Genomic DNA, 82,181 nt, shown 5'->3' on the forward strand with positions numbered 1-82,181 from the left:
GCAAAAGAAACAGTAACAATAAAAAGTATGTATATGGAAATCGTATCAATTGAAAGAAAGACCTTTGAGGCGATGGTCGCCAAGTTCGACCGTTTCGTCAGTCGCATGGATGCCATCTGCCGGCGGCACGGAGAGAAGACAATGGGCGGGTGGATGGACAATCAGGACGTTTGCCGGATGCTCAACATCAGCCCACGCACATTGCAGACGCTTCGGGACAACGGGACGCTGGCTTACTCGCAGATAAACCACAAGACCTACTACCGTCCCGATGATGTGCAGCGCATTGTTTCCGTTGTGGAGGACAGGCGCAAGGAAGCAAAGTTCAAAGGAAGAACTATATAAACTTGATGAAATGAACGAAGTAAACTAACAATACTCACTAAATCCAAAGTAACATGAATGAACTGATTAACAAGGACAACGAGTGGATAATCCACTTCATGGGCAGTCTCGACCGTCTTTTGGACAGCTTCGAGCATCTGACCGCCAATTACCGCCCGACACTGAACGGTGAACGTTTCTTCACTGACAAGGAGGTGTCGGCACGGTTGAAGGTGAGCCGCCGAACACTTCAGGATTATCGCAACGAGGGGCGTATCGCCTATATCCAGTTGGGTGGCAAAATCCTCTACCGTGAATCCGACATCGAAAGGATGCTTGCTGACGGCTACCGTTCCGCCTATCGGCTGACAGGCACATGATTTTCTTGAAGGAGCGCGGTTTGCCGTCTGCCCTATGGTTGCGGAGCAATGGACTTTTAACATAAAGAAAAAAGGAATGGCTTACAGATGAAGCACCAATATCCTGCTTCGCCTGTAAGCCATTCCTTTCTATCTTCTGATTTCCCGCCAGTCGCTTGTTTCCGTTGCCGGATGCTCTAAAAGCGTGTGGCAGGCAGTGGCAAGGTTTTCGGGCCGAATACGCTCCACAGGAGGAAGATTCTGCCCGAAACGGCTTGCCGCCCGACCTTGCCAATGCCGTCAAAGCCACATGCTACCTTTGCATCCGTGCATCGGGAACGAGTGGCTGGCGGGATGAACCTCAACTATACCATCGGTTGTTATCCCTGCCACAGGAAACAAACAATGTAACCGGAGTTCCTCTCTTAGTGCCACTAATTTCATTTATTATAAACCGTCTGAACAAGACACTCTCTTTACTGCATATCCTGAATGCAACGGCTATAATCACTTCAATGTTATAGACATCGTAACTGATGCCATCCGATTGCTTGACATACTTCATCGTGTCAAATTTGTTCAGTTCCTTGTTCTTGTAAATGGTATGAATCGCCTTGCGGACATCGCATGAGAACACACCGAACAGGTCGGCTATCTCAAATTGTGTCATCCACACGGGTGCTGTCGGCATAATGACTACACCCGTTTCACTGATTGTTATTATTCCTCTGTCCATAATGTACTGAATTGATACTGTTTACTTATTGTTGTCTGTCTTTTCGCCGATAGATTGTATTTTCCTGCGTTCCATCAGCTTGTCCATATCTCTGGAGATTTTATCATCGGTTATCCGTGCATACCCCTGTGTCGTCCGGATATTGGAATGTCCCATCATTTTAGCGATGCTCTCGATAGGTATATCCGATGAAATCAGGAACGTACCGAAGCTATGCCGACTTTGATGATAGGACAAGTTGTCTTCTTTCCCTATGATTACACCCAGCTCATGAATCTCAAACCACAGGGCATCCCGATTGGGAAGCGGGAACACGGGATGTTCATCGTCAGTCGTGTTGTACAGCGACAATATCCGCTCCGCTATGGGATGCAGTGGAATGAACGCCTCTATCTTTGTCTTCTTGCGGTTGATGCGGATGTACCGCCTACCATCCGCATTCGTCCCGATATGATGTGGATGCAGGAGCATTATATCCACATACGCCAGTCCGGTCAGGGTCGAAAAGATGAAAGCCCGTCTTGCCAGTTCCATCCGCTTGTCATACATCGGGGTGGAAAGTATCTTCTTGAACTCCTCACGGCTGATATACCTGTGCCTTGCCTCCGGCTTGGTTTCATATTCCATTTCCTCACAAGGGTTCACGCGGATAATCTCCTTATCGACTGCCAGATACAGCAGGCGGTTCAACCAACGCAGGCAATGGTTGGTTTGGGAAGCCCCGAAATTCTTGCATCTCTTCAAAAACGCTTTGTAGGCTTTGCCGAAGTCTTCCGTGACTTCTTCAAGGCCTATGTCTTTCTTGCCCAAAGACATGAGATAATTTGTCAGGTACTTCTGGTAATACATTGAACTCCGATAGGAAGAAGTTGAGTCTATTTCCTCGGAATGTTTCTTCAAACGCTCCCTTTCCCATTCCCCCATTTGCAGGAGGGTCGTCGGATGGATGTTGTTCAAGGTGATATGGTTCTTCAGCATCTCCGCACTGACCACACCTTGCGATTTCAGTATCTCTAAGTAGGCTTCTTCCATCAGGCGCAGGTATTCCCGTAAACGGCTGTTCTCCCTTGCGGACTTTATCTCGTTCTTCCTGCCGTTCCAGTCTTCCGGTCTGCAATAAATTCCGGGACTGATGACGGTCTGTTTGCCGTCAATGGTTATACGACACAATACGGCGGTCGTACCGTCAGCCTTTACCTTGCTGCGGTTGATGTAGGGTAATAATGAAAATGTACTTCGCATATTATTCTTTAAGTGTTAAAGAGTGAGTTTGAAATCTTCGGTCGCTTTAATGAACTTGTCCATGTCCTCAAATAGTTTTTTCGGGCTTACACGGGCATATACCTGAGTGGTGGAGATATCGGAGTGTCCCAACATCCTGCTGATGGTCTCTATCGGAACGCCTGCTTCAAGCGTTATCAACGAGGCAAAGCTATGGCGGGCCTGATGGTAGCACAAGTCATCCTTGATTCCTGACAATGCCGCCAACGCTTTCATGTGCCTTCTGAGATTTGACCAGCGAAGTAAAGGAAACAAGGTTTCCCTGTCCTCACTATGGTACTTATTGATAAGCGCAATAGCTTCGGGCAATAGTTTTACGCTGGCACGGAGTTCGTTCTTCTTTCTGCGGTATTTCAGCCACAAAGCCCCGTCCTTATCCGTATATAAATTGGTATGTGTAATTGAAACGACATCTGCATAAGAGACTCCGGTATAGCATCCGAAGAGAAACATATCCCTTGCCAGCATGTGGGATTTGCGGTAAGCAGGTATTTCCACATCCCGGATTTTCTCAAACGATTCACGGTTTAATGCCCGTGGTGTCGTTTCAGTCTTCTTCGGCAAGGTAAAATGCTGGAAATGGCTCCTGTCGGCATACCCCTTCTTATAAGCCAGACGGCATATCTTCTTCAGGATGGCAAGATGATGGCGGACGGTATCTATCGCATATCCCTTGTTTTCCATAGCGAATGCTTGATAGTCGTGGATGAACTGTTCCGTCAGTTGCCCGAATGACAGGTCCTTGACCTTGTACTGATGCTCGATGAACTCTCCGAGGGTCAGACGCATATAGTGATAGCCGGGATAAGTTCCTTTCGCGCGGTCTATGCCGATACGGGCTTTGAGGTCGTCACAGACAACATCCGTCATTTTCATGAGAGTCATCTGTGTTTCCATGCTGCCTTGAAAATGATTCTTCACATCAGTGGCTTCAAAATCCACTTTACGACTCACAAGGCTGTTGAAAGCGTTGTTCACCGCCAACAGCAGTTTTTCAATCCTGGCATTGGTTTCCACCGCTTCCTTGCTCTTGCCGTTCAGACGGCTTTCACGGGGATTCCACAGTTCGGGAGTGCAGGACAGCTTAGATCCGAACTGCGCCATCGTGCGGTTCACGGTTATGCGTCCCATGATGGGAGCCTTGCCCGACTTGTCCAGTCCGCTCTTTTTGAGGTAGAGCAGCACCTTGAATTTTTCTACTTTCATACGCTTATATTTTTTAGTGCAAAATTACTTGCCGTATAAGCGTTCCTTGACATGCAAAACACTGTGTATGAGCGCAAATAAAACGGTGAGGGTTTCTTTTCATTGCCTGCCGTTACCTATTCCTGTTTCGGTAACTGCCCGGCTAACGGTTTGGTAACTGAACAACCTCAATATTCCGTTGCCGTTTGCATTTTCTCTACTTGGCAGAATGCTGAAATACCGTTCATTTCAAACGACTTACGTTTAATCTTTACCTCTCTGTGTTTCTTTGCATAGCCTATCACTTTTCACGGATTACGCCATAGCTATGCAGCCGTTAAGGGTAAAGAAGGTAGCAGTGACAAGGAACAGCATTCCTGTAGGGTCGAAGGCGAATACGGGTAGAAACGCCTTGGACAGAATGGTGAAAATGGGCGAGAAAAGGAGTATGACCAGCGTATTACGCCCTATAAAAAAGGTGAGCCACCGGACTTGTGCAGACAGATAATTGTAGATTGCCAACAACAGGCTGATGGAAAGCCAGGTGATGGCGACTCCTGCCAGAGTACCCCTATCCAGATTGGCGGGAAAACAGCATAGTATGACGAATGGGACAATGGCAAGAGGTGTGCCGCGAAAGACCTGTGTAAAACGAAGCCCGCTTTGGCTCACTATTATGCCGATAAGGAAATAGAGGGCATTGGAGAAGTTCATCAATCCTCCGCAATAGGAAAGGGCAAACAGGCAGACACCAGCCACAACCAGTCGGGAGACCACTGACAACCGTACATAGCGGAACGTGATGTAATAGATGAGGCTGCACAGAATCAGCGTATGCAGATACCAGTAAGGACCCATCGGATGAAGGAATATCTTGTCAATCAGTACGGCGGGAGTGATTTCAGCCACGCTTTCGCGTACGGGCAGGAAATGCGACATCACTGTGTAGGCTGCCTCCATACAAACATACGGAATGAAAATCCATAGGAACTTGCGGAGAAAGCTTCGGGCATCCTTCCGGTTGTTGGCCAGATAGCCCGAAATAATCAGGAAAGCGGACATGTGGAACGTATAGACGATTTGTTTCGCATACGGATACTTGTCGCCTATATGTACAAGGTGAAAAATAATCATCAGGATAATGAAGATACATTTCAGATAATCTATCTCTTTGACACGGTTTTCCATGAACGATGAGGTTTGCTAGTTGTATTTCAGGGCGTAAAGATAATATAAGTTGCACATAATTCAAGCTTCTTGGAACGTTTTGATAGATGTGAAATTCTCACTTTGGGCATCCGAAACGAAGAGTGTGAGCAAATAATTAGTATTTTTGCACCTGTTATTTATCTCGAAATTATCCGATTGTGAAAGATGAAAAAACAACTGTCTTATGCTCTTTTAATAGGGCTGGTTGCTTGTGCATGTGTACGTCCCAAGTCTGCTGAAACCGCTAAAGAACCGGTGGCTGGGCAAGACAGTACACAGAGTTTCGAACTGCCGGCCATTCCTGCTACCCTTACCTCTGTTGCCCAAAGAGAAGATTATCTGATTCGACATTATTGGGACCACTTTCCGATTGCCGCCCAGACAACAGTTTTTCCTTGTGAGAAAAAAGGAATAGAGCAAGCTTGGGTTAACTTCTGTTATTTGCTTCTTCCCTGCCCCGAGGACTATTCGGAAGCTCGTATCAAGGAAACTTTTCATAAATTTCTCGTCAATAAGGTTGTCCTCAAACATTTCATGGGGTTGGCCGATAAATATTGGTACGATCCAAACTCGCCCATCCGCAATGAAGAGTTTTATATCGCTATGCTCGAAACCATATTGCGTGCCCCGGTACTGACCGATACGGAGAAACTCGTTCCCGAAGCCCGTTACGAGCTGGCGCAGAAAAACCGGAAAGGCAGTCGCGCCATCGATTTTGTCTACACTCTGAAATCCGGCAAGCAGGGTACTCTACATGCACTCCGGTCGGACTATACCCTCTTGTTTATCAACAATCCCGGTTGCCATGCTTGCGAAGCCGTCATTTCCGAATTGAAAAGCTCCGCACTGGTGAGCCGCATGCTTGCCGACCATGAGCTCACCCTCCTTGCCATGTATACAGACGAAAATCTTTCAGAATGGAACGAACACCTTTCGGACTTTCCGAAGGAATGGATAAACGGCTATGATTCCGGACAGCTCATCAATGCCGGACAATTGTATGACTTGCGAGCCATCCCTACGCTTTATCTGCTTGATGCAGAAAAGAATGTACTGCTGAAGGATGCTCCTTTTGCACAGATAGAAGAGTATTTGATTCTTCATCCCGTTCTCTGATTCTAATTGCCATACGGCGAATCAGGAGCATCTGGAGAGGCTGTATATAGGTCGTTTTCTTTTTTTAAGAAAAATAAGCACTATTCATTTGTTTGCGTTGTATCAAATTAATAATTTTGCGACCGTTTTTAAAATTAAGCATAATAAATAGTAAAAATACGGTCTCATGAAGAGAAAGTTTTTGGTTGTTTTTATGTTGAGTTGCTGTATGGCGAACCCAGCGGTGTTGTATGCGCAAGAACAATCCGTACAGCATTTGAAAAGTGAAAAAAATGTTACTAGCCTGAGTGATGGCTCTCTCCACTTCGAAACGGAAGACTCGCTCAGAAAGAAGAAGCCGCGTGTGGCGGTGGGTACAAACCTGCTTTCATGGATAGGGTTTCGTCCGGACTTATCGTATACTACATACGGAGGCAATGTGTATGCTGAATATTATTGGGGAAAACGCTACTCTCTGAAGGGCACTTTTGCCTATTGCGAGCACTCTTACAAAGGAGGAAACCGTTTTCAGGGATTTACTTCCTATGTACTCGAACCGCGCTTCTGGCTCAAGAAAGACGAAGTGTACAAGGGTTTCTTTGTGGGTGTCTACGGTCAGATAGGAGACTTTAACGACCGCATACCGGAAGCCAACCATACCGGACATTTTCATAGCGAAGGCGTTTCGGCGGGCTATCTTCAGCCTGTCTGGAAAGGGCTTGCTGTAGAGTTGAATGTGCGTGCAGGTTATCGTCATTCCGATGTGAAGAAGTATGTGCTGAACGAAAAAGGCGACAGATGTCTGTGCCGTAAGTTCAAGAGGGATGAGTTTGTGTTGACGGGGTTCTGCCTGAATCTGCTTTATCGGTTCTGATGTATCACACTTGTTTTCGTGTTCCGGTGAAGACTTTGCGATAGAAACAAAATCAATTAGTTTTTTAGATATGAAAAGAATTTTTTATTCCGTTTTGGCGGTAATGATGCTGTGTTGTGCAGCGTGTACTCGTTCAGAAGAAGAAGGAGTATTGCCCGAGGGTGGCAAGTCGGGTCAAAAAGTATTTGTGAGAATTGAAAACGTACAAGTGCCTAAGGTACGTATGATAGAAGACGAAAAGAATGATAAGACAGAGAGCGCTGTGGAGTTTCAGAGTGGCTATCTGTTTTTCCTTACCCCAAAAGGACAGGTGAGAACCCATTACAGCATTGTGAGCAATGAGGAAGATGTGGATGATGAAGGACACAAGCTGTCGTTGAAGCAGATACAAGAGGGACATACGTTCACGGGTATCTCAGGAGATGTGTCCAAGGTCTATATCGTGGGTAATGTGACCAGTGATGAATTGAACGACCAGGATATTCATAGTGGAGACCTTCCTTTCATATCCGACATACACCTCAAGAAAATCTCTCTGGGCAACCAGCACGCAGACAACATGAATCATGTGGCACTTGCCGGCATAGAGGGGTTGACAGATGGAGGTGCAGGCATGAAGGAAGCCACGGTAACTTTGTCTCCCCTCTGCGCCCGTCTGGAGATAGGCAAGATTACGACCGACCAGACCATCCTTGATTACAAACTGGACGGTGTTTATGTGGCCGGATTCTATGAGAAAATGCCTTTGAATCAGCAGTGCGTCGAGTCTGACTGGGTATCTCCGGATTATGCGACCAGTGATGTGGAAGCTGAGTTGAAAACCTTTTATACCCGATATGGCTGGATGGCCGATTGCATTGAGTTTAGCAAGGTGCAGGAACAGACAGAGGACGGCCACAATGTTTATTCTTTCTATCCTGAGGCCACTCAGAGCAAGAAGTGGGCTTATCCGTTCTTTGCCATTGAAGAGCCTGCCGAAGGTGTGGAACCTTATAAAGGCCATCTGGGCGTTCACCTTCTCTTGAAACTGTCCGGGATGACAGTGAAACTTTATGACGAGACCACCAACAGCTGGGAAGAGAAAAAACTGGAAGGGGTACGTTATATCAATCTTAACCGGTTCGTGAGAAGCCATTCGGCCCATGCGGACGCTGTGAACTTCTACAATGGACATATCTACAAGATAGATGAAATCAAGTTTGGAACTACCAACCTCTCAGACAAGATTATGCCGACGGACGTAAGTGTCAAGGTTACGGTGAGTGTTGCTCCTTGGAAGATTGATAATATTTATCCTGCATTGTAAAAGGCAACGGTTCAGGTGCTTATGAAAAGAATATTGCAATTCTTGTTGTCTTTTCTCTCCTTGGCCTTGGGATGTGTTTCCTGCCTCACCGAGGTGGAGGTGGGTGGCTGCAACAATGCGGTCGTCAGGTTTGAATACATGGCCGACGGTGCGGAAGACTGTTTTGCAGAGTATATATCCGCCGTAGACTATTACATTTATGACGAGCAGGGGAGTCTGGTGATTGCTTCGCGACTGGACAAGAAGAATCTGGAACATTTCCAAGGATTCAAGTTGCGCCTGCCTCGGGCAGGTACCTATCAGGTGGTGTGTTGGGGAAACATAGGCAGGCAGAACATGGCTTCTGCCACCGAAACGCTTGCCGGTGCCCGTGTCTGCAACCGGGAGGTGGCAAGCGGTTCTTTGCCCGGCAGCAACGACCCGCTTTATCTGGGAAGTACCGCTTTCACTCTTGCCGATGTGGATGGCAGAAAAGAGACTGTACTTCGCTTCCATGCTGCGCATATTACCTTCAAACCTTATATTGTTTTCGCAGGACAGACCGTGGTGCAAGATACGGATTGTCCCTATGAGGTGAAGGCAGGAATGTTTCCGGCCGAGATGAGCTTTGAGGGTGAGGCGGCAGGTGAAGAGACACTGTTCATGCCCTCCATGGATGCCTTTCCGGAGCGGAATATGTATGGGGGAGTGTGCGAGTTGCCTCTTTTCGGGGAGGACACTCCGGCCGTAGTGATGGTGTTCGATTGCAAAAGCGGTAAGAAACTGGCGGAAGTCAGCTTGCAGAAGTACATGGCAGAACATGGCATCCACCTTGCAGGAAAAGAAGAAATCGTGATAGAGATGCTGATAAGCATATCGGGCACGAATGTAACCATAAAATTGCCGGTGTGGGAAGAAGACAGCATCTTCCCTGCCTGACGGAATAAAAATATGAAACAGATAGTTGGAATAATGACCCGGACGGTGCTGCTTGTTGTCTGGGGGATGATGGCCGTTGCTTGTGAACGTGGGGATGGCATTGATTCTGCCGACCCTCTTGTCGCTGTGGCAGTGCATACTCGGGCGGGAGAGACGGACGGAGACCGACTTTCACCGACTTTGCAGCAGGGCATTGTATTTGCTTACAATGCAGACGGGATTTTGGAAGGATGTGCTACGTTCGATGCCACTTCCACTATGGTGGCATTCAAGTTGCGCGAGGGGAAAAAGACTTTTGTCGTTGTGGGAAATCCCCGTGAAGAGCTGAAAAAGAAACTGGTGAGACAGGTGGGGGCTGCTTCGGAGGAAACACCCGGCACGATTGCTGAAACCGGTGACGAAACGGTTACGTCATGGACTAGCCCCTATCGCTACGAAAAGTTGAAAGGCGTGGTGGTAGGCTCCGACGACTTGGACTACATACGGACGAGCGGGCAAGTGCTGTTGTGGGGGGAGACGTGCACCGACGTACGGCAGAGCACCTCGGCGTCTGACACGCCGCTAAAGGTGGAAGTTGAAACATCAGCGGTGGTTTCCCGTCTGGAACTGTATGTACAGTGTGTCGCTCCTCTGCTGACGAAAGATGTTGTCATCACCGGAGTAAAGCTGGTGGATGTGCAGACGTCCGTGTTGCTGAACGGCAACAAGAATGCGGAAGCAAAGAAGGGCAATTTGGCATGTTCCACGCCCGATAACAGCGCTGTGTTCTCGGGTGGAGACGAGCCGCATTACAACGGTGAGGGTATTGATTTGTCAAAGCACTCGGCGGTGTGTACAGCCTATTCCTATCCGTCGAAGAATATGTATGTGGAGATGAATGTGAAGCTGAAAGGCAATGTAGGCGCGGAGACCTATAAGCTTTACGTGCGAAACCAGGAAGACGACGACAGCGAAATGCGTGCAGGGCATCTTTATAGGATGCTTGTGACGTTTGTGCTTGACGAGAAAGGGAAACTGACCGTCGCCGAGTGGCAGAACGTGAACAACGATTTTGTCATAGGCGGATGATATGTCTTCCTGTGTGTGGGATGATGAAGCGTTTATTTTCTGAATTCTGATGAACTACTTATGAAACCAGTTAATTATATATTGAACGTATGCTTGTTATGCATACTATGGGCATGTGCCGATGATGTTATCGGCCCCGGAACTCACGAGGCCGGAGAGGCCGGAATGGAAGAGGTGTCGTTGTCGTTATCGGTGCGTCCTGCCCGTGTGATAGGCAGGCTGCCGGACGACGGAACCGCATCGACACGTGTATTGGATGAGGCCAAGGAGAAGGCGGTGGATAACATCTGGGTATTCCAGTACGACTCCAAGGGCAACCTCATCGCCTTGCCCCGCTATTATGAGCCCGATGACCTTGACGATGTGAAGATAATGCTTCGTCCGGCTACTTCGAGTAAGGTGTATGTGCTGGCCAACCTGAACGATGACAAAGGCTTCGTGAGTGACAGTCTGGCCACTGAGGAACGCTTCTCGGAGCTGATGTTCAGTTTCGGGAAAGACGACCTGCACGATGAGGATGGCACCAACATGCTGATGCTGGGCAGTGCCACGCTCGACATCCTTCCCGGGCACACGAACAATTTCGAAATCTCCTTGGTACGGATGCTGGCCAAGATTACCTTCCGTATTGTCAAGAATGAGGAGGCAAATGCACTGAAAATCACTCGTGCAGAGGTGAAGAATATTCCCGCCGGTTTTCGCGCCGTGGCACCGGCAGCGGGTACGATATATCCCCAGAAACTCGATTCGGTGGTGGACTATACCATCAAGTCGCCGGCAGCGGATGTGGATTATGTCTGGTACATGCCCGAGAACATGCAGGGTAGTAACAAGAACACCGACCCCGAGAACAAGAACAGGAACGCGCCTGCCAACGCCTTGCACCTTCAGCTCTACGTTTCTTCCGAGGCCGATGGCAGTAACTATATATATACCATCTATCCGGGCATGAACACCGTGGACAACTTTGACGTGAAGCGGAATCATAACTACAACGTGAAGCTCAGCCTCACCTCTATCAAGACGGACAACCGCGTGGTGGCAGCACCCGCCAACTGCTACGTGATGAAGCACAACGCTTTCATCATGTTCGACCCTTATACACGTACCGAGACCGGAGGTGGCTGGAAATATACCGATTATGTGGACAAGAACAATCCGGACAAGGCCCTCCATGATGTGGACATTTTGTGGCAGACCGGTGACGGGACGCACTTTCCCATCGGTGACAATTCGAAAAAAGACCGGGTTTTCTTTGACGAGACAGAGCAGAAAGTGTGTGTAAGGAGCGGTGGCATTAACGGCAATGCCGTAATTGCGGCGCGCAATGCCAAAGGTGTCATCATCTGGTCATGGCACATCTGGGTGAACAATGAAGCTCCGGCACAGCTGTCGCATGCGGTGAAGTACACCACATACAGCTGGAACAGCAGCGGCATCAATACCGGTAAGCGTGTTCCGGGATACAGTTTCATGTCCTGCAACCTGGGAGCGGTGAGCACCAATGTGGGCGACATAGGTACCTTCGGCATGTATTACCAGTGGGGACGGAAGGACCCGTTCCCGCAAACGGCAAGAACGGATGGGGTCACTTTCTATGCGAATGCTTATCCGCATGTGCAGCATGTATATGACAACGAAGCGAAACTTCTGAATATGTCCAGCACGGCCGGTACGGGAGAACTGTTCAGAGCTGTCAAGGTAACTAAGGCTACGGGTAACATAGAACATTCCATACAGAATCCTACGGAGTTTATGGCGACCGTCACTCCCGGCTTGTTCCAGAATGGCGGAGAGAGTAGCGGACAACCCGGTCCGGGCAATGGAAGCACGCACGACCCGACATATTATATCAATGACGGTGACTGGTATTGGGGACATAACGACAAACTATGGGGTGGGGTTCCTTTTGACGAAGCCACTGTCAACTATAACAATGTAGTGGCCAATAACGGGGCTACGAAGAAGTCCCTTTTCGATCCCTGTCCCGCCGGCTGGATATTGCCTCGAAGCGATGCGTGGATGGGATTCACAAGCACAGGGCTGAACACCTCCACTTATACACAGCAGAATTATTCGAACCATGGTAGTGAGTATGCGCATCATGGTATGACGTTCTATATGCAGGCTTGGCGCAGCGGTCCGACTTCATTCTTCCCCCTCTGTGGCTGGAGAACCGGCGACGGCAGTTGCTTCGTGGTGAATGGGTGTGGAGGATACTACACCTCTGCGGCTTCTTACCACAATGCTTCTTCCATCTTCCATATCCATCCGGAGTTGGTGAACCCTTACGATTACGGTTACCAGTATGCCCGCCGTTCCTGCGCATATCCGGTGCGGTGCGTGCGCGAGGAGATGGACGAGTGATTCCTGTAAAGGGCCGTGGGTGCGCGGCAATAGAAAAGTGAAACCAGGCTTGCGGATATGCGTCCCGAAGTTGGGGATGTCTATCCCAAGGTTGGGGATGTCTATCCCAAGGCTTGGGATAGAACCGGCAGCCTGTCTTTATCATTTTTGCAACGAATACTTCAGGAGTTTATTGTCTGTATCTTGCAACTCTATTGCAAGTGTTTGTCAGGCGGGTAACCTATATCCTGTGGCAAGATTGCCGTTTTCTGGCAGAAGCCACAGCTCTTTCGTTGAAGGGAGTCAGAAGGAGTTAGGCCGATAGTATCGCTCTACATCAACATAACTATCGGCTTTAACTTCCGAGCCCGAAAGGCGATAACTCCTTCTAACTCCCTTCAATTTCCTTCAATGAAAAAGCCGTATGGAGCTAAGGCATATTTCTTCCTTTTCCGATTGTTTTTACGTATGGAAAATGTATATTTGTGCATGAATCACTAACTTAATGTAAGAACAGACTATGATAACAAGCCAATTGCTTCATCCGGCCAGCATCGTGGTGGTGGGTGCATCCAATAACGTGCACAAGCCCGGAGGGGCTATTTTGAAGAATCTGCTTAGCGGCGGATATGCCGGCGAACTTCGTGCTGTGAATCCCAAAGAGACCGAAGTGCAGGGCCTTGCCGCTTTTGCCGACGTGAAAGAACTGCCCGATACAGACCTTGCCATCCTTGCCATTCCTGCCGTCCTTTGCCCCGATGTCGTGGAAGTACTTGCCGCGGAGAAGCAGGTAAAGGCGTTCATCATCCTCTCTGCCGGCTTTGGCGAGGAAACTCCTGAAGGAGCTGCGTTGGAAGACCGTATACTGGAAACGGTAAACCGGTATGGAGCTTCCCTGATAGGCCCCAACTGCATCGGTTTTATGAACTCGTGGCATCATAGCGTATTCAGCCAGCCCATCCCGCAACTGCATCCGCAAGGGGTGGACCTGATTTCCAGTTCCGGTGCCACGGCGGTGTTCATACTGGAGAGCGCCGTGACCAAGGGATTGCAATTCAACTCAGTATGGTCTGTGGGAAATGCCAAGCAAATCGGTGTGGAGGATGTGCTGCAATACATGGACGAACAATTCAATCCGGAGACGGATTCCCGCATAAAACTTCTTTATATTGAAAGTATCGGTGACCCCGACCGTCTGCTGTTCCATGCGTCTTCGCTCATCAAGAAGGGCTGCAAGATTGCAGCCATCAAGGCGGGTAGCAGCGAGAGCGGCAGCCGGGCGGCAAGTTCGCATACGGGAGCCATTGCCAGCAGTGATTCGGCGGTGGAGGCCTTGTTCCGTAAGGCAGGTATTGTGCGTTGCTATTCGCGCGAGGAGCTGACGACCGTAGGTTGTATCTTCACACTGCCGGAACTGAAAGGGAAAAACTTCGCCATCATTACCCATGCCGGCGGTCCGGGAGTGATGCTGACCGATGCGTTGAGTAAGGGCGGACTGAATGTCCCGAAACTGGAAGGGCCGGTGGCGGAGGAACTCAAGAGCAAGCTTTTTCCTGGTGCAGCCGTGGGAAATCCCATTGATATCCTGGCCACGGGTACACCGGAACACCTGCGCCTCTGTCTGGAGTATTGTGAGGAGAAGTTTGACGATATTGATGCCGTGATGGCCATCTTCGGTACCCCGGGACTGGTGACCATGTTCGAGATGTATGACGTATTGCACGAGAAGATGCAGACTTGCAGAAAACCGATTTTCCCGATTCTTCCTTCCGTCAATACGGCGGGAGCCGAGGTTGCTGCTTTTCTGGCAAAAGGCCATGTGAACTTTGCCGATGAAGTGACTTTGGGTACGGCACTTTCGCGGATAATGAACGCCCCGCGGCCTGCCAATAATGAAATCGAGCTCTTTGGAGTGGACGTACCCCGCATACGTCGGATTATTGATTCCATTTCCGAGGACGGTTACATTGCCCCGCACCATGTGCAGGCGCTGCTTCGTTCGGCAGGCATTCCGGTGGTAGAGGAGTTTGTGTCCGACCGGAAGGAAGAGGTGCTTGCCTTTGCACGCCGGGTAGGTTTTCCGGTGGTGGCCAAGGTGGTAGGGCCGGTACACAAATCGGATGTGGGAGGCGTTGTCCTGAACATCAAGGGTGAACAGCATCTGGCGTTGGAGTTCGATCGCATGATGCAGATTCCCGCGGCGCATTCCATCATGGTGCAACCCATGCTGAAGGGTACGGAACTGTTTATCGGTGCCAAATATGAAGAGAAGTTCGGGCATGTAGTGCTCTGCGGTCTGGGAGGCATCTTTGTGGAGGTGCTGAAAGATGTGTCTTCCGGTCTGGCACCCTTGTCTTACGAGGAGGCTTACTCTATGATTCATTCCTTGCGTGCCTATAAGATTATTAAAGGTACGCGCGGGCAGAAAGGCGTGAACGAGGACAAGTTTGCAGAAATCATTGTGCGGCTTTCTACCTTGTTGCGTTTTGCCACCGAAATCAAGGAACTGGACCTCAATCCGCTGTTGGCCACTGAAAAGCAGGTGATGGCGGTGGATGCACGCATTCGGATAGAGAAAACGTGATTTTCGAAAGGTGGCAGTCCTGATGCTGTACCTCGGTTTATCCTGCCCAGTCTTCCCTGTCCAGGTTTCTGTAACCGATAGCTTCCGCCAGGTGCGCCGGCTGTATCAATTCGCTGCCTTCCAAGTCGGCGATGGTGCGCGCCACTTTCAATATGCGGTCGTAGGCACGTGCCGAAAGGTTCAGCCGGTTCATGGCATTCTTGAGCATGGCAAGCCCTTTCTCATCCGGACGGGCGTAGAGAGACAGCAACTTGCTGTTCATTTGCGCATTGCAATATACACCGGGAATGTCTGCGTATCTGGCTTCTTGAATTTGCCGGGCATATATCACACGCTCTCGTATCGTGGCGCTCGACTCACCCGGGCGGGTGTCCGCCATCTTTTCAAAGGGGAGTGGGGTGACTTCGATTTGCAGGTCTATGCGGTCGAGTAAAGGCCCGGATATACGATTCAGATACTTCTGTACTTGCCCGGGGCTGCAAACGCAGGCTTTGGTAGGGTGGTTATAGTAGCCGCATGGGCATGGGTTCATAGAGGCTACCAGCATAAAACTGGCGGGATATTCCACATTGCACCGAATGCGTGATACGGTAATTTTTCTATCTTCCAGCGGTTGACGGAGAACCTCCAAAACGCTGCGGTTATACTCAGGCAATTCGTCGAGGTACAGGATTCCATTATGTGCCAGGCTGATTTCGCCGGGTTGGGGAAAACTGCCTCCACCGGTCATGGCTACTGTGGAAATGGAATTGTGCGGATCGCGGAACGGGCGTTTTGAAATAAGTCCGCCGCCCTTGCCAAGTTTTCCGGCAACGGAATGGATTTTGGTTGTTTCCAGACTTTCTCCCAACGATAGGGGAGGAAGTATGGAGGGGAGGCGCTTTGCCAGCATGGATTTTCCGCTGCCGGGGGCCCCTATGAGAAGAATATTGTGGCTGCCTGCGGCGGCTACTTCCAGAGCCCGCTTCACGTTTTCCTGCCCCTTTACTTCCGCAAAGTCCAGCTCGAAAGAGCTTTGCTGGGAGTAGAACTCTTCACGGGTATTGACCTGCGTCGGAGCCAATTCTTGTTTTCCGTTGAAGAATTCAATGACATCCTTGATATTTTCCACGCCATAGACTTTCAAGTTATTCACTACGGCGGCCTCATGTGCGTTCGAGCAGGGAACTATCATTCCTTCAAAGCCCAGTTCTCTGGCTTTGATGGCAATGGGAAGTGCTCCTTTGATTGGTTGCAGGCTACCGTCGAGGCTTAGTTCGCCCATCAACAGATAACGGTCCAGTTTATCAGACCGGATAACCTCGCTGGCTGCCAGCATGCCGATGGCTAAAGGCAAATCATAAGCAGAGCCTTCTTTTCGGATATCTGCCGGTGCCATGTTGATGACGATATTACTGGTCGGCATCCGGTAACCGTTGACCTGCAAAGCAGATATGATGCGTTGATGGCTTTCTTTTACCGCAGAATCCGGCAAGCCGACTAAATAGAACATACAGCCTCTGGAGCTGTTGACTTCAATGGTGATGAGGGTTGCGTCAATACCTTGAACAGCCGCTCCAAAAACTTTTATGAGCACGTTTTAATAATTAGGGGTTAATGATGGCAGGGTGGGGGCTACCGTCGGTTTTGTTTTTTGAGTCTCTTTCCGGTCTTTTCCTTCTCTTTCTCCTTTTGCTCTATTTCTGCCAGTTTCTTCTTAATGTCTTCCTCGCTCATGTTTTTCCCTTCAATTTTTCCGGAAGGGCTAAGAAACAGATTGGCCGGCAATGCTTGTATGGCGAGCTGCTTGACGGGAGAGGTATTCCATCCGGAGAAATCACAACTCTGTTCCCACTTCAGGGTATCTCTTTTGATTGCTTCTTCCCATTCCTTTTTGTCAATGTCCAGGGAGATGCCCCAGAGGGCGAATAGCTTGTTCTTTTCTTCTTTCTTGTAAATCCTGCGCAGGGCAGCGTTGGCTTCCATGCTTTGTTGGTTCCAGGATGCCCAGAAATGTATCAACAGATATTTGTCCTTAAAATTGGTGCGGCTGATTTGTGTACCTTTCGCATTGGGCAGATGAATGTACGGGATTGTTTTCCCGACAGATACTTTCTCTTCTTCTTGGATAAGGTCAAGCAGTTCATCTACATACGGGCGGTCTTTTAGTCCTCCGGTCATGTGTTCTGTCATTTCTTTGATTAAGGCGAAGTCCGGTTGCGGTTTTTGCACGAAATATTTTTCCAGCAGATAGATGCTTGCCAATGAAGCAGGATGGCTGTTGATAAAGGTCTTTGCTTTTTCCTCCAATGCTTTCTCCGAGGAAGTGCTTAAACCTTTCAACTCTTTCTGAAAGGCTGTCAGTTCTTCATTGAAGACATTCCCCGTAATTTCCAATGAAGTAATATCGGAAGCAGAACCTTTTATCTTTATTTTATTTCCTTTGTTCAAGTAAAGAGGATACTCTGTACCGTCACTGAATAGCAACCATGCAGAGGCCAGCGTGTCGGTGCTGAGGGTTACGGAGAACTTGTCATCCTTGACAAGCAGTGTGTCCATACGGTTATAGAACTTGTCCGTACCATATATATAAAGGGTATCATTCCCCAGTCCTTTGATTTCACCACTTAGGTGGACTGAATTCGTGTTTTTGTCGCCGCAGGCAGACAATATGATAAGCAGAAGGTATGCAAGATAGATTTTCTTCATTCCGGGTCTTTTTCTGATACTTCGTCGCGAAAATACTTCTTTTTGGTGTGAATAAAAAGAAATGCCCGACATATTTCTATGCCGGGCACGTTCTTTTCAATCTAACCTTTATTATTTGATGATATTCATAAAGTCAGTGTCAGTGAAGTATTTGGCGAATTCCAGGTCAGAAGCAGCTTTCTTAGCCAAAGCCGGTTCTTTTGCAATGGCATTCTTCAGACTGCTGGTTACCATAGATGTATTGTTGGTTCTTGCACCAAGTACAGCCTTCAGGTAGTCAGTGTAAGCGTCTGGCTTTTCTACGCCGGCCAGTGTGCTCTTAGCCTTGTTGTAGTCTTTAGCCAGGATTTGTGCCAAAGCTGCGCTGTTGGTTTTTGTGTCACCGAATGAGTTGACTGCTCTTTCATACTGTCCTTGGGCTACATACAGATTACCCAATGCCTCGTTCAGCTCTTTAGAACCGGAAGCTTTGCTCATGTAGCTTTCTGCAGTAGTTCTGTCACCCTTAGTCAAGGCAATCAGACCGAGGTTCATGTTTGCTTCAGGAGCATCCTTGATGGAAAGGGCTTTCTTGAAGTAGCTTTCTGCCTTGTTAAGGTCACCAGCCTGATAAGCCAGTTTGCCTAAGTTGTTGTAAGCACGGAAATCGTTAGGGTAAATTTGAGTAGCTTTTGTGAAGATAGCTTCTTGCTTGGCAACATCTTTAGTCAAGGTGGTAGCATACAGCAATTCTTCGATGTTCAATTGTTTGGCATCGCTGTCAGCCAGTTTTGCGATTTCTTCGTCGGACTTGCCGATGATTTCGTAGTTCAAAGTCAGACGTGAACGACGCAGTTGCGGCAGGATTTCGTCAGCCAAAGTCTTATAAACAGAAGAGATGTTCTTGATTTCCTGTTCTCTTTGTTCGGGATCCTGATACATGGAAAGAACGCGAAGAATCAATTCTTTGTCTTGGATGTTTGATTTGGATACCAGTTCCTGGAAGCCTTCCCAGTCCTGAGCTGTATACTTGGTGTCTACCGCTGCATTGATTTTTGCTCTCTTCAAATCTCTGTTGATTATCTTGGCCGTGTTGTCCTGGCGGTTCTCAGCCAGAGTGGTATTCAAGCCTACACCACCATCGGGAGAAGCGTATGCGGAGATTTCGATGTTGCTGATTTTCTTGTTTTCAGCTTCGTCTATGTTTTTCACTTCTTTGCCGAATTCTTTGGCAGTCTTCAATTCGCTGGCGCGTACGTTGGCTTGTTGAATCAAGAACATGATGTTGGCGTCATGCTTTTCTTTGATGATACGTTGGAAAGCGTCGTCACCGTTGGCGGGGTTAGCGCTGCCCAATGTTTGTTCCAGCATCTCAGAAGTGGAGATTACACCGTCGGCTACTTTTACGGCAGGTATATTGACAGTCTTTTTGCCTACTGTAGCCTTGAATTCCAAATACAGTTCGGATTTTGCCATTTCCGGTACATAGTCGAAAGATGTCTTCATGGTGTAGCTGCCGCCCATCTTGTAAGAGATAGTCTGGTCATTACCTTCTACCTTTTCTCCCTGGAATACAGCAGACTGGCCTTTAGCTTCGCCACCGTTCCATTTCAGCACCGGGGTAACTTCTACCACAGCCTTCTTGTTGAAGTACTTTTCGGGGAATTTTCCGTTGATTGTAGCGGGAACTTTACCACCTACAGCTTCCAAAACTTGAGGAGTCACGGTGAAATAATCTGATGACAATTCACCCATCTTTTTGCTGCACGATGTCATTAATGCAACAACCATTGCCATTAAAAACGGCAGATACAATTTCTTAGTCATTTTAGGTATAAATTAATTGTTTGTAATTGAAATTTGTCTATTTCATGTTAGTGTGCTATTTAGACATGGACACAACAACGCAAAGATATTAAATCCTATTACAGTTTGTTAACTCGCGCGGTAATTTTATCATAATTTAATGAATTTCCCGCTCTTTGCGGTACTTTATATTACGGGGATGGTGTTCTATGATTTCACTACGCAATCTGTGCCGGTCGATGTGTGTGTAAATTTCTGTTGTAGCGATGGATTCGTGGCCCAGCATGCTTTGTATGGCGCGCAGGTTGGCGCCTCCTTCAAGCAGGTGAGTGGCAAAGGAATGGCGGAAGGTGTGCGGACTGATGTTCTTGGTGATGCCGGCCTGCTTTGCCAGTTCCTTGATAAGGTGGAATACCATGATGCGTGAGATATTTTTGCCCCAGCGTGCCAGGAATACGTAGTCTTCGAAGTCCTTTTTGATTTTCCAGCCTCCATTGCGGTCCACAAACCAGTTCCTTATTTCTTTGATGGCACGGGACGATATGGGTACAAGGCGTTGTTTGCTGCCCTTGCCTTCTACCTTGATGAAGCCTTCGTCGAAATACAGGTCGGAGATTTTCAGGTTGCACAGTTCCGATACCCGCAGGCCGCAACTGTATAGAGTCTCGAGGATGGCCCGGTTGCGTTGCCCCTCGTTTGTGCCTTGGTCGATGGCGGAGATGATACGGTCTATCTCTTCCACCGTCAGCACTTCCGGCAGATGAAATCCGATTTTAGGCCCCTCCAGCAGTTCGCTGGGGTCTCCCTCCAGATAGTCGGACACAACGAGGAAATGAAAGAATGACTTGATGCCTGACAGAATGCGTGCCTGCGAACGGGGATGGATGCCGATATCGTGTAGTCCGGAGGCAAAATGTTGCAAGTCATCCAGCGTTGTGTCAAGGATAGCGATGTTCTCTTCTTTCAGAAAACGCAACAACTTATCCAAGTCCGTTTGATAAGCATTCACCGTATTGGGCGAGAGTGCTTTCTCTAATTTTAGATACTGGTAGTACTTTCTGATTATCAGTGCCTGTTTCTCCTTATTCATGAACTTTTCTTCTGATTTCATTTCTTTTTTGCTACCTTTGCGCTGTAATTACGTATCCGGTCGGTTCGTACTTGTTCCGTACCTATAGACTACGGAGCAAGTATCAGCCGGATACGGAGCAAGCCCTTTTCAAGGGACAAAGGTATAAAAAATTGTGTTATGAGGATACAGATTATTAACGGCCCCAATATAAATCTCTTGGGCAAACGTGAACCTTCCATTTACGGTAGCGTAACTTTTGAAGACTATCTGGCTGAGCTCCGTAAGAAATATGCGGATGTACAAATTGACTATTTCCAGTCCAACATTGAGGGAGAGCTGATAGATAAGATTCAACAGGTGGGTTTTGATGTGGATGGCATCATTTTGAATGCGGGTGCTTACACACATACATCCATCGCCCTGCAAGATGCTATCCGTTCGGTCACTTCTCCGGTGATTGAGGTACATATCTCTAATGTGCATGCCCGCGAGGCTTTTCGTCATGTGTCCATGATTTCCTGCGCTTGCAAGGGTGTTATTCTCGGTTTCGGGCTGAATTCCTACCGTCTGGCCATGGAGGCGTTAAAAGAAGCTCTCTTCACTGACTTCGTCAGCAGAGAGAAGTTTATTGCATTACTTGAAGAGGGAGCTGTCTAAAGATTATTAAATAAAATAGGTATATAGATTATGTTATTGAAGCAAACGAAGATTGTAGCAACGATTTCTGACCAGCGCTGTGATGTTGATTTTATAAAGCAGTTGTTCGATGCGGGTATGAATGTTGTACGTATGAATACTGCACATCTTGCTCGTGAAGGTGCTGAGAAGTTGATAAACAATGTGCGTACGGTTTCCAACCGTATTGCCATCCTGATGGATACGAAAGGACCGGAGGTCCGTACTACTGTCCTTGCCGAGCCCATTCCTTTCAAGGCAGGCGACCGCGTGAAGGTGGTAGGCAATCCGGAACAGGAAACTACCCGTGAATGTATTTCTGTTTCGTATTCTCACTTTGTTAAAGACCTGGATGTGGACGGCCATATCTTAATTGACGACGGTGATTTGGAGTTGATTGTTGTGGAGAAGACTCCCGACTATCTGCTTTGCGAAGTACAGAATGAAGCAGTCTTGGGCAGCCGCAAGAGCGTCAACGTTCCGGGTGTCCGCATCAATCTGCCCTCTTTGACGGAGAAGGACCGCACCAATATCCTTTATGCCATTGAGAAGAATATAGATTTCATTGCCCACTCTTTTGTGCGCAACAAGCAGGATATACTCGACATCAAGTCCATCCTCGATGCTCACAATAGCGACATCCGTATTGTTGCCAAGATTGAGAATCAGGAAGGTGTCGACAATATTGATGAAATCCTGGAAGTGGCGGACGGTGTGATGGTGGCTCGCGGTGACCTCGGTATTGAAATTCCGCAGGAACGTATTCCGGGCATCCAGCGTGTGCTTATCCGCAAGTGCATTCTTGCCAAAAAACCGGTGATTGTAGCCACACAGATGCTTCATACCATGATTTCCAATCCGCGTCCCACCCGTGCGGAGGTGACGGATATCGCCAATGCCATCTACTATCGTACGGATGCCTTGATGTTGAGCGGCGAAACCGCCTATGGAAAGTATCCGGTAGAAGCAGTGAAGACAATGACCACGATTGCCGCCCAAGCGGAGAAAGACAAGCTGCCTGACAATGATATCCGTATTCCGTTGGACGAGAACAGCAACGATGTGACTGCGTTCCTGGCCAAACAAGCGGTAAAGGCTACCACCAAACTGAAAATCCGTGCCATCATCACCGACAGCTACAGCGGCCGTACTGCCCGTAACCTTGCTGCTTTCCGTGGCAAATATCCGGTATTGGCCATTTGCTACAAGGAAAAGACCATGCGTCACCTGGCTCTTTCGTATGGTGTGGAGGCCATCTACATGCCCGAACTGGCCAACGGACAGGAGTATTATTTCGCCGCCTTGCGCCGCCTGCTGAAGGAAGGTAAGCTGTTGCCTACCGACATGGTGGGCTATCTGAGCAGCGGTAAAGCCGGTACGCGCACTTCCTTCCTCGAAATCAACGTAGTGGAAGATGCCTTGAAGCATGCGGAAGACAGCGTGCTGCCCAATAGTAACAGATACTTATAATAATTGATAATGGACAGTTGATGATGGATGAGTGCCATGCGGAGTGGCAGTCCATTATCAACTGTCCATCATCAACCATCCATTATCAATTAACAAAGTGACGATTGACGAATACATTTTGCAGCACATTGATGATGAGGGCGATTATCTGAAAGCACTCTATCGTGACACGCATGTCAAGCTGCTATATCCCCGCATGGCTTCCGGGCATTTGCAGGGGCGCATGCTCAAGATGTTTGTCCGGATGATCCGTCCCCGGCAGGTGCTGGAGATAGGGACTTATAGCGGATACTCTGCCTTGTGCATGGCCGAAGGGTTGCCGGAGGGCGGGATGCTGCATACGTTCGAGATTAACGACGAGCAGGAAGACTTCACCCGCCCGTGGCTGGAGAATTCCGGTTACGCGGATAAAATCAAGTTCTACATCGGCGATGCCTTGGAGTTGGTGTCGCAACTGGACCTCACTTTCGACCTGGCTTTCATCGACGGGGATAAGCGCAAGTACATAGAGTATTATGAGATGGTGCTTGCCCGCCTCTCCGATGGAGGCTATATCATAGCCGACAATACGTTGTGGGACGGGCATGTGCTTGAAGAGCATCCTCATGGCAAAGACTTGCAGACCATCGGCATCAAGGCCTTCAATGACCTTGTGGCACACGACAAGCGCGTGGAAAAGGTGATTCTTCCCTTGCGCGACGGCCTGACTATCATAAAAAAACTGTAAACATAGCGTTCGAGTGATATATTTATGTACCTTTGTTCCTGAAATAAAGGAATTCAATGTATGGAGACAACCCGTCAGAACAAAATAGCCCGTTTGCTCCAGAAGGAGCTGAGTGAGATTTTCCTGTTGCAGACTAAGTCCATGCCCGGCATGCTGGTATCGGTCAGTGTCGTGCGCATCAGCCCCGACATGAGTGTGGCGCGTGCTTACCTCAGCATCTTTCCTTCCGAGAAAGGGGAGGAGATGATAAAGAACATCAATGCCAATATGAAGTCCATCCGCTATGAGCTGGGCAAACGTGTGCGCCACCAGCTCCGCATCATTCCCGAACTGAAGTTCTTTGTGGACGATTCGCTGGATTATCTCGAGAAAATAGACGAACTGCTGAAATAGAGTGTCCGGTGACCGGCTGATTCATCATGAACCTGTCTTTTTTCATAGCCCGGCGATACCTTTTCTCCAAGAAGAAGCACCATGCCATCAATATCATCTCCGCTATCTCGGTATGCGGAGTGGCACTGGCCACGTTGGCGCTGGTGTGCACCCTTTCCGTGTTCAACGGTTTTCAGGATATGGTGGCGGGGTTCTTTACGGCTTTCGACCCGGAGCTGAAAATCACGGTTCGCGAAGGGAAGGTGTTCGACCCGCATTCTGCCGTCTTCCGGCAACTGCGTGCCTTGCCCCAGATTGAGGTATGGACGGAGACGCTGGAAGAGAATGCCATGGTGCAGTACAAGGACCGTCAGGCCATGGCAGTCATCAAGGGCGTAGACGATAACTTCGAGCAACTGACCTCCATCGACAGTCTGCTTTATGGTACCGGCAGGTTCATCCTGCACGACGAGGTCGTTGATTACGGCATCTTGGGCGTGGAACTGGTCTCCGAACTGGGCACTGGGATTCAGTTCGTCGATCCCTTGCAGATATATGCTCCCAAACGGAACGCCCGGGTCAACCTGGCCAATCCTTCCGCTTCCTTCAGCCGCGGCCATCTGTTCTCGCCAGGGGCAGTGTTCGTGGTCAACCAGCAGAAATACGATGCCGGCTATATTCTCACCTCTCTTGCTTTTGCCCGTCGCCTGTTCGGTTACGGCACGGAGGTCTCGGCGGTAGAACTGAAGCTGAAGCCGGAGGCCGATGCGGATGTAGTCAAAAAGGAGATTTCCCGCATTCTGGGCGACGACTTCTCCGTGCAGAACCGCTATGAGCAGCAGGCCGACGTGTTCCGCATCATGGAAATAGAGAAGTTCATCTCCTATCTTTTCCTTACCTTTATCCTGGCTATCTCTTGCTTCAATGTGATAGGCTCCCTGTCCATGCTGATTCTGGACAAGCGCGAGGATGTGGAGACCTTGCGGCACCTTGGTGCTGACAACAGTCTGATTTCCAAAATCTTCCTCTTTGAGGGTCGTCTGATTTCCACATTCGGTGCACTGGCTGGCATCGTGCTGGGGCTGTTGCTTTGCTTTCTTCAGCAACGTTTCGGCTTCGTCTCGTTGGGAGGCGGCGGCGATTTCGTGGTCGATGCCTATCCTGTCAGCATACATCTGACGGATGTGCTGCTGGTGTTTGCCACGGTATCGGTGGTAGGTTTCCTCTCCGTGTGGTATCCGGTGCATTACTTTACGCGCAGGCTGCTGAAGAGGTGAGGGCAAAGATGACGTATCTTTCCTTTTGATATAACTGCTTCTGAATCAATTGATAAGTACTGCAAAAGAATGCAACCGTTTTGCAGTGATGCTGCAATCCTTTTGCAGTGGTACTGCAACTGCTTTGCAGTGGTTCTGCAATCTGTTTGCAGTGGCTTTGCATTTCCATTGCAGTAACGTTGGCAGCCGGCAATCGGCATGAAAAAGAAAATCGCCCTCGAATATCTCCGAATAAATCCTTGATTTTCATAACCGTTATCCGAAATAAATCTTATCTTTGCAACTGCCAAATAAATTGTATGATATGAATCAACCGGACCGATATATCCGTTTTGACTGGGCGGTGAAGCGCCTCCTTCGCCAGAAAGCCAACTTCGGTGTGCTCGAAGGCTTCCTCACTGTACTTTTGGATGAGGAGGTTACCATCATCGAGTTGCTTGAGAGCGAGAGCAACCAGCAGGCCGCAGATGACAAGTTCAACCGTGTGGACATCAAAGCACTGAACAGCAAGGGCGAAATCATCATTGTGGAGATACAGAACACCCGCGAGTTGTACTACTTGGAGCGCATCCTCTATGGCGTTGCCAAAGCCATCACCGAGCATATCAGCTTGGGCGAGCGTTACTATGCCGTGAAGAAGATTTACTCCGTCAGCATCCTCTACTTCGACATCGGTAAGGGGAACGATTACCTTTATCATGGCCAGAACACCTTTACAGGTGTTCATACGGGCGACCATTTGGAAATCACCACGAAAGAAAAGAACGCCATCGTTCATAAACTTCCCGCCACTATCTTTCCCGAATACTTCCTGATTCGCGTGAATGAGTTCAATAAAGTGGCCGTCACTCCTCTGGAGGAGTGGATAGAGTATCTGAAGACGGGTTGTATCCGTCCCGATACCCAGGCTCCGGGCCTGGGTGAAGCGCGTCAGAAACTGATTTATTACAACATGTCTCCTGCAGAGCGTCATGCCTATGACGAGCATCTCAGTGCGATGATGATACAGAACGACGTACTGGACGGGGCGAAGTTGGAAGGTCGGATGGAAGGCAGAATGGAAGGCAGAATGGAAGGCAGAATGGAAGGCCGGATGGAAGGCCGGATGGAAGGGCTTGCAGAGGGGCGCATGGAAGGGCTTGCAGAGGGCTTGGAGAAAGGGCGAGAAGAGGAACGTTTTGCCACTGCCCGTAAAATGAAGGCTAAAGGAATAGACAATGCTGTAATATCCGATATTACCGGACTTGGCAGTGAGGATATAGACAAGCTTTAGCTGGCACTTTGCAAAGATTCTTAAGAGATTGTTTAAGAGCCTGTTTGCAGAAAATTTAAAACAGGTTCTTGAATTTTGTGACACTTGTCACATTCCGTTATACAGAGAGATTTGCTGTAAATAGCTCTTCTTTTCTGATGTTATCGTAATTTTCTTCCTTATAACACATGTAATCAAGATGGGTGATACCTTTCTCTTGCGGAGGTAATCATAAGCGGACAGCTATTGCCTATATATTTCCCGGAGATATCCTTCACCGCTGTCTCTTGAAAAGGGAAGAGGTTTCACCGGAAAAGCCGATAGATAGGGTATTTCAGAAAGAAGTGAAAGATGTGGAAGCGGAAAATGTCATAATAATAATCCGTGCAATCATTTGCATAATGTCAGTTGTTCCATCATCTGAGCGAGCGTCAGGGGATTTGTTCCTTTACCATCAACTCTTTCCAGTTCTTTTTTCGGTTGTCCTCGTCTATGGATATGTATATGAACTCTATGACGGTGTTCTTTTTCGAGTACAGTTCCTTCAACAGCGGAATCAGCTTGTGACAAGGAGCACACCAAGATGTCGAGAAGATGACAAAAGTATATTTCGTGATGTCCGAAACGATGTATTCCTTTTTTAGAAGTAGGATATGCGGCAATCATCTTTTCATATCGCAAGAAGGTGTGCTCTTCATCTTCTTTTCGGTATATCCGGTAGTCATCGTGCCATACATTTAATTCCCCTATGATTTCACGGGACGGATTGAGGATGGGTGTATTAGGACAAGCGTAACACTTTGTTCTGTGCTCCTGCTTGCGTGAATACAGGCAGATTAATAGAATGATTTTAGCAGATGTTTGTTCTTTGTTGTTTCGGTTTATAAGATTAGGGAAAGATAAACAGAAGCAGCGTTGCCGTAGCTTGTACGAGGTAACGCTGCTTGCTGCTTGACAGATTAAAGAGTATTACGGGTTAGGAATATCCATCGGCTCCACATTGTTTTCGGAACCGGCATAGCCCGGAGTCTGATTGATGTGTCCCTCTGTGTTTGTGGCGATGGCCTTTTCGGCAATGGGCCACAGCACGTGGTGCGGAGAGAGCGTGTATTCCAGTCCTGTCTTGTTCTTCACGCCTTTGTTGTAGAACTCCGTACGGTCCATGATGCGGTTGTAGAAGTAGTTGTTCTGTGTGAAGTTGTCCATGCTGTAGGTGCGGCCCTTCTCGTCGGCTTTCCCGGTCTTGGCAAAGAGGAAGGCGATGCGGGTCAGCTCGCACTTGCGGGGCTCTTCGTAGAACAGCTCGCGGGCGCGTTCGTCCAGAATCTGGCTGATGTTCACCTCACTTGCATCCAGCGGACGGGCATTGGCGCGCTTACGCACCACGTTCAGGTCTTGGGCAGCAAGGTCGGTCTTGCCCATCCAGGCGTAGGCTTCGGCACGCAGCAGGTAAGTCTCTGCCAAGCGGAACACATACCAGTCGGCCCAGCCTCCACGCCACCAACCGGCTTTCTGGTCGGGGATGTTGGACTTGTAGTGGGGCCAGCCGCTCCATGCGCGGATGGTGTCCGGCGAGAGGATAGTGCCGTTGTCGGCATACAGGCGGACGTTTTGTCCGAACCAGCTCTTGTCCTTCATGTCGGGGTTGTTGTACTTCAGGTCGCTGACGTGCATCCAGTTGCCCGGCTTGCGGCGATAGTCTTCGTATTCACCTTCGGTATTTTTTTCCCAAATCATGTACTGGTGATACCAGGTGGCGCGGAGCGTGTTCAGGCCGCGGCCGTATTCCACGAGGTAGGGGTTCTTCGTCTCGTTGTTGTCGGCAAAGCCATTCTCGCCGGCAGGTGTCTTCAGCTGGTTGGCTGCGGAGTACCAAGGAATAATCTGGCGCTTGATTTCCAGGCCGGCTGCCGAGCGCATGTCACTGCCGGCATCGTAGCGGTCGATGCTGATGTAGAGCACTTCCTTGTTTTCGGGCAGCGCCTTGTTGTCTGGCTGGTGCAAGTCCCATACCACGTCTTTCTCTGCCAGGTCTTTGTCCACACCGAAGCGTTCGGTCATCAGGCGGTGAACGCCGTCACCTATCACTTCGTTGGCAGAGGCTACGGCATCCTCAAACTCGCCCAGTGCGAGGTTTATCTTTGTCAGCAGGTGGTAGGCGGCTGCCTTGGTCACCTGGCCGATGTAGACATCGTTGGAGAGGAACGGAGCGTAAGTGTCGAGGTCGTTCTTCAGATAGCGCAGGATGGCTTCGCGCTTGGTGGTGTTGAAGTCGTAGCGCGGCCCCAGTACTTCGTGTACAATGAAAGGCACATCGCCATACTGATGTACCAAACGGTAGTAGCGGTAAGCGCGGTGGAAGGCGGCAAGGCCCAGCACTTCGTTTTTCTTTCTTTCATCCATGTCTACGCCTTCGGCACGGTCGAAGATGGTGTTGGCATCCTTGATGCCCTTGTACAGGTAGGTCCAGTAGTTATTGATTTGACTGGCATTGCCCATCAGGCTGGCCGATGGGGTAATTTGACGTGTCAGGTCTACCGGAGCGTTGGAGGCATCGGTACGTCCGTTCACGCCCATCTCGGAGAAGAAGTACTCCGACAGAATGTCGGGGTCGGCAGAGCCTGCCGTGGGATAGAAGTCGAAGTAACGCGCATCGCGGTTCAGCATATCGGTACTGGTTTTCAGTCCCTCGTAGGTGTTGAACGTATTTTCTGGAGTAAAGAAAGAGAGCGGCTTGGGGTCCAGCCAGTCGGAACAGCCGGTGGCGGTGAACATCACCCCCAGCATGCCGGCGTATCCTAATGTATGTTTAATCAAACTTTTCATATTTTTGTTTATCTATATGTTATAATGTCATGTTAATACCAAAAGTTACGGTTCTCGGTGTATTGGCATCCGAGTGTTCGGGGTCGTAGGCTGGCCAGCCGGTGAAGTAACCCAGGTTCTTCACGGTCAGGTTTAGGCGCAACGCTTCCAGTTTCACGGGCTTCAGCAGGTTCTTGGGGAAGCTGTAGCCGAACGAGAGATTGTCGATACGCATGAAGGAGGCCTTCTTATAGATGTAGTATGTGATACCGCTGGGGCTTTTGGCAGACAGACGCGGATAGTCGTTGATGGGGTTTTCGGCAGTCCAGTAGTCACACTTTATCTGGTTCACGGTGTTCAGCAGGGCGTTGTTGTTGGTAAAGCGGTTTTGCTTCTTGATGTGCCCCAGGTAGGAATACATACTGAAAGAGATGTCGAAGTTCTTGAAGAGCGTGAACTCGTTGCGCATGTTCCAGCGTACCTTCGGAGTGGTATTGCCAAGGAACACTTTGTCGTCGTTGCTGTACTTATAGTTCTTGTCCGCGTCTAAGATTTTCGGGTCGCCCGGAATCTGGCCGTACTTGGCGGCCTCTTCGCGTTCGTTCTCCTGCCATACGCCTATGAATTTAAAGCTCCAAACTTCATCCAGTGCATGGTCGATGAAGTAGCCTTTGTCAATGTCATTGGCCTCTTTCTGTCCGATTACGTTGCCGTTCTCGTCTTTCACGTCTTCCATCACGCCATACAGGTGTTTGATGGTGTTCTTGTTGTAGGCGAGGTTGAAAGTGGTGCGCCAGGTCAGTACATTGTTCTGGATATTGGTGGAGTGCAGGGAGAGTTCCACACCGCGGTTCCATACTTCACCGATGTTGGATTTCACGCTGGGATAACCTATGATGGTAGGCAGCTGGCGGTCATTCAGCAGGTCTGTCGTGCTCTTGTGGTAGATGTCGATGCCTCCACCCAGGCGACCTCCCAGTGTAGTAAAGTCAAGACCGATGTTGTAGGACGTGGTCTTTTCCCATTTCAGGTGTGGATTGGCCATGCTGTTGCAGTAGAAGGTGTTGGCATTTACCAGTTCGCCTGTCTTCTGGTCGATGTAGAGGTATTTCATGGCGCGCAGCTGCATCAGGGCAGCATATTCGCCTACCGAGCGGTTACCGTTCTCACTGTAGGAGAGGCGCAGCTTGGCATAGTCCAGCCAGTTGACGTTCAGATTCTTGAAGAAAGGCTCTTCGGTGAAGACCCATCCCAATGCCACGGAGGGGAATGTAGCCCACGGATTTTCCTGGCCGAAAGCGGAATAACCGTCGCGGCGTACGGTGGCAGTAATCAGGTAGCGGTCGGCAAACGAATAGTGCAGACGTGCCATCATGGCAGCACCGGTGCGGTAAATGTCATTGGAACCTACATTAGGCACGGTACCGAATTCGATGCCGTGGAAGCCTAAGTTGTCGCTCGGCTGGAAAGCCTCGTTTTCGGCTTGTGTTCTCCAGCGTTGGAACTTCTCCCAGTTCAGCAATCCGGTGAAGTCCAGCGAGTGCTTACCGAAACTCCTGTTCCATTTCAGCATGTTGTCCCATTGCCAGTAGAAGTCTTTCTGCGCCCAACGGTTGACGAGACCGCCTTGTGCACCCGAACCGGGGTGGTCGGCACTTTTGTGGAACATATAGTTCACCCATTCGAAGCGGGGAGAGTAAGTGGTCTGTAAGGAGAAGCCCAGCGGCAAATCAAATTTCAGATAGAGAGAAGCATTCAGGTTTTCGTAGTCTTTCTTTTTATCTGTATAGACCATATTCAGCAGGGGGTTGGTGGCGTTGTTGTTGGAGTTGGGATAGTAAGTCAGGTTTCCTTCTTCGTCGTACACGTTGCCGTATGGAGAAAGTGCCGTACTCCATGTGGCATACGAATTGATTTGAGTTTCGGCCGTATTATTGCTGTCATACGGCATCTTGCCTTCGTTGCGCGAGGTGAACTGTGCATTGACACCGTATGTAAGGAAGTCCTGTACCTTGTTCTGCAGGTTTACACGGGCACGGATGGCGCTGTATTCGCTGCCTACATTGTTGCTTTCGTTCTTAAGGTAGTTGATGGAGGTATAATAGGACATCTCTCCTTTCTTACCCGATACGCTCAGCGTATAGTCTTGGCGCAAAGCAGTCTGCTGCGTCAAATCTTTCCAATCTACGGTGCGACCGGCCATGTAGTTGTCAATTTCCACACTTTCCAATCTCAGGCGGGTCAGCCATACGCGCGTGGGATCACCTGTATCGGAGCCCATCCATTCGGCCAATTCGGTATTGGTCATGTTGGCAGGGTTGTCGAAGTAGCCCGTAGCAGCTTGTTCATACTGCTGGCTTTTCATCACGTCCTGGCGGAAGTTGATGAAGTCTTGTCCTTGGTAGACTTCGGGGCTGGAGTGTACCATGTTCCATCCCCAGCTTCCGTTGAAGCTGATGGTGGGTTTGTCACCACCGCCCTTTTTGGTGGTGATGAGCACCACACCGTTGGCAGCTTGCGCACCGTAAACGGCTGTGGAACTGGCATCTTTCAGTACATCCACGCGCTCAATGTCGTTCGGGTTGATGTCGGTCATCTGACCGCTGAAGATAACGCCGTCCAATACCAGCAATGGGGCTGTGCTGGCAGCAATAGAGCCTTTACCGCGAATCAGCATGGAGCTGTTTCCCTTGGCATCCGTCTCCATACCTACAGAAAGGCCTGCCACGCCCGTGCGGAGCATGTCTTGGATGGTCTGGCGTTGTTCTTTCTCCATGTCCGTACCTTTAATGGAGGCAACGGCACCGGTCAGGTCGGACTTCTTCATCGTACCGTAACCCACTACGACCACTTCCTGCAACATCTCGCTGTCTTCTTTCAGGATGATTTTTGCCGGAACGGCATTCGCCTTGAAGGTCTGCGGTGTGTAACCGATGAAGGTCACCTGGATTTCAGACTTGGAGTTGACCGACAGCTTGAAGCGTCCGTCCAGGTCGGTGATAACTCCGTTCGTGGTGCCCACCTCAAGGACATTGGCACCAATTACCGGTTCGCCCTGGTTATCCACTACCTCGCCCGAGACAGTGACCTTCCCGTCTTGTGCCGACATTGGCAGGCAGAAGAGAACCAGTAACAATAAAAACACGTACTTTTTCAAATTCATTTTTTTAATTTAGATTAGGATTTAAAATAATTGTGAATTATGTATATTTGCAATATTTAAATTCTTATGTGGTGCTTTTCTGTGTATTCTTGATTAAGAAATTCTTTAAGGCTTCCGTACTTGCTGTTTGTTATTATTTTCTTTATATCTTTTTAACGTTTTATGATTTATAAATCGGTAATGCAAAATTGTACCTTTATATAAAGAAAGATTTACTGTATTTGTTTTTTCTTTTACTGAAATTAAAGTTGTGTTATATGTATTTGATAAACAGTGGTTTGTATTATGTAAAAACAATGCAGATTTATACGGATGAATACTTGCTCTCTTGAAAAACAGCGATATTCTGAAGAAAAAAAGCGCATAACACACCATTGAATACAGAATTCTGAAAAGAGATAATCTGTATTTAATGGCGCGTTACGCGCTTGGCTGGAGTGATAGAAAAAGGTAGTTTTTCTTCTCTTATGTGTATTTCTTTTTGACCACTAGCACTGCTGCAATGATACCTATCACCAGCAGTGCCAGTGCTCCGTAAGCTATGCCTTCCGTCACATGCAGGCTGGTGGGGTCAAAGCGCATTTCGATGGTGTGCTGTCCGGCAGGAACATACATTGTGCGCAGGATATAGTCGGCGCGTGCCAGTTCGGCAGGCTGTCCGTCGATGGTTACGTGCCAGCCGTCCGGATAATAGATTTCGGAGAATACGGCAATACCGTCTTGGGCATTGTTCGTTTCGTACGTCAGGCGGTTGGGGGCATAGCTTGTCAGGCGGATGCTGGAGAGGCTGTCTTTATAGCTTTCCGTGGTGCCTTTCAGTATGTCCTTGAAGCGGGCGTCCACTACGGCTGTCTCCGTGGGCATGATGTTGTGCAGGGCATCAATCTCTTCGTTGGCGTTGTTTACATACTGCACCTTGTTTACAAACCATGCATTGCCGTAGGCGTGCGGGTTGAGGATAGGAACGGTTTGTCTTTGCTGTCCTGCAGGGAAAATGAAGTATTTGGTGTTCAGCATGTTCAGTATGCGGAATTTATTGGCATCCACGCTGTCCATCTCACCTCCGGCAGCGGCAATGGCTTTGTAGGCCGCCTGCATTTCGGGAGAGATATGATGTTCTATCATCTCCTGGTAGCGTCGCAGCTTGGCCGGGTGATAACCGCCGACACTTTTGTGCCAGTAGGAGGTGTTGTTGTCATCGAAGGTGCTGGTGGCAAAGTTCAATACACGATAGTCCAAGGTGGTATCTTGCAGTATCAACTCGTCTGTATTTGTCTTGGTGAAGGCTTCCGTACGGATGGAATGAGGCACGAACTGGGCGTCGTTCAGATAGCGCTTGTTGACTCCCCACATATCTGCCAGGCAGAGTATGGTGATACCGGCAATGGTCAGCGAACTGCGCAGTTTGCCGCTGGCGTAGAGCAAGAGCAGGCTGCAACCGATGCCTATGATGATGAAGCTCCGCAGGGCGTCGCTACTGACGAGTTCGGCACGCATCTCTTCCAGGTTGGCAAGGATACCGGAGAGTTCGTTGGCGGGTATCATCTGCTGGTTGACGGCATTCTGCAGCATCTGCGCTTCCTGAGCGGGCACGTAGCCGGAGCCAATACTGCCCGGAGCAACAGCAAGCAGCAGGGCAATGCCTGCGGTGAACAGCAGGCTGATGCCGAGGGGCTTCTTTTCTTGCTTCAGGATTTCCGGCTCTTCGAGCAGGCGTTTTAGGGCAAAGATTGCCAGTAAAGGTATCGTGAACTCCGCTATGACAAGGATGGAGGATACGGCACGGAACTTATTGTACAACGGGACGTAATCGATGAAGAAATCCGTCAGCGGCATAAAGTTCTTGCCCCAGGACAGGACGATGGAGAAGAAGGTGGCTCCTATCAATGCCCACTTCAACGGTCCTTTTACGATGAAACATCCCAGAATGAAGAGGAACAGCACGAAGGCTCCTACGTAGACGGGACCCGACGTCATGGGCTGGGTGCCGAAATATTGCGTCAGCGAGCTGTACAGACTGCTGTACATGGGATTTGCTTTGCCCATGGCAATTTCACTCTGGCTGAGGGCGGTGGATGCTCCGCCTTTGAAGTTGGGCACCAGCAAGGTCAGAGTTTCGTCGATGCCGTAGCTCCATTGGGTGATATAGTCGCGGTCTAGTCCGCTGCTGGTTTGCTTGGCGGCGTCACCGGTTTGCACCAGTTCGCTTTTGCCGCGCATGGTTTCTTTGCTGTAAGCATAGGTGTGATAGAGGTTGGATACGTTGACGGCTATTCCGACGAGAGCTGCCACAATCAGTACGGCGCTTGCCTTGAAGAACTGGGGCAATGTCTTGGTACGCCATGCTTTCTCGAAGTAGGCTCCCACGAAGAAGAGGATGACGAAGAAGAAGTAATAGGACATCTGCACGTGGTTCGAGGTGATTTGCAGGGCTACGAACAAGGCGGTGAGGATGCCTCCCCATAACAGTTTCCCACGATAGGCGAGCACGATGCCCGCTATGGTGGGCGGCACGTAGGCAAGGGTAATGAACTTCCAGATGTGTCCGGCGGATATCAGGATGAAGAAATAGGACGAGAATGCCCACATTATACCGCCCAGTCCGGCCAGCCAGACCGGTATGCCGAAGACACGTAGTAGGATGTAGAAGCCGGTCATCAGTATGAACGTGAGGCACACATAGTCGGGCAGGAAGAGCTGGTAGGCTTTCTGTACCCACTGCAGTGACTTGGTGGAGTCATACGAAGGGGCTATCTGATACATGGGCATACCGCCGAACAGCGAGTTTGTCCAACGGCTGCGTTCGCCCGTCTGTTCGTAATACTCCTTGACTTCTTGTCCTGCTCCTGCTCCCGCAGCTGTGTCGTGCTGAAAGAGAATACGGTTTTCTATATCCGCCGGGAAGAAGTAGGCGAAGGAAAGGAGGACGAATGCCAGTATGGCAATAAGGTCGGGAAGAAGCTTCTTCATGAGTTATAAGTTATAAGTTATCAATTAATCAATTGTGGGGCAAAGATAGTGCAAACCGAATATAGAACTTTCATGCTTGCATGAAAAAGTTCTGTTGAGGTGCAGTCTATCTTCACTTTTGTGGCAAAGATACATAAATGCAGATTGTTATTGTCACGTTGTCGGCAGAATGTTGTACCTTTGCCTTTCCAAAAAAGACTAAAGGGGATGTCAAAAGTATATAAACACTTTTATTATGTTATCGTATTTAGGCGTGGATTCAGCAAATTAAATCTGTGAAATCTATGTAATTCACGCCTGAAAGAAAGTATTAAGAGAATGTTGACATACCCTCATGCTTTAATGATAATGTATAAGCTTAAATTAGGACAGAATGACGATAGGGATAATCAGTGCAATGGACAACGAACACTGCCGTTTGGTGGAGCGCTTGCAGGATAAGAAGACGTTGGGTGATGGAAGTTTCCGCTATGTGGAAGGTACATTGGGCGGTAACCATGTAATCTTGACGCAATGTGGCATTGGTAAGGTGAGTGCGGCGATAGGAGCCTCGGAACTGATACGGCACTTTTCTCCGGACTGCATCGTCAGTACCGGTGTGGCGGGCGGCATTGATGCTTGCCTGAGGGTGACTGATGTAGTGGCAAGCCAACGTCTGGTGTATCATGACGTTTGGTGCGGCGACGGTAATGAGTATGGACAAGTACAAGGTTTCCCCACCTTTTACGAGGGCTGTCCATCTCTGTTGAAACATGCCTTGGCGTTGAACGAAGCCGGAATGGAAAGCCGTATTCACAGCGGGCTTGTCTGCACCGGCGACCAGTTCATCACTAATCGTATGGAGCTGGAGACTATCAAGCAACGTTTTCCTGACGGTCTTGCCGTTGATATGGAGTCTGCTGCCATTGCCCAGACTTGCTATCTGTACAATGTTCCTTTTCTCAGCTTCCGCATCATTAGCGACACGCCCGGAGTAGAAGACCATGCTTCGCAGTATGCTGATTTTTGGGGAACCATGGCAGAGCGTTCATTCCTCACGATATGGACCTTCCTCTCCACCCTTCCCGGTAATTTATAACTCATAACTTATAACTCATGAAGAAGATTCCCAGTTTTACAATTGACCACATCCGCTTGTTGCGCGGTATTTACGTATCCCGCCAGGATGAAGTGAACGGAGAAACAGTCACTACTTTCGACATCCGTATGAAAGAACCCAACCGCGAGCCTGCCTTGGGACAAGGTGCTCTGCATACTATCGAACATCTTGCCGCCACCTACCTGCGCAACGACCCGCAGTGGCAGGACAAGATTATCTATTGGGGCCCCATGGGCTGCCTCACCGGTAATTATCTGCTGATGAAGGGTGACTTGAAGCCGCAGGACATACTGGCACTGATGCAAGATACCTTCCGTTTTGTTGCCGAATATGAAGGTGAAGTTCCCGGTGTCGCTCCGCAAGATTGTGGTAATTATCTGCTCCACGACCTGCCGATGGCTAAATGGGAGTCTGCCAAATACTTGCATGAGGTATTGGAACAAATGAAAGAGGAGAATATGAAGTATCCGGAAAAAGAAGAGAAATAAGGAATTAAGGATAAAGGATAAGGGATTACTGGGGTCGCATAGACTTTAATATAGGCATAACCCCATCCTTAATCTCTTATCCTTTATTATCACACAATCTCAATCCCCTGCTTCTTGCAAAGTTGTAATCCCAGGTCTTTCAACTTGAATTTCTGTATCTTGCCACTTCCTGTCATGGGGAATTCTTCGATGAAGAAGATATACTTGGGTATCTTGTAGCGTGATATTTTGCCGATGCAGAAGTCTCGTACATCCGATTCGTGCATATCCACTCCTTCGTGCAGGATGATGAAAGCGCCTACGGCTTCACCGTACTTTTTAGACGGAATACCGGCTACTTGCACATCTTTTACGCCTTCCAGTTGATAGAGGAACTCTTCTATTTCGCGCGGATAAATATTCTCACCACCGCGGATAATCATGTCCTTGATGCGCCCTGTGATGCGGTAATTGCCGTCCTCGTCCTTTACTCCAAGGTCTCCCGAGTGCAGGAAGCCGTTCTTGTCAATGACTTCGGCTGTAGCTTCCGGGTTTTTGTAGTACCCCTTCATGGTGTTGTAGCCGCGGTTGCACATTTCACCTTGTACGCCTACAGGACATTCTTCTCCGGTTTCGGGGTCGATGACTTTTACTTCCGTATGCTCAAAGTCGTGCCCTACGGTGTTGCAACGTACGTCGAACGGGTCGTCTATCCGGGTGGCCGTCATTCCGGGAGCAGCTTCGGTCAGCCCGTAAACGCTGGTTACCTTCATGTACATTTTCTCTTCCACCTGCTTCATCAGCTCTACCGGGCAGAGGGAACCTGCCATGATGCCCGTACGGAGGCTGGACATGTCGAACATATCGAACATCGGATGGTTCAGTTCGGCAATGAACATGGTGGGTACGCCGTAAAGCGCCGTGCAGCGTTCCTTGTGAATGGAAGCGAGCACTACCAGCGGGTTGAAGCGTTCCACCATTACTTCCGTGCAGCCGTGTGTCAGGCAGTTCATGGTGGCAAGTACCACACCGAAGCAATGGAACAATGGTACACAGACGCAAAGTTTGTCATCGGCGGTAAACTTCATGTGTTCACCGGTAAGAAAGCCATTGTTGGCAATGTTGTAGTGGGTAAGCATGACACCTTTCGGAAATCCTGTAGTGCCGGACGTGTATTGCATGTTCACTACATCGTGGCAGGTCACCTGACTCTTGAGCTCATTCAGGCGTCTGTCTTCTATATTGTCGCCCAAGAGGAGTATTTCGGTGGTATTGTACATGCCCCGGTGCTTCTCTTGGCCCACATAGATGACGTTTTTCATATAAGGGAAACGTTCGCTTTTCAGGTGTCCGCGCTGGCAGGTTTTCAGTTCCGGAAGCATGGTATAGGTCATCTGCACAAAGTCACTGTCCTTTTCGCCATTGACGATGCAGAGGGTATGCATGTCGGAGTTCTGGCAGAGATATTCCAGTTCAGACTGTTTGTAGTTGGTGTTCACCGTTACGTAGACGGCACCAATCTTGGCGCAAGCGTATAACAGAGTCAGCCAGTCGGGTACGTTGGCTGCCCAGATGCCTACGTGTGTTCCCCGTTCCACGCCGATGGCAATCAGTCCTTTGGCCATGTCGTCCACCCGGCGGTTGAACTGGCTCCAGGTGAAACGCAGGTTGCGGTCGGAGTAAACGATATATTCTTTGTCTGGTGTTGTCGCGGCCCAATGTTCCAACCATTGGCCGAGGGTGCGTTCGTATAGCATAATAGAATTGAAAGTTAAAATCTTGTCCGGCACTCTTTTGAGCGTTCTTTCATAAGGATGTTTTTCTGTTTTTACGAGCAACATAGTGAGCCATGTGACAGATAAAAACAGAAAAACAGACTGGAAGAAATCTGAGAAGAAGCCGGAAAAGTGCTTTTTGAAGAAAAATTAAACAGGCTCTAATCAAATGGGTGTGTAAATCACTGCAAGAATCTTGGCTGCCTGTCCCTGATAGGCATGCACATGGTGGGGCACGATAGAGTCGTAATAGATGCTGTCGCCCTCCTCCAGCAGGTAAGTGTTCTTGCCGTAGCTGATTTCCATGATGCCCGCCATCACCAGGATAAACTCCTCGCCCTCGTGCGAGGAGAGTACAAAGTCGCAATCGTCTGTGGCAGCCACATCGATGATGAACGGCTCCATGTGGCGGTCGGCTTTCGACCTCGAGAGCGAGTGATACTCCATGTGCTTGCGGCTGTGGATGGCATTGTTGGAGAAACTGATGCTGTTCTGCGCCTCGTTCTTGCGGCAGACCACAGGTCCGTTCTCGTCTTGGTCGTCAAGGAAGGTGCCCAACCGCACCCCCAGCACGCGCGCTATCTTGATGAGAGGAGCCAGTGACGGAAGGTCGATATTGTTTTCTATACGTTCAATCTGTTCGATGGCAAGTCCCGAACGTTGTGACAGTTCTTCCATGCTGATAGATTGGCTTTCGCGGAGCGATTTAATCTTTTCTCCTACAATTTTGCTGGTGTCCATAATGGTAATCAATCTCTAAGGTTATGATTTATAATTGTTAAATTGCAAAAATAAGAGAATCTTTGGCTTGTTGCAACATTCTTGGAAAAAAAAGTTTGTTTTGTGGCCGCAGCTCATTTAAAACAGACTTTTACGCTGGCTGCGTTTGAAAAAGGTATAAGATATGGAGGAGGTGCGGCTTAGGTATTTGCAGGACACTTATATATAATAAATGTATAGTCAGGCAATTTATTCATCTGGTTGTGCACAGTTATGTTGCGAAACGAAGAGTTTAATTCGTTAGACATCTGTCTAATGAGAAAAAATGGCGTTCGAAGATATTAAAAGACGGAAGGAGAAGCTAAAAGATGCGCGTTTTCTAATATGGAGTCGTGCAGATAAAAGTTCAAATAGGTTTCTATTAAGGAAACATACGACATTGAAAATGTAAAGTATCATTCAGTCCCCCACAGGAGCGCGCCCCTGTGGGGGACTGAATAGTTGCTGATGTGCTGTGATTTCTAAAGGTTTATTAAAATCAAAATGTCTGTCATCACTAAATTCGATTATTAAGTTAGTTCCGAGGGTACTTTGGTCGGCAAATCGGCGCTTCTTCAACACCGATGAACCGCTTTGAAAACGGAAGGCTTTCCGGCAGATGCCATCGCACGGCGCAGCCAAGCAATCGTAGAAATAGCAGGAAGAATTACATGCTGATTATCAACGGATAACAGGCACAAATATCTATCGTCTCAAACACTTATGTCTATCAAACCGAACCAATATGGAGGTGCGCCAAAAACCACCACAGATTACTCAGATTCGCACAGACTCTTCTTTAAATTTCTCATAATCAAATCAAACAATCTGAGAAATCTGTAATAAAACCCTATTGGGGGCACACCGCCGGTATTGTATATATAAATAAGGTATATATGCAAATAGGTAGAATCATAGTCACCTCAATTATAAGAAAATTGCCTATTTACAGAGACATTTTAAAAACATAAAGGAGGAAGAAGAATTTATGGAACGATTTTTTTCTTTTATATGCAAAAATATCCTATATTTGCCACCGTAATCTTAATAAATTCAAAAAGGGTCTAAGTACCCTCGGAACTAACTTAATAATCGAATTTAGTGATGACAGACATTTTGATTTTAATAAACCTTTAGAAATCACAGCTATGTTAAAACTGCTAAAATCAGTCAGTATGATGCTGTTCCTCATGGGGCTTTCCACCGGAGCAGCTTACGCAGTTTCCAATACGGGAACTGACGATGTGCGAATCACACAACAGAGTGCTACGTGTACGGGTGTCGTAACAGACTCCACAGGCGAAACCGTCATCGGTGCGTCCGTCGTGGTGAAAGGTACTACCAACGGTACCATTACCGGTCTCAATGGTGATTTCACTTTGAACAACGTGAAGAAGGGCGACATCATCCAAATCTCTTTCGTGGGTTACAAGACCATAGAAGTGGCTTGGGACGGCAAACCCATCAAAGTGAGCATGGAGGACGACTCTCAGACGTTGCAGGAAGTGGTGGTAACCGCCCTCGGCATCAAGCGCGAGAAGAAAGCGTTGGGTTACGCCATGCAGGAAGTGAAGGGTGACGCTTTGGTGGCTGCCCGCGAAACCAATTTGGCGAACGCCTTGAGTGGTAAGGTGTCCGGTGTGCAGATTATCCGTTCAAGTAACGGTCCTGCCGGTTCTTCTAAAATCCAGTTGCGTGGTGCCAACTCTGTGACGGGTACCAACCAGCCGTTGATTGTGGTCGATGGAACGCCACTGGATAACTTCACCGGCGCCGACAACAATGACTTTTGGAACCCATCTACCGATATGGGTAACGGCCTTTCGGATATCAATGCCGAGGACATCGAATCCATGTCAGTATTGAAAGGTGCATCTGCCGCCGCCCTCTACGGTTCGCGCGCCGGTAATGGCGTCATCTTGATTACTACCAAGAAAGGTTCGCAGAACCCGGGTCTGGGTATCACCATCTCCAGCTCTATCTCCATCGAGGACGTATTCATGAAGCCCGACCGCCAGATGCTCTTCGGTCAAGGTTCCGATGGCATTTATAACGCGCAAAGCGGTAGTAACTGGGGACCGGTCATCGACGGCAAGATGGTGGAGGACTGGGAAGGAAAGTCTGTTCCTTTCAAGTACTACGACAACGTGGGAAACTTTTTCAAGACAGGCGTCAACGCCACGGAGAACGTCGCTTTCTCGCAGCAGTACAACAAGACTTCCGTCTATACCTCTTTTACCAGACTGGATGACTTCTCCAAGATTCCGGGTGCAGACTACAAGCGTACCAATGTGACTACCCGCATTGCCTCTACCTTTGGTAAGGACGACCGTTGGAGCATTGACGGTAAAGTGCAGTACATCAACTCTTACGCCAAGAACCGTCCCATCTCCGGTCAGAATGCAAACAACTATTTCTATGCCATGTACTCCTTCCCGCTCACGATGGACATTACCCGCTTCAAGCAGGCTGTGGATCCGACGGACGGCAGCATGTACTGGTGGGCAAAAGGTAACAGCCGTAACCCCTACTGGTCCAAGGATCACAGTACTAACGAGGATAGCCGTAACCGTTTCTTGATGAACTACTCGATGAAATATCAGTTCACAGATTGGTTGAACGCTGAAATTCGTTTCGGCAGCGATATGTACTACACAGAAACCGAAACCAAGCTGACTTCCGGCGGACCGGATTCTGAAACAGGCCGTTACAGCGTGGGCGAACAGAAGTTCTATGAAAACAACTACAGCTTCTTGATTACTGCACAGAAAGACCAGGTGCTTGGCAAGTTCGGTGGCGTGGTTACCTTCGGTGGTAACTTGATGCAGCGTCGTTCGACGGGTATCAGTACCTCGGCAAGCGAACTCATTGTTCCCGACCTCTTCTGGATTACCAACTCCGAGTCTTCCAAACGTGACATTTCGCAGACCCTCTCTCATCGCAAGATTAACTCCTTGTATGGTACGTTTGGCGTAAATTACGACGGTTGGGTGTTCTTGGACGGTACGTTCCGTAACGACTGGTCTTCCACGTTGAGCAAGGAAAACCGTTCCTTCTTCTATCCTTCAATCAGTGCATCGTGGGTCATCAGCGATATGGTGAACAAGACGGGACACGAAATGCCTTCCTGGTTCACGTATGCCAAGACGCGCGTCTCTTTCGCACAGGTTGGTAATGACATGGACCCCTATCAGTTGTATAACACTTACTCCATCGGTTCCGATGGTTTCACTGGCGGTGTTACAGGCAATACAGGCGGTACCTTGTACAACGACAGGGTACGCAGCGAGCTGATTTCTTCTTGGGAAGCAGGTTTGGAAGTACGTTTCTTCAACAACCGTTTGGGCTTCGACTTCGCTTGGTATAAGTCGAACGCACGTCGCCAGTTGCTGAACATGCCGATGAACTCACTTTCCGGTTACAGCCAGTATAAAATCAATGCCGGTGACATCCAAAACACAGGTATCGAAATCATGCTGAATGCCACTCCGGTGCAGACCAGAGACTTTACGTGGGATACGCAGGTGAACTTCTCGCAGAATAAGAACAAGATTATCGAACTGGAGAAAGGCATCGAGGAATATCGTCTGGGCGGTTATGACAATCTGAAAATCATTGCCAAGGCTGGCGGTAACTACGGTGAAATCTGGGGTACTACGTTCACGCGTGTGACCGATAAGAGCAGCCCTCACTACGGCAAACTGTTGCTGAATTCCAGCGGTCTGCCCCAAGGCAATTCACAGATGACGAAACTGGGTGACCAGCAGGCTACTTGCCTGGTAGGTTGGACCAACACTTTCACTTACAAAGGATTCACGCTGAGCGCATTGGTTGATGCCCGTTTCGGCGGTAAGATTTTCTCCGGTACCAACCGTGCCCTGCAATCCAATGGTACGGCAGCTTGTACCGTGGTGGGCGGCAAGCGTGAGCAATTCGTGGTTGACGGCGTGATTGCCGACGGAAACGGCGGATACAAAGTGAGCGATGTTGAGGTGACTCCGCAACAGTACTGGGCAGCCGTTACCGGCTCAACAGGTAACCTGGGTATCGGCGAGGCAAACCTTTACGATGCCTCCAACATTCGTTTGCGTAACCTCTCCTTGAGCTACGCTTTCCCCAAGAAGATGCTTTCCAAGACTCCGTTCCAGCAAATGAAGCTGGGTGTTTCCTGCAACAACGTATGGATGATTAAGAGTCACCTGAACGGTGTTGACCCCGAATCAGTCTTTGCAACAAGCACCAATGCTACCGGTTTCGAGAATATGTCTTCTCCCACTTCACGGACATACTTGTTTAATGTAACCCTTGGTTTCTAATCCTATAATATCAGAATTACAATGAAAAAGATAAATAAATATCTCTATGGGTTCCTGTTGGGAACCATGACTGTCGGGTTGGTTGCTTGTGACGACTTCGACGAAATCAATCTGAGCCCTTCCGCTGCCGGTGCGGAAAGCATGCGCCCGGACTACCTGCTTGCCACCTCTTTCCAGAAAGCACAGCAGAACCCGAACGACAACGAACGTGTATTTGTTTACAATTGGGCTTCTATTGCCCGCGTCATCGGTGAAAATACCTTCGGATGCGCCGCCCGCTACAGCGACGAGTACAACGGCTGCCTTTACAGCTTCTCGTCCAACTCCATCAGTGCAGCCACCAATGCCATCAAGCTTGTGGACGAAAACGAGGCTGCCGGAAACTACAACGAGCGTGAGAAGAAATATAACAACAATATACGGCAGATTGCCCGCATCTGGCGTTGTATGGTCATTGCGGACTTCACCGATTGCTTCGGCCCTTACCCGCTGAACGCTTTCCAAGGTGTGAACCCCACGTTCAACAGCGTACAGGAAGTATACGACTTCATGCTTTCCGAACTGAAGGACGCACAATCCAAATTGGTGATGGATATTGATATTAGCGAAAAGGAGTCCAAACAGGACGCGGCTTTCAAACTGAACCCGACGAAATGGCAGAAACTGGCGAATTCCCTCCGTCTGCGCTACGCCATGCGTCTCTCCGAGGTGGATGCGGCAAAAGCCAAGAGCGAGTTTGAAGACGCTGCTCGCAGCGCGTTGCTGACAGACAACGCTGATTTGTTCGGTTTCCAGGAATATGGTGGATGGAGCGACTGGGAAGGTGTTTACAACCGTCCGTGGAATGACAATGTCATCTCTCAATCCATGGTCAACATCCTCACCGGTATCGGCGGCATCAAGACGGCGGAGAGTTACAATGCCATCACCGAAAGTACGGCCGACATCACTCCTTACGTGAAGCCCATGAACTACATCGGTCTGGAATTCAAGAACCACTATCCTGAAAATACGGATAACCCGATGAACTACCAATGGCTGGATGGTGTGCCCGAATCGGTTGACCCCCGCGCCTTCGTGCTCTACAACCTGCCGAACGATGCAACGGCAAACACTTACAGTGACGAGGCCAAGCAGACGGTGGCAGAAGAGGGTAATTCAAGTTATAAAGAGCGTGGTATGCTGGATACGGACGGAGAAACTTATACTTGGGGAAAAATAAACGCTACATTGACCTTCAATGGTGCGCTTTCCGGTGTAAGAACCGCTTGGAGTCCGACATTCAAGTTCAACGAAGTGGTGGTCAATAGTTGGAACACTTGCTCTTTCCTGAGCGAGAAGTATCGCAACAACTCGAAGGCACGTATCTGGTTCGGTCCGTGGGAGACTCACTTCCTGCTGGCTGAAGCTGCCGTTCGCGGATGGAGTGCCGGTACGGATGCCAAGACGGCTTACGAGGCAGGCGTTACCTCCAGTTTCGCTTATCACGGACTGGAGCGTTATGCAAGCGCATACTTGGCTTCGGAAGTATACAATCGTGTAGGTACATCGGCAAGTTTTGACCACACCGCAGAACCCGTTGACTTCGAGGCTGACTATGTGGACGGCTATACCAAGACCGCCGGCAAGAAAATGTATCACTATCCCGATGCTTCCAAGGCTCTGTACAAGGGTCACAAGCTGAACGATGCCCTGTCGAAGATTATCACGCAGAAGTATATCGCCAACACTCCTTACGGTGTGGTTGAAATGTGGAACGATCGCCGTCGTTTGGGGCTGCCGTTCTTTGAAGTGCCTGGTGCAGAAACCGTATTGACCGGTTCGGATATGGACAACGCAAAGACTTACGACCCCGTTACCCAGTCTTGCAAGAACGGTCAGACATGGGGTATGTTCACTCAGCGTATGCGCTACCCGACCTCTTTGGAAAATGCGGACGTGACCGAATACAACCACGCGTTGCAGCTCCTCGGTGGAGAGAACAACATGATGGTTCCGCTTTGGTGGGCTATCAAGTAAGATTGAGATAGAATAGGAAAAGGAAGGGGGTATCAGAACAAACTTTCTGTTTCCTTTTGATTAGGCACGGATTACACGGGATACACGGATTGGCAAAAGAAAAAAATCCGTGTAATCCGTGAAATTCGTGCCTGAGTTCTATCATTATGTTAGTCTTTCTTCATTTCGACACACCTAAATGTGTCTGAAAAGGTATACTTTTATATATGACAATGAAAACAAGAGCACTTTGCATTGACTTGCTGGTGGTATGGGGAAGCGTTATGCTTGCCAATGCCCAGCAGTCCACAGGCTATTACTTCAAAGAATTCACCGCCGGGAAAGTCCTGTTGAGGAACCGGCAGTTTGCCAAGGGCAAGTTTAACTACGATTGCATCAACAAGGAGATGCATTTCCTGAACGGAACGACGGACATGGTCGTAGAGAATCTGGATGACATCGACACGATAGCCGTGGACAAGCATCGTTTCATTCCGTTTGGAGGACATTTCCTGGAAGTGCTGACCGACCGTAACGCCACTCTTTTTGTCGACTGGAAGATACTTCCGAAAAGTGTAGGGAAAAAGGGAGCCATGGGAACCGTCACCCAAGGAAGCGTGCAGGCGATTGATGTCAACGCGCGCTACCAGCGTGTCAACGGCGAACAGGACCTGGACCTTTCTGTCTATAAGATGGCAACGGAGAACACTTATTATATATGTGTAGAAGGCAAATGGAAGAAATTCAGGAACGCGAAAACCTTGTTGGCACTTTTCCCTAAAGGGAGGCAGCAGGAGATGAAAGCGTTCATGGAGCGTGAGAAAGTCGACTTTGAGAATCCGAAAGAGATATTGAAAGTGCTCGTTGTGCAATCAGCATGGAATGAATAAGAAGAGCGGGAAACTTCCCAAAGGGGACTTCCCGCTCTTTCAATGGTTTTGGCGCAAGTAGATTACTTACGTAAGCCGAGTTCTTTGACGATAGCACGATATCTGGTGATGTCGCGGTCCTTCAGGTAAGTCAGCAATGCACGGCGTTTACCTACCAACATAGTCAAAGCTCTTTCTGTACTATAATCCTTTCTGTTGAGCTTAAGGTGCTCAGTCAGATGAGCAATACGGTAGGAAAACAAAGCTATCTGAGCCTCAGCTGAGCCAGTATCAGTGTTAGACTTTCCGTATTTGCCGAAGATTTCTTGCTTTTTAGCAGCGTCTAAATACATAATGTTTAATTAAAAGTTATTATAAATTATTCCCTTTCGGGGCTGCAAAGATAGGGATAAACTTTTATATCACAATGATATTCAGCAAAAAAATCATATCTATACTGCATATCTAATCCAAAATCACTAACTTTGTCGCCTGAAAATAATAGGTATTATATGCAAAATATTAGAAACATTGCAATTATTGCCCATGTAGACCATGGGAAAACGACGCTCGTTGACAAGATGCTTTTGGCCGGAAACCTTTTCCGCAGCAATCAGAGCACAGGTGAATTAATGCTGGATAATAATGACCTGGAGCGTGAACGAGGTATAACGATTCTTTCTAAGAACGTTTCTATCAACTACAAGGACACCAAGATTAACATTATTGATACTCCGGGACACAGTGACTTCGGAGGTGAAGTGGAACGTGTATTGAATATGGCGGATGGATGCATCCTGCTTGTGGATGCTTTCGAAGGCCCTATGCCGCAGACACGGTTTGTATTGCAGAAAGCCCTGCAGATTGGCTTGAAGCCTATTGTTGTTGTGAACAAGGTGGATAAGCCCAATTGCCGTCCCGAAGAAGTGTACGAGATGGTGTTCGACTTGATGTTCAGTCTAGAGGCTACCGAAGAACAATTGGATTTTCCCGTTGTCTACGGTTCGGCCAAGAACAACTGGATGAGTACCGACTGGCAGCAGCCCACTGATAATATTTATCCGCTTCTGGACTGTATCTTAGAGAATATTCCTGCTCCCGAACAGTTGGAGGGTACACCGCAAATGCTGGTTACTTCGCTGGATTATTCTTCGTATACTGGGCGTATTGCTGTGGGCCGCGTGCATCGTGGCACACTGAAGGAAGGTATGAACGTGTCTTTGGCAAAACGTGATGGGAGTATCGTGAAATCAAAAATCAAGGAACTGCATACGTTCGAAGGTATGGGCCGTGTAAAGGTGCGGGAAGTATCTTCCGGTGACATCTGTGCGTTGGTAGGTATCGAAGGATTCGAAATTGGAGATACAATCTGCGATTTCGAAAATCCGGAAGCGTTGCCGCCCATTGCCATTGACGAGCCTACGATGAGCATGCTCTTCACCATCAATGACTCCCCGTTCTTCGGCAAGGAAGGCAAGTTTGTTACTTCCCGCCACATCCACGACCGTTTGATGAAGGAGCTGGACAAGAATCTTGCCCTTCGCGTGCGCAAGAGCGAGGAAGACGGCAAGTGGATTGTTTCCGGCCGTGGCGTGCTTCATCTTTCCGTATTGATTGAGACTATGCGTCGTGAGGGATATGAGTTGCAGGTAGGGCAGCCGCAGGTAATCTTCAAGGAGATTGACGGCGTGAAGTGCGAACCTATCGAAGAGTTGACCATCAATGTTCCTGAAGAATATGCCAGCAAGATGATTGACATGGTGACCCGCCGTAAGGGTGAAATGGTGAAGATGGAAAGCACCGGCGAACGTGTAAACCTTGAGTTCGACATGCCGTCACGCGGTATCATCGGTCTGCGTACCAACGTGCTGACTGCTTCTGCCGGAGAAGCCATCATGGCGCACCGTTTTAAGGAATACCAGCCCTATAAGGGTGAAATTGAACGGCGTACCAACGGTTCTATGATTGCCATGGAGTCCGGTACGGCTTTTGCCTATGCCATTGACAAATTGCAGGATCGCGGTAAGTTCTTCATCTTCCCGCAGGAAGAGGTTTATGCAGGGCAGGTAGTGGGCGAGCACTCTCATGACAACGATTTGGTGATTAATGTTACGAAGTCCAAGAAGCTTACCAATATGCGTGCTAGTGGTTCGGACGACAAGGCACGGCTGATTCCTCCCGTACAGTTCTCTCTTGAAGAGGCTTTGGAATATATCAAGGAGGATGAGTATGTAGAGGTTACTCCCAAGTCCATGCGTATGCGTAAGGTTATTCTGGATGAGATTGAACGTAAGCGTGCCAACAAGAACTGATAAATAGAAAATTTTTTAGTTGCTATAATACGATAGGAGTGCCCTGCCCAAAGGTAAGGCACTCCTTTTTTTGTTGTCATTCCAACGGGAATCAATCTATGAATTTTACTTTTGCCGCATTGCGGGATTTGGCGGCAGGCGCCTCATCCGGATAGCCGAAAGCAATGCAGTAAAGCAACTGGTATCCTTCCGGAATATCCAGTCTCTTCAAATATTCGGCAGCAGCCGGAGTAGAGGTCATGAAGCGCGTAGGACCGCCCAAGCAGCAAGAACCGATTCCCATGGACCAAGCTGATAGAATCATATTCTCACCCAGCAGTCCGCAATCAATTTGCGAAAGGTCATATGCCAGGTCATTGGCAATAAATACCACTGTAGAAGCATTGCGGAACATGTTCTTGAATTTCGGGTCTTCGGCGGCTTGGGGATTTTCTTTCTTGTAGATTTCCGTAATGCCATTGATGAATTCAGGATTGTCCACTACGCGAATTTCCCACGACTGTTTATTTTGTCCGTTGGGAGCATTGATGCCGCAATCCAGGATAATCTGCATGGTGTCGCGGTTCACGGCTTGTGGTTTGTACTGGCGGATGCTGCGGCGTGACATAATGGTTTCAATCACCGCACTCGCTTTGCTTTCACCTACATTAGACTTCGTTGTTTGAATCTCTTTTTGAATTTGGGCACCACAACTGCAAAGTAGGAATAAACTTGCACCTGTCAACATTTGTTTGATACGTTTCATATTGTCTTGATAATTGGTGTTTGCAAATCTAGTAAAAAGGGATAATAAATCAGTGCAAATCCGGCAAAAAGGGGAAGAAGGCTCCTTGTAAGCCCTCTTCCCCTCCCAATGATTTTAAGATTTAAATTGAAGGTGAAGATTGTGTCTATTCATTCGTATCCGGTGCTTCCGGGTCTTCAACAGTAACCGAATAGAACTTGAATATGGACATAGTCCAGAACACGCTCTTTGAATTAGTTTCGTTGACTACAATACGTATCTGTTTAAACGGTTGTTCCACATCAAACACTTCCGAAGCATAGGTCCCGTCACCGGCAATGCCGTCAGCCTCTTTGGTGAAGTTCTTTATCAAGAACCACTCGTTGCCATCCATGCTACCCATCAAATCAAAATCTGTAGGTCTGTTGTTGGCATTACGCGGCGCGTATTCAAATCTATAAGCTTCCGTAATTTCTTTCTTCAAGTTTACTTGCAACCAGTGCGGTCCCGGAATCTCTACACTCCATGCCGTATGGAAGAATGTACCTGTATTTCCATCCAGCAAATTGGCGATAGGACCTTCGCTGGGTTCCTGCGCGTTTGTAGATAAATCAGCGGCAGTCAACGCAATTTGTGTGCTGACGTAAGTCGGCTCTGCCGGCTCTGAAACCTTTGAAATGCTCTGTAAGGCACTTCTGTCGCCCGTGGCGCTGACACTCTGCACCGTAAAGTTATACTCCCCGTATTTGGCGCGAGTATCCGGGATTTCGATGCTGTTTGCATAGACGCTTGCAGTACGCATCACATCCTTTTTCAACAATGGATCGTAATACTTCACCTCAATGTAACGGATGTTAGACTCTTCTGGAGTGTTCCAGCGCAATATAATGCAGCCCGGAGTACTTTCGGCTGTCAAATCAGTGATTTCATCCGGAGTAATACCGCTCTCGTTGTCGCAGCTAGTGAGCAGGGCAGCTCCGGAGAGGAGCAACCCTACAAAATATTTAAGTGTATTTTTCATTTTCATACTGTTTTTTCATTAATAACCAGGATTCTGAACCAGATTCAGATTTCTGTTGACATCTTCCACGGGGACAGGCATCAGATATTGAGTGGGGCTCTCGAATTTGCGTTCAAAAGAAACTTCTGATTCTTGTGCGAATTCTTCAATATTCTTACCCAAAATATTCATACCTTTTGCTTTTACACCGAAATGACGCTCGGCATCCTTCCAGCGGCGCAAATCCCAGAAAGTGTGATTCTCCAGATAGAACTCGATAGTACGCTCTTGACGCACAATCTCACGCATCTTGTTCTGGTCTAATGTGGCAATGCCATTCCAGGAAGTTTCCACATCTGGTATGCCGGCACGTTTACGAACTTCGTTCAAATACTTCTTGGCATTGGACAAATCGTTGCATTCCACACAAGCTTCGGCATAGCCCAGATAAAGTTCGGCCAGACGGATTACCGGCCACGGATAAAATGGAGGATTGTACAGAGATGTACGTACACTATAACCCGGCACTACTCCTTTCTTGTTCAGGTATCCGGTAGGTGAATAGTTGTTTGTGCGCAACGTGCTTCCTTCCGGCTGGCGTGAAGTGTTGCCGCCAATCACAAAGTCACAGACCAATTTGCCCTGATTGACAGCCAAATTGTATTTCTGGTAACTTGCATCAGCATCATAAGCGCCATTGCCGTCCGTGGCGCTCAGAATTTCATAGAAACCTCCTTGGAAGGCCACCCAAGCGTAGAAACGGGGTTCGCGATTCAGATTGAACCGGATGGTCTGTGCTTCAGGATCACCGATGCTTGCATTCTCCTCGCCCAAAGTGGTCGATTCATAAATGCTGTTGCCTTTCGGGAAAGCCGGATCCGCATCAATCGGCAGACCGTTTTCGGTATAGAAACGCTTCAGCATGGCAAGTGTCGGAGACACGCCATTGTATGCCGAACCATTGCAGAAAGGCAAAGACTTGTTCTGTATACTGTAAGCACCTTCCGAGCGGCAATCAGCCCAAATCACCTCGTTATTGGCAGGCTCGATTACCGTATAGCGCAACGTGTGCTGCACCGGATCTACCGGTTCCACGTTATCAAAACCGTCCAACATATAGTCCGTTTTCTTGTAGAGCCCGTATCCGGCAGCTTCTGCCACACGGATAGCTTCTTCGTATGCGCTCTTGGCTTTCTGCCATTTGCCGGCATCGTATGTAAGAGGCATCAGTGCGTTGCCGTCCTTATCTTTAAAGTCGGCATAGAACTCACTGTTTCCATTGAACAAAGGAGATGCTGCATAAAGCAACATTCTGGCTTTGATGGACTTGGCAGCCACACTGGTGGCCAGCCCGTAATGCTCGTTGACGCGGGTGGCGGGCAGGCCTTCGGCCGATTCGTCCAGCATCTGGCATACATAGTCCACACACTCGTCATAGGAAGAACGGGGCGAATATTGGTCGGCAGGTGTAATCAGTGAAGGCTCTTCCTTTACCAGAATTACCGGACCATAGCTACGCACCAGCAAGAAGTGATAGTAACCTATCAGGAACTTGGCTTGGGCAATGTAATCGGCCTTGACGGATGCCTCCAATGCCGGAACCTTGTCAATGTTGTTTAATAGGATGTAGCACTGCTTGATTCCTTGGAACAAAGAGTTCCAATAGGAAATAACCGGACGGGAAGCGGAATAGTTTCCTTTCGGAAAAGAAGCGAATGTTTCATGCTCAAATGCTGTTACCACCTCATCAGCGGTAAAAAGATCGAGAGACGAGGTGCCGTTTCTCGGATTGGGGATATAAGCATAGCAAGAATAGATGAAACGTCTGGCTGCTTCCTTGTCCTCAAACGCATCTTTTTCTGTAGCTTTTTCATCGGGAACCACGTCCAGATAATCGCACGAAGACAAAACACCCAACAGCAAACACGCCATCACGATGAATATTTTATAGAACTTTTTCATACTGTTCATTTTTATCGGGTTATTTAAATGTCAATTGGAAACCAACGTTGAAAGTACGCTGTGTAGGATAACTTAAGCCTTTACCTCCACCCATTTCCGGGTCCCAAAGCTTAAACGGAGAGAAAGTCAGCAAGTTGATGCCGCTGATGTAGAATCTGGCTTTCTTATATGTATAGCCGATTTCTGCATTTTTCAGTTTTAGGAAAGCACCGTTGCGCAACCAATAGTCGGAGGATTGCATGTTGTGATTGTTATCGTTCTTGGTTAGGCGCGGATGGCTGGCATTCGGGTTCTGGTTGGTTTCAGACCAATAGTCATCGGCAATCCAAGACAATACATTACGGTTATACTGCGTTCCGAAAGGAGCGAAGCCAGACATCATCAGCGAAGTATTTGCCACTCCCTGGAAGAAGAAGGAGAAGTCCCAGTTTTTATAGGAGAGAGAGGGTCCGAAACCGTAAACGATTTCCGGTACGGTGGGATAGCCCATGGCTACGCGGTCATCACTGGTGATTTTTCCATCATAATTACCGTTTTTGTCCGGTTGGTCCACATATTTGATGTCACCCGGAGCAATAGCGATATTGCCCAATGTAGAAGTCGGATTGTTGTCGATATCGGCTCTGTCTATATAAAGACCGTTGGATATATAGCCGTAGATGGTGTTGAGTTTCTTACCGATGTTTGAAAGCGTAGGACGTACGCCTGGAGCTTCGTCATATTCCAGAATCTTGTTGTGCGCATAAGTAAACGTGCCCTTGAACTGAATGGCAAGGTCCTTGTTCAATTGTCTGCCATAATCTACTGACAAGTCGAAACCGCTGTTCTTTACTTTGGCCAGGTTACCGTAAACGGCTGTACTTGCCGTACCCAGGTAGTTAGGAATGGAGTAGCGCTGTTGGAAGATGTCGCGGCGGATTTCGCGGAATACGTCCACATTGATATTCAATGAATTGAATAGCTGCATATCAAATCCTACGTTCAGTTTCTCGCCCACTTCCCATGTCAGGTCGTTGTTCTGATAACGTGTATACACGGGGCCGTTTAAAGTAGTCTGCTGCTTGTCACCGGTGGTGAAGCTTGCATTATCGCTCTGTAGGGTGATGTCCGACATATAGATGAAGCGGATAATCTGGTTGCTTGAATCTAACAGCTGGTCGTTACCTACCAGACCGTAAGAAGCACGGAGTTTCAGGCTGGAGATGATATCTTTTATCGGTTCAAAGAAAGCTTCTTGGCTAACGTTCCATCCCACAGCTACCGAGGGGAAAAATCCCCATTTATGTCCTTTGGCAAAGTTTTCGGAACCGTTGTAACCGGCATTCACTTCCATCAGGTAGCGGCCGGCATAATCGTATGATGCACGACCGGCAAAACCCATTTTGCGACGGGGAAGCGATGCCACCAAGTCAGTAGGAGCATTGCTGTCATATTGGTCGATATTCCACAACACCATTCCATTGAAATTATGGTTGCCGAATTTCTGGTTATAGTCCAGATATGACTGGAAATAAATGCGGCGGTCTCCGCCAACATAAGAGGTCGTACTTAGTACTGGCTTAGTAGGGTTGGACGAGCCGAACGGAGAAATCGTCATGTTATAGGTACCGTCCGGATTCTGTTCATATCCGGTCAAGGTATAACGGTTAATGCCTTGACTACGCATGGTGGTCGTCTTGTTATAGTTTTTATAAGAGAACAAGGCCTTGAAACGGAGTCCTTTCAGCAAGAAGTCCAGTTTCTGTTCAAAATCGATATTGGCCATCACCGTACTTTCAAAGATATCCTGATAACCGTTGGTCAGACTTGCCATGGGGTTCACGGCTCCCTGGTCGTTACCGCCGGCGTAAGCTCCCCAATATACCCAGTTATTTACGCCGTCTGCCGGATAAGCGATGGGGAAGTCTACCGGGTTGGAGTTCATTACGGCTCCATATAGGTCACCCACAGAGGTGTTTGGCTGAGTCAGGTCATTCAGCTGTACATTCAGGTGCAAGGAGATAGTAGAGCTTTTGGACATGTGGAAGTCAATATTGTTTTGAAAAGTATATTTCATCAAATCAATATTGTTCTTATAAGAGAAATACTTGGAAGCCTCGTTCTTCAACATACCGGTTTCGTGATTGACACCTACGTTCATGAAATAGGTGATTTTTTTCGTACCGCCGCGAATATTGAAGTTTGCCTTCTGGTTGAAAGCCATGTCATTGAACAATGATCCGTACCAATCTACATTCGGCCAGATATAAGGATTCACGCCATTGCGTGTGTTGTTAATCTGTTCTTGGGTATACAGAATGTTTCCGGTCTGTTCACTGGTCACGGCTTCATTGTAAAGTTCCATGTAACGGTAGCCGTCTACGAAACTTGGAATTTGGGTGGGAGTAGTGATATTCGTTTCCACACGCACACCAATGATGGGCTTTTCCGAATCGGCACCACTTTTCGTGGTAACAATCATTACACCATTTGCACCACGTGTACCATACATGGCTGTGGCCGTGGCGTCTTTCAAAATAGAGAATCCTTCGATGATTTCGGGATCAAGTGCATTGAGGTCGGCAGAACTGACTTCCACGCCATCCAGAATAATCAACGGTGAAGTCATACCACTCAAAGTAGATATACCGCGGATGTAGAAATCGGAGCCATTACTACCCGGTTGTCCGCTACGTTGGTAGGCAATCACACCGGAGAGACGCCCGGCAAAAGAGTTGGATAAGTTAGATGACGGTACTTTCAAGTCCGAAGGTCGCACGGTTTGTATGGAACCTACCACGCTTTCTTTTTTCTGCCCTGTACCGAAAGCCGTTACTACAACTTCATCCAGGACTTCGCTGTCTTCCTTTAATGTAATTCTGAGTGAAGTCTGATTTCCTACTTTGATTTCTTGCGTTACGAAACCAATGAACGAAATCACCAAAACGTCTTTCGGAGAAACATTGATGGAAAAATTACCGTCAACATCGGTAATAGTCCCTAGATTGGGTTTGCCTTTTACTTGGATAGTTACGCCGATTATCGGCTCTCCTGTCTCATCTACCACTGTACCTTGTATTTTACTTGCTTGTTGCACAATGGCCGATTCATTGATAATAGGAACTTCTACTGCTTGTGCCCCAAGGAAATATCCTCCTAAGAGGGCCACCAATAGTGCTTTCTTTCTCATAATACTTTTTACTAATTCAAGGTTTTGATTTTAAATGTTTTGATAAACTCTTTTTACTTTTTCCATGTTACATTAGGGTGGTTTCATTCTCTTTGTATAATTATAGTTAATAAAAAAGGTTTTATTTAATTAGGTTTTGAAGTCGTTTATCTTTTAAGTTCTGTAGGAACTCGGTAAAGCTTCAAAGGAATAATTTGCTAAAATGAATTATCTTTTGCAAAGATATCTGTTCTTTTTAATAAAAGAAGTAATTATCGTTTCTTTTTTAAAATATTTTAGTATTTAATGGAATAGTACTGCTCTTCCATGTTATGGCATCTTAGTGCAACCGGAAAGCAGGATACGTGCATAAGTCTGTCAGGAAGACAGTACAGGAAAAATATAACTAAAAGGCTTTTAATGCTACCCCACTACGGAAACGAGGTTGATAGGAAACACGAAATAAGTTCCTACAGAACTTGTAGTACAATTTGCACATGAAGGCTTCCCTGAATTATTATTTTCTGTATGGTGCGATTATAAGTGCTGATGATAAGTTCTTAATATTATCTGTTATTCAGGCTGCGTTGAAATTTCTTTCTATTTTTGAGGGTTGGCGGTGAAGGTGGCTTCGGAAGTGTGCGGAGTCATTATTTTACTGGTGGGCCGCGTTTTTATTGTGCAGACTAGCTTTTGAATTTGCTCATATAAAGAAAGCGGCTCCCGAAAACGGGAGCCGCTTTAACTTTATGCAAATTGCTGTTATTAGAGTTTCGGACCAGCGGTAACCAGAGCCTTGCCAGCTTCGTTGCCAGTGAACTTAGCGAAGTTCTTGATGAAGCGGCCAGCCAGGTCTTTTGCTTTTTCTTCCCATTGGCAAGCGCATTCGTAAGTGTCGCGAGGATCAAGAATCTTCGGATCTACGTTAGGCAATTCAGTAGGTACTACGAAGTCGAAGAAAGGAATAACCTTCGTCGGAGCTTTGTCGATAGAACCGTCGAGGATAGCGTCGATGATACCACGAGTATCTTTGATGGAGATACGTTTGCCGGTACCGTTCCAACCGGTGTTAACCAAGTATGCCTTAGCACCAACCTTGTTCATCTTCTTAACCAGCTCTTCTGCATATTTAGTAGGATGCAGGCTTAAGAAAGCAGCACCGAAGCAAGCAGAGAATGTCGGAGTCGGTTCAGTGATACCACGTTCTGTACCGGCCAACTTGGCAGTAAAGCCTGACAAGAAGTAGTACTGAGCTTGTTCAGGGTTCAGGATAGATACCGGAGGCAATACACCGAATGCGTCGGCAGACAAGAAGATTACCTGGTGAGCGTGAGGACCCTTGGAAACCGGCTTAACGATGTTGTTGATGTGGTAGATAGGATAAGAAACACGAGTGTTTTCAGTTACGCTCTTGTCGGCGAAGTCAATCTTGCCGTCAGCAGCAACTGTAACGTTTTCCAACAGAGCGTCACGCTTGATGGCAGCGTAAATGTCGGGTTCGCTTTCTTTATCCAGATTGATAACCTTAGCGTAGCAACCACCTTCGTAGTTGAATACACCTTCGTCATCCCATCCGTGTTCGTCATCACCAATCAACAGACGTTTCGGGTCGGTTGACAGAGTAGTCTTGCCTGTACCTGACAGACCGAAGAAGATGGCAGAGTCAGTGCCTTCCATGTTGGTGTTGGCAGAGCAGTGCATAGAAGCGATACCACGCAACGGGTTCTTGTAGTTCATGATAGAGAACATACCCTTCTTCATTTCACCACCGTACCAAGTGTTCAGGATAACCTGTTCGTTGGTCTTCAAGTTGAATACAGTAGCTGTTTCAGAGTTCAAGCCCAGTTCCTTGTAGTTGTCAACTTTTGCCTTGGAAGCATTGAATGATACGAAATCGGGTTCTCCGTAGTTAGCCAGTTCCTCAGCTGTGGGGCGGATGAACATGTTAGTTACGAAGTGAGCCTGCCATGCCACTTCCATGATGAAACGTACTTTCATACGGGTAGCGGGGTTGGCGCCACAGAAAGTATCGACAACAAACAGACGCTTGCCGCTCAGCTGCTTAACAGCCTTAGCCTTCAGGTCAGCCCAAGCTTCTTCAGAGCAAGGTTTGTTGTCGTTTTTGTATTCTTCAGAAGTCCACCATACAGAATCCTTGCTGGCTTCATTCATTACGAAGAATTTATCTTTAGGGGAACGACCGGTATAGATACCTGTCATTACATTTACAGCACCCAGTTCAGTTACCTGACCTTTTTCAAAACCTTCCAAACCTGGTTTGGTTTCTTCTGCGAACAGTACATCGTAAGACGGGTTGTGGAAAACTTCCTTCACGTCTTGGATACCGTACTTGCTTAAATCTAAATTTGCCATTTCTTTTAATGATTTAAAATGTTGGTATTTGGTTTATATTCTCTTTTCTTTAATTCTTTTTTTCCTTTGATTTACAAGGGAAAACGGGTGTAGAAAAATCTCTTTTTTCCTGCTTTTCAGTAAGTCCCTTGTCTTTCGCCTACAAAAGTAATACTTTCTTTTTAAAGAAAGGCCCTATTAGAGAAATTTTTCTCTAATGAGAAATCTTTTATAAAACCATAACAAGATCTGCTAACTGAATGTTGCAAATTGGGTGAAATTCGTTTACTTTGCAGCACATTAGCACATTTATAATTATGAAGGTTATCAACTTTGCCGAGGCAAATTCCGTTTTGAACCAATACGTGGCGGAAATCCGTGATGTAGCAGTCCAAGGTGACCGTATGCGTTTCCGGCGTAATATTGAACGCATTGGAGAGATAATGGCGTATGAAATGAGTAAGGAACTGACGTATTCCATCAAGCGGGTACAGACTCCTTTGGGAGTGGCACCGGTCAGCACCCCCGATGACGAGGTGGTGATTGCCACTGTTTTCCGTGCCGGACTACCCTTGCATACGGGTTTCTTGAACGTGTTCGACCGTGCCGGAAATGCGTTCGTTTCAGCTTACCGTTATTATAAGGATAAGGAATGCCGCACGGTGGATGTACACATCGAATACATCGCTACTCCGGATTTGTCCAAGAAGACATTATTGATTGTAGACCCGATGCTTGCCACGGGTGAAAGTATGGAACTGGCCTGGAAGGCTCTCATCACCAAGGGGATGCCGGCCAAGTTGCAGATAGCTTGTGTCATAGCCAGTCGGCAGGGTGTAGAACATCTGGAAAAGTTGTTTCCCGGAGATGAAGTAACCTTGTGGTGTGCAGCCATCGACCCGGAGATGAACGAGCATTCCTATATTGTGCCCGGGCTGGGAGATGCGGGCGATCTGGCGTTTGGCGAGAAAATCTGAGTTGCCTTTACTCTTATGAAAAACCCTTCATCTCTGCCTTGGAGGCTTTGATGAAGGGCATGATAAAACAAGGGCCATTCTTATATTACGTCGGGAAGATTACTTCACTTCCCACGTATCGTTGGTCATTAACAACTCCTCGAAGTTGTGGTATTTCTTCTGGGCGGATACTTCTGCTATTTGCGCCTCCACAGCCTCGTCGTAGGTAGGAGCTTCCACATCACGGATGACGCCGAGTGCAATCGGAAAGTCGGGACCTTCCATCAGGGCGAGCTTCAGTTGCAGGGTGTTGTCCTCGCAGTGGGCGTTGTGCACCAGGATGTCTTTTTCGGTGATTCCGTTTTCGCCCAGCTTCACTACTTTCAGGCCGAATCCTTCCTGCACCAGTCCATATTCATTGTTTTCGCCGAAGAGCATCGGTTCGCCGTGTTTCAGGTAGATGGCGTTCCTGGCACGGTCTTCCTTTTTGGCTACCATGTCGTGTGTGCCGTTGTTGAAGATAACGCAGTTTTGCAGTATTTCGCATACCGAAGCACCTTTATGGTTGTAGGCGGCTTTCAAGATGTCTATGGTACCGGCGGCATCGGTGGCTACGGCGCGGGCAAAGAAGTGGCCACGTGCGCCGAAGCAGAGTTCTGCCGGACGGAAGGGGTCTTCTACGGTACCGTAGGGCGATGATTTGCTGACGAATCCGCGGGGCGACGTGGGCGAGTACTGTCCTTTGGTCAAGCCGTAGATGCGGTTATTCAGTAGAATCATGTTTAGGTTGATGTTACGGCGGTTGGCATGGATGAAGTGGTTGCCGCCGATGGCGAGTCCGTCTCCGTCGCCCGACACTTGCCAGACGGCCAGTTGCGGGTTGGCCACCTTGCAGCCTGTGGCAATGGCGGCCGCACGACCGTGAATGGTGTTCATGCCGTAGGTATTCATGTAGTGGGGCAGGCGGCTGGAACAGCCGATACCCGAAATCACTGCGATGCTGTGGGGAGCCACGCCTATCTCGGCCATGGCTTTGTGCAGGGAGGCCAGGAAAAAGTGGTCGCCGCAACCCGGACACCAGCGGGGTTGTCCTTTCTTATAATCTTTTGCTGTATATTCGCACATAATGTTTTGCTTTAAAATTGATGGTTGGTTATTTATCCATTAACTTGCTGAAGGCTTCTGCCAGTTCGTTCACCAGGAACGGCTGTCCCTTTACTTGGTTGAACTGATAGGGCACGAATCCGTCTACTTTCATGCGCAGGTAGCCGGCGAACTGTCCCATGTTCTGTTCGGCCACTACGACTTTCTTGTAGCGCTTCATCACTTCGGCCGTGTTCTTGGGCAGCGGGTTGATGTACTTGAAGTGGGCCAAGGCCACCTTTTTGCCTGCTGAGCGCAGTTCGTCCATGGCGGCGTGCAGGTGTCCGTAGGTTCCGCCGAAGCCCACGATGAGCAGGTCGGCATCGTCGCGGTCGCCCAGCACTTCTACGTCGGGCACGGCAATCTTGTCTATCTTTTCCTGGCGCAGGTGCGTCATGAGGTCATGGTTTTCGGGATCGGTAGAGATGGCACCCGTCTTGTCGTCCTTCTCCAGTCCGCCCAAGATGTGGGCAAATCCTTCGGTGCCCGGCACGGCCCAGTAGCGTACGCCAGTTTCGGGGTTGCGTTGGTAGGGAGTCCATTCGCCTTTCATCTCGGGGCGCACGTAGGGCGGGCAGATGGCGGGATATTCTTTCAGGTCGGGTAGTTTCCAGGCGGCCGAGCCGTTGGCTACGAAGGCGTCGGTCAGCAGCACGACGGGAGTCATGTGCTCCAAGGCAATCTTGGAAGCTTCGTAGGCGGCTTCGAAGCAGTCGGTGGGTGACGTGGCGGCTAGCACCGGCATGGGGCTTTCGCCGTTACGGCCGAAGAGTACCTGCAAGAGGTCGGTCTGTTCCGATTTGGTAGGGAGTCCGGTGGCCGGACCGCCGCGCTGTACGTCGAGCACTACCAGCGGCAGTTCCATGATGACGGCCAGGTTCATGGCTTCGGATTTCAGGCAGATGCCCGGTCCCGAAGTGGAAGTGACGGCCAGCGCGCCGGCAAACGAGGCGCCTACGGCAGAGGCGCAACCCGAGATTTCGTCCTCGCATTGCACGGTCTTTACACCCAGCGATTTGTGCTTGGACAGTTCGTGCAGCACGTCGGTGGCGGGAGTGATGGGATAGGAACCGAGGTATAGGCTTAGTCCTGCTTTTTCGGCGGCGGCGATGAAGCCGTAGGCAGTCGCCTTGTTCCCCGTGATGTCCATGTAGCGGCCGGGTACGGTGGCTTTGCTCTCTATGCGGTACGTGTGTGATACGGAGGAGTGCGTGTTGTGCCCATAGTCGTATCCGGAGTGTATTACCCGGATGTTTGCTTCGGCAATCTGGGGCTTTTTGGCGAATTTCTCGCGGATGAAGTCTTCGGCAATCTTCAGGTCGCGGTTGAAGAGCCAGCATACCAAGCCTACGGCAAACATGTTGCGGCATTTCATCATCGACTTGTTGTCCATACCCGTGTCGGCAAGACAGTCTTTCACCATCTGCGAGATGGGGGCGGCTATCACATCTTGTCTGATGCCCATTTCCTCTATCGGATTATCGGTCTTGAAGGCAGCCTTTTCCAAGTCCGACTTCTGGAAAGCATCTGTGTCGATGATGATACAGGCAGTCGGTTTGGCGAATTTATATTGTGTTTTCAGCGCAGCGGCATTCATGGCTACCAGCACGTCGCATTGGTCGCCAGGTGTATAGACTTTGTCTGCACCGACGTGTACCTGAAAACCGGAAACGCCGGTAAGCGATCCTTGCGGGGCGCGAATGTCTGCCGGATAGTCGGGGAATGTGCTGATGTCATTGCCCACCGTAGCCGAAACTGTAGAGAAGATGTTGCCGGCGAGTTGCATACCGTCGCCGGAGTCTCCGGAGAAGCGGACTACCACTTGCTCCAGTTCTTTGACCATCATGTCGTTTGCCATAACTTACGATTTACTATGAATTAAATAGTTCTTTTAGAGGTTAATGTATTTTTCATTGGGACAAATTTCGTAAAGTTAATCGGATTAACAAAACTTTTTTCGGAAAATCGATGGAAAGCATTATCTTTGCACTCGCAATCTGCTGCAGATAGCAGGAAATATGCAGAAGGGCTTGCTCCTTGACGGACAGCAGAAGCCTGCCTTGGTAGTTCAACGGATAGAATAGATGTTTCCTAAACATTAGATAGGGGTTCGATTCCCCTCCGAGGTACCACTTTCATTCCATTTTTTGCCCTCATTCTGATGCTTGTTTTTATTCCTCACCGCCTTCACCTCTGTTCTGAATCTCCCTATTCATCGGCTTTTCCGGTGAAAGTGGTTTGGGTTTGTGTTCGCTTTCCCGTTGAGTGACGGGAAGTTGTAGTTTGGCTTGTTGTCAATTTCACTGCAATGGAAAAATGTGGTGGCAACGCAACGGTGATGAACATGGCTGCAAGATTCTGCAAGCTGTTTGCACTGTCACTGCATAACGGTTGCAGCGCTACTGCACAACAGTTGCAGCGCTACTGCAAAGCTGTTGCAGCGCTACTGCAAGTATAGTTGCAGTGTCACTGCAAAACTGTTTCAGAATTTTGCAGTGCTTGTCCTTTGATTCATAATCAGTTGACTGTCGGCAGAAGGTGCTCTGCCAAGGAGGGTTGTACAATTGATGAGATAGGTGCGTTAACGGTTGTGAGATGCGGTAATGCAAAAAAGGAGTTTCACCGGAAAAGCCGATGAATAGGGAGATTGGAGACCGAGGTGAAGGTGATGAAAGGTGAAAATTACTTTTGATGTTATGATTTTGGGCGCTGATTACACGGATTTCGCGTTTATTGGTTGTTCTTTCTGTGAAATCCGTGTAATTCAGTGCTTGAAAAGGTAGTGAACCGGATGTTTGTCCGTGGCAGGTTCTCGACGACTCCCGTGCCTCTGTATTCGCACCGGTCGGCTTGTTTTGTTAATCGGCCGTCTTCTTATATACTTTCAAGTTGGTGACTTTGCTCTTGAACTCTCCGGTTTCTTGCAGCGGGAATACCAGCGTGCGCACGTAGTTCATCTTCGCTTTTCCCTCGTCGAAGAGCCGCTTTTCGATGTTCAACTCCTCTACCACCTTGCCGTTTATCAGCAGGCGGGTGGCTTTGTTGTCACCTTCGATGCCGATGTTCATGCGCTCGCCTTGGTGGATGCGATAGCTGAATGTGTTCAGATATCCGTCGCGGGCAAAGCCCAGCATGCCGCGGATGGGGTCGGCAAGGTAGAAGACGGCGTCGGGCGAGCGGAACAGTATGGTGTTCGGGGTCTCGGCGGCTCCGTCGATGTCGAAGGTGACGCGGTAGTCGTAGCCGATTTCGCGGTGAGGAGTGCGGCTGCTTGGAGTTACGGCGGATTGTTCGTACACCAGTCCCGGCCCGCCTTCGATGCGGCCCAGTTGGTTCACGCCCGGCGCTTCGCTGAGCCGGTGGCGCAGCCTGTCGAAGTCGGCGTAGGGAAGCGTGGTTTTTGCAGCAGTCCACGTCTTGACGGCCAGAGTCTGCATGGCAGGGAAGACGCGGTGGTGGATATCTTTGGTGGAGATTCCGTTTCCTACGTGATCGTTCCATACGGCGAACATGCCTCCCAGAATGGCGGGGTCTTGTTCCTCAAACACTTCTTTGCCGATGTGGGCAGGCGTCCACTTGTTGTAGAGCATCTCCGTGTTGAGGTAATCGTAGTAGTAGCCGGCCGCAGGTACGATGTATACCATTCCGTCGGGGATGCTGATGAGCTTGTAGCCTTGTTTAGCCATTTCCTTGGGTTGGGCGTAGCCGTTGTACCACGCACTCATGATGACGTTTTCCGATTTCACGGGTGTCTCGCCGTCGGCATGGGTCAGTGCGCCCCATACGCAGGCCTGCTTGCCGAAGCTTTCCACGTAGCGGATGTAATGGTCGGTGAAGGCGCGGAACTTTTCTACGACGTCTTTCTTCTTGTTGGAGTACTCGTCGGTACCGATGTGCACCTTGGGACCACGGAACACGGGAGTATCACCCTCGAGGTATTCTTTGAAGAGTCCGTCCATGAAGGTGTAAGTTTCGGGATTGAAGAGGTCGAGGTGGTCCATGCCATATTCCTTGCTGCCTATTTCGGGCTTGTAGTGGGTGAAGGCAAGTGTGTGGGCGGGAGCATCGATTTCGGGGATAATCTCGACGAAGCGTTGTTCGGCCAGCTTCTGCAGGTCGATGAATTCGGCTTTCGTGTAGTGTCCGTCTTCGGCGGCAAGGCCCGGATAAGTGTCGGACTCAAGACGGAAGGCGCCGTAGGTCTTGCTCCAGTCTTGCTGGAAGTATTGTTTGAAGCCGTTGTCGTTCAGGTGAATCTGCAGGGTATTCATCTTGTAGTAGGCCATTATTTTGACATAGTCCTGCAGGAAGTGAAGGGGGATGAACTTGCGTCCGCAGTCTATCATGAATCCGCGGATGGCATAGTCGGGCCAGTCGCGCAGGGTGCCTTGGGGCAGTTGATGGTTGGGCGTTTGTTCGGCTATCTGGAGCAGGGTGCGTGTGCCCCAATAGATGCCGGTTGGTTCCGGCGCGCTGATTTGCACACGGTCGGTCACTTTAATACTGTAGCCTTCTTTGCCCAGTTTCTTGTCTGTGCGCAATGCCAGTACAAAGTCACCGGCAGCAGCCTTATCTTGGATGACTTCGGGCTTGCAGGCAAACATCGTTTCATAGTCTTCGGCAAAGAGCCGGGCTATATGCAGCAGTTCCGGATGTCCGGGGGGGCAAACGATTCTTGTTTTTGTGGTGGGGACAAAAGTGCCTTCAGCCCCTTTCCACTCCTTTAACTCGGGGATTACAAACGGTTTGGGGTTTACAGTTGCTGCCAGATTGGTGCAGACTGATAACAGCAAGAGACATGCTGTGAAAAAACGGTTAACGGTTTTCATGTTGGTATTTTGGGCAAAGATAAAAATAGTTTTGATAAAAAGCACGAAAAATATGTGAGAATCCTGATAGGGCTATGGACTTTGATGTTCATTGTTGATAATTAAGCTATTAAGGGACCATCCAAAAATGAATAGTCCCTTAATAGCTTAATTATTAACAATAAAGTTTTTCTTATTTTGAAACTTCATTAAGTTCATTGCTCTTTTTGTCCTTTATCAACGTGTAAGCGATAGGAGATGCAACGAACAGAGAAGACATTGTACCGAATACAACACCCAGAATCATGGCGAATGCGAAGCTGCGGATGGAGTCACCACCGAGGATGAAGATACACAGCAACACAATCAAGGTACTCAGTGAAGTATTGATGGTACGTGCCAAGGTTGTGTTCAGTGAGTCGTTGAACAACTGCATCTTGTCGCGCTTCGGATAGAGGCCGAAGAACTCACGTACACGGTCGAAGATTACCACCTTGTCATTGATAGAGTAACCGATAGCTGTCAGGATGGCACCGATGAAGGTCTGGTCGATTTCCAGAGAGAACGGCATCCAGCCCCAACAGATAGAGTAGGCACCCAGGATGATGATAGTGTCACATGCCAGTGCGGTTACTGAACCGATACTGTATGCAATATTGCGGAAACGAATCAGGATATAGATACCGATGGCAATCAATGCAAGTACAACAGACCAGATGGCTGATACCTTGATGTCGTCTGCGATACTCGGACCTACCTTCTGAGAACTGACGATACTGCCACCCGTATGGTTTTCGCGGTCGATGAAAGTTTCCAGTGTAATGTTCTGAGTCAATACAGGTTTCAGAGTCTCATACAGATATGCCTCGATTTCAGAATCGATGTTGTTGCCTTCTTCTTCAATGCGGTAGTTCGTGCTGATACGTACAGTCTTACCGTCTGTACCGATAGCAATAACGCTTACATTGGCATCACCGAACTTGCTGGAGATAAGTTCGCGGATCTGTTCCGGTTCCACTTTGTTCTCAAACTGTACCTTGAAGTTACGTCCACCAGTGAAGTCGATGCTTTGGCTCAAGCCACGGATAGCAAGGAAAGCGATACATACAACTACGGCAGCTCCGGTGATGCTCAACCACAGTTTGTTTCTGCCCATGAAGTCGAAGTGTACGTTCGCCATCAGGTTCTTGGAAATCTTGGAAGAGAATGTCAGGTTCAGCAGTTTGTCTTTGCCCATGAAATAATCATAGAACAGACGTGTCATGAACACGGCAGTAAAGAACGAAATCAAGATACCGATAATCAGAGTGGTGGCAAAACCACGGATAGGGCCTGTACCGAAGTTGAACAAGATGATACCGGTGATGATAGACGTTAAGTTGGAGTCGAAGATAGCGGAGAATGCGTTGGCATAACCGTCGGACAAAGCCTTCTTCACGCCCTTGCCTGTACGCAGCTCTTCTTTGGTACGTTCGTAAATCAATACGTTGGCATCCACAGCCATACCCAGTGCCAACACCATACCGGCAATACCGGACATTGTCAAGGCTGCTTGGAAAGAAGAAAGGATGCCCAGCGTGAAGAATAAGTTCAGAACCAGAGCGCCGTTGGCCACCATACCCGGAATGAATCCGTACATGGAGCACATGTAAATCATCAACAGAATCAATGCCACGATGAATGACATGATACCGGCGTTGATGGAAGCTTGTCCCAATGAAGGACCTACGATATCTTCTTGTACGATGTGTGCAGGAGCCGGCATTTTACCGGATTTCAATACATTCGCCAAGTCTTTTGCTTGTTCAGGAGTGAAGTGACCGGTGATTTGTGAGTTACCGCCGGTGATTTCATTGTTTACGTTCGGTGCAGAGTAAACATAGCCGTCCAGTACAATAGCGATACTCCTGTTGATATTCTGTTTGGTGAGCTGAGCCCAGCGGCGTGCACCGTCAGTATTCATAGACATACTTACGGCTGGTTTACCGTAGTGGTCGTACTCGTCTTTGGCATTTACTACTACATCACCTTCCAGCGGAGCTTTGCCGTTACGTTCTGTAGAACGGATTGCATAAAGTTCGAAAGTTTGGGCTTTCGGATCGTATTCATAAGGAGAAACACCCCATTTCAAACGTAAATCTTTCGGCATTTCAGCCTGGATTTCCGGCATGGAGAGGTATTTGTTGATTTCGGCGGTATCCTTATAGTTGGCATAAGCTACTACCGGACCTTGACCGCTTGGGTTGACTTGCAATATTGCGAGCAGAGGATGTTCTTTCTTTATCTGTGCAAGGTCTACAGCTTGTGTCTTGCTCTCGCCCTTTAAAGCAGCGGCAAGACTGTCGGCTGTGCTGGTAGCTTGTGTTGCGGCAGGAGTTTCGGCGGCTGCGTTGTCTGCCTCTTCTGCCGGAGTTTCGCTTGCAACGATGGCACGCAACTTGTTGTCGGCAGCTTGCAGATAGGGAGTAACGTCTTTTGCAGTGTATGTTTCCCAGAATTCCAGATTGGCAGAACCTTGTAGCAATTTTCTTACACGCTCAGGCTCTTTGATACCCGGAAGTTCCACCATGATACGTCCCATTTTGTCTTCCAGACTTTGGATATTGGGCTGAACTACACCGAAACGGTCGATACGGGTACGAAGTACGTTGTAGGAGTTCTCAACAGCTGCCTTTACTTCTTCGCGCAATACTTTCTCGACTTCGGCATCGGTAGACTTCTGAGTTACTTTGTCTTTTAATTGTTGGGTTGCGAACAGTTGTGAAAGAGGAGCACCCGGAGCAATATTGTGATACTCTTTGACGAACAAGGTGATAACGTCATCCTGACTCGTGGTAGCTTGTTTGGCGGCAGTGGCCAATGCTTGGTTGAATGCTTCGTCAGTCTTGTTGTCAGCCAATACTTTGATGACATCGGGTACGGAGACTTCAAGGATGACGTTCATACCGCCCTTCAAGTCCAGACCTAAACTGATTTCCATCTCACGACATTGTTTCAGCGTCCAATTGCCAAAATACACTTTCTCATTAGCTAGAGAATCGAGGTAGTCCTGCTCTACTTTCACATCGCCTTTTGCAAACTCTTTAGCCTTATTCGTGTAATGGCGAGTCACAAAAGAAAAGGAAAGATAGAACACACACACCAGTGTGAGCAATATCGCAAAAACCCTTACAAATCCTTTGTTTTGCATGTTACTTTTAGTTTATTATGATTATTTTTAATTAGATTCTGTTGCATACAAGGCTGCAAATATAGCTTTTTTTTCACAAATCTTACTTCATACCGCGATTTTTTAACATCGGGTCTAATTGAGGTTCAGCACCTCTGAAGTTTTTATAGAGAGTCATCGGTTCTTCGCTGTCTCCTTTTTCCAGAACATTCTGGCGGAAAAGGTCGGCTGTCTGCTTGTCGAAGATGCCGTGTTCTTTGAAAGCTTCGAAGGCATCATTGTCCAGAACATTGGCCCATAGATAGCTGTAATAGCCTGCTGCATAGCCGCCGATAATGTGATTGAAGTATGTGGTACGGTAGCGCGGCGCTATTTCAGGAATCAGTCCCAGCTTGTCCATTGCTTCTTTTTCGTATGCTACGGCATCAATGCTTTTCGTATCAGTCAGGTTATGCAGATTCATGTCGAGGATGGCGGCTGCCAGCAATTCGGTAGTAATGAAGCCCTGGTTGAACGTTTTCTGGTTCAATATCTTTTCAATCAGGCTGTCGGGGATGACTTCACCGGTTTTGTAATGCTTGGCATACATTTTCAGCACTTCGGGTTCGGTGGCCCAGTGTTCGTTGATTTGTGAAGGAAGTTCCACAAAGTCGCGCACGACATTAGTACCTGAAGTGCCTTTGTACTGGCATCGGGTCAGCAGTCCGTGCAGGGCATGGCCGAACTCATGGAACAGGGTTTCCACTTCGTCAATGGTCAGCAAGGAAGGAGTGTCTCCTACGGGCTTGGTGAAGCTGCATACATTGCATACCAATGGGCGTATGCTGCCTTGCTGCTCGCGGTAATTGCTCATCCAGGCACCACCGCTCTTGCCGGGACGGGGAAAATAATCCACATAGAAGATACCCACTTGTGATCCGTCTGCGGCTTTCACCTCAAACACTTCTACATCGGGATGGTAGACGGGGATGCCTTCGAGTTTTGTCAGCGTGATGCCGTAGAGCTTGTTGGCAACGATAAAAGCGCCTTCGCGTACGTTTTCCAGCTTGAAGTAGGGCTTTATATCTTCTTCTTCGAGGTTGTATTTCTCTTTACGCAGTTTCTCGGTGTAGTACCACCAGTCCCATGCTTCCAGCTTTTCTCCTTTGCCTTCTTTGTCCATCAGCTTTTGCAGTTCGGCTGCTTCGGCTTTTGCCTTGGGGAGTGCATAGTTCCACAAGTTGTTGAGGAATTCCATCACGGTGGTGGAGTTCTTTGCCATTGTATTGTCCAGTACAAAGTTGGAGTAGCAGTCAAAACCCAGCAGTTGTGCCTTTTCAAGTCTCAGGCTTACGATGTCGGCAATGATTTTCTTGTTATCGTTCTTGTCATTGTTGTTGCCACGGTTGATGTAGGCTTTGTACATCTGCTCGCGTAGCGGGCGGTTGGCTGAATATTGCAGGAAAGGCAGGCGGCTTGCATTGTGCAGGGTGAACAGCCATTTGCCTTCTTGTCCGGTGGCACGGGCTTCGGCCAAGGCACTTTCGCGGAACCATTGGGGAAGTCCGGCGAGGTCTTCCTCTTTTCCTACATAAAGCTTGAAGTCATTGTTTTCGTTCAGGATGTTGTTGCTGAACGTGATTCCGAGCGTGGAGAGCTGCTTGTTGATTTCGCGCAGGCGGGCTTGTTTGTCGGCCGGAAGATTGGCACCGGAACGGACAAAGTCCTTATAAGTCTTTTCCAGCAGTCTTTGTTGCTCACGGGTCAGGCCGAGAGCTTCTTTCTGATTGTAGACAGCATCTATTTTCTTGAAAAGCTCCTGATTGAGCGAGATGTTGTCTTCGTGCTCAGCCAGTGTCGGAGCCAGTTTCATGGAAAGGGCTGTCAGTTCATCGGTAGTTTCGGCTTCGGTCAGATTGAAGAATACACCGCCTACACGGTCCAGGGTGGGCGAACTTTTGTCGAGGGCAACAATGACGTTTTCGAAAGTGGGGGTTTCTGTATTGTCAATGATGGCTTGGATATTGGCATTCTGCTCTTCTATACCTTTCTGGAATGCAGGTTCATAGTGCTCCAACTTGATTTTATCGAATGGAGGCACACCATTGGGGGTTTGAAACTCGGTAAGAAACGGATTGTTTTCCGTCCGGGTGGCACAGGAGTACATCATACAACTTGCAGCTAAAGTTAGAATACATTTTTTGAACATTGTTTTCTAAAGTATTAAATGTTAAGTATTAATTCTCAATTCTTCTTGGTGATATAACACCATATCGGATAGTGGTCTGAATCCTTGATGGAGCGGTCTACTGTACAATTGTAGGCTTTCAGGTTCTTGCTGGCCAGTATGTTGTCTATCCGAAAATAGAATTTGTTCTGATTGTAGGAAATTCCTAATCCCCGTCCCGATTCGGTGAATGCATCATCCAAATCTTGGGCGATAGTACGGTGAGTATAGGAGATGGGGGTATCATTAAAGTCACCACATACAATAATACTAGGATGTGGTGAAGTTGTTATTTCGTGTGCGATTGCATCTGCTTGCGGAGCGCGGATGGCCGATGCTTCTGCCAATTTGCGTATGAGCAGGCGCATACCGCTTTTCACCTTTTCCTTTCCAGGGGATTTCAACATGTTTTCGTACACGGCTTTGTCAGCTTTGGTCAGTTTGTTGGACTCCAAGTGATTGTTGATGAGGGTAACTGTGTCCTCTCCTATTTTTACTTCATAGAGTACCGAACCGTTGTACTCGCTGGAATAATCCAGTACGCGTGCCGAGAGAATCGGATACTTGGAGTAACATGCTATCTTGTTGGTGTGTCCTTTTTCCCTGCCCACCGTGTTGATGCGGTGATATGGATATGCCTTGAGTTCCCGTTCCACATCTTTTTGCGAAAGGTGCCGGGATGATTCCGTCGTGGAGTATTCTTGGAGGCAGAGGATATCGGCATTACTTTCTTTTAAATAAGTCAGTATGGGATTCTTGCCATTCTGCTTGATGGCGCCGTCAAATCCCATGATGTTGTAGGAGAGTAATTTGAAACTTGTTTCAGGCAGCTTGTCTGTATGAAAGTTGATGGGTAGATAAGTGCGTATTTGTGAATAACAAAGTAGTAATCCTATCAAAGGAAGCAATGCGGTTCTGTAACGCTGGATGACCAGCCAAAAGATGAAGAAACTTATATTTATCACCAGGAAAACGGGAAATGTCAGTCCCAGGCACGACTGCACCGGATGTGTGACCGGCTGGATGTGCGGACTGTAGGCGGTAAACAGCAGCAAGCCCGTAAACAAGGCATTGACCGCCAAAATCAGGAGGGCGACAAAATTACCTAAATGCTTCATTATAATAGTTGAAAATTGAAAGGTGAAAACTGAAAATAAGAGTAGCGGTTATTTTCTTATTTTCCACTTTCCGTTTTCCATTTGTTTAACGTTTACTCGCGTCGAACAAGCTTTTCTTTTCCTCCGTAGTAAGGCTTTCGTATCCCGATTTCTTTAATTTGTCGAGAATGCGGTCTATCTCGTCGGATTGGGCTTTTTTCCGCGCGTTGTAATCATAATCTTTTTGTTTACTGGTACCGTAGTGTACTTTCATTTTCGGCTTTCGGGGTTTGAAGCTAACGATGGAAACCAAGACATCCAGGCATTTGTTTATCCATGAGGTCAGGTCGCTGCCTTTGCTGAGGCTGGCGGCAAACCAGAACCCTGCCAGCGCACCTCCTAAATGTGCGATGTGTCCGCCGGCATTACTGGAGGTGATGAACAGCAAATCAGTGCCTATAACAATCAGTGCCAGGTATTTCAGCCGCATGGTTCCGAACAGCAGCAGCCGTATCGGATAGTTGGGTTCGCGATAGGCGGTGGCGGCTACAATGGCAAGTACGGAGGCGGAGGCGCCCAGCATGAACGAATAGTCTGTCATGGGACGGAAATACGGAAAAATGTTATAGGCGGCAATATAGAGCAAACCGCCACAAATTCCTCCCAGAATGTATACACCCCGCAGATGTTTTGCAGAGAAGAAACTCAGGAACAGTGCACCGAACCAGTAAAGCCACAGCATATTGAAAAGAATGTGCATGAATCCTGCATGCATGAACATATAGGTCAGTAGTGACCACGGTTGCAGGATGAAGCGTAGGATTGATGCCGGCAGTTCCAACCATTCGAATACGCCTACTATGCTCCGGTTGAACAACTGGAACATGACTTCGGTTAGCGTAGTGAGTATGAATACCGCTACATTGATGTAGGTCAGTTGGATATAAATATTCCCCCTGCGGAAGTTTTCTTTCAAATCAGTTATAATAGTAGCCATTTCCTCTGTTCTTTTTTCTCCAGTACATAATCAAGATAAAGCCGAATACCATACCACCCAAATGTGCGAAGTGGGCCACATTGTCTCCTGCGCTGTTTGCAAATCCGGCATAAAGCTCAATCAAGGCATATCCGATAACAAAATATTTGGCTTTGATGGGAACCGGTAGCGGGAAGATGAACATCTGTTGGTTGGGGAATAACATGCCGAATGCCAGCAGAATGGCATATACTGCGCCCGAAGCTCCTACGGTAGTCATCATGTTGAGATATTCTTCCATCGGGATGATGGCCATGCCGGTATTCACGCTGTCGTAGGCAGAAAGCACTGTCTCGTAATGAATGTACTGTACCGCTTCCTGGATAATTCCGGCTCCCATACCACATACAAGATAGTAGAACAGAAACCGTTTTGGGCCCCATACCTGCTCCAAAATACGTCCGAACATCCATACGGCAAACATGTTGAAAAACATGTGCGTGAATCCGGCGTGCATGAACATATATGTTATTAATTGAGCAGCATTGAACTCTTCGGCAAGGAAAAAATGCAATCCTAAATATTGAGCGAGATCGATGCCGTAGCTTTGGGCGACAATGGTGCCCAGAAACATCAGCACATTAATGATTAAGAGGTTCTTGGTTATAGTAGGTATGGTATTCATAATCTGTTGTTTCAATTCATTTTATGGTTTAAAAACAGTTGCCTGTCTTTACTTTCTCCGGCAAAAATACGAATAAATTCTGTTCTATAACAGAAAAAGCAAATTCTATTCCTTCTTTTTCGCTGTTTTCCAATGTTTTTTTAATGTTTTTTTTGATATTCAGAAATATTGCTCTATTTTTGTAGAGGCTTGTACTGAAAAGTGAAAATATCTTTTGTGTAACATATTATTAATTTTGAGTATTATGAATAAGGCGGAGCTTATTGGCGCTATGGCAGCGGAGTCTGGTTTGTCAAAGACGGATTCAAAGAAAGCATTGGATGCATTTACCGCATCAGTCACTAAGGCAATGAAAGCCGGTGATAAAGTATCATTGGTTGGTTTCGGAACTTTCAGTGTGGTGGAAAGAGGAGCACGTATGTGTATCAATCCCTCTACTAAAAAGCCTATCGAGATTGCTGCAAAGAAAGTTGTTAAATTCAAACCGGGTGCGGAATTGACAGCTGAATAGATAACAGTATACTCAACATACAAAGAGGGGACGTTTTGCAAAGAGCGTCCCCTCTTTGTATGTTGAATATCTTGTGGGTCAATAAAAACAAGCCTGCTTGTTTTGTACTGATTTTGGTTTACGTTATCTTTGCACGCAGGAAAATACATTTGAATCATGAATATAGAACAGAAACTGGTAGCGTCCGTCATCGGCGGACTGAAAGCGCTTTACGGGCAGGATGTTCCTGCCGCACAAGTGCAGTTGCAGAAAACCAAGAAAGAATTTGAAGGACACCTCACGTTGGTGGTATTTCCTTTCCTCCGCATGTCCAAGAAGGGACCGGAGCAGACGGCACAAGAAATCGGTGAATACTTGCAGGCAAACGAACCTTCGGTTGCTGCATTTAATGTCATCAAAGGCTTCCTGAACCTGACCATTGCCTCTTCCGCGTGGATAGAATTGCTGAACGGCATTCATGCGGACAAGCAGTACGGCATCATGGCTGCTACTGACAGCTCTCCGTTGGTGATGATTGAGTATTCTTCTCCCAACACCAACAAACCGCTCCATTTGGGCCACGTACGCAACAATCTTTTGGGAAATGCGCTGGCTAATATAGTGGCTGCCAACGGCAATAAGGTAGTAAAGACCAATATTGTCAATGACCGTGGAATTCATATCTGCAAGTCCATGTTGGCATGGCAGAAGTACGGCAATGGTGAGACTCCCGAATCATCCGGCAAGAAGGGCGACCACCTGATTGGCGATTACTATGTTTCTTTCGACAAGCACTACAAGGCGGAAGTGAAGGAGTTGATGGCGAAGTTCCAAAGCGAAGGCATGAATGAGGAAGAGGCCAAGGCAAAGGCGGAAGCCGAATCTCCTTTAATGAAGGAAGCCCGTGAGATGCTGGTGAAGTGGGAAGCCAACGACCCCGAAGTACGTGCGCTTTGGAAGAAGATGAACGACTGGGTGTATGCCGGTTTCGACGAGACTTACCGCATGATGGGCGTGACTTTCGATAAGATATATTACGAGTCGAACACTTACCTTGAAGGGAAAGAGAAAGTGATGGAGGGCCTGGAGAAAGGTTTCTTCTACCGGAAAGAAGACGGTTCCGTGTGGGCGGACCTCACGGGTGAGGGGTTGGACCACAAACTGTTGTTGCGTGCGGACGGCACTTCCGTCTACATGACGCAGGATATCGGTACCGCCAAGCTCCGTTTTGCCGATTATCCCATCGACAAGATGATTTATGTTGTGGGCAACGAACAGAACTACCACTTCCAGGTGCTTTCTATTCTGCTCGACAAGTTGGGCTTTGAATGGGGAAAAGGCTTGGTGCATTTCTCTTACGGCATGGTAGAACTGCCCGAGGGCAAGATGAAGAGCCGCGAAGGTACAGTAGTTGATGCTGACGACTTGATGGCGGAGATGATTGATACAGCCAAGGAAACCAGCAATGAACTGGGTAAGCTGGATGGTCTGACAAAAGAAGAGGCGGACGATATCGCCCGTATCGTTGGTCTGGGTGCCTTAAAGTACTTCATCCTGAAGGTGGATGCCCGCAAGAACATGACATTCAATCCGAAAGAGTCCATCGACTTCAATGGCAATACGGGCCCGTTCATCCAATATACTTATGCACGTATCCAGTCTGTTCTGCGCAAGGCGAAAGAGGCAGGTATCGAGATTCCCGCCCAACTGCCTGCCGGCATTGAGTTGAGCGAGAAGGAAGAGGGACTGATACAGATGGTTGCCGACTTTGCCGCTATTGTGAAGCAGGCAGGTGAGGATTACAGCCCGTCCATCATTGCCAACTATACGTATGACCTTGTGAAGGAATACAACCAGTTCTACCACGACTTCAGCATCCTGCGTGAGGAGAACGAAGCGGTGAAGGTATTCCGCCTTGCGTTGTCCGAGAATGTATCCAAAGTGGTACGCTTGGGCATGGGATTGCTGGGAATCGAGGTGCCGGATAGAATGTAAGTTTGGTTGTTGAAAAACATCTTATCTTTGCCACTGCCGATGATACGGAATGATGTGTTAGGGCGGGGCGAAGCCGGAAGAGAGGTGTAGCAAGTCGTTTTGCTGCACCTCTCTTTATTATTGTTTGCTTATCAAGATAACCAGAAGGAGTACCAGTATTCCTGCCAATAGCAATGTGTTTCCCCACCTCACGATAAAAGCTGGTTTTTGCTCGATAATACGGCGCACTTTGTCACTGTGGCAATCGTTTTCGTTTGTAAAATTGCTGTGGTTGTTTTCCTTTAATTTTTTAGTCATGAGTTCCCTAGTTCCAATTGGTTCTTAATCAGGTTGTAGTACGTCCCTTTCTTTCGGATTAGTTCGTCATGTGTGCCGGTTTCCGATATTCTTCCTTTGTCTAACACCACTATTTGGTCGGCATGCTTCACGGTACTTAGGCGGTGGGCAACGATGACGGTAGTTTTTCCTTGGTAGAATTTCTGCAAATTGTCCACTATCAGTCGTTCGTTTCCGGAATCCAGGGAATTGGTGGCTTCATCAAAGAACAAGAAGGCCGGGCTCTTGTATACGGCTCTGGCTATCAGGATACGCTGTCGTTGTCCTTGGCTGATGCCTTGTCCGTTGGCACCTATGACGGTGTCGTACTTCAGTGGCAGTTGTTCCACCATTTCCGTGATGTTGGCTATTCGGGCGGCAGACAGCATACGTTCGTAATCTATCTCTTCATTGTCTAAAGCGATGTTGCGCGCTATTGATTCGGAGAAGATGTAACCGTCTTGCATGACCACTCCGCACAAGCTGCGCCAGAATCGGAGGTTTATCTCGTTCAGCCGATGCTCACCTATCAGGATGTCGCCCGATGCGGGCGGATAGAATCCTAATAATAGTTTCAGCAACGTGGTTTTTCCGCTGCCGCTGGCACCCACGATGGCCGTCACTTTCCCGTTGGGGATTCTTAGGCAGATATCTTCGAGAACTTTGAGGGAATGAGAGCCGTTGTAGCTGAACGTCACGTTTTTCAATAGGATGTCTTCCCGGCTGCAATGGAAATCGATTACCTTCCGATGTGTGTTCTCGTTTTCTTTCAGGTGAACCTCGTTGATTCGTTCTATGCTGAGCCGGACATCCTGCCAGGAGTAGATGAAGCGCATCAGTTGTTCTATCGGGACATTCAGCTGGCCGATGATATATTGTATGGACAGCATCATTCCCAAGGTGAGCTGCCCCTCTATCACTGCGGTTGCCGTCACGATGGTGATGAGGATGTTTTTCACCTCGTTGATAAAGAGGCTTCCTCCCTCTTGCGTCTGTTGCAGTTTCATGGAGGCAATGTTGGTATGGAACAAGTCGGCTTGTGTGTCTTCCCATTCCCAGCATTTGCGTTGTTCGCAGTTTTGCAATTTGATGTCCTGCATACCGTCTATGATTTGGATGGTCTTGTTTTGTCTTCGTGCATAGAGGTCGAAGAATTCGTAGTCCATGGCCTTGCGTTTTTGCAGGAAGGTACAAATCCACAATGCATATATCAGGCATCCGCCTGAGAAGATGGCGAACACGGCGGTGCTGTAGTAAAGCAACACCCCGCCGAATATGAGGAAACTGAAGACGGAGAACAGGGTATTCAGCGTCTGGGCGGCCATGAACTGTTCGAGGCGCTGGTGGTCGTTGATGCGCTGCATCAAGTCTTCTTTCAGTTTGGTGTCGAAGAAGGACATGGGCAGTCTCATCAGTTTCAGGAAGAAGTCGGACAGCAGAGTTATGTTGATGCGTACGCTGATATGCAGCAACAGCCACCGGCGTATGAAGTCGACCGAAGTCCTTCCTATGGTCAGCATCAGCTGCCCCAGCAGAATCAGGTAGATGAGGTTCAGGTTCTTTCCGTTTATTCCCTTATCTACCACTGCCTGCGTCAGGAAGGGGAAGAGCAACTGTAGTCCACTGCCGATGACCAGTCCTGCAATCAGTTGTCCGAACAGGCTCTTGTAGTCTTTCAGATAGCTCCAGAGAAAAGACAATGAACGTTCCGTGCCTACTTCCTCTTTCAGCGAGTGGAAGACGGAGGTGGGTTGCAGCGCCATCAGTATTCCTTTTTCGCCTTGCATTCCTTCGCCGGGTGTCCATGCCTTGCGGAAAGCCTCTTCGTCTAAGGCAAGCAGGTACTTCCCCGGATCGGCGATGTGGAATTTCAGTTTGCCTTTTCGGTCTCTTTCCACGCGGTGCAACACCACGAAATGTTCTTGGTTCCAGTGCAGGATGCACGGAAAAGGATGCTGTTCCACCAGCTTCTCTACGGTCATTCGTCCGCAGACCGTCCGGAAACCGATTTTGACGGCCGCTTCATTCAGGCTCAGCATGGACACCCCGTTGTGGCCTACGGTGCATATCCGGCGCATGGCTTCGGCAGAGTACATTTTGCCGTAATGACGGGCTATCATGCGGAGGCAGGTGGCTCCGCACTCCATGGCGTCCGGTTGCTTGATGTGGTGGAAACGGGGCTTGAATATCATCAATATATAATTAAGTTATTTCACCCCTATGCCCTGCAATTCTCTATCATCATTATTGAACTGCTTTTTCTGTCTCCACTTGTTCTGCACCTTGTTCTTGAAGGTATATGAGGCACCTATTGAGAAGGTAGGGATGCGGTCTGTCAGGTAATTGGCCTTGTATGAGGTGTACCCTTCGTCCTTCACCCACGACTTCGACCACATACCGGTTCCTACGAAATATTGCCCCATCACATAGACTCTCCAGTTCTTGGGCAGATTCCATGAGAGGTTGGCATTGCTGTAGGGTGTCCCTTCCGATTTGGTGGTGTAGCCGTAGCTGGCGGTCGTATAGCCCATGTTCAGCGAGAGCGATACCTGCTTGTAGTATAGATAGGCATTCATATTGAAGTTCCACAGATCTGCGTTGGCAAAGGTCATTCCTTTCTGATACCTTCTCTCGTAGTAGGCGCTCATGCCTATGTTGCCGAAAGGCAAGTTGTAGTTGGCCGAGGTTCCCGCGTTAAGGAAGTTGGCACACAGGAGGTTCCGGTAAGACTGGATATAGATGTTGTCTTTTAGCGTACCGACGGCATTAATCAGCTTCGACGAATAGCTGTAGGAGATGTAAGGCTCAAGGAACAGGCTTTTGTAGCTGAGTTTGTAAGAGAGCCGGACCTGATCTTGGAAACTGGGTCTCAGATACGGGTTACCCTGATTGATGAGCAAACTGTCGGTAGAGGTGTTGCGCGGGTTCAGCATGCTGAGTGTCGGGCTGTAGCGATGGCGCCGGTAGCTCAGGTTCAAGTTGTGTTTCTGATTGAACTTATAAATTAGTGCCACGGAGGGAAGCACGTCTATGTAATGGTTCTTTACCCCATCCGCTTCGGTGAAGAGCATGTCCATCCCTATGGAAAGCAAATAGAAGAACTTGCCTCCCGAACGGTTGTTGTTGAAGCCGACATACAGGTATTCTTGCCACTTCTTGTAGTTGTACACCGGAAAACAATCTTCCTTGTCGTCTATGTTGGTGCTTGAATAAGAAGTGTTGGAGCCGGCTGTGAGGGAGTATTTGCCTTGTATGAGGTTTGTGTAGTCCAAATCCAACTTCCCGTAGTGCCGGTCGTTGATGTAGTCTATCAGGTTATGGTATTGGTAGAAATCGTTATGCTCCTGCTGCTCCCCGATGGAACCGGAATAGCTGTAGGAGTAGTTTCCGGTGGCCTCCAGCGACTGATGCTTGCTGAAGGAGTGCTTGTAATAGAGATAGGCGGTGGCCAGATGGTATTTGTTGTCCGACTGGTTGTAGACTGTGGCATCCGACTGTTTCTGTTCGGAGGCATATTCCACGTTTCCTTGTCTGTGGCTTTCGGTGTCCGAGGGGTTACTGATGTATTTCAGGGCAAAGGCGGCATAGTTCTTGTCCGAAAAGATGCGGTCTCCCCCCAATGCTGCGTAGTAGCTGTTGGCGCTATAGAGTTGCTCTCCGGAGAATTTGCGCCTGATGTCCCCCGATTGGCTTTCCGAATACTCATTGCTCTTGGTATCGGAGAAGTAGAAACTCTGGAGATTCAAGTATAGGGACGACTTGGCATTCCCCAGTTCGGCTCCCCCACCTGTCACTCCATACCGGTAGGTGAGGGCATGGTTTGCATAAATATTTCCGTTGACATAGGTAGGGGTAGCCACGCGTTTCAGGTGGATGTTCAGGATGGCAGTCACGCCCTCCTCGCCTAAGTAGCGTGCATCCGGTACGTCTATAATCTCCACGGACTCTATAATCTCGGGATTCATCACGTTGATGTAACCCGGTCGATTGACCCCGTCTATCAGAATTATGGGAGATTCCCCCGTGAGCAGTTTGATGTTGCGTTCGATGGGGTTCACCACCAGTTTGGGTACTTCCAACAGTGCATCGTAAGCAGTCTTCGCCTTCTTGGCATGTTCGGACAGAAAGAAGGTGGTACTTCCCGCACTACTGTGTACGATGTTGCGCTTGTCGCCTGTCACGGTCACCTCTTTCAGCTGCGTGGCATCTTCCTGCAGTGTGAACTGGGGCAGGCGCACGCTTCCTGTCAGCTTGAAGGGGTGTTCTATTTTCTTGAATCCTACCATGGACACGCGGCAGACATAGTCTCCTGCCTGTAGGCCTTTTACGGAGAAGTCGCCCTTCTTGTCGGTGATGCTGCCCCCCACAAGTGTGTCGGCTTGTATGAAATATACGGTACAGCCTTGTAGCGGCGACTTGTCTTTGTCTTTCACATTGCCGCTTACGGTGATGGCGGTCGTTTGCGCATGCAGCAGCGAGAGGCTGCACACGATGGCTGAGATAAGAGAGAGAATACGTTTCATCGGTATCATGTATTGATTATTGATTTAAAGTGGCGTAAATATACGCATTATTAAAACGATAACGAATATAATCCGCTATATTTAATTCCATACTTTGTTTTTGGCAGAATCTTCTGAAATTATCCGGAGTGGTTTCCAGTTGTTTCTGGCAGCAAGGCCCCCAGTCCTCTCTATAGAATCGCATGTGCGCGTCAAGAAACAGGAAATAAGGGGTTTGTATCAGACTCACTCCCAAATCGCGGCAGGCAGCTATCCCCAATCTCTCTTCGTTTCGGAGATAGGTGGCGGAATAGGGCTTCAACATCTCTTCGTAATCATACAAATGATTGGAAGCATCGTTGATGACCAATATTTCCACCCGATCCGCAGCATATTGCCGTATGCTGGCTACGGTGTGTGCCACTTCCATGCCTTCATTCAAGAAAGGAATGATTACTGTCAGTTTCTTCGACATATCTTCAGACATGCTTGTTCTGGTATTTCTTATTTTACTTCAAAATAGCCTTGATACTTGTGTTTCCCATCGTTCAGCTCTAGGATGTAGGTACCGCTTTCGAGGTTTCCTATAAAAATAGGGGTTTGCAGTTCGGGAAATATCGTAATAATTTCGGATAAGAGTATTTCTTCGTTTTCATTCTTTACAATAATCTGCAAGCTGCTTAATGGTATATCTGAATAAAAATAGATATTGTTATTGTCGTGACTTGCGGTAAGTTCTATAGACATGGAACGGTCATTGATACCTCCATTAATTTGTTTACATAAATTGATAGGTACGTTATCGGCCCAACCATTTACATGAAAGAATAATAAATACAGAATTACTAATGACAAATGCTTCATGGCATTTTCTTTATAATTGTTACTTTTTGGTTGCAAAAGTAGGTATCTGGCACTTATTTCCTGTTGATTTTTTATGCGGTTTTTGTACGGTTTTTATGTGTTTTCTTTCTAAAGTAACATTTTCCTGTACGGTTTTTGTACGGTTTTGCGTAAATATCAGTCTTATAAAGATAAAATTAAGTCATCCCACATTTTGGCGTCACCTTTCTGCCCATAGACTTTTTCATACAATTTTTTTCGGGCAGATGTAATTGTAGATTTTGTTCGTCCGGTCAGAAGTGCTATGTTGCTGGTTGATATATCTGCTTTTATCAATAAACAAATTCGTAATTCAATCTTACTAATAGGGTAAAGTGTATATAAACGACTGGTGAAATTTTTGTATGTTGCGTTAATTTCATCTTGTAGTTCTATCCAATCCTCTTCTTTTAATTCTTCAAAACTTGCTATGGTATGGAATTTATTATAAATTTCAGATTGTTTGAATTTCGCAATTCTTGATTCACATTCTTGATTGTTGAGTTTTATTGTATGTTCTAGTTTCTCTATTTCTTTTAAACTGTGTTGTAACTGTTTCTTTCTTTGCTTTGTCTGCATGTCACTACTGTCCCATTAAAATCTGAAAAAGTTCTTTGAAATTATTGAAATATAGT

59 protein-coding genes and 1 tRNA gene are annotated in these 82,181 nt (G+C 48.2%); 26 read left to right on the top strand and 34 right to left on the bottom strand.

The annotated features are described in order from the left end of the window. Positions 1 to 33 precede the first annotated feature (33 nt). Together E5355_RS08485 and E5355_RS08490 are read left to right on the top strand one after the other, a co-directional pair. Entirely contained in the window at positions 34 to 345 is a 312-nt protein-coding gene (locus E5355_RS08485; RefSeq protein ID WP_057250113.1) for a helix-turn-helix domain-containing protein, read from the top strand. A 53-nt stretch (positions 346 to 398) separates the two neighbouring features. Then, positions 399 to 704, top strand: a complete 306-nt coding sequence (locus E5355_RS08490) for a helix-turn-helix domain-containing protein (protein WP_005858513.1) — start codon at positions 399 to 401, stop codon at positions 702 to 704. A 340-nt stretch (positions 705 to 1,044) separates the two neighbouring features. Here E5355_RS08490 and E5355_RS08495 read toward each other — a convergent pair whose 3' ends face one another. From E5355_RS08495 to E5355_RS08515, 4 genes are all read right to left on the bottom strand, one after another. After that, complete coding sequence (locus E5355_RS08495) at positions 1,045 to 1,419, bottom strand: hypothetical protein (protein WP_136010002.1); 375 nt, start codon at positions 1,417 to 1,419, stop codon at positions 1,045 to 1,047. Positions 1,420 to 1,440: 21 nt separating this feature from the next. Beyond that, the gene (locus tag E5355_RS08500; RefSeq protein WP_136010003.1) at positions 1,441 to 2,661 is read right to left on the bottom strand and encodes a site-specific integrase; all 1,221 of its coding nucleotides are present in this window, start codon (positions 2,659 to 2,661) and stop codon (positions 1,441 to 1,443) included. 15 nt (positions 2,662 to 2,676) lie between these two features. Beyond that, positions 2,677 to 3,906, bottom strand: coding sequence for a site-specific integrase (locus E5355_RS08505; RefSeq protein WP_136010004.1), 1,230 nt, complete (start codon positions 3,904 to 3,906; stop codon positions 2,677 to 2,679). A gap of 294 nt (positions 3,907 to 4,200) precedes the next feature. After that, the gene (locus tag E5355_RS08515; protein ID WP_136010005.1) at positions 4,201 to 5,073 is read right to left on the bottom strand and encodes an acyltransferase family protein; all 873 of its coding nucleotides are present in this window, start codon (positions 5,071 to 5,073) and stop codon (positions 4,201 to 4,203) included. A 186-nt stretch (positions 5,074 to 5,259) separates the two neighbouring features. On the opposite strand from E5355_RS08515, the gene E5355_RS08520 reads away from it, so the two are divergent. The 7 genes from E5355_RS08520 (at position 5,260) to E5355_RS08550 (ending at position 15,285) form a co-directional block, all read left to right on the top strand. Beyond that, positions 5,260 to 6,210 (top strand): DUF5106 domain-containing protein, encoded by a 951-nt coding sequence (locus E5355_RS08520; protein ID WP_136010006.1) that lies wholly within the window; start codon positions 5,260 to 5,262, stop codon positions 6,208 to 6,210. A 166-nt stretch (positions 6,211 to 6,376) separates the two neighbouring features. Then, positions 6,377 to 7,063: a DUF3575 domain-containing protein gene (locus tag E5355_RS08525; protein ID WP_136010007.1), complete on the top strand. Its 687-nt coding sequence runs from the start codon at positions 6,377 to 6,379 to the stop codon at positions 7,061 to 7,063. 70 nt (positions 7,064 to 7,133) lie between these two features. Continuing rightward, a complete protein-coding gene (locus E5355_RS08530; protein ID WP_136010008.1) occupies positions 7,134 to 8,369 on the top strand; it encodes a hypothetical protein in 1,236 nt (411 codons plus the stop codon). Positions 8,370 to 8,390: 21 nt separating this feature from the next. Next, the gene (locus E5355_RS08535) at positions 8,391 to 9,287 is read left to right on the top strand and encodes a FimB/Mfa2 family fimbrial subunit (protein ID WP_136010009.1); all 897 of its coding nucleotides are present in this window, start codon (positions 8,391 to 8,393) and stop codon (positions 9,285 to 9,287) included. 12 nt (positions 9,288 to 9,299) lie between these two features. Then, complete coding sequence (locus E5355_RS08540) at positions 9,300 to 10,355, top strand: hypothetical protein (RefSeq protein WP_136010010.1); 1,056 nt, start codon at positions 9,300 to 9,302, stop codon at positions 10,353 to 10,355. A 60-nt stretch (positions 10,356 to 10,415) separates the two neighbouring features. Continuing rightward, a complete protein-coding gene (locus E5355_RS08545) occupies positions 10,416 to 12,722 on the top strand; it encodes a DUF4906 domain-containing protein (RefSeq protein ID WP_136010011.1) in 2,307 nt (768 codons plus the stop codon). Positions 12,723 to 13,221: 499 nt separating this feature from the next. After that, positions 13,222 to 15,285, top strand: a complete 2,064-nt coding sequence (locus E5355_RS08550; protein WP_136010012.1) for an acetate--CoA ligase family protein — start codon at positions 13,222 to 13,224, stop codon at positions 15,283 to 15,285. 37 nt (positions 15,286 to 15,322) lie between these two features. On the opposite strand, the gene E5355_RS08555 is transcribed toward E5355_RS08550, so the two are convergent. The 4 genes from E5355_RS08555 to xerD all read right to left on the bottom strand — a co-directional run bounded on the left by E5355_RS08555 (position 15,323) and on the right by xerD (position 20,869). Next, the gene (locus E5355_RS08555; RefSeq protein WP_136010013.1) at positions 15,323 to 16,861 is read right to left on the bottom strand and encodes a YifB family Mg chelatase-like AAA ATPase; all 1,539 of its coding nucleotides are present in this window, start codon (positions 16,859 to 16,861) and stop codon (positions 15,323 to 15,325) included. 38 nt (positions 16,862 to 16,899) lie between these two features. Further along, positions 16,900 to 17,973, bottom strand: coding sequence for a DUF4369 domain-containing protein (locus E5355_RS08560; RefSeq protein ID WP_136010014.1), 1,074 nt, complete (start codon positions 17,971 to 17,973; stop codon positions 16,900 to 16,902). A 111-nt stretch (positions 17,974 to 18,084) separates the two neighbouring features. Further along, a complete protein-coding gene (locus E5355_RS08565) occupies positions 18,085 to 19,779 on the bottom strand; it encodes a tetratricopeptide repeat protein (RefSeq protein ID WP_136010015.1) in 1,695 nt (564 codons plus the stop codon). Between the two features lie 136 nt (positions 19,780 to 19,915). Further along, positions 19,916 to 20,869, bottom strand: coding sequence for a site-specific tyrosine recombinase XerD (gene xerD / locus E5355_RS08570; RefSeq protein WP_136010016.1), 954 nt, complete (start codon positions 20,867 to 20,869; stop codon positions 19,916 to 19,918). Positions 20,870 to 21,007: 138 nt separating this feature from the next. Here xerD and aroQ point away from each other — a divergent pair, with 138 nt between their 5' ends. From aroQ to E5355_RS08595, 5 genes are all read left to right on the top strand, one after another. Continuing rightward, complete coding sequence (gene aroQ / locus E5355_RS08575; RefSeq protein WP_246866914.1) at positions 21,008 to 21,487, top strand: type II 3-dehydroquinate dehydratase; 480 nt, start codon at positions 21,008 to 21,010, stop codon at positions 21,485 to 21,487. 30 nt (positions 21,488 to 21,517) lie between these two features. Beyond that, positions 21,518 to 22,975, top strand: coding sequence for a pyruvate kinase (gene pyk / locus E5355_RS08580; protein ID WP_136010017.1), 1,458 nt, complete (start codon positions 21,518 to 21,520; stop codon positions 22,973 to 22,975). A 97-nt stretch (positions 22,976 to 23,072) separates the two neighbouring features. Beyond that, complete coding sequence (locus E5355_RS08585) at positions 23,073 to 23,702, top strand: O-methyltransferase (protein WP_136010052.1); 630 nt, start codon at positions 23,073 to 23,075, stop codon at positions 23,700 to 23,702. A 60-nt stretch (positions 23,703 to 23,762) separates the two neighbouring features. Further along, the gene (rbfA, locus tag E5355_RS08590) at positions 23,763 to 24,095 is read left to right on the top strand and encodes a 30S ribosome-binding factor RbfA (RefSeq protein ID WP_136010018.1); all 333 of its coding nucleotides are present in this window, start codon (positions 23,763 to 23,765) and stop codon (positions 24,093 to 24,095) included. 26 nt (positions 24,096 to 24,121) lie between these two features. After that, positions 24,122 to 25,351, top strand: coding sequence for an FtsX-like permease family protein (locus E5355_RS08595; protein WP_136010019.1), 1,230 nt, complete (start codon positions 24,122 to 24,124; stop codon positions 25,349 to 25,351). On the opposite strand, the gene E5355_RS19410 is transcribed toward E5355_RS08595, so the two are convergent. After that, positions 25,326 to 25,601 carry a hypothetical protein gene (locus E5355_RS19410; protein ID WP_168354307.1) on the bottom strand — a complete coding sequence of 92 codons (276 nt, stop codon included), beginning with the start codon at positions 25,599 to 25,601 and terminating at the stop codon, positions 25,326 to 25,328. The genes E5355_RS08595 and E5355_RS19410 overlap by 26 nt on opposite strands. 54 nt (positions 25,602 to 25,655) lie before the next feature. On the opposite strand from E5355_RS19410, the gene E5355_RS08600 reads away from it, so the two are divergent. After that, positions 25,656 to 26,624, top strand: coding sequence for an Rpn family recombination-promoting nuclease/putative transposase (locus E5355_RS08600; RefSeq protein WP_136010020.1), 969 nt, complete (start codon positions 25,656 to 25,658; stop codon positions 26,622 to 26,624). Between the two features lie 410 nt (positions 26,625 to 27,034). Here E5355_RS08600 and E5355_RS08605 read toward each other — a convergent pair whose 3' ends face one another. The 4 genes from E5355_RS08605 to E5355_RS08620 form a co-directional block, all read right to left on the bottom strand. Beyond that, entirely contained in the window at positions 27,035 to 27,265 is a 231-nt protein-coding gene (locus E5355_RS08605; RefSeq protein WP_136010021.1) for a TlpA family protein disulfide reductase, read from the bottom strand. A 307-nt stretch (positions 27,266 to 27,572) separates the two neighbouring features. Beyond that, positions 27,573 to 29,429, bottom strand: coding sequence for a RagB/SusD family nutrient uptake outer membrane protein (locus tag E5355_RS08610; RefSeq protein ID WP_136010022.1), 1,857 nt, complete (start codon positions 29,427 to 29,429; stop codon positions 27,573 to 27,575). 19 nt (positions 29,430 to 29,448) lie between these two features. After that, positions 29,449 to 32,571 (bottom strand): SusC/RagA family TonB-linked outer membrane protein, encoded by a 3,123-nt coding sequence (locus E5355_RS08615; RefSeq protein WP_136010023.1) that lies wholly within the window; start codon positions 32,569 to 32,571, stop codon positions 29,449 to 29,451. A gap of 465 nt (positions 32,572 to 33,036) precedes the next feature. After that, positions 33,037 to 35,541 (bottom strand): YfhO family protein, encoded by a 2,505-nt coding sequence (locus E5355_RS08620; RefSeq protein WP_136010024.1) that lies wholly within the window; start codon positions 35,539 to 35,541, stop codon positions 33,037 to 33,039. Between the two features lie 373 nt (positions 35,542 to 35,914). On the opposite strand from E5355_RS08620, the gene E5355_RS08625 reads away from it, so the two are divergent. Together E5355_RS08625 and E5355_RS08630 are read left to right on the top strand one after the other, a co-directional pair. Then, positions 35,915 to 36,619 carry a 5'-methylthioadenosine/adenosylhomocysteine nucleosidase gene (locus E5355_RS08625; RefSeq protein WP_136010025.1) on the top strand — a complete coding sequence of 235 codons (705 nt, stop codon included), beginning with the start codon at positions 35,915 to 35,917 and terminating at the stop codon, positions 36,617 to 36,619. A 17-nt stretch (positions 36,620 to 36,636) separates the two neighbouring features. After that, positions 36,637 to 37,128 (top strand): S-ribosylhomocysteine lyase, encoded by a 492-nt coding sequence (locus E5355_RS08630; protein WP_136010026.1) that lies wholly within the window; start codon positions 36,637 to 36,639, stop codon positions 37,126 to 37,128. A gap of 89 nt (positions 37,129 to 37,217) precedes the next feature. Here the strand turns inward: E5355_RS08630 and E5355_RS08635 are convergent, their stop codons facing one another. Both E5355_RS08635 and E5355_RS08640 read right to left on the bottom strand, forming a co-directional pair. Beyond that, a complete protein-coding gene (locus E5355_RS08635; protein ID WP_168354308.1) occupies positions 37,218 to 38,864 on the bottom strand; it encodes an AMP-binding protein in 1,647 nt (548 codons plus the stop codon). A 183-nt stretch (positions 38,865 to 39,047) separates the two neighbouring features. Further along, positions 39,048 to 39,623 (bottom strand): helix-turn-helix domain-containing protein, encoded by a 576-nt coding sequence (locus E5355_RS08640; RefSeq protein WP_136010027.1) that lies wholly within the window; start codon positions 39,621 to 39,623, stop codon positions 39,048 to 39,050. Positions 39,624 to 40,789: 1,166 nt separating this feature from the next. Between E5355_RS08640 and E5355_RS08645 the strand changes: the two genes are divergently transcribed. The 3 genes from E5355_RS08645 (at position 40,790) to E5355_RS08655 (ending at position 46,845) form a co-directional block, all read left to right on the top strand. Then, the gene (locus tag E5355_RS08645; RefSeq protein ID WP_136010028.1) at positions 40,790 to 43,957 is read left to right on the top strand and encodes a SusC/RagA family TonB-linked outer membrane protein; all 3,168 of its coding nucleotides are present in this window, start codon (positions 40,790 to 40,792) and stop codon (positions 43,955 to 43,957) included. Between the two features lie 21 nt (positions 43,958 to 43,978). Continuing rightward, positions 43,979 to 45,976 (top strand): SusD/RagB family nutrient-binding outer membrane lipoprotein, encoded by a 1,998-nt coding sequence (locus E5355_RS08650; RefSeq protein ID WP_136010029.1) that lies wholly within the window; start codon positions 43,979 to 43,981, stop codon positions 45,974 to 45,976. Positions 45,977 to 46,188: 212 nt separating this feature from the next. After that, on the top strand, positions 46,189 to 46,845 hold the full coding sequence (locus tag E5355_RS08655; RefSeq protein ID WP_136010030.1) for a hypothetical protein: 657 nt from the start codon (positions 46,189 to 46,191) through the stop codon (positions 46,843 to 46,845). 62 nt (positions 46,846 to 46,907) lie between these two features. Here E5355_RS08655 and rpsO read toward each other — a convergent pair whose 3' ends face one another. Next, positions 46,908 to 47,177: a 30S ribosomal protein S15 gene (rpsO, locus tag E5355_RS08660; protein ID WP_016272369.1), complete on the bottom strand. Its 270-nt coding sequence runs from the start codon at positions 47,175 to 47,177 to the stop codon at positions 46,908 to 46,910. Positions 47,178 to 47,336: 159 nt separating this feature from the next. Here rpsO and typA point away from each other — a divergent pair, with 159 nt between their 5' ends. Further along, on the top strand, positions 47,337 to 49,136 hold the full coding sequence (typA, locus tag E5355_RS08665; protein ID WP_136010031.1) for a translational GTPase TypA: 1,800 nt from the start codon (positions 47,337 to 47,339) through the stop codon (positions 49,134 to 49,136). Positions 49,137 to 49,227: 91 nt separating this feature from the next. On the opposite strand, the gene E5355_RS08670 is transcribed toward typA, so the two are convergent. The 5 genes from E5355_RS08670 to pckA form a co-directional block, all read right to left on the bottom strand. After that, complete coding sequence (locus E5355_RS08670; protein ID WP_136010032.1) at positions 49,228 to 49,881, bottom strand: nitroreductase family protein; 654 nt, start codon at positions 49,879 to 49,881, stop codon at positions 49,228 to 49,230. A 145-nt stretch (positions 49,882 to 50,026) separates the two neighbouring features. Continuing rightward, on the bottom strand, positions 50,027 to 50,881 hold the full coding sequence (locus E5355_RS08675; protein WP_136010033.1) for a discoidin domain-containing protein: 855 nt from the start codon (positions 50,879 to 50,881) through the stop codon (positions 50,027 to 50,029). An 18-nt stretch (positions 50,882 to 50,899) separates the two neighbouring features. Next, on the bottom strand, positions 50,900 to 52,822 hold the full coding sequence (locus tag E5355_RS08680; RefSeq protein WP_136010034.1) for a RagB/SusD family nutrient uptake outer membrane protein: 1,923 nt from the start codon (positions 52,820 to 52,822) through the stop codon (positions 50,900 to 50,902). Between the two features lie 19 nt (positions 52,823 to 52,841). Next, positions 52,842 to 55,991, bottom strand: coding sequence for a SusC/RagA family TonB-linked outer membrane protein (locus tag E5355_RS08685; RefSeq protein ID WP_136010035.1), 3,150 nt, complete (start codon positions 55,989 to 55,991; stop codon positions 52,842 to 52,844). A gap of 744 nt (positions 55,992 to 56,735) precedes the next feature. Next, positions 56,736 to 58,343, bottom strand: a complete 1,608-nt coding sequence (gene pckA, locus E5355_RS08690) for a phosphoenolpyruvate carboxykinase (ATP) (protein ID WP_136010036.1) — start codon at positions 58,341 to 58,343, stop codon at positions 56,736 to 56,738. Positions 58,344 to 58,639: 296 nt separating this feature from the next. Between pckA and upp the strand changes: the two genes are divergently transcribed. Continuing rightward, positions 58,640 to 59,299, top strand: a complete 660-nt coding sequence (gene upp, locus E5355_RS08695; RefSeq protein ID WP_136010037.1) for a uracil phosphoribosyltransferase — start codon at positions 58,640 to 58,642, stop codon at positions 59,297 to 59,299. A 99-nt stretch (positions 59,300 to 59,398) separates the two neighbouring features. Here the strand turns inward: upp and E5355_RS08700 are convergent, their stop codons facing one another. Both E5355_RS08700 and E5355_RS08705 read right to left on the bottom strand, forming a co-directional pair. Beyond that, positions 59,399 to 60,403 carry a 2-oxoacid:ferredoxin oxidoreductase subunit beta gene (locus E5355_RS08700; protein WP_136010038.1) on the bottom strand — a complete coding sequence of 335 codons (1,005 nt, stop codon included), beginning with the start codon at positions 60,401 to 60,403 and terminating at the stop codon, positions 59,399 to 59,401. 28 nt (positions 60,404 to 60,431) lie between these two features. Then, on the bottom strand, positions 60,432 to 62,279 hold the full coding sequence (locus E5355_RS08705) for a 2-oxoacid:acceptor oxidoreductase subunit alpha (RefSeq protein ID WP_136010039.1): 1,848 nt from the start codon (positions 62,277 to 62,279) through the stop codon (positions 60,432 to 60,434). Positions 62,280 to 62,478: 199 nt separating this feature from the next. Here E5355_RS08705 and E5355_RS08710 point away from each other — a divergent pair. Continuing rightward, a tRNA-Arg gene (locus E5355_RS08710) sits at positions 62,479 to 62,553 on the top strand. 176 nt (positions 62,554 to 62,729) lie between these two features. Then, positions 62,730 to 62,879, top strand: a complete 150-nt coding sequence (locus tag E5355_RS19415; RefSeq protein ID WP_168354309.1) for a hypothetical protein — start codon at positions 62,730 to 62,732, stop codon at positions 62,877 to 62,879. Positions 62,880 to 63,279: 400 nt separating this feature from the next. Here the strand turns inward: E5355_RS19415 and E5355_RS08715 are convergent, their stop codons facing one another. From E5355_RS08715 to E5355_RS08740, 6 genes are all read right to left on the bottom strand, one after another. Then, the gene (locus tag E5355_RS08715; RefSeq protein ID WP_136010040.1) at positions 63,280 to 65,250 is read right to left on the bottom strand and encodes a family 20 glycosylhydrolase; all 1,971 of its coding nucleotides are present in this window, start codon (positions 65,248 to 65,250) and stop codon (positions 63,280 to 63,282) included. A gap of 172 nt (positions 65,251 to 65,422) precedes the next feature. Then, positions 65,423 to 68,419 (bottom strand): protein translocase subunit SecDF, encoded by a 2,997-nt coding sequence (secDF, locus tag E5355_RS08720; RefSeq protein WP_136010041.1) that lies wholly within the window; start codon positions 68,417 to 68,419, stop codon positions 65,423 to 65,425. Positions 68,420 to 68,501: 82 nt separating this feature from the next. Beyond that, positions 68,502 to 70,586 (bottom strand): M3 family metallopeptidase, encoded by a 2,085-nt coding sequence (locus E5355_RS08725; protein ID WP_136010042.1) that lies wholly within the window; start codon positions 70,584 to 70,586, stop codon positions 68,502 to 68,504. 35 nt (positions 70,587 to 70,621) lie between these two features. Continuing rightward, positions 70,622 to 71,722, bottom strand: a complete 1,101-nt coding sequence (locus tag E5355_RS08730) for an endonuclease/exonuclease/phosphatase family protein (protein ID WP_136010043.1) — start codon at positions 71,720 to 71,722, stop codon at positions 70,622 to 70,624. An 85-nt stretch (positions 71,723 to 71,807) separates the two neighbouring features. Next, a complete protein-coding gene (locus E5355_RS08735; protein WP_136010044.1) occupies positions 71,808 to 72,698 on the bottom strand; it encodes a rhomboid family protein in 891 nt (296 codons plus the stop codon). Beyond that, positions 72,679 to 73,362, bottom strand: coding sequence for a rhomboid family intramembrane serine protease (locus tag E5355_RS08740; protein WP_168354310.1), 684 nt, complete (start codon positions 73,360 to 73,362; stop codon positions 72,679 to 72,681). Before E5355_RS08740 ends, E5355_RS08735 begins: the two co-directional genes overlap by 20 nt. A gap of 244 nt (positions 73,363 to 73,606) precedes the next feature. Between E5355_RS08740 and E5355_RS08745 the strand changes: the two genes are divergently transcribed. Further along, complete coding sequence (locus E5355_RS08745; RefSeq protein WP_136010045.1) at positions 73,607 to 73,873, top strand: HU family DNA-binding protein; 267 nt, start codon at positions 73,607 to 73,609, stop codon at positions 73,871 to 73,873. 156 nt (positions 73,874 to 74,029) lie between these two features. Continuing rightward, entirely contained in the window at positions 74,030 to 75,847 is a 1,818-nt protein-coding gene (argS, locus tag E5355_RS08750; RefSeq protein WP_136010046.1) for an arginine--tRNA ligase, read from the top strand. A 293-nt stretch (positions 75,848 to 76,140) separates the two neighbouring features. Here the strand turns inward: argS and E5355_RS08755 are convergent, their stop codons facing one another. From E5355_RS08755 to E5355_RS08775, 5 genes are all read right to left on the bottom strand, one after another. Further along, positions 76,141 to 78,354 carry a peptidase domain-containing ABC transporter gene (locus E5355_RS08755; protein WP_136010047.1) on the bottom strand — a complete coding sequence of 738 codons (2,214 nt, stop codon included), beginning with the start codon at positions 78,352 to 78,354 and terminating at the stop codon, positions 76,141 to 76,143. Between the two features lie 15 nt (positions 78,355 to 78,369). Beyond that, entirely contained in the window at positions 78,370 to 80,685 is a 2,316-nt protein-coding gene (locus tag E5355_RS08760) for a TonB-dependent receptor (protein ID WP_168354311.1), read from the bottom strand. A gap of 16 nt (positions 80,686 to 80,701) precedes the next feature. Continuing rightward, complete coding sequence (locus tag E5355_RS08765; RefSeq protein WP_136010049.1) at positions 80,702 to 81,151, bottom strand: glycosyltransferase family 2 protein; 450 nt, start codon at positions 81,149 to 81,151, stop codon at positions 80,702 to 80,704. A gap of 17 nt (positions 81,152 to 81,168) precedes the next feature. After that, entirely contained in the window at positions 81,169 to 81,528 is a 360-nt protein-coding gene (locus tag E5355_RS08770; RefSeq protein ID WP_136010050.1) for a DUF3244 domain-containing protein, read from the bottom strand. A 162-nt stretch (positions 81,529 to 81,690) separates the two neighbouring features. Beyond that, a complete protein-coding gene (locus E5355_RS08775; protein WP_136010051.1) occupies positions 81,691 to 82,125 on the bottom strand; it encodes a hypothetical protein in 435 nt (144 codons plus the stop codon). Positions 82,126 to 82,181: the final 56 nt, after the last annotated feature.

It is taken from the genome of Bacteroides muris (ex Afrizal et al. 2022), from assembly GCF_004793475.1.
Lineage (GTDB): Bacteria > Bacteroidota > Bacteroidia > Bacteroidales > Bacteroidaceae > Bacteroides > Bacteroides muris.

What these genes read in the sequence shown, in the direction of transcription:
- pckA (WP_136010036.1), bottom strand. Translation starts at nt 58,343, where the DNA reads ATGGCAAATTTAGATTTAAGCAAGTACGGTATCCAAGACGTGAAGGAA.
- E5355_RS08525 (WP_136010007.1), top strand. Translation starts at nt 6,377, where the DNA reads ATGAAGAGAAAGTTTTTGGTTGTTTTTATGTTGAGTTGCTGTATGGCG.
- E5355_RS08760 (WP_168354311.1), bottom strand. Translation starts at nt 80,685, where the DNA reads ATGAAACGTATTCTCTCTCTTATCTCAGCCATCGTGTGCAGCCTCTCG.
- E5355_RS08700 (WP_136010038.1), bottom strand. Translation starts at nt 60,403, where the DNA reads ATGTGCGAATATACAGCAAAAGATTATAAGAAAGGACAACCCCGCTGG.
- E5355_RS08565 (WP_136010015.1), bottom strand. Translation starts at nt 19,779, where the DNA reads ATGACTAAGAAATTGTATCTGCCGTTTTTAATGGCAATGGTTGTTGCA.
- E5355_RS08730 (WP_136010043.1), bottom strand. Translation starts at nt 71,722, where the DNA reads ATGAAGCATTTAGGTAATTTTGTCGCCCTCCTGATTTTGGCGGTCAAT.
- E5355_RS08610 (WP_136010022.1), bottom strand. Translation starts at nt 29,429, where the DNA reads ATGAAAAGTTTGATTAAACATACATTAGGATACGCCGGCATGCTGGGG.
- E5355_RS08530 (WP_136010008.1), top strand. Translation starts at nt 7,134, where the DNA reads ATGAAAAGAATTTTTTATTCCGTTTTGGCGGTAATGATGCTGTGTTGT.
- E5355_RS08715 (WP_136010040.1), bottom strand. Translation starts at nt 65,250, where the DNA reads ATGAAAACCGTTAACCGTTTTTTCACAGCATGTCTCTTGCTGTTATCA.
- upp (WP_136010037.1), top strand. Translation starts at nt 58,640, where the DNA reads ATGAAGGTTATCAACTTTGCCGAGGCAAATTCCGTTTTGAACCAATAC.
- E5355_RS08520 (WP_136010006.1), top strand. Translation starts at nt 5,260, where the DNA reads ATGAAAAAACAACTGTCTTATGCTCTTTTAATAGGGCTGGTTGCTTGT.
- E5355_RS08600 (WP_136010020.1), top strand. Translation starts at nt 25,656, where the DNA reads ATGAATCAACCGGACCGATATATCCGTTTTGACTGGGCGGTGAAGCGC.
- E5355_RS08670 (WP_136010032.1), bottom strand. Translation starts at nt 49,881, where the DNA reads ATGAAACGTATCAAACAAATGTTGACAGGTGCAAGTTTATTCCTACTT.
- rbfA (WP_136010018.1), top strand. Translation starts at nt 23,763, where the DNA reads ATGGAGACAACCCGTCAGAACAAAATAGCCCGTTTGCTCCAGAAGGAG.
- E5355_RS08705 (WP_136010039.1), bottom strand. Translation starts at nt 62,279, where the DNA reads ATGGCAAACGACATGATGGTCAAAGAACTGGAGCAAGTGGTAGTCCGC.
- E5355_RS08685 (WP_136010035.1), bottom strand. Translation starts at nt 55,991, where the DNA reads ATGAGAAAGAAAGCACTATTGGTGGCCCTCTTAGGAGGATATTTCCTT.
- E5355_RS08505 (WP_136010004.1), bottom strand. Translation starts at nt 3,906, where the DNA reads ATGAAAGTAGAAAAATTCAAGGTGCTGCTCTACCTCAAAAAGAGCGGA.
- E5355_RS08765 (WP_136010049.1), bottom strand. Translation starts at nt 81,151, where the DNA reads ATGTCTGAAGATATGTCGAAGAAACTGACAGTAATCATTCCTTTCTTG.
- argS (WP_136010046.1), top strand. Translation starts at nt 74,030, where the DNA reads ATGAATATAGAACAGAAACTGGTAGCGTCCGTCATCGGCGGACTGAAA.
- E5355_RS08620 (WP_136010024.1), bottom strand. Translation starts at nt 35,541, where the DNA reads ATGAAGAAGCTTCTTCCCGACCTTATTGCCATACTGGCATTCGTCCTC.
- E5355_RS08615 (WP_136010023.1), bottom strand. Translation starts at nt 32,571, where the DNA reads ATGAATTTGAAAAAGTACGTGTTTTTATTGTTACTGGTTCTCTTCTGC.
- E5355_RS08550 (WP_136010012.1), top strand. Translation starts at nt 13,222, where the DNA reads ATGATAACAAGCCAATTGCTTCATCCGGCCAGCATCGTGGTGGTGGGT.
- E5355_RS08515 (WP_136010005.1), bottom strand. Translation starts at nt 5,073, where the DNA reads ATGGAAAACCGTGTCAAAGAGATAGATTATCTGAAATGTATCTTCATT.
- E5355_RS08680 (WP_136010034.1), bottom strand. Translation starts at nt 52,822, where the DNA reads ATGAAAAAGTTCTATAAAATATTCATCGTGATGGCGTGTTTGCTGTTG.
- pyk (WP_136010017.1), top strand. Translation starts at nt 21,518, where the DNA reads ATGTTATTGAAGCAAACGAAGATTGTAGCAACGATTTCTGACCAGCGC.
- E5355_RS08775 (WP_136010051.1), bottom strand. Translation starts at nt 82,125, where the DNA reads ATGCAGACAAAGCAAAGAAAGAAACAGTTACAACACAGTTTAAAAGAA.
- E5355_RS08540 (WP_136010010.1), top strand. Translation starts at nt 9,300, where the DNA reads ATGAAACAGATAGTTGGAATAATGACCCGGACGGTGCTGCTTGTTGTC.
- E5355_RS08545 (WP_136010011.1), top strand. Translation starts at nt 10,416, where the DNA reads ATGAAACCAGTTAATTATATATTGAACGTATGCTTGTTATGCATACTA.
- E5355_RS08630 (WP_136010026.1), top strand. Translation starts at nt 36,637, where the DNA reads ATGAAGAAGATTCCCAGTTTTACAATTGACCACATCCGCTTGTTGCGC.
- E5355_RS08485 (WP_057250113.1), top strand. Translation starts at nt 34, where the DNA reads ATGGAAATCGTATCAATTGAAAGAAAGACCTTTGAGGCGATGGTCGCC.
- E5355_RS08560 (WP_136010014.1), bottom strand. Translation starts at nt 17,973, where the DNA reads ATGAAGAAAATCTATCTTGCATACCTTCTGCTTATCATATTGTCTGCC.
- E5355_RS08635 (WP_168354308.1), bottom strand. Translation starts at nt 38,864, where the DNA reads ATGCTATACGAACGCACCCTCGGCCAATGGTTGGAACATTGGGCCGCG.
- E5355_RS08655 (WP_136010030.1), top strand. Translation starts at nt 46,189, where the DNA reads ATGAAAACAAGAGCACTTTGCATTGACTTGCTGGTGGTATGGGGAAGC.
- E5355_RS08675 (WP_136010033.1), bottom strand. Translation starts at nt 50,881, where the DNA reads ATGAAAAATACACTTAAATATTTTGTAGGGTTGCTCCTCTCCGGAGCT.
- aroQ (WP_246866914.1), top strand. Translation starts at nt 21,008, where the DNA reads ATGAGGATACAGATTATTAACGGCCCCAATATAAATCTCTTGGGCAAA.
- typA (WP_136010031.1), top strand. Translation starts at nt 47,337, where the DNA reads ATGCAAAATATTAGAAACATTGCAATTATTGCCCATGTAGACCATGGG.
- E5355_RS08740 (WP_168354310.1), bottom strand. Translation starts at nt 73,362, where the DNA reads ATGAATACCATACCTACTATAACCAAGAACCTCTTAATCATTAATGTG.
- E5355_RS08640 (WP_136010027.1), bottom strand. Translation starts at nt 39,623, where the DNA reads ATGGACACCAGCAAAATTGTAGGAGAAAAGATTAAATCGCTCCGCGAA.
- E5355_RS08495 (WP_136010002.1), bottom strand. Translation starts at nt 1,419, where the DNA reads ATGGACAGAGGAATAATAACAATCAGTGAAACGGGTGTAGTCATTATG.
- E5355_RS08595 (WP_136010019.1), top strand. Translation starts at nt 24,122, where the DNA reads ATGAACCTGTCTTTTTTCATAGCCCGGCGATACCTTTTCTCCAAGAAG.
- E5355_RS08725 (WP_136010042.1), bottom strand. Translation starts at nt 70,586, where the DNA reads ATGTTCAAAAAATGTATTCTAACTTTAGCTGCAAGTTGTATGATGTAC.
- E5355_RS08650 (WP_136010029.1), top strand. Translation starts at nt 43,979, where the DNA reads ATGAAAAAGATAAATAAATATCTCTATGGGTTCCTGTTGGGAACCATG.
- E5355_RS08755 (WP_136010047.1), bottom strand. Translation starts at nt 78,354, where the DNA reads ATGATATTCAAGCCCCGTTTCCACCACATCAAGCAACCGGACGCCATG.
- E5355_RS08770 (WP_136010050.1), bottom strand. Translation starts at nt 81,528, where the DNA reads ATGAAGCATTTGTCATTAGTAATTCTGTATTTATTATTCTTTCATGTA.
- E5355_RS08735 (WP_136010044.1), bottom strand. Translation starts at nt 72,698, where the DNA reads ATGGCTACTATTATAACTGATTTGAAAGAAAACTTCCGCAGGGGGAAT.
- E5355_RS08645 (WP_136010028.1), top strand. Translation starts at nt 40,790, where the DNA reads ATGTTAAAACTGCTAAAATCAGTCAGTATGATGCTGTTCCTCATGGGG.
- E5355_RS19410 (WP_168354307.1), bottom strand. Translation starts at nt 25,601, where the DNA reads ATGAAAATCAAGGATTTATTCGGAGATATTCGAGGGCGATTTTCTTTT.
- E5355_RS08535 (WP_136010009.1), top strand. Translation starts at nt 8,391, where the DNA reads ATGAAAAGAATATTGCAATTCTTGTTGTCTTTTCTCTCCTTGGCCTTG.
- E5355_RS08745 (WP_136010045.1), top strand. Translation starts at nt 73,607, where the DNA reads ATGAATAAGGCGGAGCTTATTGGCGCTATGGCAGCGGAGTCTGGTTTG.
- E5355_RS19415 (WP_168354309.1), top strand. Translation starts at nt 62,730, where the DNA reads ATGGAAAAATGTGGTGGCAACGCAACGGTGATGAACATGGCTGCAAGA.
- E5355_RS08625 (WP_136010025.1), top strand. Translation starts at nt 35,915, where the DNA reads ATGACGATAGGGATAATCAGTGCAATGGACAACGAACACTGCCGTTTG.
- rpsO (WP_016272369.1), bottom strand. Translation starts at nt 47,177, where the DNA reads ATGTATTTAGACGCTGCTAAAAAGCAAGAAATCTTCGGCAAATACGGA.
- E5355_RS08500 (WP_136010003.1), bottom strand. Translation starts at nt 2,661, where the DNA reads ATGCGAAGTACATTTTCATTATTACCCTACATCAACCGCAGCAAGGTA.
- secDF (WP_136010041.1), bottom strand. Translation starts at nt 68,419, where the DNA reads ATGCAAAACAAAGGATTTGTAAGGGTTTTTGCGATATTGCTCACACTG.
- xerD (WP_136010016.1), bottom strand. Translation starts at nt 20,869, where the DNA reads ATGAAATCAGAAGAAAAGTTCATGAATAAGGAGAAACAGGCACTGATA.
- E5355_RS08490 (WP_005858513.1), top strand. Translation starts at nt 399, where the DNA reads ATGAATGAACTGATTAACAAGGACAACGAGTGGATAATCCACTTCATG.